The following is a 115,343-nucleotide window of genomic DNA, read 5'->3' as shown; positions in this document are numbered from 1 at the left end:
AGAGATGAGCCGAGTATTGCCAACGCACATGCAGCTTGAAGTATGACGGGGATTGGTTATTCCCCTTTTGCTTTCGCTAACATCGCTCGGATACTGGCGACATTCGTCTGACCTTTCTGCATACGTTCCTGTGGGCTAACGACTTTTCTTTCCGTTTCCCACACCACATCATCCTGCGGCAGTTCAAGTAGGAAGCGGCTCGGTTCAGGGCGTATCAATTCGCCATACTGGCGGCGTTCTTTGCACAACGTGAAGAACAATTCGCGCTGAGCACGCGTAATCCCCACGTATGCCAAACGCCGTTCTTCATCGACGTTATCTTCATCAATACTGCTCTGATGCGGCAACAGGCCTTCTTCCATCCCAACCAAAAAGACGTATGGAAACTCCAAGCCTTTGGATGCATGCAGCGTCATCAGTTGAACCTGATCCTGCTCCTCTTCACTCTCTCCACGTTCCATCATGTCCCGCAACGTGAAACGCGTCACCACCTGCGTCAGCGTCATCGGTTCATCCAGATCGGAGCCTTCCAGCATTTCCGTCATCCAACTAAATAGCTGATTGACGTTCTTCATCCGCATTTCTGCAGCTTTTGGGCTGGGTGAGGTTTCATAAAGCCAGCTTTCGTAATCCAACCCATGTATCAAATCACGTACGGCTGCAACAGGCTCACGCTCCGCCAGACGGGCAATCTCCGCTAGCCACTGTGTAAACCGTTGCAGGGATTCCAACCCACGGCCGGTCAGCGACTGGCTCAACCCGAGATCAAAACTCGCGCTGAACAAGCCTTTATTGCGCTGCCCTGCCCACTCGCCCAGCTTCTTCATCGTCGCTGGACCAATCTCACGTTTGGGCGTGTTCACAATACGTAAAAATGCACTGTCATCATCTGGGTTGGTCAGTACGCGCAGGTAAGCCAATAAATCTTTGATTTCAGGTCGGGAGAAAAAGGACGTGCCGCCGGAGATACGATACGGAATACGGTTTTGCATCAGCATCTTTTCAAACAGACGCGACTGATGGTTGCCACGATACAAAATGGCATAGTCGCCGTATTGCGTCTTTTTAATAAAGTGATGAGCTATCAGCTCACCCACAACCCGCTCCGCCTCGTGATCTTCATTGTTGGCGGTAATCACTTTGAGTTCATCACCATAGCCCAGTTCAGAGAACAGCCGCTTTTCAAAGACGTGTGGGTTATTGGCAATGAGAATATTGGCGGCTTTCAGAATACGCCCAGACGAACGGTAGTTTTGTTCCAGTTTGATCACGTCAAGCGCGGGGAAATCCTGTTGTAGCAACACTAAGTTCTGCGGTCGCGCGCCGCGCCAGGAATAAATAGACTGATCGTCATCCCCTACGACGGTAAAACGCGCTCGGGCGCCAACTAGCAGCTTAACCAGCTCATATTGGCTGGTGTTGGTGTCCTGATATTCATCCACCAGCAGATAACGTAAGCGGTTTTGCCAGCGTTCACGCACCTCGGCATTCCGCTTCAGCAGCAGCGTGGGAAGCAGAATCAGATCGTCAAAATCTAACACGTTACAGGCGCGCAGGTGTTCGTGATAAAGCGAGTAGCAATGCACAAACAACTTGTCACGTTCGGATCGAGCGGTCGCCGCAGCACCGGCTGGATCGATCAGATCGTTTTTCCAATTTGAGATCGTTGAGATCAGCTGTTGCAGCAAAACCTTATCATTTTCCAGCCACTGCTCCGTCAGCTCTTTCAGCAGCGCCATCTGATCCTGATCATCGAACAAAGAGAAGTTGGATTTCATGCCCAGCGCGACATATTCACGTTTGATAATCTCCAACCCCAGTGTATGGAAAGTCGCAATCATCAGACCACGCGTTTCTTTACGCCCCAGCGTTTGCGCCACACGTTCCTTCATCTCACGCGCCGCTTTGTTGGTAAACGTCACAGCAGCGATATGCCGCGCCTGATAGCCACACTGACGGATGAGATGCGCAATTTTATTGGTGATAACGCGGGTCTTTCCTGAGCCTGCGCCCGCCAGAACCAGACAAGGTCCGGTGACGAATTCGACAGCATGTTGTTGGCTGGGGTTTAAGCGCATAACGATCTTGCTCACTCATAAAACGGAAGGCGATTGTAGCAGAAAGCGGTACCGATCTTGACCGGGGATTTGTTATTAAGGAAAGCACGTCACTGTCCACATCTTGCGTTGCAAATGTTACATTGCGCGCAGGAATCTCTTTTGCAAAAAGGTAACAACATGGCAAATACCGCAGCAGCCCTGCACATCCTGGTCGACACCGAACAGCAGGCTAACGACATTCTTGCTCAACTGGAGAAAGGTGCCGATTTCCAGAAACTGGCGCAGAAACACTCAACCTGTCCTTCAAAACGCAACGGCGGCGATTTGGGTGAGTTTCGTAAAGGCGATATGGTACCCGCTTTCGATAAGGCGGTGTTTTCCTGTGAGTTACTGAAACCGTTTGGTCCGGTGAAAACCCAGTTTGGTTACCATGTAATCAAGGTGCTGTACCGCAGCTAAGTCATCACCCGATAGCTCTACAGATAAAAAGCGCGCCCACCTTCCGGTTTGGCGCGCTTTTTCTATTGAACACTTTATTCTAGCCTATCGTCATCAGGCTCGCATTACCGCCTGCGGCGGCGGTATTGATACTGAGAGAACGTTCAATCAGCAGACGTTCCAATTGAACATGGATATCGCCATGTGTATAGCCCAACAGCAGAATAATCGGGCCATCGCGTTCTGCAAGCGCCTTACTCAACTGCCGTAATCGATCGGCATCGCCATGATAAATTACGCCCTGAAAAGACACCTCGTGCCGTCGCCAGTCATGTGTAAACTGAATACGTGACTGAACCTCCTCCGGCAAACGGGCATAGAGTGTTTTCTCCTGCTCACCTTCCGGCCACAGCAGCTTCCCCCCCGTTGCCAGCACTGCAGCGGCCTGAATCAAGCGATCCTCATCATTGTCCGCCAGACACAATATCCGCTCACGCGGCAGCAGCGTGTAGGTATTACTCTCTCCTGTTGGGCCGGGCAACCGTCGCGTTGTTCCGCTCACACTATGCGCTTTATAGCGCTGACATAGCGTCGCCAAATCCTGATGTTCCCCGCCAATCGCCCAATCTTCCAACGCCTGTAGTCCCGCCAACAGCAATGCTCGAGCAGAGGTATCCGGTGCCAGCTCCCGGTTCTGCCTGGCGAATTCTGCTGCGAGCGCGTCGTCCGGTCGATGTGCCAGCAAACGATGCAGATAAAGCGGCCCACCCGCTTTTGGCCCGGTTCCCGATAAGCCTTCTCCGCCAAAAGGCTGAACGCCGACAACGGCTCCCACCATATTGCGGTTCACGTACTGGTTCCCCACCTTCGCCCTGTTCGTCACACGCTGGATAGTTTCATCGATGCGCGTATGCACACCTAGCGTCAGGCCATAGCCCGCTGCGTTAATCTGTTCAATTAGTGTATCCAACTGCTGGCTTTGATAGCGAACGACGTGTAAAACTGGACCAAAAACTTCTTTTTCCAGCTCACTGATGTTATTCAATTCAATCAGCGTCGGCTTCACAAACGTCCCCGCAGCCATCCCGCCTCATCATGCGGATACGCCGCCTGATGCACCGTATGACCTTTCGCCCGCATCGTTTGAATATGTTGATCCACATTCTCTTTTGCCTCGACATCAATTAACGGGCCGATATCGGTCGAGAGCCGTTCAGGATTTCCCATTCGACACTCCGCCATCGCGCCACGCAGCATAGCAAGCGTCCGATCCGCAATGTCCTCTTGCAGGCACAAAAGACGCAGTGCCGAACAACGCTGTCCGGCGCTGTCGAACGCTGAAGCGATCACATCATTCACCACTTGTTCCGTCAGCGCGGACGAATCGACAATCATGGCATTCAGGCCCCCCGTTTCAGCAATCAGCGGCGTCAAACGTCCCTGTGGATCTAACCGACCCGCAATGCTGCGTTGCAGAATTTTGGCCACGGCTGTCGAACCGGTAAACACCACGCCGCGTACCCGTTCGTCGTTCACCAACGCAGCACCGATCGTTTCCCCCTGTCCCGGCAGCAGTTGCAATACACCCGTGGGAACACCCGCTTCATGCAAAATACGCACGGCCTGTGCCGCAATCAACGGCGTTTGTTCAGCCGGTTTCGCCAATACGCTGTTTCCTGCCGCCAATGCGGCAGAAATTTGTCCGGTGAAGATCGCCAGCGGGAAATTCCACGGACTAATACAGACGACTGGCCCCAGCGGACGATAAGTATCATTGGCGAAGGTATCCCGAACCTGACTCGCGTAATAGCGTAAGAAATCTACCGCTTCGCGCACTTCCGCAATCGCGTTATTGAAGGATTTACCCGCTTCCCGTACCAGCAACCCCAGCAGGCTTTGCAACTGCCCTTCCATCAGCGATGCGGCTCGATTCAATATTGCCGCACGCTCTGTGGCCGGTGTCGCAAACCAAATGGTACCGGCACGTACCGCCGCCGCTAGCGCCAATTCAACATCGGCGGTGGAGGCATCACATACATAGCCCACCACATCGTGCACATCGGCCGGATTCACTACCGGTTTCTGTTCGCTCGCCTCACTCTCACCCTCAATCATCGGTTCGGCATACCACGGCTGCGCGGCATGACTCAGCAACGCGCTGGAAAGCGACGCTAGCCGATGCTCATTCGAGAGATCAAGCCCACTCGAATTTTTCCGCTCCTGACCATATAGCTGACGCGGCAGAGGAATGCGGGGATGCGGTGCGCCCATGCTCCATTCCACTTTTGCTAACGCCTCTACGCCGCTAATCGGATCGGCAATGAGTGTTTCCAGCGCCATTGACGTATCCGCAATGCGATTAACAAATGAGGTATTCGCGCCGTTTTCCAACAGGCGTCGCACCAGATAAGCCAGCAACGTTTCATGGGTTCCGACCGGGGCGTAGATACGACATGGACGGTTTAACTTGCCATCCGTAACAGCGCCAACGACCTGATCATAGAGCGGTTCCCCCATGCCGTGCAGGCACTGGAATTCATACTGACCGGGATAATAATTGTTGCCAGCCATGTGATAGATCGCGCTTAACGTCTGCGCATTGTGTGTGGCGAACTGCGGGTAAATCAGATTGGGTACAGCCAATAGCTTGCGGGCGCAGGCCAGATAAGACACATCGGTATAAACCTTGCGCGTGTAGACCGGGTAGCCTTCCAGCCCGTCAACCTGCGCCCGTTTGATTTCACTGTCCCAGTACGCCCCTTTCACCAGACGAATCATCAGCCGCCGATGGCTACGCTGTGCCAGCTCAATCAGCTCATCGATAACATACGGGCAGCGCTTCTGATAAGCCTGAATCACAAACCCAATACCGTTCCACCCCGCCAGTTGCGGCTCCATACAGAGCTTTTCCAGCAGATCGAGTGAGATCTCTAGTCGATCTGCTTCCTCAGCATCAATATTGATCCCAATATCATACTGCCGTGCCAGCAGCGTCAGTGATAACAGCCGTGGGTACAACTCATCGAACACACGATCATACTGCGCACGGCTATAGCGCGGATGCAGCGCCGATAGCTTGATGGAGATGCCCGGCCCTTCGTAAATGCCACGCCCGTTCGAGGCTTTTCCAATAGCATGAATCGCCTGCTGATAGGCCGTCAGATAGGCGGCAGCATCGTGCGCCGTCAGCGCCGCTTCGCCTAACATATCGTAAGAGTAGCGGAAGCCTTTATTTTCCCGTTCACGGGCGTTAGCCAACGCCTCACCGATAGTTTCCCCGGTGACAAACTGCTCCCCCATCAGCCGCATGGCCATATCGACACCTTTGCGGACAAGCGGCTCACCGCGTTTACCGATGATGCGGTTCAGAGAATGAGAGAGATTCGCTTCATTGTGTGTTGCCACCAACTTTCCGGTGAACAGTAGCCCCCAGGTTGCAGCATTCACAAAAAGCGATGGGCTGTGGCCAAGATGCGCCTGCCAGTTCCCTCGGCTGATTTTGTCGCGGATCAGCGCATCGCGCGTAGATTTATCAGGAATACGCAGCAACGCTTCGGCTAAACACATCAGCGCCACACCTTCCTGAGAAGAAAGAGAGAATTCCTGTAGCAGTCCTTGCACAATACCCGCACGCCCACTTCCGGCTTTCTGACTGCGTAATTTCTCTGCCAGTCGATAAACCAGTTTCTGGGTTAACTGCGACATTTCATCGGTAAGTCTCGCCTGTTCAAGCAAGATAGGCACCAGTTCAGTTTCGGGACGGCGATAAGCAGAAGTCATCGCAGCGCGAGTAACTGACTGGGGAAGAACCTGTTCGGCGAAATCAAGAAAGGGTTGGTGGGTTTCTTCTTCCCGAGATTGCGGCATAATCTCTTCCGCTTCAATGCGGCTGATGTTCGCCGATTGCGGTGTTTCAGGAGTGTCGAGGCCGCTTTCGAGGCGTTCGAGGTAATGGAAAATAGCCTGTTTGATCAACCAGTGCGGTGTGCGATCAATACGCTGTGCAGCGATCTTGATACGCTCGCGCGTTTCCTCATCGAGTTTTACACCCATCGTGGTAAAGCCCATAGCGTCCACTCCTGTGATTAGAAGATGCACATCGGGAATACGTCAATATCTTCAACAGCCTGACCATTTTCATCGTCAGTCTGCTAGGTAAAGCGCCATCAAAAACGATTACCGACCGCTTCAATCAGGCGGAAGCGGAATACCAGTCCGTTTAGTCATAACACCCGTGGCACAATCGCTGTGCCACGGGTTTATCTTTACCCGAAATTGGCTCTGACGGCATCGACAAATGTTTTAATTTTAACCGCAGACCGCCGCCCCATCGGCACCATGACATGAACCGGGCGAGCAGGCCCATTATAGTCAGACAGCACCTGTACCAGACGACCGCGGTCAATTTCCTTACGTAACACAACCTCTGGCCCAAGCGTAATCCCATATCCCTCTATCGCGGCATGCAGCAGCGCATTCCAGTCGTTAGCAAAAAGCCTACCTTCCGGCCTGATTTCTTCAGTCTTACCGTCCTTCTGAAATACCCATCGACAAGACGTAGCGACGGCGCGTGTGCCATAAATAAGACACGCGTGGCGTAAGAGACTCGATGGGGTATCCGGTAATCCTTCACGCGCCAGATAGTCAGGCGACGCGCAAGCGATCAACGAATAAGGCTGAAGCGGCCAAGCCACCATTGAACTATCCGCCAATTCACCGATACGAATGATGACTTCAAACCCTTCTTCAATGGGATCGACGATACGATCATTCAGCGTCAGCGCAATTTGCGTGTCAGGATAACGCGCGAGATAACGTGTGATAAACGGCGCGAGCAGATATGACCCCCAGGTAACCGGTGCATTCACCTGAATAACGCCGGAAGGGGTCACCTGCATTTCACGGGCAATCGCATCGGCGTCCTCCGCTTCAGCCAAGACAACCTTACAGCGCTCATAATAGCGCAGACCAATATCCGTCAGGCTCTGCCTACGCGTGGTACGGTTAAGTAGCCGGACCCCAAGCCTCGCTTCGAGCCATGCCACTTGCTTCGCGACCATCTGTGGTGAGATGCCCAGCACCTCTGCGGCGGCGGCAAAAGACCCTAGCTCCGACGCTTTGACAAAGATGTTCATGCTGGTCAGTCGATCCATGATTCGCTCATATTTGTTGTTTGTTTTCTTTTAAAAGCACAATTTATCTTCAAATTGTAGGCAATTAAGATTCTCTTCTCAAAAGCATTAAGGAGAAAAAGATGAAAATTGGCATTATTGGCGCAGGCTTTGTTGCCCGGGCGATCGCTAAACTAGCGCTTCAGAACGGTCATCAGGTCATGCTCAGCAACTCACGCGATCCCCAGTCGCTTTTCAGCCTCCGCCCCATGATCGGCTGCGATATCGGCACCGCGACTCAGGCAGCGCGATTTGGCGACATTATCGTGATCGCCGTTCCCTTTACCGCTATCGATAAACTCCCTGAGCAGGCTTTACAGGGCAAATCCGTCATCGATGCCGTCAACTACTATACCGAGCGAGATGGCAAGGTAGCAGCACTGGATACGCGCAGCACTACCACCAGCGAACTACTGGCTGGTTATTTACCGGGCGCAAAGATTACCAAAGCGTTCAATGCTATCACCATGACGCAGCTTGAAAGTGATGGTTTACCTGCGGGTTCTGCCCATCGCCGGGCGCTACCGCTTGCGGGCGATCATGCGCAGGAAAAAGCCATTGTGGCCGAACTCTATGATGCCTTCGGGTTTGATGTCGTCGATGTGGGAAAATTGTCTGAAGGATGGCGTTTTGAAAGGAACATGCCGTCTTACTGTGTACGTATGACAAAAGCGGAATTAACCACTGCGCTGGCACTGGCCTCACGTGAAAGCTCCGCCGATACACAACAGAGATAACGCAGGCTGAGAGATAATCGCAGATAAAAAAATGCTGCTCCAGAGGGAGCAGCATAGCAATCATCGCGTTCCACTAAACGTAAAAGCGACTATTAACCCGCGACAGCGATACGCTTCATGTCTTTCATGTAACCGCGCAGCGTGTGGCCTACGGTTTCGATCGGGTGGTTACGGATAGCTTCGTTAACATCACGCAGTTGCGCGTTGTCTACTTCGGTGCCAGCAACCGCTTTACCCAGATCGCCCGGCTGCAGAGATGCCATGAACACCTCTTGCAGCAATGGAACAGCGGCATTAGCAAACAGGTAGTTACCGTATTCTGCGGTGTCAGAGATAACCACGTTCATTTCATACAGACGCTTACGCGCGATGGTGTTGGCGATCAGCGGCAGCTCATGCAGTGATTCGTAGTAAGCCGATTCTTCGATGATGCCGGAGCTCACCATGGTTTCAAACGCCAGCTCAACACCCGCTTTTACCATCGCAACCATCAGCACGCCGTTATCAAAGTATTCCTGCTCAGCGATTTTACCGTCGAACTGCGGCGCATTTTCGAACGCAGTTTTGCCGGTCTCTTCACGCCAGGTCAGCAGTTTCACGTCATCGTTCGCCCAGTCAGCCATCATGCCGCCGGAGAATTCACCAGAGATGATGTCATCCATGTGTTTCTGGAACAGCGGAGCCATAATGCCTTTCAACTGCTCAGACAGTGCGTAAGCGCGCAGTTTCGCCGGGTTAGACAGGCGATCCATCATCAATGTAATCCCGCCTTGCTTCAGCGCTTCGGTGATGGTTTCCCAGCCAAACTGAATCAGTTTTTCTGCATACGCAGGATCGGTACCTTCAGAAACCAGTTTGTCGAAGCCCAGCAGAGAACCGGCCTGCAACATACCACACAGGATTGTCTGCTCGCCCATCAGGTCAGATTTCACTTCTGCAACGAAAGAGGATTGCAGAACGCCAGCACGGTGGCCGCCAGTGGCCGCAGCCCAGGCTTTGGCGATTGCCATGCCTTCGCCTTTTGGATCGTTTTCAGGGTGAACCGCGATCAGCGTCGGTACGCCGAAACCACGTTTGTATTCTTCACGCACTTCCGTACCTGGGCACTTCGGTGCCACCATCACTACGGTGATGTCTTTACGGATTTGCTCGCCGACTTCAACGATGTTGAAACCGTGAGAGTAGCCCAGCGCTGCGCCCTGTTTCATAAGCGGCTGTACTGCCTGAACCACGGCGGAGTGCTGTTTGTCCGGCGTCAGGTTAACGATCAGATCAGCCTGCGGGATCAGATCTTCGTAAGTGCCAACGGTGAAGCCGTTTTCGGTCGCTTTGCGCCATGAAGCACGTTTTTCGGCAATGGCTTCAGCACGCAGGGCATAAGCGATATTCAGACCAGAATCGCGCATGTTCAGACCCTGATTCAGACCCTGAGCACCACAACCGACGATCACCACTTTTTTCCCTTTCAGGTAGCTCGCCTCATCGGCAAATTCATCACGCCCCATAAAGCGGCACTTGCCCAATTGATCCAGCTGCTGACGCAGGTTTAATGTGTTGAAATAGTTAGCCATGTCGTGCTCCGTATACGGTTTTATTTGTCTGTTATTCAGAAAAGGATTCCCGCCAGATGGGAATTCACTATGACCCCATCATATGACAGGAATTGCGTTGCTTAAATTGATATATTAACAACGTGACATTGCACTATCTGCAAGATAAAAAACGGGGCCTGCATCGCATGGATTTACGTGATCTCAAATTATTCCTGCACCTCGCGGAAAGCCGACACTTTGGCCGTACCGCCAAGGCGATGCACATCAGCCCATCCACGCTGTCGCGGCAAATTCAGCGGCTCGAAGAGGATTTAGGGCAGATGCTGTTTCTGCGCGATAACCGTACCGTGCAGCTCACCGATGCCGGAGAGCACCTGAAGCTGTTCGCCCAACAGACGCTGCTGCAATACCAACAGCTACGCCACACGATAGACCAGCACGGGCCGTCATTAAGCGGAGAACTGCGGATCTTCTGTTCCGTCACCGCCGCCTACAGCCATCTGCCCCCGATTCTGGATCGCTTCCGAGCGCTGCATCCGCTGGTTGAAATCAAACTAACAACCGGCGATGCCGCTGATGCCGTTGAGAAAATTCAGTCAAATGATGGGGATTTGGGGATTGCAGGACGCCCGGAAGCGCTGCCGACGAGCGTTGACTTCATGCCGCTCGATAAACTGCCTCTGGCGCTGATTATCCCAGCACTTCCCTGCCCGGTTCAATCGCTGGTGCGTCAAGCCGATCCAGACTGGTCGCAGATTCCGTTCATCCTGCCGGAACACGGCCCGGTGCGTAAGCGCATCGATCAGTGGTTCCGCCGCAATCACATCACCAATCCACAGATTTACGCCACCATCTCCGGGCATGAAGCGATGGTATCAATGGTCGCGCTGGGCTGCGGTATCGCATTGATTCCCAACGTCGTGCTGGAGAACAGCCCAGAGCCGGTACGCAACCGCGTCTCTGTCTTTGTCGAACAGGTGATGGAACCGCTTGAGCTGGGCGTCTGCGTACAGAAAAAACGGCTTAGCGAACCGCTGATTGCCGCCTTTTGGGAAATATTACAGGACATACCATGAAGATCGCCTTCACTGCCATCATCGTCGCAGGGATAACGCTCGCGTCCCTCAGCAATCACGCGCAAGCCGCCAGTTTCCCCTGCGAAAAAGCCGCCTCTGTGCAGGAAAAGCTGATTTGCGCCAGCCCATTGCTCGGGCAGCTAGATGAAGAACTGGCGCAGGCATGGAAGACATCCCGCGCGTTCCTGACGGCGTACGACAACAGCGCGCCGTGGGAGAAAACGCTCAACCAGTTTCAGCGCAGCTGGCTTACCGCACGCGATCAGTGCAAAGACGAGGACTGTCTGCGACAGCGTTATCAGCAGCAGTTAAACCGACTGCGTTACCTAAATGACATCGCGCAGCACGCCTTACCTTCGCCGATTACCCCCGTGAAAAGCACGTCCTGCTTCCACGGTTCGTTCAGCTATGAGTATGTGATGTCGGGGCTTTCCGCCGAGGAGTACCGCGATCTGGGGGATTATTTTCGAGAGATGTACGATCAGAAAGCGCCCTACCACGCCGTCAGCCTGACGATGACCAACCAACGTGGCAAGATTGAGGGCGGTGCGTCCATTGCATTCCGCTACGGTAACAAACTGGATGATTCCGACTTCACTGCCCGTCAGATGAGCGACATGCAGGCCATTGGCAAAGGTGAAAGCAGCTTCGGTCAGCAGGTGAAAATACTGCTCACCTGCATTGACGATAATCATCTGCAAATCGCCACCTTCGGCAGTAATCAGGAGGAAGGTTACCTGTTTAACTATCTGTTGGAGCGCGATAAAACCCCACTGAAGCCGGAACAAACACCGTAGCGTTAGCGATCTCTGGCTCTAGCGTTCAAACCACTTATCCGCCGAAAATGCCCGCGTATCGGACTCTGCTTCCTGCGCGGCTTTCTTCATGGTTTCGATGTTCATCAGGTAATGATAAAGCGGTTCAAGCTGGGTAAATCCCTGAGACAGAATCGCCACCAGATCGCCGGAAAACAGCGCTTCCATATCCTGCCGAGTACATATCGCGGCAAACGATTTACGATTATACCAGTTAGCTAATTCTGGCTCCTGGTCTTTAATCAGCGGGCGTTTGTAGCTTTCCCCTTCCAGAGTGAAGGTATTCCCCAGACAGCTCGCAACCTCAAGAAACTGCGGCGAATTGCCACGCAGTGTCTGACGGAATAGATCCATCGTATTCCGCGTCGCACTGTAGTAGCCCAGCCCGTAGCGCCAGGTATCCGGCGTGATTTCAAAGAAATACACCGGTGCATCCGTCCAGTCTTTGCGGGTGCGTTTGAAGGTCAGCCACATATGGCTGCGATAACGTGACTTATCGTGAGAAAAACGCGTATCGCGGTGAATACGAGAGAGAGTCTTACCGATTGCTGGGCGAGTTTCAAAGTGGTCGTCAATCTGCAACATAGTCAGACTGAGTTCATCCACCAGCGTGCGAAATGGCGCAACCAGTTGCTCATCGTAAACCGCACGATGCTCGTCAAACCACTCTTTATCGTTGTACTGACGCACCTGCTGAAGAAACGTTAAACCCGCTTGAGAAAAACCCGTGAACTGCGTTGCCATAGAGAAATGCCATCCCTGTTGCTGTCAGATGACATAAAGATAACGCCGCCGACGGTGAAACACCATCGGCGGCGTTACACACTTATCCAAAGGATGAGCGTTAAGGGATATTGAGCTCACCGTCTAGCGACTCGATCCGTCTGTAGTTTTCTACCGCCTCGCAAAGACTTTTACCAGAAAAATAAATAGGGCTATCTTTAATATACGGGTGTACTTTATACGCACAACGATGGACGACATAATTTTTCCACGCGGCTTGATCTGCTTTGAAAAGCTTAACTGCATCTTCCTCACCTTCCATAGTTATCAGTTTGGATAGAAAGCTTATTGCTTCTTTATTTTTTTGTTCTAATTTTTCTGTCGAATCAGCAAGCATTCGATCAATACAAATGTCCACCTCATGATAGTTTTCCCCTTTCATAATATCTTTACATAACGTTTTCTCCATTAATTCCAGTTTACTCCAATAAATCTCACCAAATGCAGGGGATATACCATTCACAGCAAATAACATCAACATAAATAAATATATCGGCTTCATTTCTTCATCCTTAAATAATCCGCTCGTTTTCTTCCTTCCTCAAAGTCTAGCAACTCTTTCGTACTCTCTATTTTCTTTATTAACAGATCGATATCATTCTTTGCGGCGACAGGAATAGTCGTCTCTCCAGCAAACCCTTGGTAGGCAAGATCCACCAAAATATCTCGAATAGCAGGGTGAAGTTCAGCCCAATCGGCCCTATCGGGTACATTGGTGGAATAACGTGCATATCGCTTTTTCGCTATTTCTATATACCCAACATAAATCATATTAAACAGCTCCATCTGTTGCTGATGTGTAATCACGCCAATTTTTTCTTTATACATTTTCACGAAAGTGGCGGCGGCACCGCCCTTTAACCCAGCCCCCGTCGCTATTAAACTCGCTTTTTCACTCCCAATACCCACTCTAAGCATATCCGAATAAATTTCGCCCTTGGTTCTCTTCCCCATATCATAGCCTCGCCCCAGCGTCACACCAGACTTAGTCTTTCCTGGCCAGTGAATGACTCGGCTAAAAAAAGGGCTATTGGGAACATCATCACCTTCGCCATCAAAGGTTATTTGTCCTTGAGGTACTCTTAGCATTGAGTAAATTCCTTTTCATTAATACGAAGCGTCAATGTGCGAAGTTAATTAGCATCTCTTCGGGTTAGTGATGAATTAGTTAATAAAGCAGCCATAAATAACATGATTATCAATGGCTGTATGTTTTATTACTAAGTCAAACTAAATACCACTATCATTCCAAATACTATAACCTGATGTTCCCGCAACCTTGTGCTCCCATGATATGGAACTATATTTTAATAAAACTTTCTCATATGGCATGACGTCATTGTCATTAATCGAATGCGGATAACTACAAGAAATGTCAACAATGCGGGCATCTGTTAATTTAATGACATAAAACAACTCTAATTGCCCGGCGGAATTTATCCTATACAAAAAGAAATTTGCACTTAGCTTTTCATTGGAAGAGGTAGAAACACCAAGCAACGGTGACGATTTATCGATAAGTTTAATTATTTCAACGGGGTGACAAGATAGGTTATCATTATAACTCATTGAATTATTTAAACTTAATACTTGAATTTGATCTTCATGACCAATTTGACTTCTATTACCAATTGACTGTAATGTTGAACAACCAGAAGAAATCAACCCCTGTTTATCGCCTGTCAACTCTAAATAGATAATACTCGACATTTCTAGCAGCCTCTAAGAATAAATATGATCAATGCACTGATGGTGTATCAAGCTTGAGTGAAAGTTTTCGCCCGTCTGACGTCTTCATTTCCACCAAATTACTTTGAGTCACCTGCATCAGAAAAAGGCATAGCTTCATCATCAATGCGAGTATTTCTTCAGGAGGTAACGAACTATTAATAAGGCTACTCTTTAATTGTTCATTTAACTGAATGGCAAGTTTTTCTTTATTTTTCATACCCGGTCTCCATGTGATATTTCACTTCCCATAAAAATAACGTATAAAATAACTATTAGCAAAATTTAAATAAATTAGAAAAATAAACAATTAATTTAAAAATAATAATAACTAACTACAATTAGATTTATTCAACAACGCTTTGACGCACCTGCTGAAGAAATGTTAAACCCGCTTGAGAAAAACCAGTGAAATGCGTTGCCATAAAGAAATGCCATCCCTGTTTCTGTCAGATGACATAAAGATAACGCCGCCGACGGTGAAACACCATCGGCGGCGTGAAGGGAACACTCAGCGATTAACCGCTAACTTAACCCGCTAAAAAGAAGCGGAACGCTGGGTTATCCGTTTCGTCATGGCATTCATAGCCCAGCGCCTGCAAGTGCTGATCGAATTCTCGATCGCCTGCATCCAGCTCAAACGCGGCCAGCACGCGGCCAAAATCCATGCCGTGGCTGCGGTAATGGAATAGCGAAATATTCCAGTGCGCCCCTAGCGTATGAAGGAATTTCAGCAACGCGCCTGGCGACTCTGGGAATTCAAAGCTGTACAGACGTTCCTGTAACGGTTTGGAAGGACGTCCACCGACCATATAGCGAACGTGTAGCTTCGCCATTTCATCATCGGACAAATCCACCACTTCATAACCGTCTGCGGAAAGCTCAGCGATGATCTCCTGCCGCTCCGCATAGCCGCGCGTAAGACGCACACCAACAAAAATGCAGGCGTCTTTGGCATCCGCGTAGCGATAGTTGAACTCCGTGACGGAACGACCACCCAACAGCTGGCAAAACTTCAGGAAGCTTCCCTGTTGCTCAGGGATCGTCACAGCCAGCAAGGCTTCGCGTTGTTCACCCAGCTCGCAGCGCTCGGAAACGTAGCGTAACCCGTGGAAGTTGACGTTCGCACCGGATAGAACATGCGCCAGACGCTCGCCCTGAATCTGATGCTGCTGGATGTATTTCTTCATCCCTGCTAACGCCAGCGCGCCGGACGGTTCAGCAATAGCACGCACATCTTCGAACAGATCTTTCACTGCTGCACAGATAGCATCGCTGTCGACGGTAATCACGTCATCCAGATATTCCCGACACAGGCGGAACGTTTCATCGCCGATACGCTTCACCGCCACACCTTCGGCAAACAGCCCGACACGCGGCAGATCGACTGGTTGTCCGGCGTCCAGCGCCGCGCGCAGACAGGCAGAATCTTCCGCTTCCACGCCGATCACCTGAATCTGCGGCATCAGCTGTTTAATCAGTACGGCAACGCCTGCCGCCAAGCCACCACCACCGACGGGCACAAACACGCGATCCAAATGCGCATCTTGCTGTAACAACTCCATTGCCAGCGTGCCCTGTCCAGCAATCACCGCAGGGTGATCGAACGGCGGCAGGAAGGTCATATGTTGTTGCTCTGACAGCTCAATCGCCTTGGCTTTGGCTTCATCAAAGTTAGCGCCGTGTAGCAGCACTTCTCCGCCAAAACCACGCACCGCATCTACCTTGATGTCGGCCGTCGCGACCGGCATCACAATCAGTGATTTAATCCCCAGCTTGCTGGAGGAAAGCGCGACACCTTGCGCATGGTTACCGGCTGAAGCCGTCACCACGCCGTGTGATTTTTGTTCATCGCTCAGACCCGCCATCATCGCGTACGCACCGCGCAGCTTGAAGCTGTGCACCGCATGTCGGTCTTCACGCTTTACCAGAATGACATTACCCAGCCGCGAAGAAATCTTATCCATCTTCTCCAGCGGTGTGACCTGCGTGATTTCATACACTGGCGACCGTAAGATCGCCCGCAGGTACTCCGCGCCCCCCGGCGCGGCAGGAAGAGGTTGTGACACAGCCATCAGCATTAGCCTCCCAGCTTGCTTTTATCCCGCACTGCGCCTTTATCCGCGCTGGTTGCCAGAATAGCGTACGCGCGCAGCGCAAAAGATACCTGACGTTCACGATTATGTGGCGTCCAGGCCTGTTCGCCCCTCGCATCTTCCACTTCGCGACGGCTTGCCAATTCATTGTCCGCCACGTCCAGCACAATGCTGCGGCTCGGGATATCAATGGCAATCATGTCACCGTCCTGCACCAAACCAATGATGCCACCGCTTGCCGCTTCCGGAGACGCGTGGCCGATGGACAGGCCCGAAGTCCCACCAGAGAAGCGGCCGTCAGTGATCAGCGCACAGCTTTTACCCAAGCCCATCGATTTCAGATAGGTGGTCGGATACAGCATTTCCTGCATGCCCGGCCCACCTTTTGGCCCTTCGTAGCGGATAACAACCACATCGCCCGCCACCACTTTACCGCCCAGAATCGCTTCTACCGCATCATCCTGGCTTTCGTAGACTTTTGCCGGGCCGCGGAAAATCAGGCTCTCTTTATCAACACCAGCCGTTTTCACGATGCAACCATCTACCGCGATGTTGCCGTACAGCACGGCCAACCCGCCATCCTGACTGTAAGCATATTCACGCGAACGGATGCAGCCTTCCTGACGATCGGTATCCAGTGAATCCCAGCGGCAATCCTGAGAAAACGCTTTGGTCGTGCGAATACCTGCTGGACCAGCGGAATACATACGCTTCACGCTTTCATCCTTCGTCAGCATAACGTCGTAGGCTTCCAGCGTTTCCGGCAGCGTTTTACCCAACACGTTGTTGACTTCACGGTTCAACAGACCAGCTCTGTCCAGCTCGCCCAGAATACCGATAACCCCACCGGCACGGTGTACGTCTTCCATATGGTATTTCTGACCGCTTGGCGCGACTTTACACAGATGCGGCACCTTACGAGAGAGGCGGTCGATATCCGACATGGTGAAGTCAATTTCGCCTTCCTGTGCCGCTGCCAGCAGGTGCAACACGGTATTGGTGGAACCGCCCATCGCGATATCCAGAATCATGGCGTTTTCAAATGCGGCTTTATTGGCAATATTGCGCGGCAATACGCTTGCGTCATCCTGCTCGTAATAACGTTTCGCCAGACCCACGATACGCGTACCTGCATTCAGGAACAGATCTCTACGATCGGCATGCGTCGCGAGCAATGAGCCATTAGCTGGCTGAGAAAGCCCCAGCGCTTCAGTCAGGCAGTTCATAGAGTTTGCTGTGAACATCCCCGAACAGGAGCCGCAGGTCGGACAGGCGGAACGCTCAATCTGCTCACTATCAGCATCGCTGACGTTAGGGTTTGCACCCTGGATCATGGCATCGATGAGATCGAGCTTGATAATTTGGTTGGAAAGCTTGGTTTTCCCTGCTTCCATCGGGCCACCGGACACAAAAATCACCGGAATATTCAGACGCAGTGACGCCATCAACATTCCTGGGGTGATTTTGTCGCAGTTGGAAATACACACCATCGCATCCGCACAGTGGGCATTGACCATGTATTCCACGGAATCGGCAATCAGCTCACGGGAAGGCAGAGAATAGAGCATGCCGCCGTGGCCCATAGCGATACCGTCATCGACCGCAATGGTATTAAATTCTTTCGCGACGCCGCCGGAGGCTTCGATTTTTTCGGCAACCAATTTACCCAGATCGCGCAAGTGCACATGGCCGGGCACGAATTGGGTGAAGGAGTTGACCACCGCGATAATCGGTTTACCAAAATCGTCGTCGGTCATCCCGGTGGCGCGCCACAAGGCTCGTGCACCAGCCATATTACGGCCGTGTGTGGTTGTGGCTGAACGGTACTTAGGCATGCTCTGTTACTCCAAAAATTACGAATTTGGCGATGACGGAACGCGTCACCACCTGACTGTCTGTCTTAACTAATTAATGATTTACCGGATCCAACCAGCCCCATTTATCTTCGGTTTCACCCGTGAAGAGGCCAAAAAACGCATCCTGTAAGGCTTTGGTGACTGGGCCGCGTTTGCCAATGCCGACCTGAATGCCGTCAACGCTGCGCACTGGGGTGATTTCTGCTGCGGTACCGGACATAAACACTTCATCCGCCAGATACAGTGACTCGCGGGACAGTACCTGCTCACGCACTTCATACCCTGCATCCTTCGCCAGCTTGATAATAGCGTCACGCGTAATGCCTGGCAGCGCCGAAGAGGTAAACGGTGGCGTGAAGATAATGCCGTCCTTCACTTCAAACAGGTTCTCGCCCGCACCTTCAGAAACATAGCCGTGGACATCCAACGCGATCCCTTCCTGATAGCCATGGCGGCGTGCTTCGCTACCCACCAGCAGAGAGGACAGATAGTTGCCACCCGCTTTAGCGGCGGTTGGGATGGTATTCGCTGCGACACGATTCCAGGATGACACCATCGCATCAATACCGGCTTCTAGCGCCTCTTCACCCAGATACGCGCCCCACGGGAAAGCCGCGATAATAACGTCGGTTTGATAACCGTCTGGCGGGTTAACACCCATACCCACATCACCAATGAACACCAGCGGACGAATATAGGCGCTGGTCAGGTTATTTTTGCGCAGCGTTTCACGACAGGCTTCCATCAGCTCATCCACACTTTGTGCGACTGGCATACGGTAAATTTTTGCCGAATCATGCAGGCGCTGCATGTGCTCACGGTGACGGAAAACCACCGGACCCTTATGTGAATTGTAGCAACGAACGCCTTCAAAGACGGAGGTGCCATAGTGCAGGGCATGTGACATGACGTGTACTTTGGCTTCAGCCCAAGGAACCATCTCGCCATTGAACCAAATATAATCCGCTTTTTTTGTCATTCTTTTTTTCCTTACTTTTCTGCGTTAGGCGCTGATCTGTTGTGATGTCGTCATCGGTTGAACGTCAACGCAGGCAATATCCAAAAGCTTGCTCAATTGAGTTGACAATAAATCCACCGAACGATGGCTGGCAACGGTCAGTTCAATATTAATGTGATCGGTATTAGTGGTTTGCACCATATTCATAGCACACACTTTGAAGCCACGATGACGGGTAACACGCAATACACGCTCCAGAACCTCGGGACGAAAGCGCGCCTGAATCGAAAGTTGATGGTGTGTCATTCTGTTGTCTCCAGCACTTATTCTGTGTAAGTCAGCCATTAGTTGGTTTCGTCGAGCTTATTTGATTTTATCAAGCATCGTTTCATTACCCGCACCCGGCGGAACCAGCGGCCAGACGTTTTCGTATTCATCGATCGATACGTGCAGTAAATAGGGTCCTTCGCTGTTAAACAGGGCATCCAGCGCGACATCAATTTGGTCTTTACGGGTGATACGCTGGCCGGGGATATCAAACGCGCTTGCCAGCGTCAGGAAATCAGGGTTATCGGAGAGGTCGGTTTCACTATAGCGTTCATCAAAGAATAGCTGCTGCCACTGGCGCACCATGCCTAACCGTTGGTTATCCAACAGCACGATCTTCAGCGGCAGTCGTTTTCGCTTGATGGTGCCCAATTCCTGAACGTTCATCATGAAAGAACCGTCACCCGAAATGCAGATAACCATGTCGTCTGGGCGTGCTACCTGTGCGCCTACTGCAGCCGGTACGCCAAAACCCATCGTACCGAGACCGCTGGAGGTGATGAAATTCTCAGGGCGGCTGAACGTCATATGCTGCGCAGCCCACATTTGGTGCTGGCCTACATCGGTCGTGACCACGGTATCCGCATCCATTCTTTCGGAGATCGTTTTCAACAGCGCAGGCGCATAAATCGCCTGACCAGGATGATCATAACGCCACGGATATTCCGCCTTCATCATGGTGGCCTGCTGACGCCACGCGTTGATGTTCAACGGCTGTTGCAGCGCAGGTAATACCGCCTTCAGATCGCCTTGCAGTGCGACAGTAGCATGGCGCAATTTACTCAGCTCTGCTGGGTCGATGTCCATGTGAATAACACTGGCATGAGGCGCGAAGGCATTTAGTTTGCCGGTCACGCGGTCATCAAAACGGGCCCCGACCGCGATTAACAAATCGCACTCCTGCACAATCAGGTTCGCCGCCTTCGTGCCGTGCATACCAATCATTCCGAGGTAATAGGGATGATTGGCATCCACGGCACCCAGCCCTTTCAGCGTCGACACCGAAGGGATATCTGTCACACTCAGAAATTCACGCAGCGCCGGAACCGCATTCGCCATACCAACTCCACCGCCAACGTACAGCACTGGTTTTTGTGCTTTCGCCAACAGAGCGTACGCCTGCGTAATATCTTGTTCAGGGAAATCGACATCGCTAGCAACGGGCGCAAAGTTCGGGATGAAATCGCCGACAGCCAGTTGAATATCTTTAGGAATATCGACCAGAACAGGGCCAGGGCGACCGCTGTTGGCAATCGCAAACGCTTCTGCCATCACTTCCGGCAGTGATTCGAGAGACTCAACCAGAAAACTGTGTTTCGTACAGGCCAGTGACAGCCCCAACACGTCGATTTCCTGAAAAGCATCAGTACCAATCAGCGCTGACCCCACCTGTCCGGTGATCGCCACCACAGGCACGGAATCCAGCAGTGCATCAGCCAAACCAGTGATCAGGTTGGTTGCGCCAGGGCCAGATGTCGCAATACAAACGCCCACTTTACCCGTCGCGCGGGCATAGCCAATCGCCGCCATTGCTGCGCCTTGCTCATGGCGACACAGCAGGTGTTTTACGCCGCCGTCATAAAGTGCATCATAGACTGGCATTATCGCGCCGCCCGGATAACCAAAAACGGTTTCCACTCCCTGTGCTCGCAACGCTTGCACCACCCACTGTGCTCCATTCATAGTTATTTCCCCGACATCTTATGGGAATAACAGAATTTTATGCTGATGTTCATTTTCTGTTCCTTTCCGTTATAGATTACGCCCAACAAAAAACCCCCGACCTTTCGGTGCGGGGGTTTTCTTGAATCAGGCCTTGATTTCTAAGCCATTCTTCGTCCAAGTGCAGCCCCGCACGGTGGGATAATAATCACCACCACGCTAATCACGACTAGGCTAATCACTAGGAATAGGGCTTTCATAATAGGTTGTTCATTAATCTTCTGTCGAACGAATGCCTACAGAGTTATCACAGTCAGACATGCCATGACAACAATTTTTTTTCATTGCCACCCGTAAGGATTACCTATGATACGGGAAAAAATACAACGTAATCATAAGGTAGAAGCATGCCAAATTATTTTCGCCTATTGGCGTAAAAATGAGCGCCGCGTAGGAAACAACGAGCATTACCGATCGTCAGGCTATCTTGAAATCACGACTCCCCGTGAATAATTGCGACCCATTGCACACAACTTTTATCCATTGTTGAAACAGAGAATTATGTTCTGGCGTCGCCGCGCAGACTAGCGACAACGCCCTCTACTTATTTTTCCTTGCCAGACATGATGCAAATCATCAGCAAAGGGGAAATAGCATGTCATTGGCAGTTACCTACACTCGGGCAATGATTGGTGTACAAGCACCGGATGTTTACATCGAAGTTCACATCAGCAGCGGATTACCTGCATTAACACTGGTGGGGTTACCAGAAACCACCGTCAAAGAAGCGCGCGATCGCGTGCGCAGCGCACTCATCAATTGTGGGTTTACGTTTCCGGCAAAACGCATCACAGTCAACCTCGCTCCGGCAGACTTGCCCAAAGAAGGGGGACGCTACGACCTACCTATTGCTCTGGCGATTCTGGCTGCATCAGAACAAATCGATGGTGAAAAGCTAAACCGCTACGAGTTTCTCGGCGAGCTCGGCCTGTCAGGTACGTTACGTGGCGTAAATGGCGCGATTCCAGCCGCACTAGAAGCCATAAAAGCAGGCCGTCAGCTTATCCTGCCAGATGACAACAAACGGGAGATGACGCTGATACCGCAGGGTGAAGCGCTAATGGCTGGGCATTTGTTGGAAGTGTGTGCTTTTCTCAGCGGAGAAGAAGAGTTACTCAGTTGCTCCGATATGACGCCCGTTCCGCAACTTGAGGAAGATACACTCGACCTGAAGGATATTATCGGCCAGGAACAAGCTAAACGTGCGCTAGAGATCGCGGCAGCAGGCGGTCACAACCTGCTATTGCTAGGGCCACCGGGAACAGGAAAAACCATGCTGGCAAGTCGGCTAGGCAACCTGATGCCGCCATTGAGCGATGAAGAAGCGTTAGAAAGCGCCGCGATCAACAGCCTAATCAACATTGATGCCACCATGACGCGCTGGCGAGCAAGGCCCTTCAGATCGCCTCACCATAGCTCTTCCATGGCTGCACTCGTGGGCGGAGGCTCGCTACCCAAACCCGGAGAAATTTCGCTCGCACACAACGGTGTCCTGTTTCTGGATGAATTACCGGAGTTTGAGCGACGCGTTTTGGACTCACTACGAGAGCCTCTGGAATCCGGTGAAATTATCATTTCCCGTACCCGCGCCAAAGTGTGCTATCCGGCACGCGTCCAGCTTGTCGCCGCAATGAACCCCAGTCCATCAGGACATTATCAGGGCATTCATAACCGGCTGCCTGCACAACAAATACTGCGTTATCTCAGCAAACTTTCCGGTCCCTTTTTGGATCGCTTTGACCTTTCTATCGAAGTCCCTTTACTACCACCAGGGGTTTTATCTCAACAACATTATCAAGGCGAAAGCAGCGCGACGATTCGCGAGCGTGTGTTGATCGCAAGGCAGATACAGTTGAAGCGGGCAAAGAAAATCAATGCGCTGCTAACTTCACGCGAAATAGAAAAACACTGCAAACTGGAGATGGCTGATGCGGCCTATCTGGAAGACGTAATGAATAAACTTGGCTTATCCGTACGCGCTTGGCACAGAATATTGAAAGTCGCACGCACGATCGCTGACCTCGGCGATCGGGACAACATTGAGAGAAGGCATCTTGCTGAAGCGTTGAGTTACCGCTGTATGGATCGATTGCTTATCCAGCTCCACAAAAGCCTTGAATAGCGGAAATACGATATTTTTTTGCCACAAAAGGAAATGGGGCTTTCGCCCCATTCTTAATTAATCATCGCTTTCAGTGTATTCTTCTACCGCATCCATTTGCGGCTTACCACCGGACAATGTATGGAAGCGTTTAGGACGACGGACACGTTCCAGATATTTGGACCAGATTTTTTCTAGTTCCGTTTCCGCTTTACGTTCGCCGCGACACATTGCAACAAACGATGTCTCTTCCCCAGTTACTGGTTCACGTTTACCCAAGTCCAGCTCGTTAAACGCGTAACCGTGGCGCTCCAACAGTTGTGCTTCTTTAATAGTAAAGTCGCCATGTCGGGAAAAACCACGCGGGTAGAACTTGTTATCAAAAAAACGATGAGTGGTAGAGAAGCTTTCTGCCATCTTACACGCTCCTAATTCTTCTATGGTCGTGTTGTTTATGGCGCGGAGTATTAGATAGGCTTGACATTGTGTAAAACAAAACATTTAAATCATTACGACAAAATTTTTTTGGAGATAGACGTGGATACCGAATTACTAAAAACCTTTCTGGAAGTCAGCAGGACAAGACACTTTGGCCGTGCCGCCGAATCCCTGTATCTGACGCAGTCAGCGGTGAGTTTTCGGATTCGTCAGTTAGAGACGCAGCTTGGTGCCAACCTGTTCACACGCCATCGGAACAATATACGTCTGACGCCCGCCGGAGAAAGGCTTCTGCCCTATGCGGAAAGCCTTATCGGTACCTGGCAGATCGCCAAAAAAGAGGTCGCGCGCTCGCAGCAACACAGCCTGCTTTCGGTGGGGGCAACCGCTTCACTCTGGGAGGCGTACCTCACTCCTTGGCTGCAATCCCTTTACCAACAGCGCCCATTGCTCCAGTTAGAAGCACGCATTGCCCTACGCCACTCTCTGGTACAACAGCTCCATGAACGCCAATTGGACCTGTTGATTACGACCGAACAACCTAAAATGGAAGAATTAGCGAGCCAGCTGTTGGGAAATTTCTCCCTTTCGCTATTTGCAGCGGAAGCACACCCACCCGGACAAGAACTGCCCTATATAAAATTAGAATGGGGCGCAGATTTTCATCAGCAAGAAACTCGTCTGTTGGCCAGCGATCAGCTTCCCGTACTGACAACGACATCGGCCCATTTGACCCGCCAGTTGCTTGAAACAACCGGTGGTTGTGCATTTTTACCCAGTCATTGGTTACAAACGTACTCCAGTCTGCGGATAGTCGGCGAGAGCCAGCCCGTTGTGCGCCCATTTTATGCCGTTTGGTTACAAAACAGCGATCAGCAGACGATGATTCGTCAGTTACTGAAAACGCCTATTGTGATTAACCCATGACCTACTTTGCTCACAACTCACTTAAGCACGTCTGGCTAGCCAGAAGGTGCTTAACGCTTTCTGTAACCCAATGAAAGCAAACAGCAGGAAACCGATGACGATTTTTGTCCACCATGAGCTCAAGGTGCCGTCAAATGTGATGTACGTTTGAATCAGACCCTGAATCAGTACGCCAAACAGCGTTCCCAATACCGTCCCGACACCACCGGTTAGTAGCGTACCGCCGATCACGACAGCCGCGATGGCGTCTAACTCCACACCGCTTGCTGCCAGAGCATAACCCGCCGAGGTATAGAGCGAAAAAACAATACCTGACAGCACCGCTAACGTACTGGAGAGCATGTATATATGAATTGTCGTCCGCCTGACGGACACTCCCATCAGTTCCGCAGAATAGCTGCTACCGCCAATCGCATAAACACGGTTACCGAAACGGGTGCGATGTGCCATCACAATCCCCAGCAGCACCACAATCAACATAACTAACGCCAGAAAGGTAAATCGTCCCCCATCAGGCATGCGCCATGCTAAACCCGCCAGTTGGTTATAGACAGGATGATCTATAGGAATCGACTCCTGTGAAACGATAAAGCTCATCCCTCGGACAAAGAACATACCGGCCAGCGTGATAATAAATGCAGGCAATTTCAGCGTATCGATAATCCATCCCATCAACCCGCCAAACATGGCTCCCATCACCAGTGCAATTGCGAACGCAAAGAAAGGATCAATGCCATAGGTACCGATCAATTTAGCCAATAACACGCCGGTAAATGCAATAACTGATCCTACGGAGAGATCGATACCGCCAGACAGAATGACAAACGTCATCCCAACCGCCACGATCCCCAGAAAAGCGTTATCCGTCAGTAAATCAAAGAAAACTCGCGTCGAAGCAAAACCAGGAAACTGGCTGAGGCAAAACAGATAACCAGCAATAAATACCAGAATCGTCATCAACAGGGGGAAGTGGCGTTTCAACATTATGTTTTCCTCCTGAACAGGTGATGTAGCGAAATGCGCGGAGACTGCATAACCAAAACCAGCAGCACGACGAGTGCCTTCAGAACCAGGTTAAATTCAGGCCGATAGCCAGATAGCAGGATTCCAGTATTCATACTTTGAATAATCAAGGCGCCGACGACAGAGAGCAGTAAATTAAAACGTCCTCCGAGTAGGGAACCGCCACCGATTACAACGGCCAGAATCGCATCTAATTCCAGCCAGAGACCCGCGTTGTTCGCATCCGCACCGCGGATATCCGCCGTTACGATCACCCCAGCCACAGCGGCACACACGCCGCATATGACATAAGCCGAGACCAATACTAGCTTTGTACTCACACCAGCATTACGAGCTGAGCGTAAATTAATCCCAACTGATTCGATAAATAGCCCAAGCGCCGTTTTACGAGTTAGAGCCCACAGAGCCAGCAGCATCACGCAGGCTATAATCACTGGCATCGGCAGATAGAACAGCGTTCCGCTGCCTAGCGTCGCCAACCCAGCGTTATCAAACGTGATAATTTGGCCTTCGGTAATCAGTTGAGCGATTCCACGGCCAGCAACCATCAGCATTAACGTCGCAACAATCGGCTGAATCTGTAACACCGCAACCAGAAAGCCATTCCATAGCCCACACAGTGCGCCAACCAATAACGAGGCCAACAATACGGAAGGAAGTGGATGGCCAGCAGCAGTCAGTGTTGCAGCCGTCGCGCCTGCAATCGCCATGACCGCGCCAACCGATAAATCAATGCCACCCGTTGCAATAACCAGCGTCATACCTAATGCCAACAGCGCAACAGGCGCACCGCGGTTAAGGATGTCGATAAGGCTTCCGAATAAGCGCCCATCCTGAATATGGAGGGAGAAAAAATTGGGTGCGACCATGCTATCAATCAGCAAAATGGCAACGAGAGCCAGAAGCTGTGGCACCCCTTTGGTGAACGTTAGACGCACTTTTCTGGCAGGTTTGATTTTATTGTCTGTCATCAGTCGCTCCCGTTTGTACTGCGATGGCTTGCATCACTGCGGCAACCGAGATCTCGTTATGTTCGAGATGCGCAACATGCTGCCTGTCACGCAGCACAATGATGCGGTCGGCATAACCGGTCAGTTCCTCCAGTTCAGAAGAGATCACCAATAGCGCCATCCCTTGCTCACACAGTTTTTCAATCAGGCGAATGATTTCAGCGTGCGCGCCGACATCGATCCCCCTCGTTGGCTCATCCAGAATCAAGAAACGCGGCTCTGTTGCCAGCCAGCGCGATAGCAATACTTTTTGCTGATTCCCTCCCGATAGATACTGAATTTCCTGCTCGGCACTGGGCGTGCGAATCCCCAATAGGCTGATAAACTTTTCAGCTATACGAGTTTGCTCGCGTAAAGAAATAGGTTTCAGCCAGCCGCGCTGCGCTTGAAGTGCCAGAATAATGTTCTCTCGTACCGTTGCTGCACCGACGATACCGTCAGTTTTGCGATCTTCTGGACAATAGCCAAACCCCAGCTTTCCTGCTGCGCGCGGCGTGCGAATGTTGGTTCGCTTGCCATCAACCCACGCTTCACCAGCGTCAGGCACGTTGATGCCAAATATCAGCTGCGCGGTTTCTGTCCTGCCCGATCCCAGCAGACCAGCCAGACCAACAATTTCTCCCGGACACACGGAAAGCTCGAAATCGTTAATCGAACCACGTCGGCCATAATGTTTAAATTGCACAATGGGTTCACCCGAGACGTCACTGTGTTCACCGCGTTTCAGTAACGTTTCATCAAAACTGTGCCCCAGCATCATTTGGACTAATTCAATACGCGGTAGCTCTTCAGCAGGCAATGTCCCGACTAACCGTCCATTGCGTAAAACAGTAATTCTGTCGCTAATGCGGTAAACCTGATCCAGAAAATGCGTGACAAATATCATGCCGATTCCGCGATCGCGTAGCGTCCGCAATATATCGAGTAGCATATCGACTTCTTTTGCATCGAGGCTGGCGGTAGGTTCATCAAGAATCAAGACTTTAGCGGAAAGATCGACAGCTCTGGCAATCGCTACAATTTGCTGGACTGCGATGGAATAATTTCCAAGCGGATGGCTAACATCAATAGCCAGCCCATAGTTCAATAACAGGGCTTCGGCCTGAAGCAGGATTTTGTGTTGATCAACAATGCCCCATCGTGTGGGCTCACGGCCAATAAATAAATTTGCCGCAACAGACAGATTCGGTAATAGATTAACTTCTTGATATACCGTACCGATGCCCAATGACTGAGCATGGGCCGTATTAACAGGATTAATCGCTATACCATCGAGGATAATATCACCCGATGAGCGATGGTAAACACCAGTCAGCGCCTTAATTAGCGTTGATTTACCTGCACCGTTTTCCCCCAATAGAGCCACTATCTCGCCGCGATTAAGCGTAAAGTCCACCTGATCTAACGCTTTCACTCCTGGAAACTCAACGCTCATGCTCCGTATATCTAACAACCGTGTCGTTTCCATCAGCATCACCTATGCGACAACCTAACAAGGCTACGCCACACCTGAGCAATATTATGGTAAGTAGGCTGACAATATTCACTGTTCCTTTATTTAAAGGAGCAGAAAACAGGGTAAACCCACTTTTCCATATTCATATTTCTGCTAGGTATTTAGCAAAATTTATATAAATGATAAGTCCATAATATAAATATCAATAACCAAGATCTTTTTTGGTTTCATATTCTTGTTTTGCCGTATCGGGCAGCAATAAACGAGACTCTGTCTGAATGAATTTTTCTGGCTGCTTTCCGTCTTTCTTCATCGCTAATAAAGCATCAAAAGCAGGCCCAGCCATATTGGGTGTTAGCTCAACGGTGGCGTTAGCTTCACCATTCATCATGGCCTTGAAAATATCGGGGACACCATCAATAGAGACAACTTTTATTTGTGAGCCAGGTTTTAAACCTGCCTCTTTAATTGCCTGAATAGCACCTATAGCCATGTCATCATTATGTGCATAAACCGCACAGATATTTTTTCCATTCTGCTCAGCTTTAATAAAGCTTTCCATGACCTCTTTACCCTTGCTACGAGTAAAATCTCCTGACTGTGATCGAATAATTTTTATCTGCGGATCTGAAGCTATACCGTCAGCAAACCCTTTCTTGCGGTTTATCGCAACGCTAGCCCCGACCGTTCCCTGCAATTCGACAACATTACATGGTTTACCTGCGGCCTCTTTCACAAGCCATTCCCCTGCCACTTTTCCTTCATAGACACTGTCAGAGGCAATAGCCGCGGTGTACAGCGATGGATCGCTAACCTCGATCGTTCTATCAAGCAGGAAAACTGGGATTTTGGCTTCTTTAGCTTCCTGTAACACTGGAGCCCAGCCTGTAGCAACGACCGGTGCGATAAATATGGCATCTACACTCTGAGCGATGAATGACCGCACAGCCTTAATCTGGTTCTCTTGTTTCTGCTGAGCATCAGCAATTTTTAGCGTTATTCCACGCTTCTCTGCTTCTTGCTTCGACACTTTAGTCTCTGCAGAGCGCCATCCTGATTCTGAACCAATCTGAGAAAACCCAACCGTCAAGGGTTTTGCCTGTACGGCACCACATAATGCCGTGCTTACAGCAACAGCTACCAGTAAACGTCTGTACATACTTAAACTCCTTCTGTGTAGTCTTACAGCTACTTAGTCAGATTTCAGGTACAGCGTAGCGCTACGAATTTATGCTATAGCGCTGCCGATGTAATGTTGGCAGGTATAACTAGCAAGTGAATGCAACCTGAAGGATCGCTGTGAAAAACGATTTACCCTCACTCAGGTTGTAGATAGTTTTAGTTCAAATATCGAACAAGGTAGATGAGCAAGTTCACAACCTGGTATTACGGTGATTTTGTGCATATTTACAGCTAAATAAGCACGATCGTTCAGAAGGACATCAAAGGGTTTTATCTATTAAATAACAATGCCTTAGCCTTTTTGGCTATTCAAAAAAGAGGAATAATGAAGAAATCGAGGGGAGGTATACAAGGCAGGATTTAGCATAGAGTACAAATCAAAAAAAACCCTTCACGATAACGTGAAGGGTTTTATTTGGCAGGGGCGGAGAGACTCGAACTCGCGACACCCGGTTTTGGAGACCGGTGCTCTACCAACTGAGCTACGCCCCTAAATTATGCTTAACATTATGCCTGCTAAAGTTAGCAGGCATAATTTTTAATAAGTGGCGGAACGGACGGGGCTCGAACCCGCGACCCCCTGCGTGACAGGCAGGTATTCTAACCAACTGAACTACCGCTCCACCGAATTTCTCTACAACCACCAGATTTCTCCGGCTTACTGCTTAATTTAATGCCTGGCAGTTCCCTACTCTCACATGGGGAGACCCCACACTACCATCGGCGCTACGGCGTTTCACTTCTGAGTTCGGCATGGGGTCAGGTGGGACCACCGCGCTATCGCCGCCAGGCAAATTCTGTTTCATCCCAACCGTTATGCACTGCTTACGCGCTCGCACAACCATCAGAACCAATCTTTGAACAAGCTGAATTTCGTTTTATATGAGTCTTTCATCACACCAAAACATCTTCGGTGTTGTAAGGTTAAGCCTCTCGGGTCATTAGTACTGGTTAGCTCAACGTATCGCTACGCTTACACACCCAGCCTATCTACGTCGTCGTCTTCAACGGCCCTTCAGGGGCATCTAGTGCCCAGGGAAGACTCATCTCGAGGCAAGTTTCCCGCTTAGATGCTTTCAGCGGTTATCTCTTCCGCACTTAGCTACCGGGCAATGCAATTGGCATCACAACCCGTACACCAGTGGTGCGTTCACTCCGGTCCTCTCGTACTAGGAGCAACCCCTCTCAATCTTCCAACGCCCACGGCAGATAGGGACCGAACTGTCTCACGACGTTCTAAACCCAGCTCGCGTACCACTTTAAATGGCGAACAGCCATACCCTTGGGACCTACTTCAGCCCCAGGATGTGATGAGCCGACATCGAGGTGCCAAACACCGCCGTCGATATGAACTCTTGGGCGGTATCAGCCTGTTATCCCCGGAGTACCTTTTATCCGTTGAGCGATGGCCCTTCCATTCAGAACCACCGGATCACTAAGACCTGCTTTCGCACCTGCTCGAGCTGTCACTCTCGCAGTCAAGCTAGCTTATGCCTTTGCACTAACCTCCTGATGTCCGACCAGGATTAGCTAACCTTCGTGCTCCTCCGTTACTCTTTGGGAGGAGACCGCCCCAGTCAAACTACCCACCAGACACTGTCCGCAACCCGGATTACGGGTCTACGTTAGAACATCAAACATTAAAGGGTGGTATTTCAAGGTTGGCTCCACAAGAACTGGCGTCCTCGCTTCAAAGCCTCCCACCTATCCTACACATCAAGGCTCAAGGTTCAGTGTCAAGCTATAGTAAAGGTTCACGGGGTCTTTCCGTCTTGCCGCGGGTACACTGCATCTTCACAGCGAGTTCAATTTCACTGAGTCTCGGGTGGAGACAGCCTGGCCATCATTACGCCATTCGTGCAGGTCGGAACTTACCCGACAAGGAATTTCGCTACCTTAGGACCGTTATAGTTACGGCCGCCGTTTACCGGGGCTTCGATCAAGAGCTTCGCCTTGCGGCTGACCCCATCAATTAACCTTCCGGCACCGGGCAGGCGTCACACCGTATACGTCCACTTTCGTGTTTGCACAGTGCTGTGTTTTTATTAAACAGTTGCAGCCAGCTGGTATCTGCGACTCCCGCCAGCTCCATCCGCAAGGGACTTCACCGACAGGAGCGTGCCTTCTCCCGAAGTTACGGCACCATTTTGCCTAGTTCCTTCACCCGAGTTCTCTCAAGCGCCTGAGTATTCTCTACCTGACCACCTGTGTCGGTTTGGGGTACGATTTGATGTTACCTGGAGCTTAGAGGCTTTTCCTGGAAGCGTAGCATCGGTTACTTCATCACCGTAGTGACTCGTCATCACGCCTCAGTGTTAACAATGACCCGGATTTACCTAAGTCATCCACCTTCACGCTTAAACCGGGACAACCGTCGCCCGGATAACCTAGCTTTCTCCGTCCCCCCTTCGCAGTAACACCGAGTACAGGAATATTAACCTGTTTCCCATCGACTACGCTTTTCAGCCTCGCCTTAGGGGTCGACTCACCCTGCCCCGATTAACGTTGGACAGGAACCCTTGGTCTTCCGGCGTGCGGGTTTTTCACCCGCATTATCGTTACTTATGTCAGCATTCGCACTTCTGATACCTCCAGCAACCCTCACAGGCCACCTTCAACGGCTTACAGAACGCTCCCCTACCCAACAACACCTAAGTGTCGCTGCCGCAGCTTCGGTGCATGGTTTAGCCCCGTTACATCTTCCGCGCAGGCCGACTCGACCAGTGAGCTATTACGCTTTCTTTAAATGATGGCTGCTTCTAAGCCAACATCCTGGCTGTCTGTGCCTTCCCACATCGTTTCCCACTTAACCATGACTTTGGGACCTTAGCTGGCGGTCTGGGTTGTTTCCCTCTTCACGACGAACGTTAGCACCCGCCGTGTGTCTCCCGTGATAACATTCTTCGGTATTCGTAGTTTGCATCGGGTTGGTAAGTCGGGATGACCCCCTAGCCGAAACAGTGCTCTACCCCCGAAGATGAGTTCACGAGGCGCTACCTAAATAGCTTTCGGGGAGAACCAGCTATCTCCCGGTTTGATTGGCCTTTCACCCCCAGCCACAAGTCATCCGCTAATTTTTCAACATTAGTCGGTTCGGTCCTCCAGTTAGTGTTACCCAACCTTCAACCTGCCCATGGCTAGATCACCGGGTTTCGGGTCTATACCCTGCAACTTAACGCCCAGTTAAGACTCGGTTTCCCTGCGGCTCCCCTATACGGTTAACCTTGCTACAGAATATAAGTCGCTGACCCATTATACAAAAGGTACGCAGTCACCCAACTAGTAGGCTCCCACTGCTTGTACGTACACGGTTTCAGGTTCTATTTCACTCCCCTCGCCGGGGTTCTTTTCGCCTTTCCCTCACGGTACTGGTTCACTATCGGTCAGTCAGGAGTATTTAGCCTTGGAGGATGGTCCCCCCATATTCAGACAGGATGTCACGTGTCCCGCCCTACTCATCGAACTCACAACTTGTGCATTTTTGTGTACGGGACTATCACCCTTTACTGTGCGACTTTCCAGACGCTTCCACTAACACACAAACTGATTCAGGTTCTGGGCTCCTCCCCGTTCGCTCGCCGCTACTAGGGGAATCTCGGTTGATTTCTTTTCCTCGGGGTACTGAGATGTTTCAGTTCCCCCGGTTCGCCTCATGACACTATGTATTCATGTCATGATAATGTGTCGAAACACATTGGGTTTCCCCATTCGGGTATCGTCGGGTATAACGCTTCATATCAGCTTACCGACGCTTATCGCAGATTAGCACGCCCTTCATCGCCTCTGACTGCCTAGGCATCCACCGTGTACGCTTAGTCGCTTAACCTCACAACCCGAAGATGTTTCTTTCGATTCATCATCGCGCTGCGATTATTTGAGAGACTCATTGACAGACTGACTCATCACGACCTACCCGAAGGCAGTCCTGTATGTTCAGCTGTCATGTTTCAATTTTCAGCTTGTTCCAGATTGTTAAAGAGCAAAACATCGCAGTGCACCCAAACAGGTACACTCTGATGTTTTTTATCATACCGAGTAGTGATGGTGGAGCTATGCGGGATCGAACCGCAGACCTCCTGCGTGCAAGGCAGGCGCTCTCCCAGCTGAGCTATAACCCCGTCTCTACTTACAGTTACCTTAGATACCACTCACGGAAGAGTTGGTAGGCCTGAGTGGACTTGAACCACCGACCTCACCCTTATCAGGGGTGCGCTCTAACCACCTGAGCTACAAGCCTATTAAGGTATTTCTGCTCGTTATTTTCATCAGACAATCTGTGTGAGCACTTCACGTAACACACATCTTTTTTTGGTAAGGAGGTGATCCAACCGCAGGTTCCCCTACGGTTACCTTGTTACGACTTCACCCCAGTCATGAATCACAAAGTGGTAAGCGCCCTCCCGAAGGTTAAGCTACCTACTTCTTTTGCAACCCACTCCCATGGTGTGACGGGCGGTGTGTACAAGGCCCGGGAACGTATTCACCGTAGCATTCTGATCTACGATTACTAGCGATTCCGACTTCATGGAGTCGAGTTGCAGACTCCAATCCGGACTACGACGTACTTTATGAGGTCCGCTTGCTCTCGCGAGGTCGCTTCTCTTTGTATACGCCATTGTAGCACGTGTGTAGCCCTACTCGTAAGGGCCATGATGACTTGACGTCATCCCCACCTTCCTCCGGTTTATCACCGGCAGTCTCCTTTGAGTTCCCACCATTACGTGCTGGCAACAAAGGATAAGGGTTGCGCTCGTTGCGGGACTTAACCCAACATTTCACAACACGAGCTGACGACAGCCATGCAGCACCTGTCTCAGAGTTCCCGAAGGCACTAAGCTATCTCTAGCAAATTCTCTGGATGTCAAGAGTAGGTAAGGTTCTTCGCGTTGCATCGAATTAAACCACATGCTCCACCGCTTGTGCGGGCCCCCGTCAATTCATTTGAGTTTTAACCTTGCGGCCGTACTCCCCAGGCGGTCGACTTAACGCGTTAGCTCCGGAAGCCACGCCTCAAGGGCACAACCTCCAAGTCGACATCGTTTACAGCGTGGACTACCAGGGTATCTAATCCTGTTTGCTCCCCACGCTTTCGCACCTGAGCGTCAGTCTTTGTCCAGGGGGCCGCCTTCGCCACCGGTATTCCTCCAGATCTCTACGCATTTCACCGCTACACCTGGAATTCTACCCCCCTCTACAAGACTCTAGCCTGTCAGTTTTGAATGCAGTTCCCAGGTTAAGCCCGGGGATTTCACATCCAACTTAACAGACCGCCTGCGTGCGCTTTACGCCCAGTCATTCCGATTAACGCTTGCACCCTCCGTATTACCGCGGCTGCTGGCACGGAGTTAGCCGGTGCTTCTTCTGCGGGTAACGTCAATCAGCAAGGTTATTAACCTTACTGCCTTCCTCCCCGCTGAAAGTGCTTTACAACCCGAAGGCCTTCTTCACACACGCGGCATGGCTGCATCAGGCTTGCGCCCATTGTGCAATATTCCCCACTGCTGCCTCCCGTAGGAGTCTGGACCGTGTCTCAGTTCCAGTGTGGCTGGTCATCCTCTCAGACCAGCTAGGGATCGTCGCCTAGGTGGGCCATTACCCCGCCTACTAGCTAATCCCATCTGGGCACATCTGATGGCAAGAGGCCCGAAGGTCCCCCTCTTTGGTCCGAAGACGTTATGCGGTATTAGCTACCGTTTCCAGTAGTTATCCCCCTCCATCAGGCAGTTTCCCAGACATTACTCACCCGTCCGCCGCTCGTCACCCGAAGAGCAAGCTCTTCTGTGCTACCGCTCGACTTGCATGTGTTAGGCCTGCCGCCAGCGTTCAATCTGAGCCATGATCAAACTCTTCAATTTAAGATTTGTTTGATTTGCTGAACTCGTCAGCGATGCTCAAAGAATTAAAACTGTTTATTCGTAATGAATTTCACTGTTGTTCACTCTTCAAGACTTTTTATATCGTTAAGATACGGTCTTGTGAGTGCCCACACAGATTGTCTGATTATATTGTTAAAGAGCAGTGCCACTTCTTCGGTGGCGCGGGCTGCATATACTATGCTAATCCGCTTTAAAGTCAAGTCATTACTGACCGCCTTCATTAAATCTTTTTCCTGTCACCACAACCGCGTGTCGCTGTTGCCGTGTCAGTGGATGCGCATTATAGGGACTTCTCGGCGGCTGACAAGCGCTAAATGCAAAATAATTATCGCTTGTCTACTATTCACCCACAAAGCGATTAAAGTGGCAGTTTTTCCAGCGAATCGAAGCCATAACGCTGCAATATTGGCCACAGTGTGGCTACCTTAGGCGTAATCATAAGGCAATAAACCAGATTTTTATCTGTAGAAAGTGGAGGATTATCCAGATTAGCAATCAGCCATGCCGTTCTTTTGGCTATAGCCGCGCCAGAATCAACAAGACGCGTCCCTTCTGGCAATGCCATCTTCAGCTCCTCTGCTAACAACGGGAAATGCGTACACCCAAGTACAACCGTATCGGGTGGCTCCGGCAGACGTAGCCAAGGACGAAGAATTTTTTGCAGTTCGGAAATTGAGATCGTCTCCCCCTGCAATTTAGCCTCTGCCAATTCAACCAGTTCTGATGACCCCAGCGACAAAATCTGGCAATCAGTAGCGAAACGGGCAATCAGCTCGTGTGTATACGGGCGTTGAACGGTTGCCCGCGTCGCCAGTAGGCCAACAACTCCATTGCGCGTCAACTTAGCCGCAGGTTTAACCGCTGGGACAACGCCCACGACAGGGAAAGTAAAACGTTCACGTAAAGCAGGAAGGGAAATCGTACTCGCCGTATTGCAAGCAATCACAACCAATGCGAGCTGATGACGTTGTTGGACTGCGCTAACAATCTCAACCACGCGATCGATAATAAACTGCTGTGATTTCTCACCATAAGGAAACGCTTCATTATCGAATGCGTATATATAGTGAAGATCCGGCAGGAGTTGCCGGATCTCATCATAAACAGACAGCCCGCCTACGCCGGAATCAAACACCAGAACAGTAGGACGGGATGGCAGGTTAGAAGGTATAGCTTCCAGTGAGATAGTATTCTCGCCCTGCCGTGCGGTAGCCATATGCCGTCTCATAATCTTTATCAAACAGGTTGGCGATTCTACCACGAACTGTCAGATGAGAGGTGACGGGATATGATGCGGCGAGATCCCAGAGGCTTACACCGCCAAGTTTGACAGTCTGGTAGTCGTCAACCGCAGGGATGTAATTGCCATAATCTTTGTCATAACGACTTCCCAGATATTGATATGTTACGCTCCAGTCAAGATCGTACACCTGCCAATCCAGTTGATACTTCACCTGTTGCTTTGCACGACGAGCCAACGGCTCATCGGTGATGGCATTGCGCGAATCAACATAGTCATAGCTAATGCGATGACCGACAGGTCCAGTATCAAAACTAGCGGTAGCTTCAATCCCTTTGATTTTGGCTTTACCGACATTTTCATAAACGTAACCAGTGCTGCCTGTTGCATCAATCAGGTTGTCGATGTCATTGCGGTATCCAGAAATTCTCCATGTAACCGGCCCAGTAAGGCCTTCAACTCCACTTTCCCACTGTTTACTTTCTTCTGGCTGAAGGTCACGGTTGCTGCCAAACCTTCCATATAACTGCCCCATATTTGGTGCTTTAAATGCAGTGCCATAAGAAGCAATCAAACGATAGCCATCAATAAACTCCCAAGAAGCCCCAGTTTGCCAAGTGTTATGCCAACCGAATTCAGATTGATCGTCGCCACGCACAGAGCCTTCAAGAACTATGGAAGCAAAGCGTTGCTGCCCAGTAAGATAAATACCCGAATTATGCTGGCTTTCTTCTCGGTTCACGCTGGTTGAATCCGGTTTGATGATCTGATCCTGCCAATCAACACCAGCACTAACCGTCCCTGTGCCCACTTGCAGCGTATTGCCCCATTGAGCGTTGTATTGCTCAGAATCAACCAAGGTTGAACCGCTGCTATGCAGACCTCCACGTGGATCGTAGTCATAATCCTTGCTATGGCTATAGCTTCCAATTAACTGAGTGGAGTAAATACCACTCTGATAGCGAAGACCGGTATCCCATGTTTGACTATAAAGCTGACGAGTATCTACCGCAGAGAAGTTATCGTAACCAGTACGGTTGTCATAACCATAGCCCCGAAGAAAACCGCTGAATTGATCACCAAATTTATGTTCAACCGTACCATACAACGATTTACTCATAAATCCGTCACGGTCGGGCTGCGCAGGCGAAGCAGTACCGTAAGCAACCACGTCAAACCCTTTCGTGTAGACGTAATTACCAGCCAATGTCGCTGTTGTACTATTACCTAACGCTTGCTGCGTCGCCCCGTCATAAGATTGGTATCCATTAGAGCCGATACCCGCGGAAAGCGTAGTACCGTTCTTTTCTTTGGTAGTAATGATATTGACTACACCACCAATCGCGTCGGAGCCATAAACCGCAGATCGTGAGCCACGAATGTATTCAACTTTCTGCACCAGTGAGAGAGGGATTTGACTGAGGTCAGATGACCCGCTGATACCCGCCTGATTCAGACGAATACCATCGATCAGCACTAGAACATGGCTAGAGTTAGTACCACGAATAAATAACGAACTTTTTTGCCCCAACCCACCATTCTGCCCAATATCTACCCCTGGCAAACGACGCATCACATCTGTGAGACTTTTCGCCTGCCAGCGATCAATTTCTTCACGAGTGACCACGGTTGTCGGTGCCAGGACACTGTTTACTGGCTGCTGAAAACGGTTAGCAGTAACCACCATGGCATTGTTATCAGTTTCCTGCGCCCAGCCAGAAAATGCCGTGACGGAAAGCGCCGTCAGCAGCGAAATTTTTTTAATCATTGTTAAAGCATCCGAGAAATAATAAGGATGCCGCAGGTTCTGTTAATAGCACGCGATATGCAGAACTAATTGCGACGTATTCCGGCAGGTCTTCGGGCTTGGATGCCGCTGTTGCCACAGACCGTCAATGACGGTAGGGGATACAACGAAAGCGATGACTTCCCATCTATACCAGGCATACTTCAAGTTACATGTACGTTGGCTACGTTCAGTCATCCGAATCACTTACTCAAGTAAGCTCATCGGGACTCCTGCTCTTGCCGCCTGCCTGAAACTCGAATTATTTAGGGTACATAACAGTGTCTGCAATAATGCTATCGCTCGGACATTCCTTACCGCTGCGCGTCAGCTCCAGATTTACACTGGATTCCCTTTTGACTTGTGAAACAAGGCCGGACGCTCATCCTACAATCGCGAATTGTGGAAGTCTAGACTTCTATATCACTACAGGATAATAATGTAACAAAACTGGACTTCCTGGCCGGATTCCCTACAATTCCCGGCCAATAACACCCTTTTAGACGCCGTTCAGACGAGAAAACCATGACGCCAGAAATCCTGCCCATCGAAGATTATGACGACCAGCTTGCAGAGAAAACGGCGCGTCTGCGTGGAATGATGGCACCTTTCAACGCACCGGAGCCTGTCGTCTTCCGTTCTCCCGTCAGTCACTATCGGATGCGCGCCGAATTCCGTATCTGGCACGAGGGTGACGAGCTTTACCACATCATGTTTGACCAGCAGACCAAACAACGCATCCGAGTCGATCGATTCCCAGCAGCCAGTGAACTGATTAATAGCCTGATGCCGGTGCTACTTACTGCAATCCAGCCTGACCCCGTACTGCGCCGTAAGCTATTTCAGATAGATTATCTGTCGACCCTAAGCGGCGAAGTGATCGTTTCTCTGTTGTATCACCGCGCACTGAACGAAGAATGGCAGGAACACGCCCACGCACTGCGCGATAGCCTGACGGCGCAAGGGTTCAACCTGCAGTTGATTGGTCGCGCGACGAAAACCAAAATCTGCCTCGATCGCGATTATGTCGATGAATGCCTGCCGGTTGCTGGCAAGAATATGATTTACCGACAGGTAGAAAACAGCTTCACGCAGCCGAATGCCGCAGTAAATATTAAGATGCTGGAATGGGCGTTGGATGCAACAGCAGGCTCGAAAGGGGATTTACTGGAGCTATATTGCGGTAATGGCAATTTTTCACTCGCGCTGGCAAGAAACTTCGAGCGCGTGCTGGCGACTGAAATCGCCAAGCCATCCGTCGCGGCTGCGCAATATAACATCACCGCGAATCAGATAGAGAACGTGCAGATTATCCGTATGGCGGCAGAAGAATTTACGCAGGCCATGCAGGGTACACGCCAGTTTAATCGCTTACAGGGCATCGACCTGACAAGCTACCAGTGCGAGACAATTTTTGTTGACCCACCGCGCAGCGGACTGGATGAAGAAACGGTGAAACTGGTGCAGGCGTACCCGCGCATTCTTTATATTTCCTGTAACCCGGAAACGTTGAGCAGCAACCTGCAAACACTCTCGGAAACCCACGACATTCGCCGTCTGGCACTGTTCGATCAATTCCCTTACACCCACCATATGGAGTGTGGCGTACTGCTGGAACAACGTCAGTAACCGCACAATTCTGGCGGGTTACCCCGCCAGAGCACACCCACTACAGTGTTTCACTCTCTTCGGCTGATACTGACTCCGCTGCCTTTCTGCGACGCAGTCTCAGGCCAATCCAGAAAACCAATGCTACACACAGGATTGAAGGAATAAAGTTCGATCCAATGGCGGGATATTCAACGCGCACGATGGCGCTGTAAATCAATAAACCCAGCAGAAAACTGGCCGCCGCCAACATCGGAATACCTTCCGGCATACTGTGGTGCAAATAGCGTTCATGCAGGCAGTAGATGGACAATATCAGCGCAATCAGAGGAAAAATCGAGAACGGAACAATACTGCTGAACAAAGCAGCGAACGCGCCATTGACGGATAAGCCCGCAATCAGCGCCAGAACCAGCGTACCTTTTTCTTGGTGAGGTTTTTCTGTCATGGTTTCTCCCTTCTCATGTTGGTATAGAGGATTTATGGCACGGTAAAGCTGCTGTCGTGTTCTTTTCTGTACCAGTAATAGGCACCTTTGGCGATCATCCGCAGTTGCAGTACCAACCGTTCTTCCAGCTGTTTGCGCTGTTCCAGCGAAACGTCCAAGGCTTCCGCTCCAGCACTGAAAACAATCGTCACCATCGCTTCCGACTGCGCTTCTGCGAAGCTGCGGGGAATGTGATTTTCCACCTCAAGATAATCCGCCAGTTCAGCGATAAAATGCTGAATTTCCCGCGCGACCGCCGCACGGAAAGCCGCCGACGTCCCTGAACGTTCACGCAGCAATAGCCGGAACGCATTCGGATTGTTGCCGATAAATTCCATGAAGGTAGAAACCGATGTCCTGATCACGCTACCCGTTTTGGCAATACGCTGCCGAGCCTGACGCATTAACTGGCGCAGCATCAGTCCGCTTTCGTCAACCATTGTCAGCCCCAGCTCATCCACGTCACGGAAGTGGCGATAGAAAGATGTCGGCGCAATACCCGCCTCGCGGGCAACTTCACGTAGGCTCAAGCTGGTAAAGCTACGCTCAGCGCTTAACTGGCTAAATGCAGCTTCAATAAGGGAACGACGAGTCCGTTCTTTTTGTTGTGCTCTGACACCCATTATGCTGCCCAAATGATCTCTCCCCTTTCCAGAGAGGCACTATAGCAAACTTTATTGTCCGCAGAATGAGACAAAGTTTGCCATATTAAGAATGTGAGAATCTGTTTCCATAGTAAAGGCAGGGATGATTGGGTTCTGCCGCAGTCGATGCTACAATCGCACAATGTTAAATTCGCGTTATTAATTTGTATAAAAACAGGTTTAACCTACCATGACTCTAGAACATCAATTCGATTATGATGCCATCGTTATTGGTTCCGGTCCCGGCGGTGAAGGTGCAGCAATGGGATTGGCCAAGCACGGCGCTAAAATTGCGGTGATTGAACGCCACTACAACGTCGGCGGCGGCTGTACCCACTGGGGTACGATTCCTTCAAAAGCCCTTCGCCACGCCGTCAGCCGTATTATCGAGTTCAATCAAAACCCCCTCTACAGTGACAACTCCCGCATTATTCGCTCCTCATTTTCCGACATTCTGCGCCATGCCGACAGCGTTATTGGTCAGCAAACCCGTATGCGACAAGGATTTTATGAGCGTAATCAGTGCGAGCTGTTCTCCGGTGAAGCCAGCTTCATCGACGCCCATACGATTGCCGTTCACTACCCAGATAATACTCATGAAACACTGACCGCCGCGAATATCATTATCGCGACCGGCTCACGTCCGTATCATCCGGTAGAAGTCGACTTCAACCATCCGCGCATTTACGACAGCGACTCTATTCTGCAACTCGACCACGAGCCTCAGCACGTCATTATCTATGGCGCGGGCGTTATCGGCTGCGAATACGCTTCTATCTTTCGCGGCCTGAGCGTTAAGGTCGATTTAATCAACACCCGCGATAGGCTGCTGGCCTTTCTCGACCAGGAAATGTCGGATGCGCTGTCCTACCATTTCTGGAACAACGGCGTGGTTATCCGCCACAACGAAGAATTCGACAGTATTGAAGGGCTGTCTGACGGCGTCATCGTCAATCTGAAATCAGGCAAAAAGATGAAGGCGGATTGTCTACTCTATGCCAACGGACGCACGGGGAACACGGAAACACTGGGGCTGGAAAATATCGGCCTGAGCACCGACAGCCGCGGCCAGCTCAAGGTCAACAGTATGTACCAGACTGCGCTGGCACACATTTATGCCATCGGTGATGTCATCGGTTATCCCAGTCTGGCATCAGCCGCTTACGATCAGGGCAGACTCGCCGCGCAAGCAATCATTAAAGGCGACGCCAGCGCGCATCTGATCGAAGATATTCCCACTGGCATTTATACCATCCCAGAAATCAGCTCTGTGGGGAAAACCGAGCAAGAGCTCACCGCGATGAAAGTGCCTTATGAAGTGGGTCGGGCACAGTTCAAACATCTGGCACGGGCGCAGATTGTTGGAATGAATGTGGGGAGCTTGAAGATTCTGTTTCACCGCGAAACGAAACAGATTCTGGGGATTCACTGCTTTGGCGAACGCGCCGCTGAGATTATCCACATCGGGCAGGCCATCATGGAACAGAAAGGTGAAGGTAATACTATCGAATATTTCGTTAATACCACCTTCAACTATCCAACCATGGCAGAAGCTTACCGCGTGGCGGCGTTGAACGGACTTAACCGCTTATTTTGACAGATTTTCCATATAGCCCTGCATATGCTCGCGGATGGTATCAGCAAGCTGCTCATAGCGTCCGCGCAGCGGTGAACCGGGGCGATACACCAGCGCGACAGTACGCTTAGGCTCCGGTTTATAACACGGCAAATAGCAGACACCATCGCGCTCACGCTCACGCGGAACCGATAACGCTGGCAGCAGCGTAATACCACTTCCGGCTGCGACCATGTTGCGCAGTGTCTCCAGACTGGTCGCCCGGAAATGCGTATCTTCATCAGCCCCGGCTTGAAAACAGAAGCCCATCGCCTGATCGCGCAGACAGTGGCCATCTTCCAGCATCAGCAGCTTTTCACCCGCGAGATCGGACATCGCCACACGTTCGCGGTTCGCCCAAGGGTGATCCTGATAAATCGCCAGTTTCATCGGCTCGTCAAACAGAGGAACTTCGATAAAAGCCTCAGACTCTTTCACCATCGCCAGAATAGCGCAGTCCAGTTTGCCGCTGTCCAACTGGGCAAGCAGTTGATGTGTTTGCGCTTCGTGCAGATACATTTCGAGCTTGGGGAACGTACGATGCAGCATCGGAATGATTTGCGGCAGCAGATAAGGCCCCACCGTGGGGATCAGGCCAATGTGCAGCGGCCCGGACATGGTTTCACCCTGCTGGCTCGCCATCTCTTTTAATACTTTGACCTCGCGCAATACCGTTCGCGCCTGCTCAACCAACAGCAGCCCAGCCTGCGTAAATAGTACCTTGCGACTGGTTCGCTCCAGCAGCATCACGCCTAGCTCATCTTCCAGTTTACGAATCTGTCCACTGAGTGTTGGCTGACTGACATGGCAGGAATCCGCCGCACGCCGAAAGTGGCGATGCTCCGCCAGCGCGACAAGATACTCTAAGTCCCGAATATTCATTATTATTCTCCTTATCATGATAGCTAACAGCGATAGATAGGATATCAATGAACGATAATCCCTATCAACATCCAAAATGAATAATATATCCCACCGAAGCGTATCTATTTATTTCTACAAGAATAAAACAATATTTTTACGGTTTCGGTACCACCAGGGCATACCTACCAGTTCCCAGCCACGCTATAACAAGCGGACTGACATCATCAAGCGATTTGGTATCGACAGCATTTTGTGTGCGTTGGTCAACGATACCCTCGCGATCGATGTCTAGAAAGCTGACCAGAAGACGAAACTGTTCACGATATGGAAATAGGCGGGTAAAAAATAACGTTCGAATATCCAGAGGGAATGATGAATAACGTTGCCGGGCGGCCATCATACAGCTATTAGAAATAAAAATGATGAGTGATAAAACGAGCTCGAGAGATAAACGGTGCTTCAGATCCGTGGCTGTCAGCAGAACCTGACGAATAGGAATCTCATCCTTGAGACTCCTCCCTTTCAAGGCTCCCACAAGCCGTAGTGACAGATATTCCAATACCTGAATCTACGGCAACAGCGTGACAGCCCTTTTTCTTCCTGAAATCTTGCGCGTCGCCTCAGCGTGCCACGTCAGGGCGGACACCCAGCGTGTGGCAAATGGCGTAGCTTAGCTCGGCACGATTCAACGTATAGAAGTGGAAATCTTTTACCCCTTCGCGGCTCAGGATTTTCACCATGTCCATCGCGATAGACGCACCGACCATTTTGCGAGTTTCTGGGTCGTTATCCAGGCCGTCAAACACACTTGTCATCCAGTTCGGCACGCGCACGTTTGTCATCGTGGCAAATTTTTGCAGTTGCTTGAAGTTCGATACCGGCAGAATACCCGGCACGATTTCTACGTCGATGCCCGTTGCCACGCAGCGGTCACGGAACCGCAGATAGCTTTCTACGTCGAAAAAGAACTGTGTGATAGCGCGATTCGCGCCAGCATCAATCTTGTGTTTCAGGTTGATCAGGTCAGCCTGCGCGCTTTTGGCTTCAGGGTGAACCTCAGGATAAGCGGCAACCGAAATATCGAAATCGCCAACCTCTTTCAGCAGGGAAACCAGATCCGCCGCATACATTTCCGGCTTGCCGCCTTCTGGGGGCAAATCGCCGCGCAGCGCAACAATATGGCGGATACCGCTTTGCCAGTAATCCTGCGCGATTTCACGCAGCTGTTCACGCGAGGCATCAATACAGGTCAGGTGAGGTGCCGCTTCCAGACCGGTACGTTCTTTGATCGTTTTGATAATGCTGTGAGTACGGTCACGCTCGCCAGAATTCGCCCCGTAGGTCACGGAAACAAACTTAGGCTTCAGGCTGCTCAGTCGATCAATCGAGTTCCACAGGGTTTCTTCCATCTCGCTGGTACGTGGCGGGAAAAACTCGAACGACACATTAATGCGTCCCTGCAATTCCGCCAGACTTTGATTCAGCGCTTCCCGCTGGTTTGCGTGAAAAAAGCTCATACCTGCTACCCCGTTGACCGTGATTGTTATTATCATTCGCCACACGTCTATACGTTTAGACGTCTATATAGAAAATGACGTAATCCGCTTAAAGAGTCAACGTTTTTCAGCCCGATAGAGGTGATGATTGCTCACGGTAAATGAAAAAAGTTCATGATGGGTTTCTCGCAAAAGTGCAGTCTCTTCGTCACATTGTTATGTCAACGCGGAGACAGTTTCGTGTGCAATCACGATAACCTAGGAAATACGCCGTCAGGCGCAGGGGAAATCGTGAAAATGTACGGTGTGCCCGTCTTTCGTCGTCAGAAAAATAGCGTACTGCGGAGCTTCCAGACTGACTTCAAATCCCGGAGCGAAACGCAGGGCAGACTGATGATTGGTACCGCGTATCGTGCTGAACGATATGCCTCGCCAGCCACCGCTAGCAGGCCGATGCACGTGCCCCGCCGAAATATGCCGCACATTACCGACGCGGTGGCATATCTGGGACAGTGCCTCTGCCGCCTCAGGAACCAGCCGAACGTCATCAAGCGCTGGCAGCCCAATCGACATCGGTGGATGATGCAGGAACAGGAACACATTCTTTCCTTCTGCGGCCTGAAGCTGCTGCTCAAGCCATGTTAATCGCACGGAGCACAGCGTTCCGGCCACTTCACCTGCATGTAACGAGTCCAGCAGAATGACACAATCATCCCCTACCGCCGTCACGCTTTGCACAAATCCGTTTTCATCCGACTGCGTCGGGAACTGAGCCAAAAACACGTCCCGATCGTCGTGATTCCCCATCGTCACACGCCAAGGAACCTGTAGTTCAGCCAGCGCCGATGCCAGAAACGTATAAGATGCCGCACTGCCGTCATCGGACAGATCGCCGGAGATCACAACCAAATCGGCATCGCGATGATGGGCGTTGATATCAGCAATCGCCGCTTTCAGTTGCAGTTCGGGATCGCGACCATGCAAGTTGCCGCCTTGAGCGGTCAGATGCAGGTCGGAAAGTTGAATCAGTTTCATCGTTATCCTCGGTTTTACTATCCACGCGCTGTTGTTCATCAATACCGTTACGCAGACTGGCGACGGATTAACGGAGCAGCCACTTTCGCTCGGCACGCGGGTTCTTGTAGATGAGATTGGCGTCGATCGAGCAACGCCAACGCCTGTGCCGCCATCGTTGCGGGATCCTGACGAAACGTTGTCAATGCATAAGCATCCCACCCTGCGGCCGGAATATCGTCAAACCCGATAACCATGAGATCTTGCGGAACAGCAAGCCCACATTGCTTTGCGCGATCGATCACGCCAAACGCGACTAAATCGTTAACACAGAACACCGCATCAGGTCTGGCCGCTTCTGGGAGTGAAAACAGCGTCTGCCCCACCGCCAGCCCGTCGTCATAATCCGTATCACCACCGCGCACGACGGCCACGGATAGCCCTAATACGCGCGCCTCCTCACAAAACGCCTGTTCACGTTCCATGATATTGGGCGTTGCCGAAGCCGCTCCGGCCAAAGCAAGACGTGTTCTGCCCGATGAGGCAAAAAGCCGTGCCGCCATGCGCGCGGCGGTATCATTATCGATGTGTACACTGTCACACGCCGGTTCGTGCCGCCCAATGACAATCAGCGGCTGCCCATTTAGCTGTGCCAATTCGACAAATTCTTTAGGCGGCGAGCCGGAAAGCACAATCGTCGCTTCTGCCCGATGGCCGAATAGAATTGAACGCGCTGCAACCATCGCTTCTCGCACATGGCCAGTGTTAATAAGAACAGGTATCGAGCCGCGTTGAATTAACGCCTGCGATAGCTCCGCGACCAAATTGGCACGAAACCCGACCTCAGGATGTGTCACCACCAGCCCCACCAGACGGCTACGGTTCGTCAGCAAGCCACGCGCCAAATCGTTAACCTGATATCCCAGCTCCTGCGCTGCTGCCATCACTTTGGCATAGGTGGCAGCAGACACGCTTGCACCGGGGGTAAAACTACGGGACACCGCCGAGCGCGATACACCAGCCCGACGCGCGACATCCTGTGCGCTAACGTAACCCGGTTTACCCACCGTCATTTTCCTATCCTTGCCATAACGTCAGCTTTCAGAAAACGCTCCACGACCAGCATGAACAAGACAGAAGGAATCAGCAGTACCAGCGCGGTAATAGAGGCAATCTGATAGTTACCGCCCGCCCCTGCGGTATAGAGCAGCAGTGGCATCATCTGCACATCCGGCGCGCCTACAAAATAGCTGCCGGTAAACTCATCCAGCGATTCGAGGAAAACAAAAATGGCAGACGCCATCAGACCCGGCATAGCCAGCGGCAGAGTAATATCGACAAAGGCACGCCACGGCCCTGCGCCTATTGAACGTGCTGCCTGTTCCATTTCACGCCCCACCGCAGAGAATGCCGCTGAAGCAATCCAAACGGCAAACACCAGCCCGTGTACCGTGTGAACCAGCACAACACCCAGCAGCGTGCCGTTCAGCCCCCACTGATAAAACAGGCGAGCAATATTGACGTACACCGTCAGATTCGGAAACGCCTGTGGGATCAGGAATACCAGCAGTATCAGCCCACGGGCAGGCAACGCCAGACGCGCCAATGCATACCCAGCCGGAATCGCCAGCGACAGCGATGCCAGCACTGTAAATACCGCCACCAGCACGCTATTCCCCAATGCTTCCCAAGCCACGCCGCGCGTTGAAAACACTCGCTTCCAGAAGGCAAAACCCCAGTCATTGGGCAACAGATGAGGATAGAACCATTTTTCCGCTACCGACCACAGCAGGAGGTTCGCCAATGGTCCAAAGATCAAGAAGATCAGCGTCCCCAGAATCAGCATTCTCGGGATCCACCACAGCACGTTCTTCATGTCTTCTCCCTCATATTCAGGCGGAGATAAATCACAGCAAACAGGCCTGTCATCAGCAGGGAAATCACCCCCAACGCATTCGCCACGCCATAATCGCCGTAGGCGTTAATACGGAAAGCAATATTGGCGGTTAACATCGTCGGCGACTGGGCATTGATCATCATCGGCACGGACAGTACCGACATCATGGTGACGAAAGAGAGAATGAGTCCGGTGAGCAGCGTTTGCCCAACCTGCGGCACCACTATTTCGCACAGAATACGCAGGCGCGATGCGCCTAAGTTACGGGCGGACTCTATCATCGTGCGATCCAGCGACGCCATCGCACCCGCGACCAACAGCGCCACAAACGGCGTCTGTTTCCAGACGAAGGCAAATACGATGCCACGCCAATCCAGCCAGTTGCTGGCGCTGGCAATATCGACGATACCGAGTGTATCCAGCGCGCCATTCAGCCAGCCGTTTTTGGCCAGAAATGTGCGTAAAATTTGCCCTGTCACGATAAAAGGGATAAACAGCGGCCAGCGATATACCCAACGCAGCAGCGCCACCATGCGCGGGCTTTCCCCCAACGTCAGGTAACCGCCAATCAGGACGGACAGCAGGCCGATCAGCAGCGTAGCGAGGCTCACAATCATCAGAGTAAACAGGATATCGGGCAGATACAGCGTCAATGCCGTGACAAAATTATCAATGCCCACGCCATTCTGACTGACAAAAGCGCCCCCAACCGACAGCCCTAGCGGCGTGATAAAACAAACTGCCACCACCGCCAAAGCGGGTAACACAAGCGCGATCCCCGCCAGTCGGGAAGAGAATTGGGATACTTGCAACATGAATGTCTCCGCGCTCTGGCTTCATCCCGCCAGAGCGCCTGTAATACTAAGGGTATAAAAATTTAGGGAATTATTACTTCGCCATCGCTTGCTCATAGGCGTTCAGGATCGCGGTGTGATAAGGCGCGATAGGGAAAGTCTTGCCTTTGCTCGCCAGCTCATCAGGCGTCACATCGGTAAACAGGCGTTGCCAAATTTCAGGTTTCAGCTCAGCCTGAACGTACTTGGCATCAATCCCCGGATACCAGTTAAAGCGCTCTACAATCCCTTCAGCCTGCACTTTGGCGCTGGTTGCCAGTTCAACAAACTGTTTCGCCAGTTCACGATTCGGTGCCTGTGCGGGGATGACGTAGTGCATCGGCTGTCCCGGCATACCCGGTGCAGGAAGCAGCAGTTTGAAATTGTCTGGCAGTTGCCCACTCGCTTTCCAGGAATAGAACATGTCGACCCACACCGGCCCCATGGCGATTTCACCACGACTCAACATATCGAGCGTGCCCGCGTTGCCCGGCGTCAGCGTCACGTTCTTGTTAAAGGCTTTCAGGCGTTCAAACGCTGGCTGCCATTTCTTCGCTTCTGCTTCGTCAAACGGTCCGTTCATCAGCTTCTGTGCATCGCCGCCGTAAGCGTAAATCCAGCCCATCACAAAACTGACGCCCGATGCGCCGCCCTTAATCCCGTTATAACCAAACATTTTCGGATTCGCGGCCGCCCACTGCTGGATTTCGTCATAGCTTTTAGGCGGATTAGCCACCATGCCAGGGTTATAAGCTAGTGCCGTCTGGCTACTGAACATCGGCATCACATAACCTTTCACATCTGTGCCCATGGCTTTATCTGCTGCGGCCATGCTGACCAGCTTGCCGCTGGCGATATCATCGCGATACTTCAGCAGATCGCCCTTTTGCACCATCGGGCCGACAAATTTCTCATGCACAACCGCGACATCGGTGTCCCATACTTTGGCACCCGCAGCCTGCTGCGCAGTAAAGCGCTCAAGGATTTTCTGCGACCCTGCATCGCCCGGACCAGTGCCAACAGCACGCACTTTTACGCCGGGATGCTGCTTCTCAAACAGCGGCCCTAAGTATTCGTTCACATAGTCGACCATATTCTGATCGCCCGCCGTCAACACGGTTAATTCCTGTGCTTGCACAGCAGCCAGCGGCGTACTCATCATCAGCGTTGCAGCAAAAATGCGTTTCATATCATTTGTCTCCAATTCAGGGTCAGGCCGTCAGGCCAGGAAGCGGGGAATAAAGTGAAGTCGTATTGGGTTCCGCCGTCAGCGATGTGGGCTCTTCTGCCAGCGGGAAAAGAAACAGTGCCTCGGCGGGGATCTGCACGGCAACCCGCTGTCCAATGGCATAAGGGTGAGTGGCATGAACCTGTATCCGCCACGTTCCACTGGCAATCGTATGCAGCCAGTATCCGCCGGGGTAACTTTGTGACAGCACCGTGCCGTAGCGCATCAACATGCCGGGCTGGATGAGAGGAACGTCTGCCGGATCGTAAAGCTGAGCAGCCTCCGCACGGAAGCGCGCCTCTATCGGACCGGGCTGTAGCGACGTGTTCGCAGGCACCAGTGAGTGGCTTTCTGCATCCCCAGGAATCATCAGCGTATCGCCGTCATAGCGAGCGTCCAGCACGAGCCGATTTTCTGCGCCCATAAACGCCGCGACAAACGAGCTGGCCGGATGGTGATACACCTCTTGCGGGCTACCCGCCTGCATGATGCGACCCTGATTCAAAATCACGATACGATCCGCCATCACCATCGCTTCTTCCCGATCGTGCGTAACGTGGATCGCGGTCAACCCCAGCCGCTGTTGCAGCGCACGGATTTCATCACGCAGTTGTAGACGAATGCGGGTATCCAGATTGGAGAGCGGTTCGTCCAACAGCAGAATATCGGGTCGTACCGCCAGTGCGCGACCCAGAGCGACGCGCTGGCGCTGCCCACCGGACAGTTCCGCAGGCTTACGGGCGCTCAATCCCGTCAAACCCAGCATCGTTTCCAGTTCCGCTACGCGACTGGCTATTTCCGCACGCGGTACACGGCGCAAACGCAGCCCGTACGCAATATGCTGCGCTACCGTCATATGCGGCCACAGCGCATAGCTCTGAAACACCAGCGCCATTCCGCGTTTCTCTGGCGGCGCTTGCGTCATATCCTGCCCGTTAACGCGAATAGTTCCCGAACGCGGTGACGAGAAACCAGCAACCGTACGCAATAGCGTCGTTTTGCCGCACCCCGACGAACCGAGTAACGCAACGAATTCGCCCTGCGCAATCTCCAGATGGATATCGTTCAATACGGCTGTTGTGCCGTATCCAACATGTAGATGGTCGATAACAATGTGCGGGGTTGCCGCAGAGGACGTTGTTTTTTGCACAGCTGTGCATTCCACGATAAACAAACAATGCGCAGATTGTGCGGTGAAATCGTGTCAGTGGCGTGTTGTCACCATGACATTTCAATGACAAGACTGACGGGGCATAGCGGCAGAAAACGTTTGGAAGGTCCGGGAAATGAAGGGGCGTATCTCTTTAGTATTGGCCGTCTCCCCAATACGCGGAAACGGCCAACGGTGATATTGCAATTACAGTAACTGCACCAAACGGCTTAGATCAGATTGAAGCGCACCCGCCGTCACATCGCGCCCCGCACCCGGTCCACGGATAACCAACGGGTTATCCCGATACCAACGGCTTTCAATCGCAAATACATTGTCACCCGGCAACAGCGAAGCCAGAGGGTGATCGGGACGGACTGCCTCGACGCCGACGCGCGCTTTACCGTTGCTGTCAAAGCGTGCGACATGGCGCAAAACCAAGCCCATTTCCTGTGCAGCTTCCAGACGTTGCAGCATCTGTTCGTTCAGCGAATCGCCGTTTTCAAAAAAGTAATCGACAGATCCCTGTTCACAGCTCGGCGGAACCAGCGACTCGACCCGAACCTGGCTAGGTTCGATATCATATCCCGCCTCGCGTGCCAGAATCACCAGCTTACGCATGACATCCTGACCGGAGAGGTCAACGCGCGGATCCGGTTCGGTCAACCCCTGCTGGCAAGCCTGATCGACCAGTTCGGTGAACGGTACGGTGCCGTCGAACTGCAAAAATAGCCAAGAGAGCGTGCCGGAAAAAATCCCGCTAATCGACAGAATACTGTCGCCGCTTTCCCGTAAATCGCGTACGGCAAAGTTGACCGGCAAACCCGCGCCAACGGTCGCGTTATACAGCCAGTGGCGATCCGTTTTGGCGAAAGCATCGCGGATCTGGCGATAGTTATTGCCGCCGGATGCACCCGCCAGTTTGTTGGCGCTGATGACGTGAAAACCATAGCTGGCGAAATCCAGATACAGATCGGCAACCGATTCACTGGCAGTAACGTCCAATACCACTAAATCATCAAAGGGGTGCGCACGCATCCACAGGAACAGATCTTCGCCATCCCGCTCTTGCGCTTCACTTTCGAAGAAAGCCAACGCGCGGCTGGCATCCAGCCCATCATAGTTCAACAGGCTGCGCGTACTGTCCACCACGCCAGCCAGCACAAATTCGAAGCCGGTACGTGCAGAAAGGTTGCTCTGCTCACGCGCAAACAGCTCCAGCCAGCGTGAACCAATATTTCCCTTGCCGAACAGCACCAGACCGATACGCTTTTCTGCGCGGAACAGCGAATGGTGCAAGCCGCGAATCAAATGTTCCGTCGGGCCAACACGCAAAACGGCCACCAGACTGATGCCATCATCGGCCTGGCGGACAAATTCAATCGGCTGATCTTTCAATTGCTGGTAGAAACGGTGGCTGTGTAGCGGGTTTTTACCCACGCCCGCACCGACCATGGCGACCATCGCCAACCCATCACGCTCGCTGAGTTCAACTGGCAAAGCGGCCTGTGTCAGCAACTGTAATGCGCTTTCCACCACTTCGGAGGTGTAGCACAGTTGCAGCAGGCTACGATCCTGATGAACGCCAATCGCCAGCGGTTTCAACTGCGCACGGTTCAGAAGCTGTTCGACTTCTTTTTGCAACAGCGCGAAATCGTGTTCGGAAGGAACCTGAACTTCAATCAGGCACACATCATCATGGCTGGTGACAATTTTAGCCCCCGTACCCGAGGCCAGCACGCGTTCGATACGCGTCGACCCCTGTTCAGGCTGATAGCTGCAACGCAGTTGCAGATCGATATCGCTACCGGAAACGGGTTGTAAGGTACGCGTATGCAACACAGGAGCGGCCAGACGTGCCAGCTCGCTGGCCTCATCCAGACGCAGCAGTGGCAGCAGGCAGGCATCTTTCACTTTACGCGGATCAGCGCTATAAACCCCGGCGACGTCGCTCCAGATGGTCACGCGCTCAACACCCGCCAGCGCACCAATTTGCGTCGCGGAGTAGTCACTCCCGTTGCGCCCCAGCAGTACCGTTTCACCCGCGTCATTACGGCAGATAAAACCGGTTACCACCAAACGCTGCCCTGAATGTTGCGTCAGATATTGCTGCAACAGCGGCCAGGAGCGCCCTTCGTCAACCTGAGGCTGCGCAGCACGCTCCGCGCAGAGAAAATCACGCGCATCTAGCCAGGCTGCATTCATATCCCGATGATTCAGCACAGCGGACATCAAGCGAGCCGACCAAATTTCACCGTGCCCAACTACTTCGGCATAGACAGCATCCGTAATCTTGCCATCCAGCAGCGCAGCCAAACGCTCCAGATCGCGAATAAACTGGGCTGTCAGCGCCTCTGCATCCTGCGCAGGCAAAAGCCCGGCAATTAATTCACTTTGATAACGGCGTAATGCCTGCTGAACCTGGTGCGCCGACAGACGATCGCTCTGGCTCAGCTTCAACCAGCTAATCAGCTGGTTTGTGGTACTGCCTGCGGCAGACACCACCATCAAATCACCGGGGTGGCTATACTCCGCCATAATACCGGCTACGCGCAGGTAACACTTCACATCAGCCAGACTGCTACCGCCAAACTTATGCAGCTGTCGGCCTGTTACCGATGGCGCTACTCCTAATGCACTCATTCTTACCTCTTGGCTGCGGCTTGAAACGCACGATCCAGATCGGCAACCAGATCATCGCCGTCTTCAATGCCGGTGGAAATACGCAGTAATGTTTCAGAGATACCCGCTGCGGCGCGCGCTTCTGGCGCCATACCCGCATGCGTCATCGTTGCGGCATGAGAGATGAGGCTCTCGACTCCGCCCAGCGATTCCGCCAGCGTGAAGAGCTCCAGCGAGGCCAGAAAACGCCGCAGGGTGTCTTCATCTCCATCCAGCTCAAAACTTAGCATAGCGCCAAAACCAGATTGTTGACGACGGGCAATATCATGGCCGGGATTATTCGGCAATGAAGGATGGTATAACGCCTTTACCAACGGCTGCGTCTGCAAGAATTCAACCACTTGTTGCGCATTACGCTGCGCGGCCGCCATACGCGGCGACAAAGTACGCAGGCCACGTAGCAGCAGATAGCTGTCAAACGCCGCGCCCGTCACACCAATATTGTTCGCCCACCAGGCCAGTTCGGTAATGGTATCGACATCTTTGGCAATCACGGCACCCGCCACCACGTCGGAGTGACCATTCAGGTACTTGGTACATGAATGCACCACCAAATCGGCTCCCAGTTCCAGCGGCTTCTGCAACGCTGGGCTCAGGAAGGTGTTATCCACCACGCTGACCGCACCCGCTTCCCGCGCGGCCTGACAAATCGCAGCAATATCGACGACTCGCAGCAGCGGATTGCTCGGGCTTTCCACCAGCACAAGCTTCGGCTTTTCTGCCAACGCCGCGTTGAGCGCATGAGTATCACCTTGATCGACAAATTTGACGCGAAACGCGCCGCGCTTGCTCAGGCTGTCAAACAGACGATAGCTACCACCGTAGCAGTCATGCGGAGCCACCAGCAGATCGCCAGGGCGCAGGAACACCGTGCAAACCAGCATAATCGCCGACATCCCGCTGCTCGTCATTACCGCACCCGCACCGCCTTCCAGTTCGGCAAGCGCACGCTGTACCACATCACGCGTAGGGTTACCGCGACGCGAATAGTCGTGTGCGCGTGGCTGATTGAATCCGGTAAAGTTATACGTGCTGGAAAGGTGAATGGGGGGGACAACGCAGCCATACTGCTCGTCATCATTTAACCCACTGCGGACTGCGATCGTTGCCTGTTTACGCGTCATCGGCTCATTTCCTGGCTGGAGGCTGAAAAGATAGGAACTCAAGAGTAAACGCAGTTTTAATAGACGTCAACACATCTAGACATCTAAACTTCTTTGCGTATAGATTGAGCATAAGAATAATAACCGCTAGAATTGTGGCATTTCATGACAGATGCTGTCTTCATTAGATTAATTTTTAAGGTATCCCATGGCTGAGTGGAACGGCGAGTATGTCAGCCCTTACGCTGAACACGGTAAAAAAAGCGAACAGGTCAAGAAGATAACAGTATCTATTCCCTTGAAAGTATTGAAGATACTAACTGACGAACGCACACGTCGTCAGGTGAACAACCTGCGCCACGCCACCAACAGCGAACTGCTGTGCGAAGCGTTTCTGCATGCGTTCACAGGTCAACCGTTACCGAATGATGAAGACCTGCGTAAAGAGCGCAGCGATGAAATTCCTGAGGCAGCGAAAATCATCATGCGTGAGATGGGCATCGACCCAGATACGTGGGAATACTGATCGCTCGTTGTAATCGATCTTTCTAACAAAACCCCGCTTTTTTTGGCGGGGTTTTGTTATGTAGAAAATCCCCATTCGCCCCCCTCCCGCCTCATTAACACCAACCGCCCTCTCTTCTTCCACTCGTTTCCTTTTCCGCCCATGTTGTGAATCGAGATTGCATTTAATTTGTTATGTTATAACATATCATTTTTAGCGTATAACGGTGATATGCCGCATCATGACAGAGCCTCTCTCCAACAAACCTGTACTGCTACAGCTTCACCATGTTTCCGTTGCCGACGCCCATCGGGCTCCAAGACTCAGTGATATTTCGTTGTCCATGCACTCGGGCGAGCGTTTGGCACTGATTGGGCCAAATGGCAGCGGCAAATCCACGCTGTTGCGCGTGCTGACCAGTGAACTTAGCGCAACGGCAGGGTATGTCCATTTGAACGGCCAACCGCTGAACGCGCTCAGCCGTCATGAGCGAGCAAAGCGCATCGCGATTCTGGCGCAAAGTGATGCGCCAGACCTGCGCCTGCGGGTCGCAGAATATGTCGCCTTAGGACGCATTCCACACCATGGATTCAGCACACCTACGCACGATCGCCAACTCATTGATGAAGCGCTGGACGATACCGGATTACTACCGCTGCGCCACCGCCTGCTGGGCACACTCTCCGGCGGGGAACGTCAGCGTGCCGCGCTGGCGCGCGCTTTTGCACAAACGCCGCAGCTCCTGCTGCTGGATGAACCGACCAACCATCTCGATCCGTTAGCACGCGCGCAGTTGCTGTCTCTCGTGCGGAAACGCGGTATTTCAACGCTAGCGGTATTGCACGATCTGCCACTGATTACGCCCTTTGCCGATCGCGTCGCCGTTTTGCAGCACGGTGCGCTACTCCGCTGGGGAACGCCTGCACACGCGCTGAGCGCCGACTGTGTGAAATCCGTATTTGGGATGGAGAGCTTTACGGTACCGCATCCGCTAAACGGCTCACCCATTCGCATCTTTGAAGCCCCTGAACTGCACTAAGGAACCCTGATGAAAATAACGCTTCTGTCTGGACTGCTGGCATTGACGTCGTGCTGGGTGCACGCCTCGGGTTTTCCGGTCACGGTCGACAGCTGTGGGCAACCGCTAACCTTCACCCAGCCGCCACAGCGAGCCGTTATTCATGACCTGAATATGGCAGAGATGGTGTTTGCTTTGGGCTTACAAAAAAATATCGTCGGACTGACCGGAATCACTGGCTGGTATAAAGCAACGCCAGATTTTATCCAGCAGCAGGGCACGATCCCTGAACTGGCAGCAAAATACCCGACGTTGGAAAACCTGCTGGCCGTACATCCGGATTTCTTCTTTGCCGGGTGGAACTACGGCATGAAAGTAGGCGGAGAAGTCACACCGCAGTCGCTGAAAAAATACGGTATTCAGACCCTCGTTCTTAGCGAAAGCTGTGTTTTCACCGAACAGCAACAGCAGCGTCCGAAAGCCAGCATGGATCTGCTCTATGGCGACCTGCTGAAACTGGGGAAAATCTTCGGTAAGCAGGAACAGGCTCAGGAACAGATCGATGGTTGGAAACAGCACCTTGCCGCCCTGCAAACCCGTATCGGTAATCGGCCAAAGCAGAAGATTTTTCTGTATGACTCGGGTGAAGATAAACCTTTTACCAGCGGGAAATTCGCCATGCCAACCGCCATCATTGAGGCCGCAGGCGGCAAGAATGTGATGGACGATATGGAAACGAGCTGGGCCTCGACATCGTGGGAAAGTGTGGCGGCACGCGAACCCGACGTTATCATTTTGCTGGATTACCAGACAGGCAACGGCGCAGAGGCGCTAAGACGTTTTTTGGAATCACACCCGCTGATGAAATTTACCCCTGCGGTACAGCAACATCGTTATCTGAAGCTCCAATATGCGGAGCTAACACCAGGGCCCGCCAACATCACTGCCATTGATAAATTGGCGCATGCCCTTTATCCGGATGCCTTTAAGTGAGCCCAGCGTCTTCACGTTATGCTGCGACCTTCGTTATCGCGCTGCTGATACTGGTTGGGCTGATGCTATTAAATATTGCGACAGGCAGCACGACGATTCCCCTTACGCAGGTCGCCAGCGTATTGGGGCTATCGTCAGCAGACGTCTCGCCGATGACCTCACGCATCATTCTGGAGCTGCGCATTCCCCGCAGCCTGCTGGCAGCGTTGTGTGGCGCGGGTTTAGCGATGGTCGGTGCCTTTCTGCAAACGGCGACTCGCAACGATCTGGCTGATCCTTTCCTGTTTGGCCTGTCTGCCGGAGCTTCGGCAGGTGCCGTAGCCGTCATCACTCGTTTTGGTGAACAACTCGGTGACTGGGCATTGCCGGTAGCGGCCTTCAGTGGCGGAATCTTGTCCGCCGTCGCCGTGACCGTGCTGTTTCTGCTGCAACAGGCGCGTGGCGCAGAACGCTTGATCATCTGCGGATTAGCGATCTCTTTTCTATTCGGCGCGTTGACGAATTATCTGGTGTTTTCCGGCGATCAACGCGCTGCCAGCTCAATTCTTTTCTGGTCATTGGGCGGGCTGGGTCTTGCTCGTTGGGATACCTTACCTTTTGCGGTGTTCAGCGTCCTGCTGCTATTTAGCCTCACCGCCCTGCGCTGGCGTGCGCTTGATGCGCTGTTGGCAGGCGGGCAAACTGCGGCTTCAATGGGGGTTAATCTGTCTCGCATACGAGTGGAGATCTTCATCTGCTGCGCGTTTGCCACCTCGCTGTTGGTCGCGCTGACCGGCGTGATCGGGTTTATTGGACTGATGATTCCCCATTTGGCTCGCCCATTGAGCGGCGTATTGCACAAAAAGCTCCTGCCGCTGACAGCGGTGCTCGGGGCGATACTGCTGTGCGGTGGTGATTGGCTCAGCCGGCAGCTATTGGCACCGCAGGAATTACCTATCGGGATCATTACAGCAGGATTAGGCGGTATCTTCGTTCTGGGGCTGCTGGTGAAACGTCAGTAGGAGTGAAAGACATAGGCTCAAAATAACTCCAATAACCCTAACATGTTGCCTACCGGAGTTATTGGGGTTATTGTTATTTTATAAAAGGGAGACGGAGTGCAGGGATGGATAGCAGGACGTTAATCACAGAAATCAAGGCCGATGGGTGGGAACTGATAAGAGTTAACGGAAGCCACCACCATTTTATACATCCCAGCAAACCGGGATTAGTCACCATTCCCCACCCTAAGAAGGACTTGCCGATAGGTACGGTAAAAAGCATCCGGAAACAGGCAGGAATATGATCATCGCTGACTCGAAGAGGACAAATTATGTTTTATCCGATTGCAATTGAAGCAGGCGACGATACCCACGCATACGGTGTAACAGTGCCAGATCTGCCGGGCTGTTTTTCTGCGGGTGAGACGCTAGACGACGCCATCGCGAATGCGAAAGAAGCGATTACCGGACATATCGAACTACTGGTCGAGATGGGTCAGGATATTCCCACCGTGTCATCAGTAGGCCAGTTGGCAAAAGGCGCAGAATACGCTGGATATACTTGGGCGGTTGTTGATATCGATGTGACTCGCCTAATGGGCGGTTCAGAAAAAATTAACGTCACATTGCCTAAGTCACTTATTGACCGAATTGATCGTTGCGTAGCCAGTAACCCCGAATTTAAAAGTCGTTCGGGTTTTCTCGCACAGGCTGCACTAGAACGTATATCGTCTTCTCGGTAAGTAGCACTGATACGCCAGAAACAACAAAGGCACCGATAGGTGCCTTTGTCGAAAGTTACTGTGCCAATAATTGGCCAGTAGAACTTATTTTTTAGCGCCTGGTACGGAGAAACGCTTGTTGAAGCGGTCAACACGGCCACCGCTTGCAACATCACGTTGTTTGCCGGTGTAGAACGGGTGACATTCGCCACAGACGTCCAGGTTCAGGTCACGACCCACGGTAGAATGGGTTTTGATCACGTTACCGCAAGAGCAAGTTACAGTAACTTCAGAATAATTCGGGTGAATACCTTTTTTCATGGGAAACCTCTGTTAAGGCCGTGTCGCTATCCAGCCCTGTTCCGCCAGACACCACACGAAAGTTGAGTAAGTAAGTTCATTATGCGAACGGCACAATGGCGGCGGATCATACAGAATCTGATACCCCGATGCAATCGCATCCACACATTATCCCTCGCAGCATGTACACTAGCGCCTTGCTTTATTTTTTACCTGCGTCGCGCATGATATAGACCGTTCGGTTATGTCGTGGATCACCGCGCAAATCACGTCGACTACCACGGAGAAGTTATGTCTGTCGCTCAGGTCGCTTTGCCCGTGCCACTGGCACGTACATTCGATTATTTGCTACCCGCAGGAGGAGTGACTCCGCAGGTCGGCACACGCGTCAGCGTCTCTTTTGGTAACCGCAAAGCTATCGGCATTATTACCGCACTGAGCGACACCAGCGCACTTCCGCTTGAGCAATTAAAACCCGTGCATGACGTGCTGGACGAACAGCCGCTGTTTCCCCCCAGCCTGTGGCGTATTTTACTGTGGGCAGTCGAGTACTATCACTATCCGATCGGCGAAGTGCTGTTCCATGCGCTGCCGATATTGCTGCGTCAGGGGAAACCCGCGCACCGCGCACCACTCTGGCAGTGGTTTGCCACCGAACAAGGCCGGGCGACACCGCTCAGCGCACTCAAACGCGCCGCTAAACAGCAGCAGGCACTGGCGGCGTTACTTCAGTCACCACTTTATCGCCATCAGGTGAGCGAAATCGGGCTGACGGAGACGGCGTTACAGGCGCTGCGTAGCAAGGGGTTATGCGAGTTAAAAGCCGCAGAGCAAACGCCTCATGACTGGCGTCAGAGTTTTAGCATGGCTACTGAACGCCTACGCCTGAATACTGAGCAGGCCACCGCCGTTGGCGCTATTCGCAGCGAAGATAACCACTTTGCCGCCTGGTTGCTCGCGGGAATCACCGGTTCGGGTAAAACCGAAGTCTATCTCAGCGTGTTGGAAAACGTGCTGGCACAAGGTAAACAGGCGCTGGTGTTAGTGCCAGAAATTGGCCTGACGCCACAAACCATCGCCCGTTTCCGCGAACGTTTTAACGCCCCGGTGGATGTACTGCATTCGGCACTCAACGACAGCGAACGCCTCGCCGTCTGGCTGCACGCCCGCAGCGGCGAAGCCGCAATCGTCATAGGGACGCGGTCGGCACTATTTACGCCCTTTGCGCGTTTAGGGCTGATTGTGATCGATGAAGAACATGACAGCTCTTACAAGCAGCAGGAAGGCTGGCGCTATCACGCCCGTGATTTGGCAGTCTTCCGCGCCAGAGAGGAAGATATTCCGATTGTGATGGGAACAGCGACGCCCGCACTGGAAACGCTATATAACGTCCAGATCGGCAAGTATCGACGACTGAATCTGACCAAACGAGCAGGCAATGCCGCACTGGCCAAACAGCATGTTATCGATCTGAAAGGCTTGCCGCTAACAGCAGGATTATCTCAGCCGCTGATTACCCGTATCCGTCACCATCTGACGAACGATAATCAGGTTATTTTGTTCCTCAACCGGCGCGGGTTCGCCCCCGTGGTGATGTGCCATGAATGCGGCTGGATTGCCGAATGTCAGCGCTGCGATCACTATTATACCTACCACCAGCATCAGAAGATGTTGCGTTGCCACCACTGCGACAGCCAGCGTCCGGTTCCACAACAGTGCCCCGGCTGCGGTTCGACCAATATGGTGCCCGTCGGTCTAGGCACCGAGCAGTTGGAACAAAGTCTTGCCCCGATCTTTCCAGATGTCCCGATCACCCGCATCGACCGTGATACCACCAGCCGTAAAGGCGCACTTGAGCAGCAGCTCTCGCAGGTCAGGCTGGGAGGCGCACGTCTTCTTATCGGCACACAGATGTTGGCGAAAGGCCACCATTTCCCTGACGTCACGCTGGTTGCTTTACTGGACGTTGACGGCTCGCTGTTCTCCGCCGACTTCCGCGCAGCCGAACGTTTTGCCCAGCTCTATACTCAGGTGGCAGGTCGCGCGGGGCGTGCAGGCAAGGCTGGCGAGGTAGCACTGCAAACTCACCACCCAGAACACCCGCTATTACAAACGCTGCTGCAACAGGGCTACGATGCCTTTGCCAGCCAGGCGCTTACCGAACGAAAAAGTGTTTTTCTGCCACCATTTACCAGCCATATCATCTTCCGCGCTGACGATCACGATAATCAGCAGGCCGCTTTATTCCTCCAGCAATTGCGTAATCTGCTGGAGGCGAGCCCGCTGCGGGATGAATCACTTTGGCTACTGGGCCCGGTGCCCGCTTTGCAGCCAAAACGTGCGGGGCGCTTCCGCTGGCAACTCTTACTACAACATCCCTCCAGAGCGTTGTTACAGAAACTGGTCAGAACGTCGTTGGCGCTGATCGGTACGCTACCGCAAGCACGTAAAGTGAAATGGATGCTGGATGTCGACCCCACCGACGGTTAGCGTTTCCTGTTAGATCATTTCGGTTTCTTGCCACCCATTTTTTGCGATCGGCGTCGAGAACACGATATTCATCACACTTTCTATGCAAATTAAGCAACAAAACCTGCGTTCAATCTGTTATCACTGTTTGCGCAGGCAGTATGCTGGAGCTCGGTGTTACACGGTTGGCATACTGCGCCAAAAAAGCGTTACCCGTAATCATAGAGAGTCAGCAGACAGGAGCGTTCTGCTGGCAGTCAGCGCCAGTTAACGCTGACGCAAGGAGAAAAGCGTTGAAGCAGAAGAAAGGCGTCACCACGGCGACGATGAAAGACGTGGCGGATGAGGCGGGCGTTTCCACCGCCACCGTATCCCGAACGTTAATGAACCCAGAGAAAGTCTCTGCGACCACCCGCAGGAAGGTCGAGCAGGCTGTCATCGCCGTTGGCTATTCGCCTCACGCACTCAACAGAAACCTCAAGCGTAACGAGTCACGTACGATCCTGACGATCGTGCCAGATATCTGCGATCCTTATTTCTCTGAAATATTTCGTGGGATCGAGGAAACGGCAGCCGAACACGGCTATCTGGTGTTGATTGGCGATTGCGCTCACCAACATCAGAAAGAGAAAACCTTCGTCGACCTGATTATTACCAAACAGATCGACGGCATGGTGTTGCTCGGTTCTAATCTACCGTTTGATGCAGGCCAGGAAGAGCAGCGCAATCTGCCACCGATGGTGATGGCGAATGAGTTTTCGCCAGACCTGGCGCTGCCAACCGTGCACATCGATAACCTGACTGCCGCCTTTGAAGCCGTACACTATTTGCATCAGGCAGGTCATCAGCGTATCGCCTGCATTGCGGGCCCGGAGCACATGCATCTGAGCCAATACCGCTTGCAAGGGTATATTCAAGCCCTGCGCCGCAACGGAACTCTTATCGATAACCAGTATATCTTTCGGGGCGATTTTACCTACGAAACGGGAATCAACGGCCTGATTGCGCTGATGCAACATCCACAGCCACCCAGCGCTATCTTCTGCCATAGCGATCTCATGGCGTTGGGCGTACTGGCGCAGGCCCGAAAGATGGGTCTGGATATCCCGCGCGATCTCTCCATCATCGGCTTCGACGATATTGAGCAAGCGCAGTACTGCTGGCCTCCTCTGACTTCTGTCGCTCAACCACGCTATCAGATCGGACGCGAGGCAATGCTGCTACTCTTAGAGCAGTTGCAAGGTAACACGGTACAAAGCGGTTCACGTCTGTTGTCCAGTGAGCTGGTTATACGAGACAGCGTCGCCGCGCCAAATTACGCCCGTAACAGGCTTTAAGACTTCAGGTGCTGGTCAAATATTTGAGGGTTCAGTAACATGACCCCCTAATTATGTTATCCCCTAAATAATTCGAGTTTCAGGAAGGCGGCAAGGGAAGGAATCCCGATGAGCTTACTCAGGTAAGTGATTCGGGTGAGTGAACGTAGCCAACGCACATGCAACTTGAAGTATGACGGGTACATTTACCTATCAATTCACAGCGAAACGACAGTGGCACAAAGAGACTACGTGAGCCGGGGACGTTCATCAGCAACGCGTCGGAAAACGACAAATAGCCGAAAAAAAGGCAACGCTTCAGGCGCGTCCAAAACAATGGTCGCGCTCGCTGTTGCCGTTTTGGTCACCTTCGCGGGCGGTCTGTACTTTATCGCCCATAATAAACCCGACGACTCCCCTGTCCTTCCGCATCAGAACGTGGGCAAGGGTAACGGGCTGCCACCCAAGCCGGAAGAACGTTGGCGTTACATCAAAGAGCTAGAAAATCGTCAGTTGGGCGTTACGACGCCAACGGAACCTTCGGCGGGTGGAGAGATCCGCTCGCCTGTGCAGTTGACAGATGAACAGCGCCAACTGTTGGAACAGATGCAGTCTGATATGCGGCGTCAGCCAACACAGCTTTCCGAGGTGCCGTATAACGACCAGACGCAGGTTCCGCGTTCACAGGTGACCATTAAGCCACCGACGCAATCGATGCAGCAACCGCCTGTTGTGACAACCCAGCCTGCAACGCGTGCACCAGTCGTTACGCAAACGACGCCTGTTGTTCCAAGGCAAGACATTCCAAGACAAGAAACACCAAAACGGGAAGCGCCGAAGCAACAGCCGGTCAAACAGCCTGAAGCACCAAAAGTCGAAAAAACGCAACGCTGGGCGATTCAATGCGGCTCCTTCAAAACTATGGACCCCGCCGAATCCGTGAGAGCGCAGCTGGCGTTTGCGGGTATCGAAAGCCGCATCACCTCTAACGGTGGCTGGAACCGCATCATGCTGGGGCCTTACAACAACCGTGCTGCCGCCGATAGCATGCTCCAACGTCTTAAAGGTGCGGGCGCATCAAACTGTATTCCTCTTGCTAGCGGGGGTTGAAAAACCCCACGCTTTCCCCCATCTATAACATCAATGTGCCCCGAATCATGCGGGGATCTTTTTCTTCAAACGGGGACTGACTCGTGACAACAATTGTAAGCGTACGCCGCAACGGCCAAGTGGTCATTGGCGGTGATGGACAAGCCACTCTTGGCAACACCGTGATGAAAGGCAACGTGCGTAAAGTACGTCGTCTCTACCATGACCGTGTCATCGCCGGTTTCGCCGGTGGCACCGCGGATGCCTTCACTCTTTTTGAGCTTTTTGAGCGCAAGCTGGAACTGCACCAAGGCCATCTGGTGAAAGCCGCTGTCGAGCTGGCTAAAGACTGGCGTACCGACCGTATGCTGCGTCGGCTGGAGGCCTTGCTGGCTGTCGCGGACGAAAATGCCTCGCTGATCATTACCGGTAATGGCGATGTCGTGCAGCCTGAGAACGATCTGATCGCTATTGGCTCCGGCGGCCCTTATGCACAGGCCGCAGCCCGTGCTTTACTGGAAAATACCGAACTGGGTGCCCGTGATATCGTCGAGAAATCTCTGGGGATTGCTGGCGACATCTGTATCTACACCAACCAGTTCCACACGATAGAAGAATTAGCCTCCAAGGCGTAAGGATCAACTATGTCTGAAATGACCCCGCGCGAGATAGTCAGCGAACTCGACAGCTATATCATCGGCCAGCACAAAGCAAAACGCGCCGTTTCCATCGCGCTGCGTAACCGCTGGCGCCGTATGCAGTTGGACGAAGCACTCCGCCATGAAGTGACGCCTAAAAACATTCTCATGATCGGCCCGACTGGCGTAGGTAAAACCGAAATCGCTCGTCGCCTCGCGAAGCTCGCCAATGCGCCGTTCATCAAAGTAGAAGCAACCAAATTTACTGAAGTCGGCTACGTGGGTAAGGAAGTTGATTCCATCATCCGCGACCTGACGGATTCCGCGATCAAAATGGTGCGTCACCAGTCCATCGAAAAAAACCGCTTCCGTGCGGAAGAGATGGCGGAAGACCGCATTTTGGACGTGCTGATTCCTCCGGCGAAAAACAACTGGGGACAATCAGAAGGCACTCAGGAGCCTTCCGCAACCCGTCAGGCATTCCGCAAGAAACTGCGTGAAGGCCAGTTGGACGACAAAGAGATCGAAATCGATCTGGCAGCCGCCCCCGTTGGCGTAGAGATCATGGCTCCGCCGGGCATGGAAGAGATGACCAATCAGCTACAGTCCATGTTCCAGAATCTGGCAGGACAGAAGCAGAAAGCGCGTAAGGTCAAAATTAAAGATGCTTTCAAGCTGCTGATAGAAGAAGAAGCGGCTAAGCTGGTGAACCCAGAAGAGCTGAAACAGCAGGCGATTGAAGCCGTTGAGCAGCACGGTATCGTGTTCATCGACGAAATCGACAAAATCTGTAAGCGTGGCGAAAGCTCCGGCCCGGATGTTTCTCGTGAAGGCGTTCAGCGCGACCTGCTGCCGCTGGTTGAAGGCTGCACCGTATCGACCAAGCACGGTATGGTCAAAACTGACCACATCCTGTTTATCGCGTCGGGCGCATTCCAGGTTGCTAGCCCGTCTGACCTGATTCCAGAGTTGCAGGGACGTCTGCCGATTCGTGTGGAATTGCAAGCGCTGACGACAGAAGATTTCGAGCGCATCCTGACAGAGCCGAGCGCCTCGCTGACCGAACAGTACAAAGCGCTGATGGCGACGGAAGGTGTCGATATTTCATTCACTGCCGATGGTATCCGTCGCATTGCCGAAGCCGCCTGGCAGGTGAACGAAAGCACCGAGAATATTGGTGCGCGTCGTCTGCATACCGTTATGGAGCGTCTGATCGAAGACGTTTCTTACGACGCTAGCGAAATGAATGGTCAAAGCGTTATGATTGACGCAGATTATGTACGTAGTCATCTGGATGAATTAGTAGCAGATGAAGATCTGAGCCGATTTATCTTATAATCCGTTTTCGCGGATCGCACTATTAAAGATAAAGTGGGAGGCGTAGGCCTCCCACTTTTGTTTCTGGCACCACCATCACTGACTTTTTTTGTTTATAAACGGATGATTCACGCAATTGAATCGTCAATAAAAATTGAAGCACACCATGACCATATCGACCCATAGCAGCAAAACCAAAGCCTGGCTGGATAGTCTTCGTCCAAAAACGTTGCCATTAGCTTTTGCGTCCATCGTCACCGGCTCGGCGATTGCGAGTTGGCATAGCAGCTTTAAACCGGGCGTAGCATTACTGGCGTTGTTAACCGCCGGACTGCTGCAAATCCTCTCCAATCTGGCGAACGACTATGGGGATGCGATAAAAGGCAGCGATACCGAGGAACGAATCGGGCCGTTGCGCGGCATCCAAACGGGTGTCATTACGCTGTCGCAACTGCGCAATGCGCTAATCGTAACCGTGGCACTCACCATCATTTCTGGTGTGAGTCTGGTGATTCTCGCCTGTGAAAAACCAGCGGATATCTTCGGTTTTCTGATTCTGGGGCTACTGGCGATTTTCGCCGCTATCACTTATACCGTCGGCAATAAACCCTACGGCTATATCGGGCTCGGCGATATCTCGGTGCTCATCTTTTTCGGCTGGCTCAGCGTCGCGGGGTCGTATTATTTGCAAACTGGCCACTTCGACAGCGTCGTGATGCTGCCTGCAACGGCCTGTGGTCTATTGGCAACAGCCGTTCTGAACATCAATAACCTGCGCGATATCGACAACGACCGCATCAGTGGGAAAAACACGCTGGCGGTACGTCTTGGCGCGGAAAAAGCACGCTTCTACCACACGATGCTGCTGCTGCTGGCTCCAGTTTGTCTTGGCCTGTTCGCGACGTTTTATCTGCACAGTCTGGCGGGCTGGCTCTTTATTCTGGCACTCCCGCTGCTGATTAAGCAGGCCCGCTATGTACTGCGTGAAAGCAGCGCCTTCAGTATGCGTCCAATGTTGGAAAAAACGGTGAAAGGCGCGCTGCTGACCAATATTTTGTTCGCCGTTGGCGTGATACTGAGTTAGTGCGGGTAAATTGAGCACAGGCAAAAAGCTGCATGCATTTACTGATGCGCATCAAGTTAACATTTGATGATTTTGCCAACAGCTGTCAGAAAGGGATATACTCATGATTCCGGCGGCAACCTGACGTTAATCCTATGAAATACGATACTTCCGAACTGTGCGATATCTATCACGAAGAGGTGAATGTTGTTGAGCCTCTGTTCTCCAACTTTGGTGGGCGTACTTCATTTGGTGGCAAAATCACCACAGTGAAATGTTTTGAGGATAACGGCCTGCTTTTTGATCTTCTTGAAGAAAACGGCCTCGGGCGCGTACTTCTGATCGATGGCGGGGGTTCAGTGCGCCGCGCGTTGATCAATGCGGAGATCGCTCGACTGGCGACCCAAAACGAGTGGGAAGGCATTGTCGTGTATGGCGCGGTGCGTCAGGTTGACGATTTAGCGGAGCTGGATATCGGTATTCAGGCGATGGCAGCCATTCCGGTCGGCGCAGGTAGCGAAGGCATTGGCGAAAGCGATATTCGCGTCAACTTCGGTGGCGTAACCTTCTTCTCCGGTGACCATCTGTATGCCGACAACACGGGCATTATTCTGTCGGAAGACCCGCTGGATATTGAATAATATCGTTGAATTATCAGGGATTGATGGCGTCGAGCGATGATAATGGGTAGATCGTAAAGACGCTGTGAATACATCCTTGTACGCTCGAGCCGCGCAGATAGGAATCTCATCCATGAGATTCCCCCTTTCAGGGCCGTCGCAAGCGACGTTCAAAAACGTTCCTGACGTTTTTGTCCCTGGCGCGGACGCTTTACTCTTCTATCCCATTATCACCGTTCTAATTCAGTGAAACAGGCTTTTCAGGCTGTCAAAAGTCTACTTAGACTTCTTCCATTTTGCCTAACAGCGCGCGCAGGCGCTCTTGCCACACTACTTGCTCTTCTTTCAACTGTTCGTTCTCGCGCACCAGCGCTTCACGTGAACCCGCTGCCGCCTGAACATCCTGCGACAGTGTGTTGTTCTGCTCTTTCAGCTCTTCAATTTCCATTTGCAACAGCGTGATAGTATCAATCGCCTGCTGAACTTTCGCTTCCAGCTTTTCAAACACTTCAAATGACATTCTTCAAACCCCTTTTAATCGCAACAAGGCAAAGATCGGTTAACGCTGGCTTTCGGACTCTGTAACCAACACTCACGGTGTCGCGTCATCCGCCCGCAAACATAATCCTGACCGCGGGACGGCTGGCAAGACAGACCATAACGAAATTGTATGTAGCCAATGGCCCCCTGTCTAGCGCACATCCCCCACTACGCGAGTGTCGCAGCTTTTCTTACTTAACACTATCAGTACAAACTGAAAAACCGGCAATACAAACCGAAAAACGAGCGACTCAAACTGAAAACACCCCCGTTTACTTCTCCGTTACTCCGATTGTGTTAATAAATTTAACCTGAGCGTTACTATCAACCGTGGACGAAAAACCACTACGAGTCATTTTATAAGCGAATACGCTCATTTTCTTGACGCGCAACACACATTTCAATTTCGATATTTCTCGTTTTCGCTCATTAACGATAAATTCACATCATAAATACATTTAAAACAGGGGATGCCGCCAGACGGTATCCTTAGACCTACCACTCTGTACGTTACCCAGCAGGAAAAAAATATGAGCCAAGCAGAACGTTCAACGCTAAGAGGACAGTGCATCGCCGAATTTCTCGGTACTGGCCTGCTGATTTTCTTCGGTGTCGGCTGCGTCGCCGCCTTGAAACTGGCGGGAGCCAGCTTCGGACAGTGGGAGATCAGCATCATTTGGGGTCTGGGGGTTGCGATGGCAATCTATCTGACCGCCGCCATTTCCGGTGCTCACCTCAACCCGGCTGTCACTATCGCCCTGTGGCTGTTTGCTTGCTTCGATGGGCGCAAGGTTCTGCCTTACATTGTGGCGCAGATTGCAGGGGCATTTTGTGCCGCCGCACTGGTCTACGGCCTGTATTACAATCTGTTCATCGATTTTGAACAAACCAATAATATGGTGCGCGGCAGCACGGAAAGCCTGAGCTTAGCGGGCATTTTCTCCACGTACCCGAACCCGCACATTTCCGTTATGCAGGCGCTGCTGGTTGAAACTGTCATCACCGCGATTCTGATGTGCCTGATTCTGGCGCTGACCGATGATGGTAACGGCATCCCGCGCGGGCCGCTTGCTCCCCTGCTGATCGGTATTCTGATTGCCGTCATCGGTGCATCCATGGGGCCGTTGACTGGCTTCGCCCTCAACCCGGCGCGTGACTTTGGTCCTAAGCTGTTCGCTTTTCTCGCGGGCTGGGGCAACGTCGCCTTTACTGGCGCACGCGAAATCCCTTACTTCCTGGTTCCTATCTTTGGCCCGATTATCGGTGCCTGTCTGGGTGCCTTCGGTTATCGCGCACTGATTGGCCGTAATCTGCCATGCGATGTGTGCGAACCCGAGGCAGAAGCTACTACGCGTCGTGAAAGCCGTTAAACTTAACGCCACGACCATCCTATTTCACGGTTAATCATTACAGGATTGGATTTATGAACCCGGAAAAAAAATACATTGTCGCGATCGACCAAGGCACAACCAGCTCCCGCGCCGTCGTACTGGATCACGATGCGAATATCGTTAGCGTTTCACAGCGTGAATTCACCCAGATTTACCCAAAAGCGGGCTGGGTAGAGCACGACCCGATGGAAATTTGGGCCACACAAAGCTCAACGCTGGTCGAAGTACTAGCGAAAGCCGATATCAGCGCGGATGAAGTCGCGGGTATTGGTATCACCAACCAGCGTGAAACCACCGTCGTATGGGAAAAAGAGAGCGGCAAGCCGATTTATAACGCCATCGTCTGGCAGTGTCGTCGTACCGCTGAAATTTGCGAGAAACTGAAGAAAGACGGTCTGGAAGAGTACGTTCGCAACACCACCGGACTAGTCGTCGACCCCTACTTCTCTGGCACCAAAGTGAAATGGATTCTGGACCACGTTGAAGGCTCCCGTGAACGCGCTAAACGCGGCGAACTGCTGTTTGGTACCATCGATACCTGGCTAATTTGGAAAATGACGCAAGGGCGTGTTCACGTAACGGATTACACCAACGCCTCCCGCACCATGCTGTTCAACATTCATACGCTGGAATGGGACACCCGCATGCTGGAAGCGCTGGATATCCCGCGCGAGATGCTGCCGGAAGTGCGCGCGTCTTCAGAAGTCTACGGTCAGACCAACATCGGCGGTAAAGGCGGCACGCGTATTCCTATCGCCGGTATCGCAGGTGACCAGCAGGCGGCGCTGTACGGCCAACTCTGCGTCAATCCAGGGCAGGCAAAAAATACCTACGGCACCGGCTGTTTCCTGTTGATGAATACCGGTAAAGAAGCCGTACAGTCCAAACACGGTTTGTTGACCACCATCGCCTGCGGCCCACGCGGCGAAGTGAACTACGCGCTGGAAGGTTCCGTGTTCGTTGGCGGCGCCTCTATCCAGTGGCTGCGTGACGAGTTGAAGCTCATCGGCGACTCCATGGATTCCGAGTACTTCGCAACGAAAGTGAAGGATACCAATGGCGTCTATGTCGTACCCGCTTTCACCGGTTTGGGCGCACCTTACTGGGATCCGTATGCCCGTGGCGCGATCTTCGGCCTGACCCGTGGCGTGAATGCTAATCACATCATTCGTGCAACGCTGGAATCCATCGCCTTCCAGACCCGTGACGTGCTGGATGCAATGCAGGCAGATGCAGGTACGCGTCTGAAATCACTGCGTGTTGACGGTGGCGCAGTCGCCAACAACTTCCTGATGCAGTTCCAATCCGATATCCTCGGCACGCGCGTGGAACGTCCGGAAGTGCGTGAATCCACCGCGCTGGGTGCCGCTTTCCTGGCTGGCCTTGCCACTGGTTTCTGGAACGATCTGGATGAAGTGAAGAGCAAAGCGACGATTGAGCGTGAATTCCGCCCTAGTATCGAAACGGTGGAACGTAACGTGCGCTACAGCGGCTGGCAGAAAGCCGTTGCCCGCGCTCGTAACTGGGAAGATCACGACGCCTAATTCCGCCATATCGGGCGCACCTATCGCGCCCGTTTTTTCCGCATCACTTAACCGCCGCCCTTCCCCGTTGTGATAAAATCCTATTCCATATCCTAATGTTGATCGTTTAAGAACCGAGATACCGGGGGCGACCACGGTGCGAGGTCTCCCTGCGGGAACCCCATCACCGTGTTTCCCCCTAAATTCAGGCTTAAGTGGCTAACATAAGGCGACTCCCTTCCGAACGACAACAGACAGGTATTTATGAAACGTGAATTAGCCATCGAGTTCTCGCGCGTCACCGAAGCAGCCGCGCTGGCAGGCTATAAGTGGTTAGGCCGTGGCGATAAGAATGCCGCAGACAATGCCGCCGTACAGGCAATGCGGATTATGCTAAATCAGGTCAATATCAACGGTCAGATTGTCATCGGCGAAGGGGAAATCGACGAAGCGCCCATGTTGTTCATCAGTGAACAGGTCGGTACCGGTAAGGGCGATGCCGTTGATATCGCTGTCGATCCGATTGAAGGCACGCGGATGACAGCAATGGGTCAGGCGAACGCGCTAGCCGTGCTGGCCGTCGGCGAAAAAGGGACATTTCTGCACGCGCCAGACATGTACATGGAAAAGCTGATCGTCGGGCCTGAAGCGAAAGGGTCGATTGACCTCAACCTGCCGCTGGCGGATAACCTGCGCAATGTCGCACTGAAGTTGGGTAAACCACTCAGCCAGTTAACCGTAACTACATTGGCTAAACCGCGTCATGATGCCTGCATCGCGGAAATGCAGCAGTTGGGAGTGAAAGTATTCGCCATTCCAGATGGCGACGTAGCCGCATCAATCCTCACCTGCATGCCGGACAGCGAAGTTGACGTCCTGTACGGCATCGGCGGTGCGCCAGAAGGCGTTATCTCGGCAGCCGTTATCCGTGCGCTCGACGGCGACATGCAAGGGCGCTTGCTGGCACGTCATGAAGTGAAAGGCGATAGCGCTGAAAACCGCCGGATCGGTGAAGACGAGCTGGCACGCTGCCGACAAATGGGCATCGAAGCTGGTGGCGTCCTCAAACTTGATGACATGGCGCGCAACGATAATGTGATTTTCTCCGCGACCGGCATCACCAAAGGTGATTTGCTGGACGGGATCGCGCGTAAAGGCAACATGGCCACCACAGAAACACTGTTGATCCGCGGTAAGTCTCGCACGATCCGCCGGATTAAATCGACGCACTATCTGGATCGTAAGGATCGCAAGCTGCACGAATTCCTGCTGTAGCAGGCCACTGTCCGGCTGACTGATTGTTTCACAGTTGTTAATAAATGGCGTATCTTAGACACACAACTTACATGCACAAATAGTGGCGTCGATACCCTAGATAATTCGAGTTGCAGGCAGGCGGCAATCGCGCGAGTCCCCAGGAGCTTACTCAAGTAAGTGACTGGGGTGAGTAAGAACAAATTGGCTTAGCCAATTTGAACGCCGCTTGCGGCGGCCCCTCAGGGCGAGGCTCAGAGATGAGCCGAGTATTGCCAACGCACATGCAGCTTGAAGTATGACGGGTACAACAGGAGCAGAAAATTATGGCTGAGTGGGTAACAGGCAAAGTGGTTCAGGTAGAGAACTGGACAGAAAGTCTGTTTAGCATTCGGGTTCATGCACCCGCCGATTCATTCACTGCCGGGCAGTATGGCAAGCTGGCGCTGGAGATTGAGGGTGAAAAAGTGCAGCGCGCGTATTCGTACGTGAATGCACCTAGCGATCCTACACTTGAGTTCTATCTGGTGACCGTGCCGGAAGGCAAACTTAGCCCTCATCTGCATGCCATGCAGCCGGGTTCGGAAGTCATGATCGTCAAAGAGGCCGCTGGCTTTTTCGTGCTGGAAGAGATTCCTGATTGTGAAACGTTGTGGATGCTGGCAACAGGCACGGGCATCGGCCCTTATTTGTCGATCCTTCAAGAAGGCAAGGGTCTGGAGCGCTTTAAGAACATCGTGCTGGTTCATGCCGCTCGGTTTTCACGCGATCTGAGCTATCTGCCGCTGATGCAGCAGTTACAACAGCGCTACCACGGCAAACTGCATATTCAAACGGTGGTCAGCCGGGAAGAAGAAGCAGGCTCGCTGACAGGCCGTATTCCTACGTTGATCAGCAACGGTACGCTGGAAGCCGCTGTGGGCTTACCGATGGATACCGCCACCAGCCATGTCATGCTGTGCGGTAACCCGCAGATGGTGCGTGATACTCAGTTGTTGCTGAAAGAAGAACGGCAAATGACCAAGCACCTGCGCCGCAGGCCCGGTCATATGACTGCCGAGAACTATTGGTAAACAGCGAATTATTCCCAATTAGCGGCGGAAGCGAAACGGCTCCGCCTCTACTCCAAATCGGTTCTCCCCTTTTGTCCCCAGAAAAACGCCGCAGTCGAGCAACGTCATCACGACAATCAAAATCGGCAAGAAGCGGCCAATGCCCCACTGCCAGATAGCGGAAAACATGTACCAATTCCCTGAGGCTAATACCCACGCCACCACTAACAGCAGCGCCCACCAGCCACTTTTGTTACGGTCATGCAGCCGCTTCACCATCATCGCCGCTGTCGGCCACAGTAATACCACCAAACCAAACGCCGTCAGTTGCGTATCTAGCCAGTTTTGGCCAGAAAGCGTAAACAATACCGCCATCAGCGCTACCCAAATAGCCATCCAGAGCCAGAAATCACGACGGCCAATACGGCCTTTAAACGAGAAGCACCATTGCTGTAATGTCATTAACGATAACGCCCTGAATTATTAGCCTGTCTGGCCGAATTAATCTGTATTTTAGCCTGAGCGATTTTACCTCAACCAAGATGTTTACCTGCAATCTTTACGCGATTTTTGACAACGACGTACAAATGCCGCTTTAATCAAACGTATTCTGCCGTTATCGGCCTGGACATCTTCTGAAGTGGTTGACCCGAACCCCTATGACACGAAAACGCATCGCTTCACTGTTGGTTTTATCATCGCTGGTGCTATACCAGACTCACGCGGGAGCCGATCCAACGTTTCCGCCCAAAGCTTCAGCCAATGCGCCTTACCTGCTGGCCGGTGCCCCAACCTTCGATCAAACCATCACGCAATTCCGTTCTCGCTATAACCTGAGTAACCCGACGCTGCCGATCGGTGAATTTCGGGTTGTCGATACCGGCAATATCATCAGCATGTTGACCCGTGCAGCTAGCCGGATCAACGACCATCTCTATGCTTCAACCGCGCTAGAGAAAGGCACAGGGAAAATCAAAACGCTGCAAATCACCTGGCTACCACAGCCGCAGAACGAACAAGAAACCGCAGCGCGTCGTAAACAGGCCATCGACTATATGGCAGCACTGGCACGCACGTTCGCCCCGTCGCTGACGGAAGAACAAAGTATGAAAAAAGTCACCGAACTGCTGGGAAAAGGCAAAGGACAGCGCTTTTACCAGCAAACGGAAGGTGCCTTACGCTATGTTGTTGCAGATGACGGCGAAAAAGGGCTAACTTTTGCTGTTGAACCGATTAAGCTAACGCTATCTGAACCGTGATCAACTCGGTAATTAATGACAAAAAACAGAGCCACGGTCACATTTCGTCTCTATACTGTGGGCAAGTTATATTGCCTAACGGCAGTACTGTTTACTTCATTAATGCGTTTATTCATTAACACATTGATTCACTGCGATTCCGGCTGGAGGAAAAAAGATGCGACATCCATTAGTTATGGGTAACTGGAAGCTGAACGGCAGCACCAACATGGTCAACGAACTGATCGCGGGCCTGCGTAAAGAGCTCAGCACCGTTGACGGTTGTGGCGTAGCCATTGCCCCCCCTGCAATCTACCTCGATCAGGCTAATCACCAACTGGCAGGCAGCCGCATTGCACTGGGTGCGCAGAACGTTGACGTAAACCTTTCTGGTGCTTTCACCGGCGAAACGTCTGCCGACATGCTGAAAGATATCGGTGCGAAATACATCATCATTGGCCACTCTGAGCGTCGTACTTACCATAAAGAAAGCGATGAATTCATTGCGAAGAAATTTGGTGTGCTGAAAGATGCAGGCCTGATTCCAGTACTGTGCATTGGCGAAACTGAAGCCGAAAACGAAGCAGGCCAGACCGAAGCCGTGTGCGCACGTCAACTGGATGCCGTGCTGAATACGCTGGGCGCGCAAGCGTTTGAAAACACCATTGTGGCCTACGAACCTGTATGGGCTATCGGTACCGGTAAATCTGCAACGCCAGCACAGGCTCAGGCTGTTCACAAATTCATCCGTGACCACATTGCCAAACAAGATGCGGCTATTGCCGAACAAGTTATCATTCAGTACGGCGGTTCTGTTAATGCTGCGAATGCCGCAGAGCTGTTCACTCAGCCAGACATCGACGGCGCGCTGGTCGGTGGTGCATCACTGAAAGCCGACGCTTTTGCCGTTATCGTGAAAGCTGCAGCCGACGCTAAACGCGGCTAAGTTTTTATCGAAAAACAGACGGAAAAATGTTCGTCTGATAAAAAAGCCGGTTCACGCTATTGCGCCAACCGGCTTTTTTGATCCCATTCAAATGTCAGTACCACTAGGTTCACTGCCAGCTTACTCGGCTGTTTCTATACGTTTGACTTCATATTTATTGTAGCTACAATAAATAAATGAAAATTATATTCGACCCAATTAAGAATGACAGCAATAAACAAAAACACGGCGTGTACTTAGCCGATGCTAAACATCTTGATTGGGATCGAATGATTGCAGCATCTGACTCTCTTGGTAACTACAGTGAAGATCGTTACATCGGTATCACTTACGGTCTCGCTTACCTCAATAACCGAATTTATGTCGTCGTATTTACTTACAGCGATGGGGATGATGAAGAAATTTACCGCATTATCAGTTTGCGGAAAGCCACTAAAGCGGAGGTGGAAAAATATGCCAAAACTTAAGCAGGGTACTATCCTCCCTACCGATGAGGAAGACCGTAAAATTCAGGAAGCTATTGCGCAAGATCCTGATACACGCTCGCTTGAAGGTGAGAACATGCAGCTTATGCCTTTCAGTAAATTGAAAGCCATGCGCAAACAGGGACGCCCCGTTAAACCGGCACCAAAAGTACAAGTAAGTATTCGATACTCACCGGAAGTTATTGCAGCATTCAAAGCTACTGGTAGAGGTTGGCAAACCCGCATGGATGCAGCGATGGCAGATTGGCTTAAAAACCATTCCCCAAACGACATCAAAATTTGACGTGAGCTCTCAGCACTCCTACATAGAGCCAGCCTTTTAAACTATCCCTGATGAGATGCTCCCCTGCTAGCATCATGTTAGCAGGGGGAGTAATCATGGCTAGCGTGATTACCCGCAATCAGAGAAGAGAGAACGTTACTTCGCCGTAGGGATTTGCTGCGTAATGCAGTGAATATTTCCCCCACCCAGCAGGATTTCCCGCGCAGGCACACCGCTAATCACGTAGCCAGGGAACATCTGTTGCAGCAGATCGCGTGCAACATCATCCGTCTTCTCATCCAGCAGTGGGAAAATGATCTGCTGATTGCTGATCAGGAAATTCACATAAGACCCTGCTAGGCGAGAACCGGCAAGGCGCTCAACCGCATCGCCACTGTCCACACCCTGTGCTTCCTCGATGGTCGCATAGAGCGGGCCGGGAGCAGGTAGTTTCCAGATTTTCAGCTCACGCCCTTGCGCATCGCGCGCTGCCGACAGAACCTCATAGGCCGCTACGGAGCGTGCATACTGTGGATCGTTTTCATCATCGGTCCAGTGCAACGCCACTTCACCGGGGCGCACGAAACAGCACATGTTATCGATATGCCCGTCGGTTTCGTCGTTGTACACGCCCTCTTCCAGCCAGATAATCGTCGAAATGCTGAGGTAATCACGCATCAACTGTTCGATTTCCGCTTTGCTCAGGTGCGGGTTACGGTTCGGATTGAGCAAGCATTCTGCCGTGGTCAGCAGCGTGCCTTCACCATCGACATGGATCGAGCCGCCTTCCAAAATCAGCGGCGCGGCATAGCGCGCAGCCTGATGATAATCCAGCACCTGTGCCGCGACTTTTTCATCCTGACGCCAGTCTTCATACAGACCACCCAGCTCGCCGCCCCAGGCGTTGAACTGCCAGTCGATACCCCGACGCTCACCAGCCTGATTCAGCACGATGGTTGGGCCAGTGTCGCGCATCCAGGCGTCATCGCTTTCCATTTCCACCAGCGTAACATTCACCGGCATCACTTTTTGCGCATCCGCCATGTAGCGTGCAGGCACGCCCATGATAACAGGCGTGTTTTGGGCGATGGCTTCCGCCACGCGCGCGAACGTTTTCTGCACCGGAACACCCTGCTCACGCCAGTTATCGGTACGATACGGCCAAATCATCCACACAGCATCATGCGGTGCCCACTCGGCGGGCATCGCAAAACCATCCTGATGTGGCGTGGTGAGATGAGGAGTTGCTAACTGTGACATCACTTATCTCCGGGTCTTGCCGTCTGAACTGGCAATGGTGCCGTACATTTCCGGGCGACGATCGCGGAACAGGCCCCATGATGCACGCTGAGCAGCAATCGCTTCTAAATCAAATTCATGCACCAGAATAGCTTCGTCCGTCTTATTGGCTTGAGCCAACAGCGCACCGGTTTGATCGGCAATGAATGAAGAACCGTAGAACGTCATTTCCAGACCGTCGATATATTTGCTGGCTTCCGTACCGATACGGTTGGATGCGATCACCGGCACCAAATTCGCCGCAGCATGCCCTTGCTGAACGCGGGTCCAGTGCGGCTGGCTGTCGATGTCCGGGTAAGCCGGTTCGGAACCAATAGCGGTCGGATAGAAAATCAGCTCTGCGCCCTGCAATGCCAGGCTGCGTGCGGTTTCAGGGAACCACTGATCCCAGCAAATGCCCACGCCGATTTTCGCGTAGCGCGTCTGCCAGACTTTAAAGCCAGTGTCGCCCGGAATGAAGAACTGCTTTTCCTGATACGCCGGACCGTTCGGAATGTGTGTTTTGCGGTAAACGTCCAACACAGAACCATCCGCGTCAATCATCACCAACGAGTTGTAATAGGCGTTATTGGCACGCTCAAAGAAGCTCAGCGGCAGCACCACGTTCAGCTCCGCCGCCAGTGCGGAGAAATGCTTAATTAGCGGGCTGGTTTCCAGCTCCTGCGCCAGCGCATAGTGCTCTGGGCTTTGATCGATGCAGAAATACGGTGCGGCAAACAGTTCCTGAATCAGGATAACCTGCGCGCCTTTTGCATGCGCTTGTCGCACCAGTTTTTCAGCGTTTTCGATATTCTTGGGCAGATCCCAGGAACACGCCATTTGTGTTGCGGCAACGGTAACTTTTTTCATGCGAAAACCTCAATAATAACGATATATACCCGCCCTTTTTCACCGGCAAGTATCGGCAATAAGTGTTTCTCTCGGTCACGATTATGCATCGGCACTAACCGGCGCGGCCTTAACGAGTGTCTACTCTAAATAATTCAAGTTTCAGGCAGGCGGCAAGAGAAGGAATCCGATGAGCTTACTTAAGTAAGTGATTCGGGTGAGTGAACGCAGCCAACGTACATGCAACTTGAAGTATGACGAGTATAGGCCAACACACCTGCGCATACCCAATAGGAATACCCTGTTAAGGTATTGACCGAGAATGACATGCGCATTATGCCAGTTAATGACAGCACTTCACTATGCTGAAAATGAATGATCTCGCGTGGCGGACAGAAAAGAAAAAACTGCCTTTTCCACAGCAGTTTCTGTAAAAATCAGTTGAGCGGTAGTAACGGATAGATCGTAAAGACGCTGTAAACACATCCCTGTGCGCTCGGCTTGCGCCATCCCTGGCGCAAACGCTTTACTCTTCTATTCCGTTACTACCGTTTTCGTTCAGCAAAATAAATTTATCAACAGCCTGACTGTCGATGCTCAAGATTAGGAAGAAAGCGATCACTCAGGCTTCAACGGTATCCGCCTGATGCAGCGCCTGACTGACCGCTTGGCGTTGCTCCAACAAGGCGGTGCTGGTTCGGTCGCGCGGATAAGCCAAATTGACTGGTAGAATTGCGCTAATCCGACCGGGACGGGGTGACATGACGACCACTCTGTCCGCCAGAAACACGGCCTCTTCCACATCATGCGTCACCAGCAGGATCGTCAAATCCGTTTGTCGGCGAATCTCCGCCAGACGTTCCTGCAACTGCTGTTTGGTCAACGCATCAAGCGCGCCGAAAGGTTCATCCAACAAGAGAATGCGCGGCGACGACACCAGCCCACGGGCGATCGCCACACGCTGTGCCATCCCACCTGACAGCTGATGCGGCCATGCATCGGCAAAGTCTTCCAGCCCCATCATCTGGAGATAATGTGCAATTCGCTGCGCAATTTCCGCAGAAGAAAGATTGAGGTTGAGCATACCGAGGCGAATATTGCCCGTTACGGTGAGCCACGGAAACAGACGCGGCTCCTGAAACACCAGGCTAACCTCGTCGGGAATGCCGTGCACAAGCCGATCGCCAATCAGAATACGGCCTCGTCCGGTGGTATCAATCCCAGCCGCCAAACGCAGCAGCGTCGATTTACCACAGCCGCTGGCACCAATGACCGCAACCAGCTCGCCAGCATGCAGCGACAGGTCGATGTCCTGTAACACCGTCAGCGGGGCACCGTTGACGGTAAAATGTTTGGTAATGTGCTGAAAATGCAGGGACATCGTTCCTCCGTTAGCCATCATGCAAAGCGCCAGCGGGTCAGCCGCCGTTCAGACAAGGTAATCAACCGGGAAAATAGTGCAGCCACCACCGCAATCAGCACCACACCGGCCATGATGCGATCGGATTCAAGCAGTTGTTGCGCACGAATCATCATGCCGCCCAATCCTTCTCCCGACGGCATGAAATACTCGGCGCCAATCGCCCCCGTCCACGCATGCATCAACGCGAGTCGCAGGCCGGAAAACATCGGCGGTAATACGCTGGGTAGTATCAGCGTGCGGAGCGTCTGTACTGGTGTCAGACGCAGAACCTGCGCCACTTCCAACAACGCAGGTGGTAGCTGGGCGATTCCCTGACGGGTCGCCAGCATGACGGGGAAGAATGCCGCCACAGCGATAAACACAATTTTGGCGCTCTCACCTAAACCGAACCAGGCCGTGATCAGCGGTAGCCAGGCAAATAGCGCCACGCAGCGCAACGCGGACAACGCTGGATTAAACAACTTGTCGGCGATGCGCCAGCCGCCGAGCAACGCACCGACCAGCACACCGATTGCACTTCCCAGCATAAAGCCCTGTAGTGCACGCAGCAGGCTGGCATTGAGATCGGCCAACAATCCTCCCTGAATCAACCCCGACCACAGCGCGTCAACCACGCTACTCGGCGCGGGAAGAAAAGCCACGTTCACCCATTCGTGGGTACTGCTAATCTGCCATAGTGCAAACAACATCAATGGTGCTAGCCAAGGCGTCAGCGACAGGCTCGGCAGCGCATAACTCAGGCTATCGCGCCCCAACACCGGCGCAGGCCAGTGAATCCAGCGACGCTCCAGCTTCAGCAGCACACGTTCCCCGGCAAATCCCAGTATTCCGATGATCAGAATGCAAACGAATACAAAATCCAACATGAACAGTTGACGGCTTTGTACCAACAGGTAACCCAGCCCTTCGCTGGATGCCAACAGCTCAACCGCAATCAAGGCGACCCATCCGGTAGAAAACGCCAGCCGAACGCCCGTCATCACATAAGGCAACATCGCAGGCAGAATCAGATAGCGCAGGAAGGCAGCCGGTGATAAACGCAGGCTACGCGCCATTTCGTGCAATTTTTGTGGCGTCTGTTGAATACCGGCGCACGTGTAGAGCGTCACCGGCACCGTGACCGATTTCACCAGCACCACCAATTTCAGTGCTTCCCCGATCCCCAGTGACAGCATCAAAAGCGGGATCCAGGCTAACGTCGGAATCTGCGCGATGACGGTAAATAGCGGCATAAACAGCGCATTCAACCGTCGATTCAGACCGAATAAACTGCCCAAAACCAGACCCAGCACGATGCCGCCGCTGAAACCAATCACCAGCCGCATCAAGCTGATGGGTAACTGGTGAATCAGCTCTTCAGGAATAAAATCCCGTGCACTATCCACCACCGCCAGCGGCGAAGGCAGGATCTGTTCAGACATCCACCCATGCCAACTCGCAAGCCACCAGCTAGCAAGTACCAGCAGCGGCACGACGAGCGATACGATCAGTGGAATGACTAGCGCAGAATGTCCCGCCGACAGCGCAACGGCGATCGGAGAAGTATCAGGGGCGGAACGTATCCGCAGCGGAGATTTAGGCATCATGATCGTCGGTATCCGCAGCGTTATTTTTGCGTCAGCAGGGAGAGACGGGTAATCCCCGCCTGCTCGACATCGGCCAGCAGCGCGGCGACATCACCGTAATTCGCTTCTTTATCCGCCTGCACCTGCACGACCAGATCCGCATTACCCGCTTTAGCCTGTTGCAGACGCGGCACCAGCTGTTCCCGCGCCAGATTTTCTTTATTGATGAAGACGCGCTGTTCACCATCAATGCTAATAACAACCGGATCGGTACGATCGACCGGGGCCACCGCCGCCGTTTTTGGTAGCTGAATAGGAATGGCATTGGTCAGCATCGGCGCGGTGACAATGAACACCACCAGCAATACCAACATAACATCCACGAGCGGCGTGATATTCATTTCACTCATCACATCGTCATCATTACGCGAGGTAAACGCCATCTCAGACCACCTCTCTCAGGTTCTTTACGGAGAAAGCAGCGGACGAGGGCTCCTCACTGGGGTGAAACGTACTGACATGAAAATCGTGCGCCTGCATCACGCTGTAGACATCATGAGCGAAGTCATCCATATCCGCGACAGCCAGCTTGAGACGACGCAAAAAGTAGTTGTAGATCAGCACCGCAGGAACCGCGACAGCGATCCCGACTCCGGTCGCTATCAGCGCATTACCAATCGGCCCTGCGACAGTGTCGAGGCTGGCAGAACCAGAAAGCCCGATTTCCTGCAACGCCGCCATAATGCCCCACACGGTGCCAAACAGGCCGATAAACGGCGACGTACTGCCAATGCTGGCCAACACCGCCAGCCCACTTTCCAGCGAACGACGTTCGCGTTGAATCTGCTGTTGCAGCGCGCGCTCAACCCGATCGGGCAAATGAATATTAAGAGCAAGCTGCCCGCTAATTCGCTCCGGCGCTTTAACCGCAGCTAGCGCTAGATTAGCGAGTGAACCGGGCTGTTTTGCGCTGGTGTCTGGCGTCTGGCTGACGTCATCCTGCTGCCAGAAAGCCGCGCGAAAGCGTCGATCGCGCCGCTGCGCACGCCCATATTGGACCAACTTCAGTAGCCCAAGTCCCCAGGTGACGAGAGAAAACAGCAGCAGCAACAGGATCACCGCGCCTTCCGCAGAAAAGAGTTCAATGTGTCCAAGCGTCATAACCAATACCTCATGAGTTCAGCGAAAAATCGACAGGAACAACGACCCAGCCGCTAACCGGCTGACTGCCGCGACGCGCCGGAACAAAAGACCAGCGCAGCACCGTATCTCTGGCGGCCTCATCAAGTGACGGATAGCCGCTGGATTGATGAATACGAATGGTTTGTACCTTGCCGTCGGCACGAACCTGCACGTTCAACAGCACGGTGCCTTCATAACCACGGCTAATCGCCACGTCGGGATAAGACGGTGCGGGATTATGCAGGTAGTCGGCATTGGCGAGCGGCGGTGTCAACGGTGCGTCAACGGGCTGCGCGACTGCATTTTGCGCCACAGGAGCGGGGGTTATCGGTGCCGTTGCCGATGCTGTTTCTTTCTGGGGTTGCGCCGTCGGTTTAGGCGCGGGAGTGCTCTTTTTCACCGGCGTCTTTTTCGGTACAGGTTCAGGTTTTTTCTCCAGCACTTTTTTTTCCAGTACTTTTTTCTCCGGAACAGGGGGCAGCAATGCATTTTCATCCACCTGCGGCTCAGTTATCGTTGGTTCCTCCACCGGCGGTGGCGTCGGCACCTCAGGTTCGGCAATCGGAACAACCTCTTGCTGCACAGGCTCTGCCACCATAGAAACCAGTTCGACGCTGACAGGCTGCGGCCGCGCAGGCACCGTCACGGGCGGCGGCGACGCGACGCTGAACAACGCCAGCACCCCAGAGTGCAATAACAGCGTCGCTCCCACCGCCAGCCAGCGCTCCGGTCGGGACGTGGGCGTCGTATTCAGATGCGGTGAGCGTTGCTGCACTGCACTACTGACTCGGCTAGCATGCGGCGTTGGTTCCGGCGAATAAGACCGGGGTATCGGCGCGGCTCCCGCATAGAGTAATTCCGTCATGATGGTTGCTCCTGACAATATATCTTTATCGCTCTATTTCACGTTGCAGGTGTCAATGACGATGTCGCCTGAAATAGCATTGGGATAATCGATTCTTCCCGACTACTTAATAAAGTCAACGTATGTATCTGCATATCGATATTCATTTCATTCTTTATTTCTTTAATAAGGCGATAACGTTAATAATCGACACTCAGACTAAAGGTAAAAATTACCGACAGGCTAATGCATAGTTGGAATAGTTTTTTTTCGTTCGTTGCATATCGATGAAATAGACGATGAATACTGACTTAGCTATTTACTAAAAATAATAATGCTTTTTTTGTATTAGTCAGTTTATTGCCAAGCCTTTAAATGTGGTGCTGCACACGATATGACGCCGTTCGAAACGGGCGCAATAACACAATTCCTATTCATCGATTTCATTACTGGCGGGTAAAATAATGACGACATCAGGACGAAAATGGTTAGTAACCAGCTTATTGGCAATGGGTATGGCCTGGTCAGGCATCGCCTCAGCGATCACCGAGATTCGTATTGCCGCGCCAGACATTGGCGCGGGTACAAAGCCCAGCGGCGGTGGCTTACTCGATGTCATCCACAGTCAGAAGCTGCTGGAACGCGAGTTTAGCAAAGATGGGATCAGCGTGCGTTGGACGTTCATCAAAGGTGCGGGACCCGTCATTAACGAAGCGTTTGGTAACCATCAGGTCGACGTGGCCTATCTGGGGGATTTAGCCAGCATTATTGGCCGTTCGCGCGGTCTGGATACCCGCGTGATCGCCGTAGCATCACGCGGTATCAATCACTATCTGGCGGTGGCGAAAGGCTCCGGCATTGAGAAAATCCCCGATCTGAAAGGCAAACGCATCGGGCTCTTTCGTGGAACGGCGGGCGAGCTTTCCTTTGTCAGCGCGCTCGATTCGCAAGGTCTGAAACCCTCTGACGTTAAGCTGATCAATCTCGACTTCGCAGCGGCCAGCGCGGCGTTGGCTGCCGGACAGATTGATGCCACCTGGGGCGGCAGCAATACGCTTTCACTGCGGGATAAAGGGCTGGCAGACATTCCACTATCCAGCCGCGATTTGAACGGTGCGGGTCAGCTCAGCGGCTTCCTGTTAGTCGATGAGAAATTTGCCAAAGGCAACGAGGATATTCTTCGCCGCTTAGTCAAAGTTCAGCGAGAAGCGGCAAACTGGGCTAGCGACGACAAAAATAAAGATGAATTTATTCAACTCTTAGCTACTCAATCAGGTTACCCAGAAAATATATTACGCGTCGAATGGGATACATTGCCGCCATTAACTGAGCGTCTTTCGCCAGAATTGGATCCCGCCTTCGTAGAAAAATTAAAACGTGCCGTCACATTGGCCTATGAATCGCGCCTTATTCGACAACCTTTTGATGTTGATAAATGGCTGGATGATTCTTATCTAAAAGCAACGCAGTAACTTATCCCCCCCAAATATTATAACCCACGTATTGCCGTGATATTCACGGCAATCGGCAGCCTATTGACGACATTCGGAAGAAGCTATGTATTTTAAAAAACACCAGCAGTATTTAAAAAAACACCAACGAAAAATAACGTCGGGCATTTTAATGAGCTGCGTCTTAACGCTTCCTGCTATAGCCCGAGCTGACGACCCGAAAATTACAACGAATAACGTTCCACCAACCGAGGCAACCACCGCCGCCCCCGTGCAGTTGAAACGTGTGAAAGTGAACGCTCAGCGTGCGCCAGTTCAACCGCCGACTACACTGGCATCGGTAATTGACGGCAAAACGCTCGAAGAAGAGCGGATATACCGCTTTGAAGAGCTGTCACAGCTCGTGACAGGGCTGGATGTCGACACTGTCGATGTGATGGATACTACCGTCACCATCCGTGGGATTGGCGACGGTGGCGAGAGCGGCACCAACATCGGTATGCCGGGCAGCGTGGGGCTATTTGTCGATGGTGTCTACTTATCCCGCCCCGGCGTCATCTCTAACGATTTGCTGGATATCGACAGCACCCGTGTATTGAAAGGCCCACAGGGCGCCGCCTACGGCTTTAATACCACCGGCGGCGCGATTGACATTCGCACCCGCAAACCCACCTTCACGCCCGAATATTCATTGGAGCAATCGTTCGGACAACGCGGCTATCTGCAATCCAAACTGATGGCCTCTGGGCCGCTCAGCGACCACTGGGCGGGACGCATCAATCTGTCCCGAACTGAACGCGGCGGAAACGTCACGAATATCGAGAACGGCCATAAGCTCGGGGGCAGCACCAATAACGGCGTGCGCGGCCAGTTGCTGTATCAGCCGAATGACAGCTTTAGCCTCAGAATCACCGGCGACTACAGCGATTCCACCCAACGTCCCGTTTCAGTTCTGGTGAGTGCAACCGACGCATTCCGCACCCGTGCGGAACAGACTGGCCTCAAGGTCGTCGGGGGTCGTCAGGTCGCGATGGATGACGAAAACGTGATTCGCGTGGCACAAGGCGGCGGCTCGGTAGAAGCCAACTGGAAACTGAAAAGCGGTTATAGCGTCAATTCACTGTCATCACTGCGCTATTTCCGTGTGTTACCCAGCACGGCGGATAACTGGAATATTCCGCTCTATCACGACAGCGGTGCTGACGTGCGCGATCGCGTCTGGTCGCAAAGCTTTTGGCTGGACTCACCCAAAGGCAATAAATTCGATTATTCGCTGGGCGTCGATTACTGGGGAGAGAACCTCGATACCGAGGCAAACAGTCGCTACTACAATGATAGCCGTGTCCAGACGTGGGTAGGCAGTGGCTATCGGAACATTAATGTCCAACGCGTTGGCACGTTAGATGACACCGTCTATTCCGCCTATGGCCGCGGAACCTGGCACGCTGCCGATAAGCTGGACGTCATTGTAGGCTTGCGACAAACCTACGAGAAAAAAGAGGGGACGTTTATCCGCAGAAACCGCGCAAACTTTACCTCCGGCCCACTCTCGCAAACCAACCGCCTGCCTTCTGGCTCCGTCAGTCTGAACTGGTTCGCCGCACCGAACGTCACCCCTTATGTCACAGTGGGCTACGGGGAAAAATCCGGCGGCCTGAACGTATCGTCCGGGGCTGCAAGGCAGTTGGGGATAGACTCACTGTACGTCGATCCAGAGAAAACCCGTTCGGCAGAATTGGGCGTCAAGACACACTGGCTACAGCGCAAAGTAGAGTGGAATACCGCACTGTTCTGGAGTGTGGTCGAAGATTTCCAGAATAACGCCTATGACGAGGAAACGGATACCAGCTACCTGATTAACGCTGGTAAATTCCGCTCACGCGGCGGGGAATCCCAACTGACGCTACGCCCGCTTGATGGCCTGAGTATCAGTCTCGCCGGTACTGTTCTGGATACCAGCTACCTGAATTTCCCTAACGCCCGCTGCCCGGCAGAAATCTCCGCCGTCTCGTGCGATATGTCGGGAAAACGCGTCTTCAAATCTCCCACGCTGAGCTACAACACGCGCGTGCGCTATCAATGGGATACGCCAAATAACCTGCAAGCCTCAGTTTCCGGTCAATGGTCATGGAGGAGCTGGGCCTACGGTACGCTCGATGATTCCGAGAGCAATCGCATTCCATCGTATGGCGTACTGAATCTGTCTAGTGGCCTGAGCGGCAAGCAAGGCGACAACCGCTGGAACGTGTCGCTGTGGGTAAAAAATGCGTTGGATAAAAACTACTACCGCTCCGTCAGAGGTTCCAGCGCCACAACGGGCGTGATTGGCGAGCCGCGCATGGTCGGCATATCCGTCGGCTACGACTTCAAGGGCTGATGTGATGAACAAAATGACCTACTCACGCCGACGCTTCCTGCGCGACAGTACGCTGCTGGCGCTGTCGGCTCCGTTCTGGAAACCTGCGGTCGCCGCACCTCTCACTTCGGCCTCCAACCGTGCAGGCGATACCGTACCGCAGGTCAGCCTGCGCTGGCTGGACGGACAGGTGCCTCACGCCTTCAGTGGCGTCACCTGGGGCGTCCCCTGGCCGCAGGGGGCCGTACGCGGCGATAGCGATTTCCAACTGCATGATGCACAACAGCAAGCTTACGATCTGCAAAGTTGGCCGCTGGCGCGCTGGCCGGATGGATCGATTAAATGGTCAGCGCATGCTCTGGGCGGCGACACACCGCCACAAGATACACTCGTTTTGCGGCCAACAGCCAAAGCAGGCGCGCCATCGGGTGTCGGGATGGTTAGCCAGCACGATCGCGGCTGGACCGTCAATACCGGCCATATTCGCTGCGTAATTCCACGTTCGGGCTCCCGTCTGATCGAAGAAGTCTGGCGAGATGAGCGGCTGGCGTTAACCAACGGCAGGCTGGTGTTGCGCATGCAGCGAGGGGCGGAGACGGACAGTACGCTGACGCAGGACACGTATCAGGGCGTGATCGACACGGTCACGGTGGAGCAAAGCGGGCCACAACGTACGGTGATTGCGCTACGCGGCACGCATCACGCACAGCAGCAAGGGGTCACGCACATCCCCTTTATTATCCGGCTGTATAGCTATGCGAATACCGACTCGCTGCGCGTAATACACACTCTGATCTATGACAATGATGACGAACAGCTTAGCCTGAAAGGACTTGGGCTGGCGTTCGACATTCCACTACAGGGGGAACTGTACGATCGGCACGTCCGCTTCGTCTCGGATCAGGGCGGGCTCTTTCGTGAAGCGGTACGCGGCCTAAGCGGGCTACGTCGCGATCCCGGTACAGCCGTTATCGCAGCACAGCTGGCCGGGCAAGCCACGCCACCGATCGCAGAGTTTTCACCGGAGGTCGGCAAACGGCTGGATTACATCCCCGCGTTTGGCAGCTACCGCCTGACTCAGCACCATCCCGACGGTTTCCAGATCCACAAACGCACCGCGGCTGGACAGGGTTGGCTGCTTTCCGCCACGGGCGAACGGGCGGCAGGCGTCGGCTATCTCGGCACGCCGAAAGGCGGCGTGGCGTTCGGACTACGCAACTTCTGGCAGAGTTATCCCGCCTGTCTGGAAATCGAAAATGCCCACACCGACGTTGCAACCGTCACGCTGTGGTTGTGGTCGCCGTGGGCGGAACCGATGGATATGCGCTTTTATCATGACGGCTTGGGTCAGGATACCCATGACAAACAGCGTGAAGGGCTGGCGATCACCTATGAAGATTACGAACCGGGCTTCGGCTCCGCAGTTGGCGTAGCGCGCACCAGTGAACTGTTTATCGATGTTCTGCCCGCGACGCCCGGCGCGGAAAATCTGGTGAATCGAGCACGATGCATGCAGCAACCGCCGCTGCTGGTGGCCGATGCACAGGATTTGTACCGCGCACAGGCGTTTGGATCGATGTGGGCGCCCGCCTCTGCCGCAACACCTGCACGAACCAGTCTGGAGAAGCAGTTGGGGGCATACTTCGATGCCTACCAGCAGGAGGTCGAGCAGCGAAAATGGTATGGCTTCTGGGATTTCGGTGACGTCATGCATACCTATGACAGTGACCGTCACGTCTGGCGTTATGACGTGGGCGGCTACGCGTGGGATAACTCAGAGCTGAGTACCGATCTGTGGCTCTGGTATTACTTCCTGCACAGCGGGCGCGCCGAGGTGTTTCGTATGGCGGAAGCCATGACGCGCCACACTGGTGAGGTCGACGTGCACCATTTGGGACGCTTTAGTCCGTTAGGGTCTCGACACAATGTCCGTCACTGGGGCGACAGCGCCAAACAGCTGCGTATTTCTACCGTCGCCAACCGCCGTTTTCTCTATTACCTCACCGCCGATGAGCGCATCGGTGAACTGATGGATGAACAAGTTGAGGCGCTGCGCACGCTAGGCACGGTGCTACCGGGCCGCAAAATCGGCCAGACGCATCCCGATAACCCAAACCATATCAGTCTGGGTTTCGGCACCGACTGGGGTGCGGTCGCCGCCGCGTGGCTCACTGCATGGGAACGCCACGGCGATCCCGCGATGCGCGAACGCTTACTCAACAGCATGCAGACGCTGGCAGCCCAGCCGCACGGTTTTTTCACGGGCAGCGCCGCCATCGATCCCGATACCGGCAGATTTCTTCCCGCTCCTGCGGATCAGGTGGAAATCTCACACCTCAGCGCAGTGTTTGGTCTGACAGAAATCTGTAGCGAACTGATTGAGGTGCTGCCCGATCCCGACTTTAGACGGGCGTGGCTCGACTACTGTCGGCTGTATAACGATCCAGTCTCACTAAGCGCCGCCGTAGGTAAAACGGTGAAAAAGCTCAATCTGGCTCAAGGCCATGCCCGACTGACCGCCTTTGCCGCACGACAACTGAATGACAGTACGCTGGCGCAGCGCGCGTGGGCAGAATTTACCGCGGGCAGCGGCGGTATTGCCAACCCGACGCTCACGCAACGACGCCTGACGCCCCCTGAAGTGCTCTCCCCGATCAACGAGCCGGTGATTGACTCCACCATTGATAAACATTCCGGCAGTACCACCGCGACCAATCTGGCGACCAACGCCGTTGCCCAGTGGGGATTAACCGCCATCGCCCTACTGGCCGTGCTGGATGACATTCCTCCTTCTTCTTAATGCCGCTACCCGACGGCACGTTACAGGACATCACCATGATTGACCCTAGCTGTACTGAGAATACGCTCCTCCTCTCACCCCACGTAAACGATACGCGTGACATTATCGATTCCCCGCACCGTTCGGCGCTTATCTGGGCAACGGACTCCGCGGGTCAGCCGCTACAGTGGCAGGTCGAGCAGGAAGATCCTGATCGCACGGCGATCCAGAGCACGCCAGAGCGTCTGACGTTGGAGAGCGCCGCAGGGCTAACACTCTGGCTGGATGCCCCGCTCTCGGGTACTTATCGCATCGCCTTCACGCGGGAGATTCAGGTCGCGGATCGGCCTTATGACCGTGTGTCCGACCTCAATCAGTTCTGGGCTGCACGCGACCTGCATCACCCAAACCTGTTTACCCGGCACGGTAAGCTCAACGAATATGACAGCCTGAACTTGTACTATGTCGGTATGGGCGGCAACTGGAACAGCACCACGCGCTTTCGCTATTACGATGGCCACGGCGAGCGCCTGCTGCTTGGTGAATACACCGATGCCGCGCATCTGCTGCGTCCTAATCATCGCTATCGCATCGTGATAGAAGTGGATCGGCGGGAAACACGTTTCTGGGTCGATGATGTGCTCTATTTCCACGCGAGCTATCCAAATACGCCTGCTCCGGGCTATTTCGGCTTTAGGACGGTATTTTCACGTCAGGAAATCAGTGAGTTCAGCATCACCCCGCTGTAAGCGACGCTGGCGCGCCGTGCAGGTCACCATCGACCTGCACGAAGGCGTCGATCAGCTTGCGTGCCAGCAGAGACAGACGGGCGTCTGCCAGATAAATAATGCCGTAGTGGGTATAAAATTCGTCGGTGTTGTCGTCCAGACCCGCAATCTTCAACATATGAATGCCGTGCCGATCGGGCTCATTGAAATGATTGGTCGTCCCGATAGCATCAGAATGGCGCACCACGTCCAGCAGACTGTAGCCATTTTCACACTCAATACTGGTGCGAATATCCAGCTTACCGCTCAGTTGCACCAGTGCACGGTGCAGGTTGGGTGGGCGGATCGTTGCCGCCAGCGGATAGGAAAAGAACTGCTCGACGGTAATCTCTTCCTGCGCCGCCAACGGGTGCTCGCTACGGCAGCAAAATCCCCAGCGGTGCTGGCTCAGCGGCTGAACCCGATAGCGGGTATCGAATTCAAAGTTGCGCATATCCGCCACAATGAAATCCAGTTCTTCGGCCATGAGCCGATGGCCTAGCGCCTGCCAGTTATCAACGCGAAAGACCATCCTCACCTTAGGGTACAACCGAGAGAAAGCCCCGATCACCTGCGGCATCAGCCACGCAGCGGGTGCCGGACCGCAACCAAAATTCACCTCGCCCGCTTCTTTCTCATTGAACTGCTGAATATCGTTAAACAGATCGTGCGTCTGATTAATCAGGCGACGTGCATGCTCCAGCACCACCAGCCCTTTCGGCGTCGGTTCCAACTGGTTCATGCGATCGATCAAGCGGGTGCCGATGGTCTGCTCCAGCGACTGAATACTACGGCTGAAAGCGGATTGAGACAGCTTCATAGCCTGTGCCGCAGACGTAAAATTGCGATGTTCAATCAGGGCAATAAAATGGCGCAGTTGGCGAAGATCGATATTCATGGCGGCAATGGGTGTGTCATCAGAACGGAAGGAATTTGCAGGCTAGCAGGTCTGGTCGCGCAGAAAAAATAATAAAACCGCTGTTTATATGCTCACTGGTTATATATCTAAGGCGGTTGATGTAATGGGGGGAAGCAACGGAGATAGCATCTCCACTTAGTGCTGTCTCTTGATCATATGTTTTATATAACCTGGGGAATCGTTTCGTGCGCGATAATGACGTTATTCTCATGCTACCTCGTAGCACGCGCCCGACACGGGACGGCTCAAACGCCGCTCGCCCCGTGACCCCAGGCTTTCGGCGGAAATTATGCCGCTGAAGCGGTGCCTTCGTCGATACCCAGCTTTACGGACCGCTTGCGACACGCTCCCTGCGTGGCGCAAGCTTGAGCCGCGTCCATGCGGCTCATCCTAAGCTAGCTATCTCCTCAGCATAATTTTTTACGCCGGATAACGGCAAAACCAGCAAAACTTGTGTAGCCGCCATTCAGCGAAAACATCAACTTTCCTAGATCAGAACAGCTTTTTCGCCGTCTCTAACCAGTCGCCTTTGAAAGGACGCTTCATGTTCTCGATGGCGTCAACGATGTCGTGGTGCACCATTTTTTCATTCTGGATACCGACACAGCGGCCACCGTAGCCCTGCTGTAGCAGCTCGATAGAATAGGCACCCATGCGGGAAGCCAGAATACGGTCGTACGCGACCGGCGAACCGCCGCGCTGAATGTGGCCGAGTACGGTCGAACGGGTTTCACGCCCCGTCTCTTTCTCAATGTATTTCGCCAGCTCATCGACGTCGCACACCAGCTCGGTGATTGCCACAATAGCGTGCTTTTTACCTTTCTCGATGCCCGCTTTAATTTCGCTAACCAGATCTTCCGGGCTGAACGGCACTTCCGGTAGGACGATAAATTCACAGCCGCCAGCAATCGCTGCCGCCAGCGTCAGGTCACCACAGTGGCGTCCCATGACTTCAACAATGGAAATACGTTGGTGAGAAGAGGAGGTATCGCGCAGGCGGTCAATCGCTTCCAGCACGGTTTCCAGCGCGGTAAAGTACCCGATGGTGTAGTCAGTGCCCGCCACGTCGTTATCGATCGTACCCGGCAAACCGATACAGGGAAAACCCATTTCCGTCAGACGCTTGGCACCCATATAGGAACCGTCACCGCCGATAACCACCAGCGCATCCAGACCACGTCTCTTCATGTTTTCCACGCAGACTTCACGCACCGCTTCATCACGGAACTGTGGGAAACGCGCAGAACCAAGGAACGTACCGCCCCGGTTAATCACATCCGATACGCTGTAGCGATCCAACTGCTCCATGCGATCTTCGTACAAGCCCTGATAGCCATCATAAATGCCGTAGATTTCCAGCCCTTCCGACAGTGCAGCACGAACCACACCTCGAATTGCCGCATTCATACCTGGTGCATCGCCACCGCTCGTCAACACTCCGATTCTTCTAATCATGACAACCTCTGGACTTGTAGATGTAATTTTGCAGGATTCTTCTATCGTAAATTCACCGCCGCTGTTACGCAGGCAGCAACGCCTTATTCTTTTATTAGCATATTATAACAAACACCCGAAGCTGAATTGATTCAGGTCAGGCTAAATTGTGCATAAATTTTCATGGCCTATCACGTTTTTAACATAAAGTGCTGAAAATAGAGTCAACTACACCGTCAACCTGCCACGCTGATTTTCCGGCACGGCGGAAACCGGATCCTGGTGGATAATAATATCGGCACCAGGGAACTGTTTATGTAACGCCTGCTCCAGATCGTCGGCAATTTGATGCGCCTCAGCCAACGGCAGGGCGTCATCCATTTCCAGATGCAGCTGAATAAAGCGCGTCGGCCCAGAACGTCGGGTGCGTAACGCATGTGCCCCGCGAATACCCGGCCAGTTCACAATCACCTCAGCAATGGCACGATGTTCTTCATCCGGCAGTGCGCGATCCAGCAGCGACTGCACGGCGTCGTACCCCATGCGTAACGCGCTATATAAAATATAGGCGCCAATACCTAATGCAAACAGGGAATCGGCGCGCGTAATGCCTTTCCAACTGAGCGCCAACGCCACCAGAATGGCACCATTCATCAACAGGTCGGACTGATAATGCAGCATATCCGCCCGTACCGCCTGACTGTGTGTGCGCTTGACCACCCAGCGTTGGAACGACACAAGCAGCAGCGTAACCACCAGTGCAATGAGCGTCACCCACATGCCCACTTCCGGCGCGTGCAGCGTCTGAGGCTCCAGCGAATGTTGTAGCCCCGTCAGGATCAGGAACAGCGCCGAACCGGAAATAAACATGCTCTGCGCCAGCGCAGCGAGCGATTCCGCCTTACCGTGGCCGAACGCATGCTCAGTATCTGCTGGCTGCAACGAATAGCGCACCACCAGCAGGTTCACCAGCGATGCGGCGATATCCACCAGCGAATCAACCAACGATGCCAGCAGGCTCACCGAACCAGTATGCCACCAGGCGAACACTTTCATCACAAACAGCACCAGTGCAACGGCCGTTGCACTCACCGCCGCCAGCGTCACCAGACGCGCATAGTGTGGATTCATCATGCCCTCACAGAAAACAGATCGTCTGGGTCGCTGCCCGGATTCAGTTCGTTAATGATGTTTTTAGCACACGGGAATAGCGAACAAACGTAAAAATACAGCACACCGTCGCCAGTATCGCCATCGCCGCCCCCATGTAACCGATATCTGGCAGCCCCAGATGGACAATCACCTGATTACCGAGCAGCGCGCCGCCGCCGATCCCGATGTTATAAATCCCCGAATAGAGTGCCATCGCCACGTCGGTTGCATCCGATGCCAGCGTTAATACTTTGACCTGCATGCCCAGACTCAGCGCCATAATGGCGATCCCCCAGACGATACACAGCGTCGACAAGCTCCATCCGCTGAATGACAAAGGTAGCAATAGCAGCAAACACACCGCCAAAAACGCGAACGACACAATCAGGAAGCCGGCAGGATACTTGCTGCTGTAGCGGCTAAACAACATGCTGCCAATGATTCCGGCACCGCCAAAAATCAGTAACAGGATGGTCGTGAAGTTTTCACTCAACAACGCCACTTTCAGGATAAACGGCTCGATGTAACTGTAGGCGGTAAAATGCGCCGTCACGATCATGACCGTCAGGCCGTACACACACAGCAACGCGGGGCGTTTAAGCAGCAGAGGTAAGCTCTTCAACGACCCTGAGTTACTGCTCGGCAACACAGGCAGAAGCCTCATCAGACCCAGCATAATCACCGCAGCGATCAGGCCAATAAGGACAAACGTTACACGCCAGCCCAGATACTGCCCAACGACACGCCCCAGCGGTAACCCTAGCACCAACGCCAGCGCTGTTCCGGTCGCCAGCAGGCTCAACGCCTGCGCTTTTTTATCCGCAGGTGCCAGGCGCACCACAAGCGATGCCGTAATCGACCAGAACACCGCATGAGACAGCGCCACACCGATACGAGCCATGACCAGCACCCAATAGTTCCAGGCCAGACCGGACAACACATTACTGATGGCGAACAGGATAAAAATTTTGATCAGCAGGCTGCGCCGTTCCATATCGCTGGACAGCAGCATGCAAGGCAGCGACATCAGCCCAACGACCCAGGCATAAATCGTAATGATCAGCCCAACCTGCGCGGCGCTCATGGAAAAGCTGGCAGCGATGTCTGACAGGAGCGCAACAGGAGCAAATTCAGCGGTGTTAAAAATGAATGCCGCCAGAGAAAGGCTGACGACGCGTAACCAGGCGGTCGAACGGGGAGAACGGGTCATGGTATTGATATCAAAAGTTAAAATAAAAGAATGCGCCGCCCCCTGTCATAGCAGAGGCTAACGCGGTGAAGCAATGGTACAGGGAAAGTATGACATCGCCATGTAATGGCGAGCGGCCAATGGTGTTTCAGCGTGCTTTTATGAGGATGTCAGCCAAAAGCCTGAAGACAGGTAAAGGAACATTCATGAGCATCATTTTTGATGGTCATATTCTACGCGTTACCACTCCCTTACGCTGTCTTTTTTCGTGCTCTTCTTAACTCCGCGTTTATCCTGTTCTCTGTCGGGAAAGCATGGCTGCATCAAGAAATTTCGTGGTGCAATACGAGCTTTCATCGTTTTTTCTATGCAAAAAACCGCCGAAGAGCGAGATCGTTAAGCCTGTTTCATACGTTCACTCAGCGTTTCAACAATATACGTATTCACTGAAATTTGGCGCTCAGCAGCCGCAATGGTCAGCCGCTCCCCGAATGATTCAGGATAACGGAGAGTGAACGTTTTCACCTTCTCTTCACGTTCGTAAGGTTCAATGCCATTTTCCTGACAATCTTCCAGATATTCACGTAGCGAAATTTCGCCCTCGTTTCTCAGCCCATGAATACTGTCGGCGACAAAATCACAGTAGCCGGATAAGCCAATAAACTTACCGCGAAACATACCGATTTCCGGTACGTAACTGATAATGGCCGGTTGGCCGGAAACAACCATCGTATTTGGTGTGTTAAGTGCTTTAGTCATGGTTTTACTCCTATACTTTCCAACCATTCACGCAGGTTAACCAGTGCGCCTTTATCAGTATCCGGTGACGGATGAGGACGATGGAATCGGGCGATGCTTCCATTCAATAAAAATCGCACCCGTGACCCGCTACCTTCCTTAATTTCACCACCTAATGCAGTAATGAGTGACTCAATATTTGACCATTTAACACCTGAAAGCACGGGTGTTTTGAAAATTTGGCTCAGAGTTTCCCGCTGCTTTTTTCGTAGACTGGCTATTTTCCCCTGCATTGCCGATTCCATGCTGTCACTTTTTGAAGTCATTATAGATATCATTTTTTTGAAGTCAAATAATGAAGTCATAGTGCATTATCTGACGTTAAAAAAGGCAAAAAAAAAGCCCTCCATCATGGAGGGCGAAAAGACAGGGATGGTGTGCAATATATCCCTGTATCGATATGAAACATAATGATTTGTTTCTTACAATGTCCACACATTGACCACATCGACACAAAAACCCCGCATTTGGCTGCGGGGTTTTTCATAACCTAGTTGGTTTGGTGAACTCACATGAGCAACATATATATCATTTAGCCATAATAAGAGTGTCTAATATTCACTCCTGACCTACAAACCTTCACATCTAAGGAAAATTTTTTACATATTGAACTGACAAGATCGAAGAACCAATCGGGAGATGTCGATGATATTCTGATCTCTTGTATCAGTTCTTGGAGATTAATGTTAATAAATGTACCTGGCTCCCTTCGTTCCTCATAAATATTAGAATCAGGATTATATCCTATGATTCTTACTTCATTTTCATAAGCGTAAAAATCTGTTTTATGCATATATTGAGCAAGCATGTGTTTTATTTCAAAATGTTCATTTTCATAAATTAGATATTTTACTTTAGCAATTAAAACCTTATACTCATCCTTTTCAATTATACTTCTTTTTATGCGGCCAACATCAGTAATGACGCAAACAGAAAAATCATCCTCTCCATAGATTTTCCACATTGCCATACTTTCTCTTTCATTACTATGCCAGCAGCTTACATCAATGAAATCTTTCATTTTTTCATGAAGATCCTGATAACTAAAATCCTTTCTATTGATGTCCCCGAAAACAGTATGATACGGTGCTTCATCAGTATACTTCATTACATCAGCACTAATTTTATTTCTCTTTTGTCTCTCTTCTGGAGTTTGTTGATTAACCGTAGGTAATAAATTGTTAACTATATCGTCAAGTTGAGCGGCAAAACTATCATTCAGCATCTCATCAATAACCGTAAATCCACCTTCTAATTTATCCTCAAACAAAGATGTTTTACATAAAAAAATTTCTCTTTTATCAAGCAATGAAATAAATTTTGCAAAGTTCATGTACCTTTGTAGTTTCACCGTATCATCTAAATCACCAACAACATCAACATTCATATTTTTATACCTTTTGTGATTATAGCCAAAACAAGATGACAAAAACTTAGAAAAACGTTTTACATATTAAAGGCAATATACTCAAATCCCGCGACACCTCACTGTCGCGGTTTTTTATGATTCAAATTCCCAAATCCAACTGATTTTCCCCTTTGTGACTGCGGGGAAAGATATTGGTGGGGACACATGCGCCAGGTGCGGGCTTCGTTTCGTTCAGTGCTTCATCAATGTGCGTCATGCTGGTAAAGCAGTAGCCACACATCATATTTTGGCACTGGTGATAGCTACGTCGAACCAATGGGCTGAGTTCTACGCTGGTACGTGTCTTTGCAGTTGCGCGGCACTTTGGACACTTGATCGCCATGACAACCCCTCAAACGGTTGGTGTTACTGTCATTATACACAGGCGTTGCATTAATCATCATTATCGTCTGCTGCCCAATCTGTTATTTTCACTTCAAATTCCAGCGATGTCGTAAATCCTGATTGGCTAATTTCATGTACGCAGCGTGTAATTATCCAATCGGCATTATCGATAACCGTTTTAAATCCAGACATACGGGCGTGTAATTCGGGATATAAATCGGCACGGCCTCGCGCTAACGTCATACTGAATTCTGCCGCACCACGCTGTAACGTCGACCATTTCGCCGCTGCGGCGCGTTTTGCAGCTTGCTCGGTTTTAAACGTCGATCGCATGACATAAACATTACCTTCCGTTCCCTTCAGATAATTCCCCTCTTTACTGCTGGATGCGGGTTCTTTCTTTTTAGCTGGCGTACTGGTTTTGCGTTTATTTTTTACCTTTGTCGTTTTGGTCTTGCCAAAATTCAGATCCAGCCAGTACGCCGTAACGCCGGTGTACGCGTCGCGGTCAGCAACGCGGAAGCTGTGACTGTCTCCGCTACTGCGTGTAATGGTGATGGCCGGTAGTGGCTTGCCACTTTGTGAAACCGCCTGCCCTGGGACAATGAACAGCAACATACCGTTTTTTATGGTTGTGATTGCCCCAACCATTTCTGCCATGCGAGTAAGGAAGCTGATATCTGATTCATTCGTCTGGTCAGCATGGTCAAGTTCCAGCTTTGCAAGCCGTTCTGTCACACCGGCTTTCAGCCCGTAGCGGCTGGCGATGGCAGATACCACAAATCCGACTGTCACATTGTGCCAACTGTATTCACGTTTAACGTTGAAGGTTTCTCTGAAATCCGCACTGCGGGCGCTGATAGTCAACTGATCCGGCGGGCCACGATGCGCAATTTCATCAACCGTGAATGTCCCTTTGCTGATTAGCGGTTCATTCGCCCAGCCCAGCGCCACCGTGACCTTTGCACCGCGCTCCGGCAGGGCTAATTTTCCGTCTGCATCGTCCAGCACTAATTCGAGTGAGTCAGCTTCAAACCCGCGATTATCCGTCAGCGATAACGACATCAGCCGATCATTCAGCTCTGTAACCTGCTTATCGCCAACCCTCACCATAAACGCCGGACGGGGTGAGTATTCATCCAGTCGTCCAGAAATAGCCCCTAGCGTGTCCATGATTGACATTGTTACCCCCTGATCTCTGCCTGAATACTCGCGTTACGCGCGCGTAGGGACAATCAGCGCCGGTTGTCGCGCTCCTAAAACAAAGCAAACGCCGTGCGCAACCTGTGAAATCCCGCAATCATGAAGCCGGACATTTGACGCATTGAGGCAACAAGCATGGCGACTAATTATCATCACGGTGTGACCGTCCGAGAAACAACGGATCTCAGCACCATCATTAACGATATCGACTCGGCAGTGATCGGCGTGGTGTGTACCGCCGATGATGCCGACGCTGATACGTTCCCGTTAAACGAACCGGTACTGTTAACCCGTGTTGCTAGCGTATTGGGCAAAGCGGGTAAAACAGGCACGTTACACACCACGCTGAAATGCATTTCCGATCAGGCCAGCCCTCAAACGGTAGTGATCCGTGTGGCAGATGCAGCGAACGCGCCCGCAGAAGGCAATGAACCTAAACCGACTCAGGATCAGTTAGTGATCGGCGGTTCCGATGCCAACGGGCGCTATACGGGGCTGTATGCGCTGCTGTCGGCAGAGGCGCGTATTGGTGTTCGTCCGCGTGTACTGGCCGTGCCGGAACTGGATACCCAAGCCGTCGCCGCGCAACTGGCCGTAATGGCTGAAAAGCTAAACGCGTTCGCCTATGTCAGTGCGCATGACTGCGCAACTATCGCGGCGGCAAAAACGTACCGCGAAAATTTCTCCCAACGTGAATTAATGGTGATCTGGCCCGACTTTATTGCCTATGACACCGCAAAAGGGGAAAGCGTAATCGTACCCGCGCCAGCGTTTGCGGTTGGCCTGCGCGCCAAAATTGATGCAGAGACGGGCTGGCACAAGGTGCTATCCAACGTTGCAGTAAACGGTGTGCTCGGACTGAGCAAAGATGTGTATTTCACGCTACAAGGAACCGATACCGACGCCGACGAGCTGAACAGCAACGGCATCACCACGCTGATTAAGCAGAACGGTTTTCGCTTTTGGGGATCGCGCACCTGTGACCGTGAAACCTATCTGTTTGAAAGCTACACCCGTACGGCGCAAATCCTCGCAGACACCATCGCAGAAGCGCATTTCTTCTACATTGATAAGCCGCTTACGCCCTCATTGGCAAAGGATATTGTGGACGGCATCAACCGCAAGTTAACGGCGCTGGTCACTGCTGGCCGTCTACTGGGTGCGAATTGTTGGTATGACAAAGAAACCAACACCGGCGAAACGCTACGCACCGGAAAATTAACCATCAAGTACAACTACACACCCGTTCCGCCATTGGAGCATTTGGATCTGGTGCAGGAGTTTACTGACGAATACTTCGCGACGTTCGCCAATACGTTCAGCGGGTAAGGGGTAAATCATGTCTCTGCCAAAGAAACTTAAATACTTCAATCTGTTTATCGACGGCGACAACTATTTCGGTCAGGTGCCGGAAGTGACACCGCCTAAGCTCACGCGCAAGACAGAAGACTATCAGGCGGGTGGCATGCCTGGCTTTGTCGCGATTGACTTCGGTTTTGATGCGGGCGCGCTGGATATGGAAATCACGCTCGGCGGGCTGGATGCTGGCTTGTTGAAAAAGTGGGGCGTCTCCACTGCGGACGGTATGCAAACGCGCTTTGCAGGTTCGTATCAGGATGAAGCCACAGGCGAAGCGGTGCCGTGTGAAATCCAGACGCGTGGCCGGTTTACCGATCTTGACCCAGGCTCTGCCAAAGTGGGTGAAGATACAGCACATAAATACACCCTGAAAAATACCTACTTCAAGCTGACGATCAGCGGTGAAGAGGTCATGGAAGTGGATGTGCTGAACATGATTTATAAAGTGGCCGGTGTCGATATGCTGGAAAAACACCGCGCTAACGTTGGGTTATAAAAGGAAATGTCTACCATGACTGAGAAACAAAATAACGTCGTCATTCTGCAAAACCCGATCACACGTAAAGGCGGTGATGTGAAAGAAGTCACGATCACCGGCGCACTAAAACAGGCCGGATCGCTGCGCGGGCTGAAGGTCTACGATGTGATGACGTCCGATGTGGATAGCCTGCTGACGTTGCTCCCGCGCGTTACCAGTCCGGCGCTGACGAAAGAAGAACTCACAGCGATGGATACCTGGGATTTTTGCCAGCTCTCCAATGCGGTGGCGACTTTTTTGCAACCCTCTTCCCCAGCGAGCGAGACGGGCGCGGTAACGGCGTAATTCACTGCCCGTTTAACTGTGTTGAAGAGGTGATGGCCGACATCGCAGCAATTTTCCATTGGTTGCCGTCGGCGATGGACGCCATGCCGGTAGATGAACTGCTGGCATGGCGCAGCCGAGCGGCCGTTAGAAGCGGAAACTCGGAATGACAGATCGCAATCTCAATATTCGCGTGGCGTTCAGCGCGATCAATAATATGGCTCGGCCCGTCAGTGCTGCACGCAGCGGCACGGCGGCGCTGGCTGACCAAATCAGAGCAACACAAAACACCCTCAACGGATTAGGACGGCAGGCCAGCAGCTTTGACCGTCTGAGCGCTGCATCCGCTAAAACAACCCGCGAACTGGAACAAGCTAAAGCCAAAGCCGCCGCGATGCGTGCCGAATTCGGTGCCGCCAGTGCGCGAACGGACGAACAAAACGCGGCACTGAAACGGCAGCGTGAGCTGATCAGGCAATTATCAACGGCTCAGACCAACGAAACCGAACAGTTAAAACAACTGCGGGCAGAGCTGGCGCGGCACGGCGTGATACTCGACCGCAGCCGCAGGGCAACAGACCAGATTAGCGATCAAACCGCACGCTATAACCGTATGTTAGCGGAACAGCAACGGCGGTTGGCGGCGGTGACGCAGGCGCGAGCACGCTACGATAGGATGCAGCAGACAGCGGGGAATCTGCGCAGCACAGGGGCAATGGCAATCGGTGCCAGCGCAGCCGGTGCGTATGTCGGTGCCAGAATGATGGCCCCTAATCTGCAATCAGATAAAAGCGGCGCGGTGATTGCTGCACAAAATGCCGAAGCCCCTGCAATGGGGTCGCAGTATTCGAAAATCATTAAAGGGATTAACAGTGCCGGTGTAAGCAATGACCTTGCCCAGATCGCCAGCACCGTATCGGCGGTGCGTAGCTCACTGGGCGCATTGGGGGACGTCGGTGAAGCGGAATTAGACCGGATCTCACGCAAAGCGTTGGATATGCAATCCGTGCTGGGCGGCGATACGGCGGAACATATCCAGATTGCCGCCATCATGATGAAGAATGGTCTGGCTCGCAGCAGCGATGAAGCATTCGATTTGATGGCGGCAGGAATGCAACGCGTCTCTACACAGATGCGCGGCGAGTTACCTGAGATATTGCATGAGTATTCAACGCATTTCAGGAATATGGGCTACAGCGGATCAGAAGCTATGACGCTATTGGTCAATATGGCGCAGCAAGGGAAATTTGCGCTGGATAAAACGGGCGATGCAGTCAAAGAGTTCTCAATCCGTGGCTCTGATATGTCTAAGTCCAGCATCGCGGCGTATGACGCCATCGGACTGAATGCGCAGCGCGCGTCATCTGCCATCGCCAGCGGTGGCGCACAAGCACGTAACGCGATGCAGCAAACCGCGCAGGGGCTATTGAAGATTAAAGACCCAGCCGAACGGGCCAATGCCGCCATTGCATTATTTGGTACACCGATAGAAGACCTGTCTATCGATCAGATCCCTAATTTCCTGTCAGCGTTAGCCAATACCAAAGACCAGTTCAGCGATGTCAGTGGAACGGCCGAACGTATGGGCAGCACGTTACGCGATAACCTGTCGGGGGATATCGACAAGCTCGGTGGTGCACTGAGTGGGTTACGTTTTGCCATCTTTGAAAATGACTCCGGCGTTTTGCGCAAACTGGCTCAGGGCGCGACGGCGTTAGTGAATAGTGTCCGTGAATGGGTGACAGCTAACCCTGAGTTGGCTCAAACACTGCTTGTGGTTGTGGGTGGCGCGTTAGCGCTCACCGCCGCCATCGGCACCGTCTCTCTTGCGACTGGCATATTGATGGGGCCATTTTCCAAACTGCAACTTGGCCTATCCCTGTTAAGCGGTGGTAAGGGTATTGGCACCGTTACAAGTATGTTCAGCAGGCTTAGCGGCGTTATGACAGGTAGCCTGTCCAGCACTCGCGCGTGGGGGGGCATCCTTACCAGTATACGCAGTGGTATCGGTGGCATCGGCAATATCGCCCAAGGCGCTGGCCGTTCCTTGTTGATGGTATTCACTCAGCCAGGTGCGGCGCTATCGGCATTGGGTAATGGCGTGCGAATGCTGGCGACATCGGGATTTTCTGCACTGAGCGGTTCAGGGATGGCGGTATTCAATATCCTGCGTACCGGCTTCATGCTGTTGCTCAGTCCCATCGGCTTAATCGGCGCAGCAATCGTTGCGGCTGGTGTATTAATTTACAAATACTGGGAGCCGATCAAAGCGTTTTTCAGCGGTTTTTTCAGTGGCCTTACAACTGGCCTTGAACCGGTTAAACAATCTTTCTCTGCGCTATCCCCTATTTTCGACGGGATCGGACAGGCCATTAGTGGTGTATGGGACTGGTTCAAAAAACTGTTTGAACCGGTCAACGCCTCATCGGAATCACTGAAACAATGCACGGAAGCGGGGAAAGTGTTTGGTGAAGTTGTTGGAATGGCGATTGGTGGCGTAGTGACAGTTATTTTGAAAGTTGCTGAAGGCATTGGCTGGATACTGGAAAAATTAGGGGTTATCCCTGAAGCCGCAAATGCCGCCGTTTCAGCATCAAATGCCATGAATGGGGCAATCCCACAAAAAGGCTATGAACCTAAAAAGCCGGTTATGTACGTATGGGATAAGAAACAAAAGAAAATGGTGGCGCAGGAATGGAAACCGCAGCCCCCCAAAGAAACCGATGCGGTGATTAAAACCGGTGAGGCAGCAAAACCACCGGCAGGCGAAGGCAATAAGCCTAAACAAACTGGGGCGTTGCAGGACTTGACGGGGAGCAATCCCAAAACAGAAAAAACAGGCAGCACAGCAAAGACAGAAGAGAAGAAAGACCCGAACAAGCTGGGTGATATCGTTTTTAAAAACGTACCGCCGGCGGTCATGCTGGCGAACGGCTACCGTGAATCACAGGTTATGCCTGCACAACCCAAAGTCCCCTTACTGGAACGGGTGAAGCAAACCGCCAGTGTGCTGGCCGCGTCTGTCCTGCCGTTCACTGTGCAACCTGCTGGGGCAGACGTTCCGGCCATCAATTCACCTGCAGCACAAATGAAAACAGCGATGTCTGCCGGTATGGCCAGCACAGACAAATATGAAATCAATATCACGATTCAGGATGCACGCAGCCTGGATGAAGACAAACTCGTCGCCAGACTGCGGCGGGAAATAGACGATATTGAACGTCGTAAGCAGCGTCGCCAGCGCTCACAACTAACCGATCACGTATAGGGCTTTTATCATGATGATGATTCTGGGTATGTTCGTTTTCATGCGGCAAACTGCGCCGTACCAATCCCTAAGCCATGACAGCAGCTGGCGACATGTTAAAAATGACCGAGTAGGCAGATCCCCGCGTTATCAGTACATCGGCGCAGGGGAAGATAAAATCACACTGTCCGGTGAGCTGTACCCAGAAATAACCGGCGGCGATGTGTCGTTAAACATGCTGCAAACGATGGCCTACACAGGAAAAGCCTGGCCGCTGATCGAAGGGACGGGCAACATCTACGGTATGTACGTGATTACCAACATCAACAAAACCCGTTCCGAGTTTTTTAACGACGGTAAGGCGCGGCATATCTCATTTACGCTGAATCTGGAACGGGTTAGCGAGGATTTGCGAGAAATGCTGGGTGATATGGATATCGGGCTATCCGGATAACACAGACGCTTTTAACTGTACTCGAAGAAAAAAGCCCACCGGATCGCTAACAGTGGGCTTCGCTTTCCCCGATGTATCATTATTATTTTAAAACCAACAACATAATGACATTGTGGGGGATGATTTTATAAACGTTTATACAGATCGATTAAGCGCTATTGATCGGCGCTAGCGATCAAATGAGCACAATAGCCGCGTGCTCATATTTAATTTATATCCCGTACGCAACGAATGAATACCTGCTTGTCTCTGACGCGTTAACCTTAAAACCAATTTTTGTTATTGAATTAGGGATAATATTGGCAACCTCTGCACGTACCGTTGCATCTTCACCAGATCCCATAATCACTGTAAAAACTTTATTATTGAAAGGCCGCGGAAAGTTCACCTGCAGCCCATTCACTTCAATATAGAAAACACCCCATTGAATAATCAGCCCACTAGGTAAAACTTGATAGCCGTTATCACTCAATACTGACTCACCAAAACCCAGAGCATTTGAGTCCAGTGTAATATCGCTCGCTCCATCAAATGCCACACCATTAATCTTACGTGGCGTTGCCAGTTTTGTGGCTGCTGCTGCCGTGGCGGCTTTACCTAAATAACGCCCATCAGACTCCGTTTTATTCCATGTATCAATATCACCCGCTAATAAATTGACATCAGCAGATAATGGCTTCCCGTTGATTTTAATTGAACGTAGCGCGTATTTTTGCGCGGCCTGCGTATCGGTTAATGCCCCGACATCCCCAGCACCCAACGCGATATCTGCCGACAGCGCTTTACCGTTGACGGTACGGCTAGACGGGACGCGGCCATTGGCGTTCGTGTTGGCGTTAGCCGCTGCCGTAGCGGCATTGTTCGCGGCAGTTGTGGCAGCAGCGACGCGGGTGTCGGTTTCGGCTTTGGTGTAAGCCCCTACATCTCCGGCACCCAGCGCGATATCTGCCGATAGCGCTTTGCCGTTAACGGTACGTCCTGACGGTACACGACCATTAGCGTTGGTGTTGGCGTTAGCCGCTGCCGTAGCGGCAGTGTTTGCGGCAGCAGCGACGCGGGTGTCGGTTTCGGCTTTGGTGTAAGCCCCTACATCTCCGGCACCCAGCGCGATATCTGCCGATAGCGCTTTGCTGTTAACGGTACGTCCTGACGGTACACGGCCATTAGCGTTGGTGTTGGCGTTAGCCGCTGCCGTAGCGGCAGTGTTCGCGGCAGTAGTGGCAGCGGCGACGCGGGTATCGGTTTCGGCTTTGGTGTACGCATCCACATCGGCGGCGGTGAGGGTAATGTCTGCCGTCAGTGCTTTGCTGTTCACCTTGCGGCCAGACGGTACACGCCCATTGGCGTTATCATTCGCTGCTTTCACCGCTTTAGGGGTTGCGGCCAGTAGCTCACTGTCGCTGTTCGTCGCGTTGCTAAGTTGCACGAATCCCTTTGCGTTTAACGTGCCGTCAGGGTGTTTGCGGCTTTTTTCATGTGCATTGATAGCATCATCAACATAGCCCCGCGTTGCTAGCACGACTGCCGGATCAATTTTCAGCGTGACCGCATCGGTACTACTGACAATCAGGATCATGCGCACGGTCTGAATACGACCGCTTCCCTCTTGTAGTAATGGTTTGTACGTCTCGGCGCAGTTACCGATCGCAACCAGATCGCCGTCAGCGTCAAACAGGCCGATTTCACGTATCCAGAATCCCCCTTCATTTTCTGGAATGACCTGTTCCGCAATAATCTGATTGGTATTTACTGGATCAACGCTCAGTGTATTGATGCCCGCCCGTCGCTTTTCATTAGTCAGGGAGGTTTGTGCTGGATTTGGTGTTGGAAGCGTGCCGCCTCCATCACCAACAGCCATATGCGTGATATCAAGATGCGAACCTAGCACGGTGGCGTTTGCCAGCTTGGCTGCACCAATATTCGTTAGTAAGACAAAGTATTTCGTACTCATTGGGTTACTCTCATCGTATCAATCAGGTGAACGCCCGCGCCGACGACATCTAATCCGCTAGCGGTAATGGTTTCAGGGAAATAGGGGTAAACGGTAAGCGTGTCGCCGCTGTAGCTAGTGGTCGCGACATAGGCCGCGCCCTGCGTGTCGAGGTTGATATTCAGCCCCAGCAGGTGCCGACTGGCGGGTTTGGCGTCGGCAATCAGCCGCTCAAGCTCGTTAAAAACCTCTTCGGTAATACCGCTGTTTTGCACGCCAATATCTAACCGAAACGTGCCTGGCTCGCCGCCGTTCTGAAACCATTCGATAATTCGGATCAGGTAGCCGAACGGCTCAACAACGCGACGTAGTGCGCCGACAGTGCCTTTATAGCGATGAATGAAGTAAGCATCTTTTATCGCCTGCCGCTTGATGATCTCAGGCCATTTTTCATCCCATCTATCAACCGAGAATGCCCATGCGAGATAGGGCAGCAGGTTTGACGGGCAACTGTCTGGATCACATAACTGACGTAACGGGATCGGCGTGCGGGATAATGCTGCGCAGGCTTTTGCGGCGGCAATTTCCAACTCAGACGAACCGAAGGGTAACAGGCTGTTATTCATCTGATCCCCCGATATTCAGCACCCAGTTAGCGCAGTAAGACGCCTGGCTTTTATCCAGCACGATATCTGCGGCAGGACTTTCCAGATCAACACGTTGTACACCTTCAACATGGAGTGCGGCGAAGATTGCAGAGCGGCGAATATCACGGCCTAACCGATGCTGTGCGGTGATATACGTCTGCAATCGGGTTTCTGCCGCAATTCGGATAGGCTCAGCTTCTGGCCCTGAATAGACGTACAACGTTGCGGCAATTTCATAAGGAATGATGTTAGCGGATTGAACGGTTACACGGTCTGCAACCGGCCGCACGTTCTCTGCGTTCAACGCAGCATCAACGGCTTGCAATAATTCATCACTGGCGCTGCCATTTCCTTCACGTGACAGTACGGTTACCGTAACGGCGGCAGGGCTGGGGCTAACCGCGCTGGCGTCAGCCACTCGCCCATCTGCACTACGTGCGTGAAACTCATAGGCTGCGGTTGGCCCTGCAACACTCAGCCCCTCGAATGCCTGTTGGGCACGGGTACGCAGATCGGCATCAGATTCCATGACCGCCTCAACAGGCGGGATCGCCGTTATATCTTCTGCTGTGATAACCAAACGCTGCACATTGACGTTAGCAGCAAGCTGATCAAGGTCACTTCCGGCGGCGTAGGCCAGCATGTTGGCGCTGGCCGCTTCGTTAACTCGCTGGCGCAATAACAGTTCATGATAGACAGACAGTTGCAACAACTTGGTTAACGGCTCTGATTCCAGCGTCAGCGTGCGCGTGATGGCATCGCGCTGTTCGACAGGAAATAAAGCGATAAACATCGCCTTGCGTTCCGCATACAACGTTTCGTAGTCCAGTGTTTCAACGACATCAGGGGCAGGCAGCAAGGATAAATCAATCAATCCGCTCATCACGTCCCCTGTAGTGAAATGGTGGCGCTAAATGCCGCCAGATTGTCTGTGCGCTGTGCCTGAAGTGTGACGGCAACGAGTCCGGCACCACGGGTTTCCAGCGTGATTTTTGTTGGGGTAATACGCGGCTCCCAACGCATTAATGCGCTGTAGATCGCTGAGGTTATCTTGAGCTTGATTGCTGGCTCGTGAGGTTCGTCAATCAGCGAAAAAAGCTGTGAACCGTAACTGCGCCGCATTAGGCGGCTACCAACAGGGGTGAGTAAAATATCGCGCACTGACTGGCTGATATGCTCATCATCAGTAATTGCACGTCCGTTACTGGCATTCATGCCGATGTATTTTTCATTGCTCATTGCGGGCCATCCGTTTGGCTGCCGCCGCGCTGTACGCCGCCGTGAGTGTGACTGTCTACGACCACGCCATTTGATGACATTTTGCCGCCGGTGTGGGTGATATCACCCCGCATCGTGCCGCCTTTTTCTACGCTGAGCGTTTGAGTGCTGAGATGCTGGGTGCAAATCACTTTCGGGGTGTCCAGCGTGATAGATTCAGCCGCTTCAACGATCACCTTTTTGACGCCTTTAACGGTCATCGTTGAGGTGTTGGCATCATACGTTTCGCTGGCGCCATCGGGATAAACGGTGGTGTGTACCTTTGGGGTGTTGCTGGGCGCACCGTGCTGACTGGAATACAGGCTTAACACGATCACAGCCGTTGCCAGATCGCCGCCTGGTGCTGCGATAAGAACCTGTTCGCCCACTGACAGCGGCCACCACGATGTAGCATCACCCGCGCGCGCTACGCCCCAGCGTATCCAGTCCGTGGTATTCCCGCCGGTTTCCACGCGCGCCAAATGACGCACATGATCGACATCGACAACCGTACCGATACGGATCAGGTTATGCAGCAGGCGGTCAAACTCATTGGAGGTCATGGCTGGCGCTCGATAATCAATTCATAGCGCCAGTTTCAGGTGTCGCGCGCGGGCGCACAACGGAAGGGGATTGTAGGAGGACGGCAACAACTAATCGGGTTGAATGAAGTCCGTAATGGTATCGGCCACCCAGTCCAGATCGGTGGGCGTTAGCCCCAGTAACTCACGAATAGGGTAACGCACGGACGAACGTCCTATTTTGTCAGCCTCGCCAAACTGGTGAACACGCGCGATACTGGCTGCATGACCACTGAAACCAACGGCCGCACTATTGGGTGATGTGTCGATGCGTAGAAAACGGACAGTGCGCAACTTGCGGAACATCGTTTCTTTGCGTGCCGGTGCGGTGGAGACGCTACTGACGTTAATACTGAGATAGCGATCGATGTCAGCACGCAGGAACGAGCGCAAACCGCCGCGCCCAACATCAAAGCCGGTAATCATTCGCTCACCGCTGCGGCCTTTGCTGCTGTGCCAGTTGCGTAGTTCTCGCACCTCACTTTTCCACATAAACCGGACGCCACCTTGTATGCGTCGGGCTTGCCTTTTACGTCCCTCGTAAGATGATCCATCTGGGTTCTGTTGCTGTGCAATCCGTTGTTGCTGACGTTTACGCAGCCCTGTTGCAATCTGTCGTGATAAGCGACGCCGTTGATTAGCCGCCAGTTGTTCAACAACGGATTTCAGATATCCATCCAGCTCCTGAAACAGCGCGTCATTCTGGCTCATCATTAACCTGCCGTAGCGTCATGAACAACCATGTTGGCCACATCGTCATTTGTCAGCAGTGACCATCCGTCCATACCTTCCATCGGGTCGGGAGGCGGGTCAGCGCGATGACGAATGTTGATTTCGCCAGCATCATCGCGAGTGACGATAACAGCCTCATCAGCCTGAATGCGGAACAATAAATCGGCAGTGCTATTACTCAGCAAATCAGCGTCGAACGTAATACCCGTTTTACGCCGTTCTGGGTTGAGTAATAAATCTGGCTGATAGATTCGCGCCCACATCAGTATTGGCACCATCAGCGTATCGATAGAATGCGGATAGTCCATTGCCAGCACTTCCAGCGTGTAGCGATATTCAAATGACGCGGAGCGCGCACCGGTACTGATTGCATTACCCTTCTGTACATAGACGACCAGTTGATCGGGGTTTTCCCGCAACCACGGCACCTGTTCGCTAATTGCTTTTCTCAGCAGTTCCGCTTTTAGCATGTTGTTGCTCTCTCTGTTGTTCAGCCTTGCGAATTAGTGCCTTGTCTTTGTTGGCACTCTCCAGAGCAGCCAGCAGCAGGCTATTCCAGTTAACAGACTGGCCGTAGGTCAGACGGTTATTGACTATCGCGCCCTGCGGCAGCGGTATTACTGTCGGTTCGGTTAGGTTCTCTGGCAGAGGAACGCAGGCTATCGGCGCGTAAACGGTTCGCGTAGTCGAGCAACGGCACAGCAGCGCCATCAGGCACAAACTCATCACTACAGATCTGACCGGCCAGTGCCTGATTAATAGCCTGGCTGCGTGTATCGGCGTCTTGTTGTATCCGGCGTTTATCATGCTCAGCCTCACGGGACAGTGTGTTGAAGATTTGAAAGGTACGTTGCTGATTGTTGATAACGCGCTCGACGCCGTCCCGTTCTTTGATTAACGTTGCCACTTCACCCGAAAGCCGCTGTGATTTTTGTCTGTAGTGGTCAACCAGTGCGATAGCGGCGAGAAACAACAGCGCGGCGGCTAATGTCGCTATAACTTTTCCAGACATAGCATCCTCTCGGCCTCGCGGCGATTGGTTAACCCCTGCCAGACCTGACCAGCGGCTTTATTCCAGCGGCGTAATTCGTTACATGCGCCAGTGAGATCGCCACGGTTCAGTTTTTTAAGCAGGGTTGAACGCTCAAATGCACCCGTCCCGACGTTGTAGATAAAACTTGCCAGTGCGGCTCGCTGTAACTCACTGAGTGGAACCGTAACTAACCGATCGATGGCACGAAAAGCAGGCTTTAAATCCTGCTGTAACAATGCTTCGCACTCAGCATCTGTTTTGTAGTCACCGGCCTTTACATCACCAGTATGCCCATAGCAGATCGTCCAAACTCCCGCGATATCACGGTAAGCGGCGTTCTCTTTGCCCTCAAAAAAGCCAACAAAGACGGTAGCTATCGCCAATGCGCACGCGGTAACAACGGGAATGATTCGCTGTTTCAGTACTTCAGGTAACATCACGACCTCTACGCGCTGTTTCCTGCCCATTCATCACGCGCAAAGCGTCCAGCGTTTCAGGCAGGTTTTCATGATCAACTTTTCTGACCAGCTCCCGCATTAAGTCTGTGCGCTGTGCCTGGTCACGCTCTATGTTCTTTTTGTGGTTGCGGTTCACCCAAAACGTGAGCAATCCGATAGCAATCCCTATTAACGTTGCCCAGTCGCTCAGCGTCATTCGCCCTGCTGTAGCGATCAGCGTGGCAAGCAGATAGGTGATTGCCGATGCCACGCGATCTGTCGTCAGTCCCATAGCTGTATGATTTCCTGTTGTGTTGCCGCAGCGACATCAGGCAACGTGACCAGCAGGCCAGCCGGTAACAATGGCCCACGCTCACACAATCCCGGATTGGCCGCGTAAACCCCTTCGGTTACGCCGTCTGTTCTGCCGTAATAGCGCCAGCACAGCAGGTCGACGGTGTCATTTTGCTGCGCACGAACTTCCATCAGACCAATTCAGCCAGGCCACGATTAACACCGAGAATGTCGCGGATAGCCCAGCGTCCGTCGCGCCACAGCGTGTCAATCTGTGAACTCAACGCCTCAGCGTGCTTTTCACCCTCGCGCGTGGTGTCGATATCGCGATAACCCTCGATCAACAGCGCTTTAGTGATGGAATACACCGCACGGCGGTAGCGCCAGACCAGCACGGGCTCGCCATTGATCTGGTTGATTTCGTCAGCGCCTTCTGACTTAACATCAGACAGGAGGGCAACGCCGCGCTGCTCCTGACCACCTCGCCAGTCTGCCAACTGGCCGTTAACGTGTGCGACTGCTTCTATGGCTTTATCCATCAGGCGATCCGTTGTCACCTGACCATCAAGACGCATCGCGCGACGCAGGGCAGACAGAACAATCACCGGCCAAAATGCATGGCTCGTCACTTTCGCATCACCATCGTTGATGGTGTCCTGCGTTACCGGCCTTACCGGCTCTGTTGCAATCAGGCTCATAGCGTTACCTCAAAAGACAGGCGGTGGACGGCATAACACGACACAATAAATTGCCCGTATTACGCCGTGCCGCCTGGTGCGCGGGGGCACGTTCGGTTACGACGCGCTTTTTCTGGCGCGTGGTGTCGTAGTTCGTGATGCTTTCGCCGCTGTCGATTTACGCGGCGCTCTCGTTGCTTTGGCTGCGGGTTTATCCGCAGGTGGCGTAGGTAGGGCGTCCGCATTTCCTGCCCCTGCCTCTGGCTCAGTTGCTTTCTTGAGCGCCCGCCCCAGTAGCTCGATATCGCGTTTAACACCGATCCCATCAAACAAAGTGACAGCCCGTTGCAACCAGTCACGCGCGGCGCTCAGTTCGTTAGCATCCAGGCGCAGGGTGTAGCCCAACGTCTTGTAAAGTTTGGCGCGCACCTGATCCGGCATGTCTTCGCCATTTGTCAGCTGTTCCAACTGCAACAGCAGCTCTGCGGATAGTGGCGCAAGACTGGCATCAGCCTTAAATGCTGCCAGTGCGGGATCGCAAATCTCATCAACCAATGCGGTAGCAACCGTGCGTTTATAGTGATCCGGCATTGGCAGGCGATGGCGCAGAACATAACCAGCAATACGCAGTGCATCGCTAATCAATCCAGCATCAATCGACCAGATCATGATCGTGGTCAGCACGGCATCAGCCTGGCCGCTATCTGCTGCCAAGACGCCATTAATCCAGCCCTGATAATCAGGCAACAGCGCCCGTTTCAGCTCGGCCTTTGTCGCATCAGACTGAACCTGGCTTAAACGGGATTTATCCATCCTCAGCCGATGCAGTTGCTGTTCATAGGCGGTGTGCTCAACGTCACCGCCGTTTGATTTGCCGTGGCGCTGGGCCATGACAGTTTGAAAATGTCGCTGCGCGGGTGTCAGCATGATGCCCCCTTGATGCAGGCCGCGTGTTATCTGGCCTGCTTGCCGTTGAAATTAGCCTTGCGCCGGTGCTGCCGCGGCAAACGTAATGCCTTCAATCAGGCATCCGGTGCCATAGTCTTCAATGACATAGGCGTCATTGGATGACTCATAGGTCGCAATACGATTGCGCTCAGGTTCATCACGCACGGCACGGCGCTGCTTATCTTCCTGCCAGTAGATCGACAGATTGCTAAACGGGGTCACGAACATGCTGCCATCAGGGAAAGACGGCGCAATGAAGGTTGGCAGATTGCCGATAGCCTTACGCGATACCAGCAACTGACCGGCCAACGATTCAGAGTTAGGATTGTTGGTATTGATGGCGTTAATCAGCGGGTATTCTTTGCTGACCATGATCTGACGGCCACAAATGACCACTAAATCTTGTGATGACTTAAACCACTCATCCAGCAGCGAGTTAACGGCGTCATAGATCACGGCGTCGAGGTTGCCGTAATCCCCCTTCGCGATGACTTTATTTTCATCATCACGACTGGTGACAGTGATGTTTTTCATCACGCGCTGTGATGCATGGAGGCGGTATTTTTCCAGCCAGCCGATATTCACATCCTGCAACAGTGGGTTGTTTGCCAGGTCGGATTTAGCGGCACGCGACGTACCGTTAAAACCAATCATGATGCGATCCAGCGCTTTACGTTTGATGATCTGATTGCTAATGCGCTGCTGAAAGTCGGGGAATTTGGCCCACATATCCAACTGCGGATAGCTGATAAAGGTATCCGTATTGGTTTGCTCACAGCGAAATTTATCATCATCCATCGTGTGAACCGATTTCGGTTCACGTCGATCGGTGCTTGATGTGTTCGAACTTGAAATAGGGCCGCTGATACCTAACCCCAGCTTTTGCCCCTCTTGATCGGATACACCGGTGATGTTGATTTTTTGCAACAGCTCGCTGGATTGCTGAACTTTATCTTCCAGCTTTTGCTGGATTGACGGCGCAACACTGAACTGCTTGGTAACGTGATCAGGTTGGACGCCGTTAAGCTCGGCCTGGCGGTTAATGTAAGCGTCGTACAAAACGCGGGTTTCGTTCTTCATGTTAGGTTCCTGCGATGTTCGGTTTAAAGGGTGATTAGCAGTCAGCTAACACGACATTGGATTGCTGATTGCCGCCGGAGGCTGGAGGACGCTGGCTAAAGTTGCCATCCTGTCCGGCAAGCTGTTCTTTCAGCTCGGTTAATGACTTATTCAGAGTCTCCACGTTGCCTTTCAGCTCGGTGTTTTGCGCTTGTAACGCGCTGAATGTTTCGGTTTTATCCA

The 115,343-nt window shown here is 52.4% G+C and carries 107 protein-coding genes, 4 tRNA genes, 3 rRNA genes, 1 pseudogene and 1 riboswitch (1 of these 116 running past the window's edge); of the genes and pseudogenes, 39 read left to right on the top strand and 76 right to left on the bottom strand.

Going from position 1 to position 115,343, the window contains the following annotated elements:
- Nucleotides 1-56 precede the first annotated feature (56 nt).
- Nucleotides 57-2,078, bottom strand: a complete 2,022-nt coding sequence (gene rep, locus DUT67_RS01330; RefSeq protein ID WP_113626905.1) for a DNA helicase Rep — start codon at nt 2,076-2,078, stop codon at nt 57-59.
- 159 nt (nt 2,079-2,237) lie between these two features.
- On the opposite strand from rep, the gene ppiC reads away from it, so the two are divergent.
- The gene (ppiC, locus tag DUT67_RS01325; RefSeq protein WP_039325787.1) at nt 2,238-2,519 is read left to right on the top strand and encodes a peptidylprolyl isomerase PpiC; all 282 of its coding nucleotides are present in this window, start codon (nt 2,238-2,240) and stop codon (nt 2,517-2,519) included.
- A gap of 79 nt (nt 2,520-2,598) precedes the next feature.
- Here the strand turns inward: ppiC and putA are convergent.
- Nucleotides 2,599-6,566, bottom strand: a pseudogene (putA, locus tag DUT67_RS01320) (trifunctional transcriptional regulator/proline dehydrogenase/L-glutamate gamma-semialdehyde dehydrogenase).
- 197 nt (nt 6,567-6,763) lie between these two features.
- On the bottom strand, nt 6,764-7,651 hold the full coding sequence (locus DUT67_RS01315; protein WP_113626903.1) for a LysR family transcriptional regulator: 888 nt from the start codon (nt 7,649-7,651) through the stop codon (nt 6,764-6,766).
- 101 nt (nt 7,652-7,752) lie between these two features.
- Here DUT67_RS01315 and DUT67_RS01310 point away from each other — a divergent pair, with 101 nt between their 5' ends.
- Nucleotides 7,753-8,406, top strand: coding sequence for an NADPH-dependent F420 reductase (locus tag DUT67_RS01310; protein WP_113626902.1), 654 nt, complete (start codon nt 7,753-7,755; stop codon nt 8,404-8,406).
- A gap of 92 nt (nt 8,407-8,498) precedes the next feature.
- Here DUT67_RS01310 and ilvC read toward each other — a convergent pair whose 3' ends face one another.
- A complete protein-coding gene (gene ilvC / locus DUT67_RS01305; RefSeq protein WP_113632698.1) occupies nt 8,499-9,977 on the bottom strand; it encodes a ketol-acid reductoisomerase in 1,479 nt (492 codons plus the stop codon).
- A gap of 167 nt (nt 9,978-10,144) precedes the next feature.
- Between ilvC and ilvY the strand changes: the two genes are divergently transcribed.
- Both ilvY and DUT67_RS01295 read left to right on the top strand, forming a co-directional pair.
- Nucleotides 10,145-11,035: an HTH-type transcriptional activator IlvY gene (ilvY, locus tag DUT67_RS01300; protein WP_113632709.1), complete on the top strand. Its 891-nt coding sequence runs from the start codon at nt 10,145-10,147 to the stop codon at nt 11,033-11,035.
- The gene (locus DUT67_RS01295; RefSeq protein WP_113632699.1) at nt 11,032-11,832 is read left to right on the top strand and encodes a lysozyme inhibitor LprI family protein; all 801 of its coding nucleotides are present in this window, start codon (nt 11,032-11,034) and stop codon (nt 11,830-11,832) included. Before ilvY ends, DUT67_RS01295 begins: the two co-directional genes overlap by 4 nt.
- A gap of 18 nt (nt 11,833-11,850) precedes the next feature.
- Here DUT67_RS01295 and DUT67_RS01290 read toward each other — a convergent pair whose 3' ends face one another.
- From DUT67_RS01290 to ilvL, 11 genes are all read right to left on the bottom strand, one after another.
- Nucleotides 11,851-12,594, bottom strand: a complete 744-nt coding sequence (locus DUT67_RS01290; protein ID WP_048262965.1) for a DUF2461 domain-containing protein — start codon at nt 12,592-12,594, stop codon at nt 11,851-11,853.
- Nucleotides 12,595-12,694: 100 nt separating this feature from the next.
- Nucleotides 12,695-13,135 (bottom strand): lysozyme inhibitor LprI family protein, encoded by a 441-nt coding sequence (locus DUT67_RS01285; RefSeq protein WP_113632700.1) that lies wholly within the window; start codon nt 13,133-13,135, stop codon nt 12,695-12,697.
- Nucleotides 13,132-13,722 (bottom strand): calcium-binding protein, encoded by a 591-nt coding sequence (locus DUT67_RS01280; RefSeq protein WP_113626897.1) that lies wholly within the window; start codon nt 13,720-13,722, stop codon nt 13,132-13,134. The genes DUT67_RS01285 and DUT67_RS01280 overlap by 4 nt, the downstream gene beginning before the upstream one ends.
- Nucleotides 13,723-13,863: 141 nt before the next feature.
- Nucleotides 13,864-14,343: an Hcp family type VI secretion system effector gene (locus tag DUT67_RS01275; RefSeq protein ID WP_113632701.1), complete on the bottom strand. Its 480-nt coding sequence runs from the start codon at nt 14,341-14,343 to the stop codon at nt 13,864-13,866.
- Nucleotides 14,344-14,371: 28 nt separating this feature from the next.
- Nucleotides 14,372-14,581: a hypothetical protein gene (locus DUT67_RS01270; protein WP_113632702.1), complete on the bottom strand. Its 210-nt coding sequence runs from the start codon at nt 14,579-14,581 to the stop codon at nt 14,372-14,374.
- 310 nt (nt 14,582-14,891) lie between these two features.
- Nucleotides 14,892-16,436 carry a threonine ammonia-lyase, biosynthetic gene (gene ilvA / locus DUT67_RS01265; RefSeq protein WP_113627006.1) on the bottom strand — a complete coding sequence of 515 codons (1,545 nt, stop codon included), beginning with the start codon at nt 16,434-16,436 and terminating at the stop codon, nt 14,892-14,894.
- A 5-nt stretch (nt 16,437-16,441) separates the two neighbouring features.
- Nucleotides 16,442-18,292 (bottom strand): dihydroxy-acid dehydratase, encoded by a 1,851-nt coding sequence (gene ilvD, locus DUT67_RS01260; RefSeq protein WP_113632703.1) that lies wholly within the window; start codon nt 18,290-18,292, stop codon nt 16,442-16,444.
- 73 nt (nt 18,293-18,365) lie between these two features.
- Nucleotides 18,366-19,292: a branched-chain amino acid transaminase gene (locus DUT67_RS01255; RefSeq protein ID WP_113632704.1), complete on the bottom strand. Its 927-nt coding sequence runs from the start codon at nt 19,290-19,292 to the stop codon at nt 18,366-18,368.
- A gap of 24 nt (nt 19,293-19,316) precedes the next feature.
- The gene (gene ilvM / locus DUT67_RS01250; protein ID WP_011095699.1) at nt 19,317-19,577 is read right to left on the bottom strand and encodes an acetolactate synthase 2 small subunit; all 261 of its coding nucleotides are present in this window, start codon (nt 19,575-19,577) and stop codon (nt 19,317-19,319) included.
- A 57-nt stretch (nt 19,578-19,634) separates the two neighbouring features.
- Complete coding sequence (gene ilvG, locus DUT67_RS01245; protein WP_113632705.1) at nt 19,635-21,281, bottom strand: acetolactate synthase 2 catalytic subunit; 1,647 nt, start codon at nt 21,279-21,281, stop codon at nt 19,635-19,637.
- A gap of 140 nt (nt 21,282-21,421) precedes the next feature.
- The gene (ilvL, locus tag DUT67_RS01240) at nt 21,422-21,520 is read right to left on the bottom strand and encodes an ilv operon leader peptide (RefSeq protein ID WP_072062072.1); all 99 of its coding nucleotides are present in this window, start codon (nt 21,518-21,520) and stop codon (nt 21,422-21,424) included.
- Nucleotides 21,521-21,915: 395 nt separating this feature from the next.
- Here ilvL and DUT67_RS01235 point away from each other — a divergent pair, with 395 nt between their 5' ends.
- The gene (locus DUT67_RS01235; RefSeq protein WP_113626890.1) at nt 21,916-23,442 is read left to right on the top strand and encodes a YifB family Mg chelatase-like AAA ATPase; all 1,527 of its coding nucleotides are present in this window, start codon (nt 21,916-21,918) and stop codon (nt 23,440-23,442) included.
- 57 nt (nt 23,443-23,499) lie between these two features.
- On the opposite strand, the gene DUT67_RS01230 is transcribed toward DUT67_RS01235, so the two are convergent.
- The gene (locus tag DUT67_RS01230; RefSeq protein WP_048262976.1) at nt 23,500-23,838 is read right to left on the bottom strand and encodes a DUF413 domain-containing protein; all 339 of its coding nucleotides are present in this window, start codon (nt 23,836-23,838) and stop codon (nt 23,500-23,502) included.
- 120 nt (nt 23,839-23,958) lie between these two features.
- On the opposite strand from DUT67_RS01230, the gene hdfR reads away from it, so the two are divergent.
- A complete protein-coding gene (gene hdfR, locus DUT67_RS01225) occupies nt 23,959-24,786 on the top strand; it encodes an HTH-type transcriptional regulator HdfR (protein WP_113626889.1) in 828 nt (275 codons plus the stop codon).
- Nucleotides 24,787-24,807: 21 nt separating this feature from the next.
- Here the strand turns inward: hdfR and yjfF are convergent, their stop codons facing one another.
- From yjfF to btuB, 13 genes are all read right to left on the bottom strand, one after another.
- Complete coding sequence (yjfF, locus tag DUT67_RS01220) at nt 24,808-25,770, bottom strand: galactofuranose ABC transporter, permease protein YjfF (protein ID WP_113626888.1); 963 nt, start codon at nt 25,768-25,770, stop codon at nt 24,808-24,810.
- A complete protein-coding gene (gene ytfT, locus DUT67_RS01215) occupies nt 25,770-26,780 on the bottom strand; it encodes a galactofuranose ABC transporter, ATP-binding protein YtfT (protein ID WP_113632706.1) in 1,011 nt (336 codons plus the stop codon). The genes yjfF and ytfT overlap by 1 nt, the downstream gene beginning before the upstream one ends.
- Nucleotides 26,767-28,287 carry a galactofuranose ABC transporter, ATP-binding protein YtfR gene (gene ytfR / locus DUT67_RS01210; protein WP_113626886.1) on the bottom strand — a complete coding sequence of 507 codons (1,521 nt, stop codon included), beginning with the start codon at nt 28,285-28,287 and terminating at the stop codon, nt 26,767-26,769. The genes ytfT and ytfR overlap by 14 nt, the downstream gene beginning before the upstream one ends.
- A gap of 190 nt (nt 28,288-28,477) precedes the next feature.
- Nucleotides 28,478-29,434 (bottom strand): galactofuranose ABC transporter, galactofuranose-binding protein YtfQ, encoded by a 957-nt coding sequence (gene ytfQ / locus DUT67_RS01205; RefSeq protein ID WP_048262983.1) that lies wholly within the window; start codon nt 29,432-29,434, stop codon nt 28,478-28,480.
- A 439-nt stretch (nt 29,435-29,873) separates the two neighbouring features.
- Nucleotides 29,874-29,949 (bottom strand) — tRNA-Trp (locus DUT67_RS01200).
- A gap of 54 nt (nt 29,950-30,003) precedes the next feature.
- Nucleotides 30,004-30,080 (bottom strand) — tRNA-Asp (locus DUT67_RS01195).
- Nucleotides 30,081-30,132: 52 nt separating this feature from the next.
- Nucleotides 30,133-30,248: ribosomal RNA gene (gene rrf / locus DUT67_RS01190) — 5S ribosomal RNA — on the bottom strand.
- Nucleotides 30,249-30,377: 129 nt separating this feature from the next.
- Nucleotides 30,378-33,283: ribosomal RNA gene (locus DUT67_RS01185) — 23S ribosomal RNA — on the bottom strand.
- Between the two features lie 216 nt (nt 33,284-33,499).
- A tRNA-Ala gene (locus DUT67_RS01180) sits at nt 33,500-33,575 on the bottom strand.
- Between the two features lie 42 nt (nt 33,576-33,617).
- Nucleotides 33,618-33,694: transfer RNA gene (locus DUT67_RS01175), tRNA-Ile, on the bottom strand.
- A 75-nt stretch (nt 33,695-33,769) separates the two neighbouring features.
- Nucleotides 33,770-35,312 (bottom strand): 16S ribosomal RNA (locus DUT67_RS01170).
- The 16S, 23S and 5S rRNA genes sit together here with 4 tRNA genes alongside, the layout of an rRNA operon.
- A 379-nt stretch (nt 35,313-35,691) precedes the next feature.
- The gene (gene murI / locus DUT67_RS01165; protein ID WP_113627014.1) at nt 35,692-36,549 is read right to left on the bottom strand and encodes a glutamate racemase; all 858 of its coding nucleotides are present in this window, start codon (nt 36,547-36,549) and stop codon (nt 35,692-35,694) included.
- Nucleotides 36,494-38,341 carry a TonB-dependent vitamin B12 receptor BtuB gene (gene btuB, locus DUT67_RS01160; RefSeq protein ID WP_113627015.1) on the bottom strand — a complete coding sequence of 616 codons (1,848 nt, stop codon included), beginning with the start codon at nt 38,339-38,341 and terminating at the stop codon, nt 36,494-36,496. Before btuB ends, murI begins: the two co-directional genes overlap by 56 nt.
- 65 nt (nt 38,342-38,406) lie before the next feature.
- Nucleotides 38,407-38,753, bottom strand: a riboswitch (cobalamin riboswitch).
- A gap of 131 nt (nt 38,754-38,884) precedes the next feature.
- On the opposite strand from btuB, the gene trmA reads away from it, so the two are divergent.
- Nucleotides 38,885-39,988, top strand: coding sequence for a tRNA (uridine(54)-C5)-methyltransferase TrmA (trmA, locus tag DUT67_RS01155; RefSeq protein WP_113627016.1), 1,104 nt, complete (start codon nt 38,885-38,887; stop codon nt 39,986-39,988).
- Nucleotides 39,989-40,028: 40 nt separating this feature from the next.
- Here the strand turns inward: trmA and DUT67_RS01150 are convergent, their stop codons facing one another.
- Together DUT67_RS01150 and fabR are read right to left on the bottom strand one after the other, a co-directional pair.
- Entirely contained in the window at nt 40,029-40,415 is a 387-nt protein-coding gene (locus tag DUT67_RS01150; RefSeq protein ID WP_113632466.1) for a YijD family membrane protein, read from the bottom strand.
- A 32-nt stretch (nt 40,416-40,447) separates the two neighbouring features.
- Nucleotides 40,448-41,077: an HTH-type transcriptional repressor FabR gene (fabR, locus tag DUT67_RS01145; protein WP_048263022.1), complete on the bottom strand. Its 630-nt coding sequence runs from the start codon at nt 41,075-41,077 to the stop codon at nt 40,448-40,450.
- 211 nt (nt 41,078-41,288) lie between these two features.
- Here fabR and sthA point away from each other — a divergent pair, with 211 nt between their 5' ends.
- Nucleotides 41,289-42,695, top strand: a complete 1,407-nt coding sequence (gene sthA / locus DUT67_RS01140) for a Si-specific NAD(P)(+) transhydrogenase (RefSeq protein WP_048263023.1) — start codon at nt 41,289-41,291, stop codon at nt 42,693-42,695.
- Here the strand turns inward: sthA and oxyR are convergent.
- From oxyR to metB, 11 genes are all read right to left on the bottom strand, one after another.
- Nucleotides 42,687-43,595 (bottom strand): DNA-binding transcriptional regulator OxyR, encoded by a 909-nt coding sequence (oxyR, locus tag DUT67_RS01135; RefSeq protein WP_113627018.1) that lies wholly within the window; start codon nt 43,593-43,595, stop codon nt 42,687-42,689. The genes sthA and oxyR overlap by 9 nt on opposite strands.
- 136 nt (nt 43,596-43,731) lie before the next feature.
- On the bottom strand, nt 43,732-44,136 hold the full coding sequence (locus DUT67_RS01130) for a hypothetical protein (protein WP_145984877.1): 405 nt from the start codon (nt 44,134-44,136) through the stop codon (nt 43,732-43,734).
- A 61-nt stretch (nt 44,137-44,197) separates the two neighbouring features.
- A complete protein-coding gene (gene metF / locus DUT67_RS01125; RefSeq protein ID WP_113632468.1) occupies nt 44,198-45,094 on the bottom strand; it encodes a methylenetetrahydrofolate reductase in 897 nt (298 codons plus the stop codon).
- A 252-nt stretch (nt 45,095-45,346) separates the two neighbouring features.
- On the bottom strand, nt 45,347-46,108 hold the full coding sequence (locus tag DUT67_RS01120; protein WP_113632469.1) for a phosphodiesterase: 762 nt from the start codon (nt 46,106-46,108) through the stop codon (nt 45,347-45,349).
- A 47-nt stretch (nt 46,109-46,155) separates the two neighbouring features.
- Complete coding sequence (locus DUT67_RS01115; RefSeq protein WP_113627022.1) at nt 46,156-47,160, bottom strand: LacI family DNA-binding transcriptional regulator; 1,005 nt, start codon at nt 47,158-47,160, stop codon at nt 46,156-46,158.
- Nucleotides 47,157-47,963: an ABC transporter permease gene (locus tag DUT67_RS01110; RefSeq protein WP_113627023.1), complete on the bottom strand. Its 807-nt coding sequence runs from the start codon at nt 47,961-47,963 to the stop codon at nt 47,157-47,159. The genes DUT67_RS01115 and DUT67_RS01110 overlap by 4 nt, the downstream gene beginning before the upstream one ends.
- A complete protein-coding gene (locus DUT67_RS01105; RefSeq protein WP_113627024.1) occupies nt 47,960-48,799 on the bottom strand; it encodes an ABC transporter permease in 840 nt (279 codons plus the stop codon). Before DUT67_RS01105 ends, DUT67_RS01110 begins: the two co-directional genes overlap by 4 nt.
- 73 nt (nt 48,800-48,872) lie before the next feature.
- Nucleotides 48,873-49,979 (bottom strand): extracellular solute-binding protein, encoded by a 1,107-nt coding sequence (locus DUT67_RS01100; protein WP_223254623.1) that lies wholly within the window; start codon nt 49,977-49,979, stop codon nt 48,873-48,875.
- Between the two features lie 49 nt (nt 49,980-50,028).
- The gene (locus tag DUT67_RS01095; protein WP_113627026.1) at nt 50,029-51,195 is read right to left on the bottom strand and encodes an ABC transporter ATP-binding protein; all 1,167 of its coding nucleotides are present in this window, start codon (nt 51,193-51,195) and stop codon (nt 50,029-50,031) included.
- Nucleotides 51,196-51,402: 207 nt separating this feature from the next.
- Complete coding sequence (locus DUT67_RS01090) at nt 51,403-53,838, bottom strand: bifunctional aspartate kinase/homoserine dehydrogenase II (RefSeq protein ID WP_113632470.1); 2,436 nt, start codon at nt 53,836-53,838, stop codon at nt 51,403-51,405.
- A 2-nt stretch (nt 53,839-53,840) separates the two neighbouring features.
- Nucleotides 53,841-55,001 carry a cystathionine gamma-synthase gene (metB, locus tag DUT67_RS01085; protein WP_005973357.1) on the bottom strand — a complete coding sequence of 387 codons (1,161 nt, stop codon included), beginning with the start codon at nt 54,999-55,001 and terminating at the stop codon, nt 53,841-53,843.
- A gap of 187 nt (nt 55,002-55,188) precedes the next feature.
- On the opposite strand from metB, the gene metJ reads away from it, so the two are divergent.
- The 6 genes from metJ (at nt 55,189) to DUT67_RS01055 (ending at nt 59,219) form a co-directional block, all read left to right on the top strand.
- The gene (gene metJ, locus DUT67_RS01080) at nt 55,189-55,506 is read left to right on the top strand and encodes a met regulon transcriptional regulator MetJ (RefSeq protein ID WP_005973355.1); all 318 of its coding nucleotides are present in this window, start codon (nt 55,189-55,191) and stop codon (nt 55,504-55,506) included.
- A gap of 220 nt (nt 55,507-55,726) precedes the next feature.
- Entirely contained in the window at nt 55,727-56,524 is a 798-nt protein-coding gene (locus DUT67_RS01075) for an ABC transporter ATP-binding protein (RefSeq protein WP_113627028.1), read from the top strand.
- Between the two features lie 9 nt (nt 56,525-56,533).
- The gene (locus DUT67_RS01070; protein WP_113632471.1) at nt 56,534-57,496 is read left to right on the top strand and encodes an ABC transporter substrate-binding protein; all 963 of its coding nucleotides are present in this window, start codon (nt 56,534-56,536) and stop codon (nt 57,494-57,496) included.
- The gene (locus DUT67_RS01065; protein WP_113627030.1) at nt 57,493-58,497 is read left to right on the top strand and encodes an iron ABC transporter permease; all 1,005 of its coding nucleotides are present in this window, start codon (nt 57,493-57,495) and stop codon (nt 58,495-58,497) included. The genes DUT67_RS01070 and DUT67_RS01065 overlap by 4 nt, the downstream gene beginning before the upstream one ends.
- A 104-nt stretch (nt 58,498-58,601) precedes the next feature.
- Nucleotides 58,602-58,781 carry a type II toxin-antitoxin system HicA family toxin gene (locus DUT67_RS01060; RefSeq protein ID WP_113627031.1) on the top strand — a complete coding sequence of 60 codons (180 nt, stop codon included), beginning with the start codon at nt 58,602-58,604 and terminating at the stop codon, nt 58,779-58,781.
- 27 nt (nt 58,782-58,808) lie between these two features.
- Entirely contained in the window at nt 58,809-59,219 is a 411-nt protein-coding gene (locus tag DUT67_RS01055; protein WP_113627032.1) for a type II toxin-antitoxin system HicB family antitoxin, read from the top strand.
- 84 nt (nt 59,220-59,303) lie between these two features.
- Here DUT67_RS01055 and rpmE read toward each other — a convergent pair whose 3' ends face one another.
- The gene (rpmE, locus tag DUT67_RS01050) at nt 59,304-59,519 is read right to left on the bottom strand and encodes a 50S ribosomal protein L31 (RefSeq protein WP_011095726.1); all 216 of its coding nucleotides are present in this window, start codon (nt 59,517-59,519) and stop codon (nt 59,304-59,306) included.
- 270 nt (nt 59,520-59,789) lie between these two features.
- Between rpmE and priA the strand changes: the two genes are divergently transcribed.
- From priA to rraA, 7 genes are all read left to right on the top strand, one after another.
- Nucleotides 59,790-61,988: a primosomal protein N' gene (gene priA, locus DUT67_RS01045; RefSeq protein ID WP_113632472.1), complete on the top strand. Its 2,199-nt coding sequence runs from the start codon at nt 59,790-59,792 to the stop codon at nt 61,986-61,988.
- Nucleotides 61,989-62,260: 272 nt separating this feature from the next.
- Nucleotides 62,261-63,304: a DNA-binding transcriptional regulator CytR gene (cytR, locus tag DUT67_RS01040; protein ID WP_048263056.1), complete on the top strand. Its 1,044-nt coding sequence runs from the start codon at nt 62,261-62,263 to the stop codon at nt 63,302-63,304.
- 213 nt (nt 63,305-63,517) lie between these two features.
- Nucleotides 63,518-64,393, top strand: a complete 876-nt coding sequence (gene ftsN / locus DUT67_RS01035; protein WP_113632473.1) for a cell division protein FtsN — start codon at nt 63,518-63,520, stop codon at nt 64,391-64,393.
- Between the two features lie 83 nt (nt 64,394-64,476).
- Nucleotides 64,477-65,007: an ATP-dependent protease subunit HslV gene (gene hslV, locus DUT67_RS01030; RefSeq protein WP_011095730.1), complete on the top strand. Its 531-nt coding sequence runs from the start codon at nt 64,477-64,479 to the stop codon at nt 65,005-65,007.
- A gap of 9 nt (nt 65,008-65,016) precedes the next feature.
- Nucleotides 65,017-66,348: an HslU--HslV peptidase ATPase subunit gene (gene hslU, locus DUT67_RS01025; RefSeq protein ID WP_048263059.1), complete on the top strand. Its 1,332-nt coding sequence runs from the start codon at nt 65,017-65,019 to the stop codon at nt 66,346-66,348.
- A gap of 145 nt (nt 66,349-66,493) precedes the next feature.
- Nucleotides 66,494-67,411, top strand: a complete 918-nt coding sequence (locus DUT67_RS01020; RefSeq protein WP_113627036.1) for a 1,4-dihydroxy-2-naphthoate polyprenyltransferase — start codon at nt 66,494-66,496, stop codon at nt 67,409-67,411.
- 134 nt (nt 67,412-67,545) lie between these two features.
- Nucleotides 67,546-68,031, top strand: a complete 486-nt coding sequence (rraA, locus tag DUT67_RS01015) for a ribonuclease E activity regulator RraA (protein WP_005973328.1) — start codon at nt 67,546-67,548, stop codon at nt 68,029-68,031.
- Between the two features lie 259 nt (nt 68,032-68,290).
- Here the strand turns inward: rraA and zapB are convergent, their stop codons facing one another.
- Nucleotides 68,291-68,530 carry a septal ring assembly protein ZapB gene (gene zapB / locus DUT67_RS01010; protein ID WP_005973326.1) on the bottom strand — a complete coding sequence of 80 codons (240 nt, stop codon included), beginning with the start codon at nt 68,528-68,530 and terminating at the stop codon, nt 68,291-68,293.
- A gap of 550 nt (nt 68,531-69,080) precedes the next feature.
- Here zapB and DUT67_RS01005 point away from each other — a divergent pair.
- From DUT67_RS01005 to fpr, 4 genes are all read left to right on the top strand, one after another.
- Complete coding sequence (locus DUT67_RS01005; RefSeq protein ID WP_113627037.1) at nt 69,081-69,920, top strand: MIP/aquaporin family protein; 840 nt, start codon at nt 69,081-69,083, stop codon at nt 69,918-69,920.
- Nucleotides 69,921-69,973: 53 nt separating this feature from the next.
- Nucleotides 69,974-71,485 (top strand): glycerol kinase GlpK, encoded by a 1,512-nt coding sequence (gene glpK, locus DUT67_RS01000; RefSeq protein WP_048263064.1) that lies wholly within the window; start codon nt 69,974-69,976, stop codon nt 71,483-71,485.
- Nucleotides 71,486-71,728: 243 nt separating this feature from the next.
- A complete protein-coding gene (gene glpX, locus DUT67_RS00995) occupies nt 71,729-72,739 on the top strand; it encodes a class II fructose-bisphosphatase (protein ID WP_113632474.1) in 1,011 nt (336 codons plus the stop codon).
- A gap of 305 nt (nt 72,740-73,044) precedes the next feature.
- Complete coding sequence (gene fpr / locus DUT67_RS00990) at nt 73,045-73,791, top strand: ferredoxin--NADP(+) reductase (RefSeq protein ID WP_113632475.1); 747 nt, start codon at nt 73,045-73,047, stop codon at nt 73,789-73,791.
- An 18-nt stretch (nt 73,792-73,809) separates the two neighbouring features.
- Here fpr and DUT67_RS00985 read toward each other — a convergent pair whose 3' ends face one another.
- Nucleotides 73,810-74,232: a DUF805 domain-containing protein gene (locus tag DUT67_RS00985; RefSeq protein ID WP_113632476.1), complete on the bottom strand. Its 423-nt coding sequence runs from the start codon at nt 74,230-74,232 to the stop codon at nt 73,810-73,812.
- A 197-nt stretch (nt 74,233-74,429) separates the two neighbouring features.
- On the opposite strand from DUT67_RS00985, the gene DUT67_RS00980 reads away from it, so the two are divergent.
- From DUT67_RS00980 to DUT67_RS00965, 4 genes are all read left to right on the top strand, one after another.
- The gene (locus DUT67_RS00980) at nt 74,430-75,029 is read left to right on the top strand and encodes a YiiQ family protein (RefSeq protein WP_048263073.1); all 600 of its coding nucleotides are present in this window, start codon (nt 74,430-74,432) and stop codon (nt 75,027-75,029) included.
- A gap of 157 nt (nt 75,030-75,186) precedes the next feature.
- Nucleotides 75,187-75,954 carry a triose-phosphate isomerase gene (gene tpiA / locus DUT67_RS00975; protein ID WP_113627040.1) on the top strand — a complete coding sequence of 256 codons (768 nt, stop codon included), beginning with the start codon at nt 75,187-75,189 and terminating at the stop codon, nt 75,952-75,954.
- Between the two features lie 176 nt (nt 75,955-76,130).
- Entirely contained in the window at nt 76,131-76,421 is a 291-nt protein-coding gene (locus tag DUT67_RS00970; protein ID WP_113632477.1) for a BrnT family toxin, read from the top strand.
- Nucleotides 76,408-76,722 carry a BrnA antitoxin family protein gene (locus DUT67_RS00965; RefSeq protein ID WP_113632478.1) on the top strand — a complete coding sequence of 105 codons (315 nt, stop codon included), beginning with the start codon at nt 76,408-76,410 and terminating at the stop codon, nt 76,720-76,722. Before DUT67_RS00970 ends, DUT67_RS00965 begins: the two co-directional genes overlap by 14 nt.
- 135 nt (nt 76,723-76,857) lie before the next feature.
- Here DUT67_RS00965 and aguA read toward each other — a convergent pair whose 3' ends face one another.
- The 7 genes from aguA to DUT67_RS00930 all read right to left on the bottom strand — a co-directional run bounded on the left by aguA (nt 76,858) and on the right by DUT67_RS00930 (nt 83,863).
- A complete protein-coding gene (gene aguA, locus DUT67_RS00960; RefSeq protein ID WP_113632479.1) occupies nt 76,858-77,961 on the bottom strand; it encodes an agmatine deiminase in 1,104 nt (367 codons plus the stop codon).
- Nucleotides 77,962-77,964: 3 nt separating this feature from the next.
- Nucleotides 77,965-78,849: an N-carbamoylputrescine amidase gene (aguB, locus tag DUT67_RS00955; RefSeq protein ID WP_011095743.1), complete on the bottom strand. Its 885-nt coding sequence runs from the start codon at nt 78,847-78,849 to the stop codon at nt 77,965-77,967.
- A gap of 601 nt (nt 78,850-79,450) precedes the next feature.
- Nucleotides 79,451-80,209 carry an ABC transporter ATP-binding protein gene (locus DUT67_RS00950; RefSeq protein ID WP_113632480.1) on the bottom strand — a complete coding sequence of 253 codons (759 nt, stop codon included), beginning with the start codon at nt 80,207-80,209 and terminating at the stop codon, nt 79,451-79,453.
- 17 nt (nt 80,210-80,226) lie between these two features.
- Nucleotides 80,227-81,837, bottom strand: coding sequence for an ABC transporter permease (locus tag DUT67_RS00945; RefSeq protein WP_113632481.1), 1,611 nt, complete (start codon nt 81,835-81,837; stop codon nt 80,227-80,229).
- Between the two features lie 20 nt (nt 81,838-81,857).
- Nucleotides 81,858-82,259, bottom strand: coding sequence for a biopolymer transporter ExbD (locus DUT67_RS00940; RefSeq protein ID WP_113632482.1), 402 nt, complete (start codon nt 82,257-82,259; stop codon nt 81,858-81,860).
- Between the two features lies 1 nt (nt 82,260).
- Nucleotides 82,261-82,977, bottom strand: a complete 717-nt coding sequence (locus DUT67_RS00935) for a MotA/TolQ/ExbB proton channel family protein (protein WP_113632483.1) — start codon at nt 82,975-82,977, stop codon at nt 82,261-82,263.
- Nucleotides 82,978-82,987: 10 nt separating this feature from the next.
- Nucleotides 82,988-83,863 carry an energy transducer TonB gene (locus DUT67_RS00930; RefSeq protein WP_113632484.1) on the bottom strand — a complete coding sequence of 292 codons (876 nt, stop codon included), beginning with the start codon at nt 83,861-83,863 and terminating at the stop codon, nt 82,988-82,990.
- Between the two features lie 443 nt (nt 83,864-84,306).
- Between DUT67_RS00930 and DUT67_RS00925 the strand changes: the two genes are divergently transcribed.
- From DUT67_RS00925 to DUT67_RS00910, 4 genes are all read left to right on the top strand, one after another.
- A complete protein-coding gene (locus DUT67_RS00925; RefSeq protein WP_113632485.1) occupies nt 84,307-85,314 on the top strand; it encodes an ABC transporter substrate-binding protein in 1,008 nt (335 codons plus the stop codon).
- Between the two features lie 85 nt (nt 85,315-85,399).
- Entirely contained in the window at nt 85,400-87,670 is a 2,271-nt protein-coding gene (locus DUT67_RS00920; RefSeq protein WP_113632486.1) for a TonB-dependent receptor, read from the top strand.
- 4 nt (nt 87,671-87,674) lie between these two features.
- Nucleotides 87,675-90,449, top strand: a complete 2,775-nt coding sequence (locus tag DUT67_RS00915) for a Tat pathway signal sequence domain protein (RefSeq protein WP_113632487.1) — start codon at nt 87,675-87,677, stop codon at nt 90,447-90,449.
- 35 nt (nt 90,450-90,484) lie between these two features.
- The gene (locus DUT67_RS00910; protein ID WP_223254621.1) at nt 90,485-91,177 is read left to right on the top strand and encodes a DUF6250 domain-containing protein; all 693 of its coding nucleotides are present in this window, start codon (nt 90,485-90,487) and stop codon (nt 91,175-91,177) included.
- Here the strand turns inward: DUT67_RS00910 and DUT67_RS00905 are convergent.
- The 9 genes from DUT67_RS00905 to DUT67_RS00865 all read right to left on the bottom strand — a co-directional run bounded on the left by DUT67_RS00905 (nt 91,164) and on the right by DUT67_RS00865 (nt 99,622).
- Entirely contained in the window at nt 91,164-92,093 is a 930-nt protein-coding gene (locus DUT67_RS00905; protein ID WP_113632489.1) for a LysR family transcriptional regulator, read from the bottom strand. The two genes, DUT67_RS00910 and DUT67_RS00905, sit on opposite strands and share 14 nt — an antisense overlap.
- Nucleotides 92,094-92,606: 513 nt before the next feature.
- Nucleotides 92,607-93,569 carry a 6-phosphofructokinase gene (gene pfkA / locus DUT67_RS00900; RefSeq protein ID WP_113627051.1) on the bottom strand — a complete coding sequence of 321 codons (963 nt, stop codon included), beginning with the start codon at nt 93,567-93,569 and terminating at the stop codon, nt 92,607-92,609.
- A gap of 207 nt (nt 93,570-93,776) precedes the next feature.
- Nucleotides 93,777-94,679, bottom strand: a complete 903-nt coding sequence (fieF, locus tag DUT67_RS00895; RefSeq protein ID WP_113632490.1) for a CDF family cation-efflux transporter FieF — start codon at nt 94,677-94,679, stop codon at nt 93,777-93,779.
- A gap of 43 nt (nt 94,680-94,722) precedes the next feature.
- Nucleotides 94,723-95,910, bottom strand: coding sequence for a sugar transporter (locus tag DUT67_RS00890; RefSeq protein WP_113632491.1), 1,188 nt, complete (start codon nt 95,908-95,910; stop codon nt 94,723-94,725).
- A 375-nt stretch (nt 95,911-96,285) separates the two neighbouring features.
- A complete protein-coding gene (locus DUT67_RS00885; protein WP_113627053.1) occupies nt 96,286-96,648 on the bottom strand; it encodes a type II toxin-antitoxin system HicB family antitoxin in 363 nt (120 codons plus the stop codon).
- The gene (locus tag DUT67_RS00880; protein WP_113632537.1) at nt 96,645-96,920 is read right to left on the bottom strand and encodes a type II toxin-antitoxin system HicA family toxin; all 276 of its coding nucleotides are present in this window, start codon (nt 96,918-96,920) and stop codon (nt 96,645-96,647) included. The genes DUT67_RS00885 and DUT67_RS00880 overlap by 4 nt, the downstream gene beginning before the upstream one ends.
- A 299-nt stretch (nt 96,921-97,219) precedes the next feature.
- Complete coding sequence (locus DUT67_RS00875; protein WP_113632492.1) at nt 97,220-98,074, bottom strand: DUF2971 domain-containing protein; 855 nt, start codon at nt 98,072-98,074, stop codon at nt 97,220-97,222.
- Nucleotides 98,075-98,195: 121 nt separating this feature from the next.
- On the bottom strand, nt 98,196-98,438 hold the full coding sequence (locus tag DUT67_RS00870; protein ID WP_113632493.1) for an ogr/Delta-like zinc finger family protein: 243 nt from the start codon (nt 98,436-98,438) through the stop codon (nt 98,196-98,198).
- A 50-nt stretch (nt 98,439-98,488) separates the two neighbouring features.
- Nucleotides 98,489-99,622 carry a phage late control D family protein gene (locus tag DUT67_RS00865; protein ID WP_080735422.1) on the bottom strand — a complete coding sequence of 378 codons (1,134 nt, stop codon included), beginning with the start codon at nt 99,620-99,622 and terminating at the stop codon, nt 98,489-98,491.
- A gap of 156 nt (nt 99,623-99,778) precedes the next feature.
- Here DUT67_RS00865 and DUT67_RS00860 point away from each other — a divergent pair, with 156 nt between their 5' ends.
- Genes DUT67_RS00860 through DUT67_RS00835 form a run of 6 tightly spaced genes read left to right on the top strand, consistent with a single transcriptional unit; the run spans nt 99,779 to nt 105,505 of the window.
- Complete coding sequence (locus DUT67_RS00860) at nt 99,779-100,972, top strand: phage tail sheath protein (protein ID WP_103164675.1); 1,194 nt, start codon at nt 99,779-99,781, stop codon at nt 100,970-100,972.
- A gap of 10 nt (nt 100,973-100,982) precedes the next feature.
- Nucleotides 100,983-101,498 carry a phage major tail tube protein gene (locus DUT67_RS00855; protein ID WP_103183613.1) on the top strand — a complete coding sequence of 172 codons (516 nt, stop codon included), beginning with the start codon at nt 100,983-100,985 and terminating at the stop codon, nt 101,496-101,498.
- Nucleotides 101,499-101,513: 15 nt separating this feature from the next.
- Nucleotides 101,514-101,825, top strand: a complete 312-nt coding sequence (locus tag DUT67_RS00850) for a phage tail assembly protein (RefSeq protein WP_103183612.1) — start codon at nt 101,514-101,516, stop codon at nt 101,823-101,825.
- Between the two features lie 32 nt (nt 101,826-101,857).
- Complete coding sequence (locus DUT67_RS00845) at nt 101,858-101,974, top strand: GpE family phage tail protein (RefSeq protein ID WP_015840862.1); 117 nt, start codon at nt 101,858-101,860, stop codon at nt 101,972-101,974.
- Nucleotides 101,971-105,072, top strand: coding sequence for a phage tail tape measure protein (locus tag DUT67_RS00840; protein WP_113632494.1), 3,102 nt, complete (start codon nt 101,971-101,973; stop codon nt 105,070-105,072). The genes DUT67_RS00845 and DUT67_RS00840 overlap by 4 nt, the downstream gene beginning before the upstream one ends.
- A 10-nt stretch (nt 105,073-105,082) precedes the next feature.
- Nucleotides 105,083-105,505 (top strand): phage tail protein, encoded by a 423-nt coding sequence (locus tag DUT67_RS00835; protein WP_113632495.1) that lies wholly within the window; start codon nt 105,083-105,085, stop codon nt 105,503-105,505.
- A gap of 211 nt (nt 105,506-105,716) precedes the next feature.
- On the opposite strand, the gene DUT67_RS00830 is transcribed toward DUT67_RS00835, so the two are convergent.
- From DUT67_RS00830 to DUT67_RS00760, 15 genes are all read right to left on the bottom strand, one after another.
- On the bottom strand, nt 105,717-107,456 hold the full coding sequence (locus DUT67_RS00830) for a phage tail protein (RefSeq protein WP_368350108.1): 1,740 nt from the start codon (nt 107,454-107,456) through the stop codon (nt 105,717-105,719).
- A complete protein-coding gene (locus DUT67_RS00825) occupies nt 107,453-108,061 on the bottom strand; it encodes a phage tail protein I (protein ID WP_113632497.1) in 609 nt (202 codons plus the stop codon). Before DUT67_RS00825 ends, DUT67_RS00830 begins: the two co-directional genes overlap by 4 nt.
- Nucleotides 108,054-108,965 (bottom strand): baseplate assembly protein, encoded by a 912-nt coding sequence (locus tag DUT67_RS00820; protein WP_113632498.1) that lies wholly within the window; start codon nt 108,963-108,965, stop codon nt 108,054-108,056. Before DUT67_RS00820 ends, DUT67_RS00825 begins: the two co-directional genes overlap by 8 nt.
- Nucleotides 108,965-109,321 (bottom strand): GPW/gp25 family protein, encoded by a 357-nt coding sequence (locus tag DUT67_RS00815; RefSeq protein ID WP_103164683.1) that lies wholly within the window; start codon nt 109,319-109,321, stop codon nt 108,965-108,967. The genes DUT67_RS00820 and DUT67_RS00815 overlap by 1 nt, the downstream gene beginning before the upstream one ends.
- A complete protein-coding gene (locus DUT67_RS00810; protein ID WP_103164684.1) occupies nt 109,318-109,902 on the bottom strand; it encodes a phage baseplate assembly protein V in 585 nt (194 codons plus the stop codon). The genes DUT67_RS00815 and DUT67_RS00810 overlap by 4 nt, the downstream gene beginning before the upstream one ends.
- 90 nt (nt 109,903-109,992) lie before the next feature.
- Complete coding sequence (locus DUT67_RS00805; RefSeq protein ID WP_223254622.1) at nt 109,993-110,634, bottom strand: phage virion morphogenesis protein; 642 nt, start codon at nt 110,632-110,634, stop codon at nt 109,993-109,995.
- Complete coding sequence (locus DUT67_RS00800) at nt 110,634-111,122, bottom strand: phage tail protein (protein ID WP_113632499.1); 489 nt, start codon at nt 111,120-111,122, stop codon at nt 110,634-110,636. The genes DUT67_RS00805 and DUT67_RS00800 overlap by 1 nt, the downstream gene beginning before the upstream one ends.
- Nucleotides 111,123-111,238: 116 nt before the next feature.
- Nucleotides 111,239-111,664 (bottom strand): hypothetical protein, encoded by a 426-nt coding sequence (locus tag DUT67_RS00795; protein WP_113632500.1) that lies wholly within the window; start codon nt 111,662-111,664, stop codon nt 111,239-111,241.
- A complete protein-coding gene (locus DUT67_RS00790) occupies nt 111,646-112,122 on the bottom strand; it encodes a lysozyme (protein WP_113632501.1) in 477 nt (158 codons plus the stop codon). Before DUT67_RS00790 ends, DUT67_RS00795 begins: the two co-directional genes overlap by 19 nt.
- On the bottom strand, nt 112,112-112,414 hold the full coding sequence (locus DUT67_RS00785) for an HP1 family phage holin (protein WP_113632502.1): 303 nt from the start codon (nt 112,412-112,414) through the stop codon (nt 112,112-112,114). Before DUT67_RS00785 ends, DUT67_RS00790 begins: the two co-directional genes overlap by 11 nt.
- Entirely contained in the window at nt 112,405-112,608 is a 204-nt protein-coding gene (locus DUT67_RS00780) for a tail protein X (protein ID WP_039538377.1), read from the bottom strand. The genes DUT67_RS00785 and DUT67_RS00780 overlap by 10 nt, the downstream gene beginning before the upstream one ends.
- On the bottom strand, nt 112,608-113,114 hold the full coding sequence (locus tag DUT67_RS00775; RefSeq protein WP_113632503.1) for a head completion/stabilization protein: 507 nt from the start codon (nt 113,112-113,114) through the stop codon (nt 112,608-112,610). The genes DUT67_RS00780 and DUT67_RS00775 overlap by 1 nt, the downstream gene beginning before the upstream one ends.
- A 96-nt stretch (nt 113,115-113,210) precedes the next feature.
- Nucleotides 113,211-114,020, bottom strand: a complete 810-nt coding sequence (gene gpM / locus DUT67_RS00770) for a phage terminase small subunit (protein ID WP_113632504.1) — start codon at nt 114,018-114,020, stop codon at nt 113,211-113,213.
- 51 nt (nt 114,021-114,071) lie between these two features.
- A complete protein-coding gene (locus DUT67_RS00765; RefSeq protein WP_113632505.1) occupies nt 114,072-115,121 on the bottom strand; it encodes a phage major capsid protein, P2 family in 1,050 nt (349 codons plus the stop codon).
- A gap of 34 nt (nt 115,122-115,155) precedes the next feature.
- Nucleotides 115,156-115,343: the final stretch of a GPO family capsid scaffolding protein gene (locus DUT67_RS00760; RefSeq protein WP_113632506.1), read on the bottom strand. 658 nt of this gene lie beyond the right edge of the window; the window shows 188 of its 846 coding nt (coding positions 659-846); its start codon lies off the right edge, out of view; its stop codon occupies nt 115,156-115,158.

It is taken from the genome of Pectobacterium peruviense (genome assembly GCF_003312355.2).
Classification (GTDB): Bacteria; Pseudomonadota; Gammaproteobacteria; order Enterobacterales; family Enterobacteriaceae; genus Pectobacterium; species Pectobacterium peruviense.
This window is presented reverse-complemented; position numbering and strand designations above follow the sequence as displayed.

Coding starts and splice junctions, on each gene's coding strand:
- aguB (WP_011095743.1), bottom strand. CDS start 78,849: ATGAAAAAAGTTACCGTTGCCGCAACACAAATGGCGTGTTCCTGGGAT.
- DUT67_RS00985 (WP_113632476.1), bottom strand. CDS start 74,232: ATGACATTACAGCAATGGTGCTTCTCGTTTAAAGGCCGTATTGGCCGT.
- DUT67_RS01070 (WP_113632471.1), top strand. CDS start 56,534: ATGAAAATAACGCTTCTGTCTGGACTGCTGGCATTGACGTCGTGCTGG.
- DUT67_RS00945 (WP_113632481.1), bottom strand. CDS start 81,837: ATGATGCCTAAATCTCCGCTGCGGATACGTTCCGCCCCTGATACTTCT.
- DUT67_RS00865 (WP_080735422.1), bottom strand. CDS start 99,622: ATGTCAATCATGGACACGCTAGGGGCTATTTCTGGACGACTGGATGAA.
- ppiC (WP_039325787.1), top strand. CDS start 2,238: ATGGCAAATACCGCAGCAGCCCTGCACATCCTGGTCGACACCGAACAG.
- DUT67_RS01005 (WP_113627037.1), top strand. CDS start 69,081: ATGAGCCAAGCAGAACGTTCAACGCTAAGAGGACAGTGCATCGCCGAA.
- rep (WP_113626905.1), bottom strand. CDS start 2,078: ATGCGCTTAAACCCCAGCCAACAACATGCTGTCGAATTCGTCACCGGA.
- tpiA (WP_113627040.1), top strand. CDS start 75,187: ATGCGACATCCATTAGTTATGGGTAACTGGAAGCTGAACGGCAGCACC.
- DUT67_RS01290 (WP_048262965.1), bottom strand. CDS start 12,594: ATGGCAACGCAGTTCACGGGTTTTTCTCAAGCGGGTTTAACGTTTCTT.
- DUT67_RS00765 (WP_113632505.1), bottom strand. CDS start 115,121: ATGAAGAACGAAACCCGCGTTTTGTACGACGCTTACATTAACCGCCAG.
- DUT67_RS01150 (WP_113632466.1), bottom strand. CDS start 40,415: ATGACAGAAAAACCTCACCAAGAAAAAGGTACGCTGGTTCTGGCGCTG.
- DUT67_RS01235 (WP_113626890.1), top strand. CDS start 21,916: ATGTCATTGGCAGTTACCTACACTCGGGCAATGATTGGTGTACAAGCA.
- sthA (WP_048263023.1), top strand. CDS start 41,289: ATGACTCTAGAACATCAATTCGATTATGATGCCATCGTTATTGGTTCC.
- murI (WP_113627014.1), bottom strand. CDS start 36,549: ATGGCTACCGCACGGCAGGGCGAGAATACTATCTCACTGGAAGCTATA.
- DUT67_RS00780 (WP_039538377.1), bottom strand. CDS start 112,608: ATGGAAGTTCGTGCGCAGCAAAATGACACCGTCGACCTGCTGTGCTGG.
- DUT67_RS00950 (WP_113632480.1), bottom strand. CDS start 80,209: ATGTCCCTGCATTTTCAGCACATTACCAAACATTTTACCGTCAACGGT.
- DUT67_RS00790 (WP_113632501.1), bottom strand. CDS start 112,122: ATGTTACCTGAAGTACTGAAACAGCGAATCATTCCCGTTGTTACCGCG.
- gpM (WP_113632504.1), bottom strand. CDS start 114,020: ATGCTGACACCCGCGCAGCGACATTTTCAAACTGTCATGGCCCAGCGC.
- metB (WP_005973357.1), bottom strand. CDS start 55,001: ATGACGCGTAAACAGGCAACGATCGCAGTCCGCAGTGGGTTAAATGAT.
- priA (WP_113632472.1), top strand. CDS start 59,790: ATGTCTGTCGCTCAGGTCGCTTTGCCCGTGCCACTGGCACGTACATTC.
- ilvG (WP_113632705.1), bottom strand. CDS start 21,281: ATGAATGGAGCACAGTGGGTGGTGCAAGCGTTGCGAGCACAGGGAGTG.
- DUT67_RS00820 (WP_113632498.1), bottom strand. CDS start 108,965: ATGAGCGGATTGATTGATTTATCCTTGCTGCCTGCCCCTGATGTCGTT.
- DUT67_RS01100 (WP_223254623.1), bottom strand. CDS start 49,979: ATGATGAGTACGCCGCTGGCTGCTGTGCAAGCACAGGAATTAACCGTG.
- DUT67_RS00925 (WP_113632485.1), top strand. CDS start 84,307: ATGACGACATCAGGACGAAAATGGTTAGTAACCAGCTTATTGGCAATG.
- DUT67_RS01255 (WP_113632704.1), bottom strand. CDS start 19,292: ATGACAAAAAAAGCGGATTATATTTGGTTCAATGGCGAGATGGTTCCT.
- DUT67_RS01275 (WP_113632701.1), bottom strand. CDS start 14,343: ATGTCGAGTATTATCTATTTAGAGTTGACAGGCGATAAACAGGGGTTG.
- DUT67_RS00840 (WP_113632494.1), top strand. CDS start 101,971: ATGACAGATCGCAATCTCAATATTCGCGTGGCGTTCAGCGCGATCAAT.
- DUT67_RS00845 (WP_015840862.1), top strand. CDS start 101,858: ATGGCCGACATCGCAGCAATTTTCCATTGGTTGCCGTCGGCGATGGAC.
- glpK (WP_048263064.1), top strand. CDS start 69,974: ATGAACCCGGAAAAAAAATACATTGTCGCGATCGACCAAGGCACAACC.
- trmA (WP_113627016.1), top strand. CDS start 38,885: ATGACGCCAGAAATCCTGCCCATCGAAGATTATGACGACCAGCTTGCA.
- DUT67_RS00815 (WP_103164683.1), bottom strand. CDS start 109,321: ATGAGCAATGAAAAATACATCGGCATGAATGCCAGTAACGGACGTGCA.
- DUT67_RS01055 (WP_113627032.1), top strand. CDS start 58,809: ATGTTTTATCCGATTGCAATTGAAGCAGGCGACGATACCCACGCATAC.
- DUT67_RS01270 (WP_113632702.1), bottom strand. CDS start 14,581: ATGAAAAATAAAGAAAAACTTGCCATTCAGTTAAATGAACAATTAAAG.
- DUT67_RS01295 (WP_113632699.1), top strand. CDS start 11,032: ATGAAGATCGCCTTCACTGCCATCATCGTCGCAGGGATAACGCTCGCG.
- DUT67_RS00775 (WP_113632503.1), bottom strand. CDS start 113,114: ATGAGCCTGATTGCAACAGAGCCGGTAAGGCCGGTAACGCAGGACACC.
- DUT67_RS01285 (WP_113632700.1), bottom strand. CDS start 13,135: ATGAAGCCGATATATTTATTTATGTTGATGTTATTTGCTGTGAATGGT.
- fabR (WP_048263022.1), bottom strand. CDS start 41,077: ATGGGTGTCAGAGCACAACAAAAAGAACGGACTCGTCGTTCCCTTATT.
- DUT67_RS00835 (WP_113632495.1), top strand. CDS start 105,083: ATGATGATGATTCTGGGTATGTTCGTTTTCATGCGGCAAACTGCGCCG.
- ilvD (WP_113632703.1), bottom strand. CDS start 18,292: ATGCCTAAGTACCGTTCAGCCACAACCACACACGGCCGTAATATGGCT.
- ilvY (WP_113632709.1), top strand. CDS start 10,145: ATGGATTTACGTGATCTCAAATTATTCCTGCACCTCGCGGAAAGCCGA.
- metF (WP_113632468.1), bottom strand. CDS start 45,094: ATGAGCTTTTTTCACGCAAACCAGCGGGAAGCGCTGAATCAAAGTCTG.
- DUT67_RS01075 (WP_113627028.1), top strand. CDS start 55,727: ATGACAGAGCCTCTCTCCAACAAACCTGTACTGCTACAGCTTCACCAT.
- DUT67_RS00875 (WP_113632492.1), bottom strand. CDS start 98,074: ATGAATGTTGATGTTGTTGGTGATTTAGATGATACGGTGAAACTACAA.
- DUT67_RS00855 (WP_103183613.1), top strand. CDS start 100,983: ATGTCTCTGCCAAAGAAACTTAAATACTTCAATCTGTTTATCGACGGC.
- DUT67_RS01110 (WP_113627023.1), bottom strand. CDS start 47,963: ATGAAGAACGTGCTGTGGTGGATCCCGAGAATGCTGATTCTGGGGACG.
- DUT67_RS00905 (WP_113632489.1), bottom strand. CDS start 92,093: ATGAATATCGATCTTCGCCAACTGCGCCATTTTATTGCCCTGATTGAA.
- DUT67_RS00870 (WP_113632493.1), bottom strand. CDS start 98,438: ATGGCGATCAAGTGTCCAAAGTGCCGCGCAACTGCAAAGACACGTACC.
- DUT67_RS00785 (WP_113632502.1), bottom strand. CDS start 112,414: ATGGGACTGACGACAGATCGCGTGGCATCGGCAATCACCTATCTGCTT.
- DUT67_RS00880 (WP_113632537.1), bottom strand. CDS start 96,920: ATGCAGGGGAAAATAGCCAGTCTACGAAAAAAGCAGCGGGAAACTCTG.
- ilvC (WP_113632698.1), bottom strand. CDS start 9,977: ATGGCTAACTATTTCAACACATTAAACCTGCGTCAGCAGCTGGATCAA.
- DUT67_RS00850 (WP_103183612.1), top strand. CDS start 101,514: ATGACTGAGAAACAAAATAACGTCGTCATTCTGCAAAACCCGATCACA.
- ytfT (WP_113632706.1), bottom strand. CDS start 26,780: ATGACAGACAATAAAATCAAACCTGCCAGAAAAGTGCGTCTAACGTTC.
- ytfQ (WP_048262983.1), bottom strand. CDS start 29,434: ATGTACAGACGTTTACTGGTAGCTGTTGCTGTAAGCACGGCATTATGT.
- aguA (WP_113632479.1), bottom strand. CDS start 77,961: ATGTCACAGTTAGCAACTCCTCATCTCACCACGCCACATCAGGATGGT.
- ytfR (WP_113626886.1), bottom strand. CDS start 28,287: ATGGAAACGACACGGTTGTTAGATATACGGAGCATGAGCGTTGAGTTT.
- oxyR (WP_113627018.1), bottom strand. CDS start 43,595: ATGAATATTCGGGACTTAGAGTATCTTGTCGCGCTGGCGGAGCATCGC.
- DUT67_RS01120 (WP_113632469.1), bottom strand. CDS start 46,108: ATGAAACTGATTCAACTTTCCGACCTGCATCTGACCGCTCAAGGCGGC.
- fieF (WP_113632490.1), bottom strand. CDS start 94,679: ATGAATCCACACTATGCGCGTCTGGTGACGCTGGCGGCGGTGAGTGCA.
- DUT67_RS00830 (WP_368350108.1), bottom strand. CDS start 107,456: ATGAGTACGAAATACTTTGTCTTACTAACGAATATTGGTGCAGCCAAG.
- rraA (WP_005973328.1), top strand. CDS start 67,546: ATGAAATACGATACTTCCGAACTGTGCGATATCTATCACGAAGAGGTG.
- DUT67_RS01280 (WP_113626897.1), bottom strand. CDS start 13,722: ATGCTAAGAGTACCTCAAGGACAAATAACCTTTGATGGCGAAGGTGAT.
- DUT67_RS00930 (WP_113632484.1), bottom strand. CDS start 83,863: ATGACGGAATTACTCTATGCGGGAGCCGCGCCGATACCCCGGTCTTAT.
- DUT67_RS00920 (WP_113632486.1), top strand. CDS start 85,400: ATGTATTTTAAAAAACACCAGCAGTATTTAAAAAAACACCAACGAAAA.
- DUT67_RS00910 (WP_223254621.1), top strand. CDS start 90,485: ATGATTGACCCTAGCTGTACTGAGAATACGCTCCTCCTCTCACCCCAC.
- DUT67_RS01105 (WP_113627024.1), bottom strand. CDS start 48,799: ATGTTGCAAGTATCCCAATTCTCTTCCCGACTGGCGGGGATCGCGCTT.
- fpr (WP_113632475.1), top strand. CDS start 73,045: ATGGCTGAGTGGGTAACAGGCAAAGTGGTTCAGGTAGAGAACTGGACA.
- DUT67_RS00965 (WP_113632478.1), top strand. CDS start 76,408: ATGCCAAAACTTAAGCAGGGTACTATCCTCCCTACCGATGAGGAAGAC.
- ilvM (WP_011095699.1), bottom strand. CDS start 19,577: ATGACACACCATCAACTTTCGATTCAGGCGCGCTTTCGTCCCGAGGTT.
- DUT67_RS01020 (WP_113627036.1), top strand. CDS start 66,494: ATGACCATATCGACCCATAGCAGCAAAACCAAAGCCTGGCTGGATAGT.
- DUT67_RS00980 (WP_048263073.1), top strand. CDS start 74,430: ATGACACGAAAACGCATCGCTTCACTGTTGGTTTTATCATCGCTGGTG.
- DUT67_RS00825 (WP_113632497.1), bottom strand. CDS start 108,061: ATGAATAACAGCCTGTTACCCTTCGGTTCGTCTGAGTTGGAAATTGCC.
- DUT67_RS00860 (WP_103164675.1), top strand. CDS start 99,779: ATGGCGACTAATTATCATCACGGTGTGACCGTCCGAGAAACAACGGAT.
- DUT67_RS00800 (WP_113632499.1), bottom strand. CDS start 111,122: ATGCTAAAAGCGGAACTGCTGAGAAAAGCAATTAGCGAACAGGTGCCG.
- ilvL (WP_072062072.1), bottom strand. CDS start 21,520: ATGAAAGCCCTATTCCTAGTGATTAGCCTAGTCGTGATTAGCGTGGTG.
- DUT67_RS00935 (WP_113632483.1), bottom strand. CDS start 82,977: ATGACGCTTGGACACATTGAACTCTTTTCTGCGGAAGGCGCGGTGATC.
- DUT67_RS00970 (WP_113632477.1), top strand. CDS start 76,131: ATGAAAATTATATTCGACCCAATTAAGAATGACAGCAATAAACAAAAA.
- DUT67_RS00890 (WP_113632491.1), bottom strand. CDS start 95,910: ATGACCCGTTCTCCCCGTTCGACCGCCTGGTTACGCGTCGTCAGCCTT.
- metJ (WP_005973355.1), top strand. CDS start 55,189: ATGGCTGAGTGGAACGGCGAGTATGTCAGCCCTTACGCTGAACACGGT.
- rpmE (WP_011095726.1), bottom strand. CDS start 59,519: ATGAAAAAAGGTATTCACCCGAATTATTCTGAAGTTACTGTAACTTGC.
- btuB (WP_113627015.1), bottom strand. CDS start 38,341: ATGATTAAAAAAATTTCGCTGCTGACGGCGCTTTCCGTCACGGCATTT.
- DUT67_RS00885 (WP_113627053.1), bottom strand. CDS start 96,648: ATGACTAAAGCACTTAACACACCAAATACGATGGTTGTTTCCGGCCAA.
- DUT67_RS01310 (WP_113626902.1), top strand. CDS start 7,753: ATGAAAATTGGCATTATTGGCGCAGGCTTTGTTGCCCGGGCGATCGCT.
- DUT67_RS01115 (WP_113627022.1), bottom strand. CDS start 47,160: ATGACGGTGGGTAAACCGGGTTACGTTAGCGCACAGGATGTCGCGCGT.
- DUT67_RS00940 (WP_113632482.1), bottom strand. CDS start 82,259: ATGGCGTTTACCTCGCGTAATGATGACGATGTGATGAGTGAAATGAAT.
- pfkA (WP_113627051.1), bottom strand. CDS start 93,569: ATGATTAGAAGAATCGGAGTGTTGACGAGCGGTGGCGATGCACCAGGT.
- ilvA (WP_113627006.1), bottom strand. CDS start 16,436: ATGGCTGTGTCACAACCTCTTCCTGCCGCGCCGGGGGGCGCGGAGTAC.
- DUT67_RS00810 (WP_103164684.1), bottom strand. CDS start 109,902: ATGACCTCCAATGAGTTTGACCGCCTGCTGCATAACCTGATCCGTATC.
- DUT67_RS01060 (WP_113627031.1), top strand. CDS start 58,602: ATGGATAGCAGGACGTTAATCACAGAAATCAAGGCCGATGGGTGGGAA.
- yjfF (WP_113626888.1), bottom strand. CDS start 25,770: ATGTTGAAACGCCACTTCCCCCTGTTGATGACGATTCTGGTATTTATT.
- DUT67_RS00915 (WP_113632487.1), top strand. CDS start 87,675: ATGAACAAAATGACCTACTCACGCCGACGCTTCCTGCGCGACAGTACG.
- DUT67_RS01315 (WP_113626903.1), bottom strand. CDS start 7,651: ATGGATCGACTGACCAGCATGAACATCTTTGTCAAAGCGTCGGAGCTA.
- DUT67_RS00805 (WP_223254622.1), bottom strand. CDS start 110,634: ATGATGAGCCAGAATGACGCGCTGTTTCAGGAGCTGGATGGATATCTG.
- zapB (WP_005973326.1), bottom strand. CDS start 68,530: ATGTCATTTGAAGTGTTTGAAAAGCTGGAAGCGAAAGTTCAGCAGGCG.
- glpX (WP_113632474.1), top strand. CDS start 71,729: ATGAAACGTGAATTAGCCATCGAGTTCTCGCGCGTCACCGAAGCAGCC.
- DUT67_RS00795 (WP_113632500.1), bottom strand. CDS start 111,664: ATGTCTGGAAAAGTTATAGCGACATTAGCCGCCGCGCTGTTGTTTCTC.
- DUT67_RS01230 (WP_048262976.1), bottom strand. CDS start 23,838: ATGGCAGAAAGCTTCTCTACCACTCATCGTTTTTTTGATAACAAGTTC.
- DUT67_RS01090 (WP_113632470.1), bottom strand. CDS start 53,838: ATGAGTGCATTAGGAGTAGCGCCATCGGTAACAGGCCGACAGCTGCAT.
- hslU (WP_048263059.1), top strand. CDS start 65,017: ATGTCTGAAATGACCCCGCGCGAGATAGTCAGCGAACTCGACAGCTAT.